102 protein-coding genes, 5 tRNA genes and 2 pseudogenes are annotated in these 108,365 nt (G+C 71.9%); 77 read left to right on the top strand and 32 right to left on the bottom strand.

The features are described from left to right. The 4 genes and pseudogenes from AC069X_RS27780 to AC069X_RS27765 all read right to left on the bottom strand — a co-directional run. Nucleotides 1-114 (bottom strand): annotated as a pseudogene (locus tag AC069X_RS27780) (ATP-binding protein); the annotation flags it as partial. Continuing rightward, complete coding sequence (locus AC069X_RS27775; protein WP_007266775.1) at nucleotides 95-487, bottom strand: DUF742 domain-containing protein; 393 nt, start codon at nucleotides 485-487, stop codon at nucleotides 95-97. The pseudogene AC069X_RS27780 and the gene AC069X_RS27775, both read right to left, overlap by 20 nt. Nucleotides 488-635: 148 nt before the next feature. Further along, nucleotides 636-1,049: a roadblock/LC7 domain-containing protein gene (locus AC069X_RS27770; protein WP_007266776.1), complete on the bottom strand. Its 414-nt coding sequence runs from the start codon at nucleotides 1,047-1,049 to the stop codon at nucleotides 636-638. A 9-nt stretch (nucleotides 1,050-1,058) separates the two neighbouring features. Then, complete coding sequence (locus AC069X_RS27765; RefSeq protein WP_478732572.1) at nucleotides 1,059-4,805, bottom strand: sensor histidine kinase; 3,747 nt, start codon at nucleotides 4,803-4,805, stop codon at nucleotides 1,059-1,061. 581 nt (nucleotides 4,806-5,386) lie between these two features. On the opposite strand from AC069X_RS27765, the gene AC069X_RS27760 reads away from it, so the two are divergent. The 9 genes from AC069X_RS27760 to AC069X_RS27720 all read left to right on the top strand — a co-directional run bounded on the left by AC069X_RS27760 (nucleotide 5,387) and on the right by AC069X_RS27720 (nucleotide 9,464). Beyond that, nucleotides 5,387-5,572, top strand: coding sequence for a hypothetical protein (locus AC069X_RS27760; protein WP_478732570.1), 186 nt, complete (start codon nucleotides 5,387-5,389; stop codon nucleotides 5,570-5,572). A 111-nt stretch (nucleotides 5,573-5,683) separates the two neighbouring features. Further along, nucleotides 5,684-6,484 (top strand): fumarylacetoacetate hydrolase family protein, encoded by an 801-nt coding sequence (locus AC069X_RS27755; protein ID WP_478732568.1) that lies wholly within the window; start codon nucleotides 5,684-5,686, stop codon nucleotides 6,482-6,484. Further along, on the top strand, nucleotides 6,477-7,952 hold the full coding sequence (gene gltX, locus AC069X_RS27750; protein WP_478732566.1) for a glutamate--tRNA ligase: 1,476 nt from the start codon (nucleotides 6,477-6,479) through the stop codon (nucleotides 7,950-7,952). Before AC069X_RS27755 ends, gltX begins: the two co-directional genes overlap by 8 nt. Before the next feature lie 198 nt (nucleotides 7,953-8,150). Beyond that, on the top strand, nucleotides 8,151-8,879 hold the full coding sequence (locus tag AC069X_RS27745; protein ID WP_478732564.1) for an HAD family hydrolase: 729 nt from the start codon (nucleotides 8,151-8,153) through the stop codon (nucleotides 8,877-8,879). 88 nt (nucleotides 8,880-8,967) lie between these two features. Continuing rightward, nucleotides 8,968-9,039 (top strand) — tRNA-Gln (locus tag AC069X_RS27740). A gap of 27 nt (nucleotides 9,040-9,066) precedes the next feature. Next, nucleotides 9,067-9,139: transfer RNA gene (locus tag AC069X_RS27735), tRNA-Glu, on the top strand. A gap of 61 nt (nucleotides 9,140-9,200) precedes the next feature. After that, nucleotides 9,201-9,276, top strand: a tRNA-Glu gene (locus AC069X_RS27730). Between the two features lie 22 nt (nucleotides 9,277-9,298). Continuing rightward, nucleotides 9,299-9,370 (top strand) — tRNA-Gln (locus tag AC069X_RS27725). 21 nt (nucleotides 9,371-9,391) lie between these two features. After that, nucleotides 9,392-9,464, top strand: a tRNA-Glu gene (locus tag AC069X_RS27720). 180 nt (nucleotides 9,465-9,644) lie between these two features. Here AC069X_RS27720 and ndgR read toward each other — a convergent pair. After that, nucleotides 9,645-10,361, bottom strand: coding sequence for an IclR family transcriptional regulator NdgR (gene ndgR, locus AC069X_RS27715; RefSeq protein ID WP_007266782.1), 717 nt, complete (start codon nucleotides 10,359-10,361; stop codon nucleotides 9,645-9,647). Nucleotides 10,362-10,549: 188 nt separating this feature from the next. Between ndgR and leuC the strand changes: the two genes are divergently transcribed. The 4 genes from leuC (at nucleotide 10,550) to AC069X_RS27695 (ending at nucleotide 13,770) form a co-directional block, all read left to right on the top strand. Next, on the top strand, nucleotides 10,550-11,974 hold the full coding sequence (gene leuC / locus AC069X_RS27710; RefSeq protein WP_478732561.1) for a 3-isopropylmalate dehydratase large subunit: 1,425 nt from the start codon (nucleotides 10,550-10,552) through the stop codon (nucleotides 11,972-11,974). Between the two features lie 3 nt (nucleotides 11,975-11,977). Next, complete coding sequence (gene leuD / locus AC069X_RS27705; RefSeq protein ID WP_478732559.1) at nucleotides 11,978-12,571, top strand: 3-isopropylmalate dehydratase small subunit; 594 nt, start codon at nucleotides 11,978-11,980, stop codon at nucleotides 12,569-12,571. 137 nt (nucleotides 12,572-12,708) lie between these two features. Beyond that, a complete protein-coding gene (locus AC069X_RS27700; protein WP_079429951.1) occupies nucleotides 12,709-12,936 on the top strand; it encodes an SCO5555 family protein in 228 nt (75 codons plus the stop codon). Nucleotides 12,937-13,080: 144 nt separating this feature from the next. Continuing rightward, nucleotides 13,081-13,770: an HU family DNA-binding protein gene (locus tag AC069X_RS27695; RefSeq protein ID WP_478732557.1), complete on the top strand. Its 690-nt coding sequence runs from the start codon at nucleotides 13,081-13,083 to the stop codon at nucleotides 13,768-13,770. 310 nt (nucleotides 13,771-14,080) lie between these two features. On the opposite strand, the pseudogene cofC reads toward AC069X_RS27695, so the two are convergent. Beyond that, nucleotides 14,081-14,755, bottom strand: a pseudogene (cofC, locus tag AC069X_RS27690) (2-phospho-L-lactate guanylyltransferase); the annotation flags it as partial. Nucleotides 14,756-14,949: 194 nt separating this feature from the next. Between cofC and AC069X_RS27685 the strand changes: the two are divergent. The 3 genes from AC069X_RS27685 to AC069X_RS27675 are packed head-to-tail and all read left to right on the top strand — an operon-like array spanning nucleotide 14,950 to nucleotide 17,906. Continuing rightward, a complete protein-coding gene (locus AC069X_RS27685) occupies nucleotides 14,950-15,702 on the top strand; it encodes a lysophospholipid acyltransferase family protein (protein WP_478732555.1) in 753 nt (250 codons plus the stop codon). Continuing rightward, nucleotides 15,699-16,709 carry an NAD(P)H-dependent glycerol-3-phosphate dehydrogenase gene (locus AC069X_RS27680; RefSeq protein WP_478732553.1) on the top strand — a complete coding sequence of 337 codons (1,011 nt, stop codon included), beginning with the start codon at nucleotides 15,699-15,701 and terminating at the stop codon, nucleotides 16,707-16,709. The genes AC069X_RS27685 and AC069X_RS27680 overlap by 4 nt, the downstream gene beginning before the upstream one ends. A 39-nt stretch (nucleotides 16,710-16,748) precedes the next feature. Further along, nucleotides 16,749-17,906, top strand: a complete 1,158-nt coding sequence (locus tag AC069X_RS27675; protein ID WP_478732551.1) for a D-alanine--D-alanine ligase family protein — start codon at nucleotides 16,749-16,751, stop codon at nucleotides 17,904-17,906. A 76-nt stretch (nucleotides 17,907-17,982) separates the two neighbouring features. Here the strand turns inward: AC069X_RS27675 and AC069X_RS27670 are convergent, their stop codons facing one another. After that, nucleotides 17,983-18,474 carry a DUF3515 domain-containing protein gene (locus AC069X_RS27670; RefSeq protein ID WP_478732533.1) on the bottom strand — a complete coding sequence of 164 codons (492 nt, stop codon included), beginning with the start codon at nucleotides 18,472-18,474 and terminating at the stop codon, nucleotides 17,983-17,985. Between the two features lie 23 nt (nucleotides 18,475-18,497). After that, nucleotides 18,498-18,731, bottom strand: a complete 234-nt coding sequence (locus tag AC069X_RS27665; RefSeq protein ID WP_007266792.1) for an Lrp/AsnC ligand binding domain-containing protein — start codon at nucleotides 18,729-18,731, stop codon at nucleotides 18,498-18,500. Between the two features lie 245 nt (nucleotides 18,732-18,976). Here AC069X_RS27665 and AC069X_RS27660 point away from each other — a divergent pair, with 245 nt between their 5' ends. Continuing rightward, on the top strand, nucleotides 18,977-19,957 hold the full coding sequence (locus AC069X_RS27660) for a thiamine-phosphate kinase (protein ID WP_478732531.1): 981 nt from the start codon (nucleotides 18,977-18,979) through the stop codon (nucleotides 19,955-19,957). Next, nucleotides 19,954-20,766, top strand: a complete 813-nt coding sequence (gene thiD, locus AC069X_RS27655; protein WP_478732529.1) for a bifunctional hydroxymethylpyrimidine kinase/phosphomethylpyrimidine kinase — start codon at nucleotides 19,954-19,956, stop codon at nucleotides 20,764-20,766. Before AC069X_RS27660 ends, thiD begins: the two co-directional genes overlap by 4 nt. 117 nt (nucleotides 20,767-20,883) lie before the next feature. On the opposite strand, the gene rpmB is transcribed toward thiD, so the two are convergent. Then, entirely contained in the window at nucleotides 20,884-21,069 is a 186-nt protein-coding gene (rpmB, locus tag AC069X_RS27650; RefSeq protein WP_007266795.1) for a 50S ribosomal protein L28, read from the bottom strand. Between the two features lie 241 nt (nucleotides 21,070-21,310). Between rpmB and AC069X_RS27645 the strand changes: the two genes are divergently transcribed. The 9 genes from AC069X_RS27645 to mutM all read left to right on the top strand — a co-directional run bounded on the left by AC069X_RS27645 (nucleotide 21,311) and on the right by mutM (nucleotide 31,343). Further along, the gene (locus tag AC069X_RS27645; RefSeq protein WP_478732527.1) at nucleotides 21,311-22,990 is read left to right on the top strand and encodes a DAK2 domain-containing protein; all 1,680 of its coding nucleotides are present in this window, start codon (nucleotides 21,311-21,313) and stop codon (nucleotides 22,988-22,990) included. 26 nt (nucleotides 22,991-23,016) lie between these two features. Then, nucleotides 23,017-26,241, top strand: a complete 3,225-nt coding sequence (locus AC069X_RS27640) for a helicase-related protein (RefSeq protein ID WP_478732525.1) — start codon at nucleotides 23,017-23,019, stop codon at nucleotides 26,239-26,241. Nucleotides 26,242-26,313: 72 nt separating this feature from the next. Further along, on the top strand, nucleotides 26,314-26,892 hold the full coding sequence (gene rsmD, locus AC069X_RS27635; RefSeq protein ID WP_478732523.1) for a 16S rRNA (guanine(966)-N(2))-methyltransferase RsmD: 579 nt from the start codon (nucleotides 26,314-26,316) through the stop codon (nucleotides 26,890-26,892). Between the two features lie 14 nt (nucleotides 26,893-26,906). After that, nucleotides 26,907-27,386, top strand: coding sequence for a pantetheine-phosphate adenylyltransferase (coaD, locus tag AC069X_RS27630; RefSeq protein ID WP_478732580.1), 480 nt, complete (start codon nucleotides 26,907-26,909; stop codon nucleotides 27,384-27,386). A 104-nt stretch (nucleotides 27,387-27,490) separates the two neighbouring features. After that, nucleotides 27,491-28,582 (top strand): DivIVA domain-containing protein, encoded by a 1,092-nt coding sequence (locus tag AC069X_RS27625; RefSeq protein WP_478732521.1) that lies wholly within the window; start codon nucleotides 27,491-27,493, stop codon nucleotides 28,580-28,582. Between the two features lie 144 nt (nucleotides 28,583-28,726). Beyond that, nucleotides 28,727-29,374, top strand: a complete 648-nt coding sequence (locus AC069X_RS27620; protein WP_478732578.1) for a YceD family protein — start codon at nucleotides 28,727-28,729, stop codon at nucleotides 29,372-29,374. 2 nt (nucleotides 29,375-29,376) lie between these two features. Then, nucleotides 29,377-29,550 (top strand): 50S ribosomal protein L32, encoded by a 174-nt coding sequence (gene rpmF, locus AC069X_RS27615; RefSeq protein ID WP_003965982.1) that lies wholly within the window; start codon nucleotides 29,377-29,379, stop codon nucleotides 29,548-29,550. 19 nt (nucleotides 29,551-29,569) lie between these two features. Continuing rightward, nucleotides 29,570-30,388, top strand: a complete 819-nt coding sequence (rnc, locus tag AC069X_RS27610) for a ribonuclease III (RefSeq protein ID WP_478732518.1) — start codon at nucleotides 29,570-29,572, stop codon at nucleotides 30,386-30,388. A gap of 85 nt (nucleotides 30,389-30,473) precedes the next feature. Then, nucleotides 30,474-31,343 carry a bifunctional DNA-formamidopyrimidine glycosylase/DNA-(apurinic or apyrimidinic site) lyase gene (gene mutM, locus AC069X_RS27605; RefSeq protein ID WP_478732516.1) on the top strand — a complete coding sequence of 290 codons (870 nt, stop codon included), beginning with the start codon at nucleotides 30,474-30,476 and terminating at the stop codon, nucleotides 31,341-31,343. Here the strand turns inward: mutM and AC069X_RS27600 are convergent. Then, nucleotides 31,316-31,720 (bottom strand): winged helix-turn-helix transcriptional regulator, encoded by a 405-nt coding sequence (locus AC069X_RS27600; RefSeq protein ID WP_478732514.1) that lies wholly within the window; start codon nucleotides 31,718-31,720, stop codon nucleotides 31,316-31,318. The two genes, mutM and AC069X_RS27600, sit on opposite strands and share 28 nt — an antisense overlap. Before the next feature lie 130 nt (nucleotides 31,721-31,850). Here AC069X_RS27600 and AC069X_RS27595 point away from each other — a divergent pair, with 130 nt between their 5' ends. Further along, on the top strand, nucleotides 31,851-32,462 hold the full coding sequence (locus AC069X_RS27595) for a flavodoxin family protein (protein WP_478732512.1): 612 nt from the start codon (nucleotides 31,851-31,853) through the stop codon (nucleotides 32,460-32,462). A gap of 52 nt (nucleotides 32,463-32,514) precedes the next feature. On the opposite strand, the gene AC069X_RS27590 is transcribed toward AC069X_RS27595, so the two are convergent. Continuing rightward, complete coding sequence (locus AC069X_RS27590; RefSeq protein ID WP_478732510.1) at nucleotides 32,515-33,405, bottom strand: CAP domain-containing protein; 891 nt, start codon at nucleotides 33,403-33,405, stop codon at nucleotides 32,515-32,517. 131 nt (nucleotides 33,406-33,536) lie between these two features. Between AC069X_RS27590 and AC069X_RS27585 the strand changes: the two genes are divergently transcribed. From AC069X_RS27585 to AC069X_RS27570, 4 genes are all read left to right on the top strand, one after another. Then, the gene (locus AC069X_RS27585; RefSeq protein ID WP_362455047.1) at nucleotides 33,537-33,818 is read left to right on the top strand and encodes an acylphosphatase; all 282 of its coding nucleotides are present in this window, start codon (nucleotides 33,537-33,539) and stop codon (nucleotides 33,816-33,818) included. A 349-nt stretch (nucleotides 33,819-34,167) separates the two neighbouring features. Further along, on the top strand, nucleotides 34,168-34,383 hold the full coding sequence (locus tag AC069X_RS27580) for a hypothetical protein (protein WP_362457577.1): 216 nt from the start codon (nucleotides 34,168-34,170) through the stop codon (nucleotides 34,381-34,383). A gap of 195 nt (nucleotides 34,384-34,578) precedes the next feature. Beyond that, entirely contained in the window at nucleotides 34,579-38,304 is a 3,726-nt protein-coding gene (locus tag AC069X_RS27575) for a chromosome segregation SMC family protein (protein ID WP_478732507.1), read from the top strand. A gap of 193 nt (nucleotides 38,305-38,497) precedes the next feature. Continuing rightward, nucleotides 38,498-39,931 carry a sugar porter family MFS transporter gene (locus tag AC069X_RS27570; RefSeq protein ID WP_478732505.1) on the top strand — a complete coding sequence of 478 codons (1,434 nt, stop codon included), beginning with the start codon at nucleotides 38,498-38,500 and terminating at the stop codon, nucleotides 39,929-39,931. Between the two features lie 45 nt (nucleotides 39,932-39,976). Here AC069X_RS27570 and AC069X_RS27565 read toward each other — a convergent pair whose 3' ends face one another. Both AC069X_RS27565 and AC069X_RS27560 read right to left on the bottom strand, forming a co-directional pair. After that, a complete protein-coding gene (locus AC069X_RS27565) occupies nucleotides 39,977-40,963 on the bottom strand; it encodes an LLM class flavin-dependent oxidoreductase (RefSeq protein WP_478732503.1) in 987 nt (328 codons plus the stop codon). Nucleotides 40,964-41,025: 62 nt separating this feature from the next. Continuing rightward, nucleotides 41,026-42,522, bottom strand: coding sequence for a cytosine permease (locus AC069X_RS27560; protein WP_478732501.1), 1,497 nt, complete (start codon nucleotides 42,520-42,522; stop codon nucleotides 41,026-41,028). A gap of 143 nt (nucleotides 42,523-42,665) precedes the next feature. Between AC069X_RS27560 and ftsY the strand changes: the two genes are divergently transcribed. Continuing rightward, nucleotides 42,666-43,880: a signal recognition particle-docking protein FtsY gene (ftsY, locus tag AC069X_RS27555; RefSeq protein ID WP_478732499.1), complete on the top strand. Its 1,215-nt coding sequence runs from the start codon at nucleotides 42,666-42,668 to the stop codon at nucleotides 43,878-43,880. Nucleotides 43,881-43,968: 88 nt separating this feature from the next. Here the strand turns inward: ftsY and AC069X_RS27550 are convergent, their stop codons facing one another. Next, the gene (locus AC069X_RS27550; protein WP_478732497.1) at nucleotides 43,969-44,637 is read right to left on the bottom strand and encodes a bifunctional DNA primase/polymerase; all 669 of its coding nucleotides are present in this window, start codon (nucleotides 44,635-44,637) and stop codon (nucleotides 43,969-43,971) included. A 406-nt stretch (nucleotides 44,638-45,043) separates the two neighbouring features. Between AC069X_RS27550 and nsdA the strand changes: the two genes are divergently transcribed. The 6 genes from nsdA (at nucleotide 45,044) to ftsH (ending at nucleotide 54,800) form a co-directional block, all read left to right on the top strand. Then, the gene (nsdA, locus tag AC069X_RS27545; protein WP_478732495.1) at nucleotides 45,044-46,537 is read left to right on the top strand and encodes a transcriptional repressor NsdA; all 1,494 of its coding nucleotides are present in this window, start codon (nucleotides 45,044-45,046) and stop codon (nucleotides 46,535-46,537) included. A 254-nt stretch (nucleotides 46,538-46,791) separates the two neighbouring features. Continuing rightward, the gene (locus AC069X_RS27540) at nucleotides 46,792-48,138 is read left to right on the top strand and encodes an ammonium transporter (protein WP_478732493.1); all 1,347 of its coding nucleotides are present in this window, start codon (nucleotides 46,792-46,794) and stop codon (nucleotides 48,136-48,138) included. Then, nucleotides 48,135-48,473, top strand: a complete 339-nt coding sequence (locus AC069X_RS27535; protein WP_361610247.1) for a P-II family nitrogen regulator — start codon at nucleotides 48,135-48,137, stop codon at nucleotides 48,471-48,473. The genes AC069X_RS27540 and AC069X_RS27535 overlap by 4 nt, the downstream gene beginning before the upstream one ends. A 9-nt stretch (nucleotides 48,474-48,482) precedes the next feature. Next, a complete protein-coding gene (locus AC069X_RS27530) occupies nucleotides 48,483-50,915 on the top strand; it encodes a [protein-PII] uridylyltransferase (protein ID WP_478732490.1) in 2,433 nt (810 codons plus the stop codon). Between the two features lie 228 nt (nucleotides 50,916-51,143). Continuing rightward, entirely contained in the window at nucleotides 51,144-52,718 is a 1,575-nt protein-coding gene (ffh, locus tag AC069X_RS27525; RefSeq protein WP_478732488.1) for a signal recognition particle protein, read from the top strand. Nucleotides 52,719-52,856: 138 nt separating this feature from the next. Continuing rightward, nucleotides 52,857-54,800 (top strand): ATP-dependent zinc metalloprotease FtsH, encoded by a 1,944-nt coding sequence (gene ftsH, locus AC069X_RS27520; protein ID WP_478732486.1) that lies wholly within the window; start codon nucleotides 52,857-52,859, stop codon nucleotides 54,798-54,800. A gap of 13 nt (nucleotides 54,801-54,813) precedes the next feature. On the opposite strand, the gene AC069X_RS27515 is transcribed toward ftsH, so the two are convergent. After that, nucleotides 54,814-55,494 (bottom strand): methyltransferase type 11, encoded by a 681-nt coding sequence (locus tag AC069X_RS27515; protein ID WP_478732484.1) that lies wholly within the window; start codon nucleotides 55,492-55,494, stop codon nucleotides 54,814-54,816. Between the two features lie 131 nt (nucleotides 55,495-55,625). On the opposite strand from AC069X_RS27515, the gene proS reads away from it, so the two are divergent. From proS to AC069X_RS27425, 18 genes are all read left to right on the top strand, one after another. Beyond that, nucleotides 55,626-57,038, top strand: a complete 1,413-nt coding sequence (gene proS, locus AC069X_RS27510) for a proline--tRNA ligase (protein ID WP_478732482.1) — start codon at nucleotides 55,626-55,628, stop codon at nucleotides 57,036-57,038. A 203-nt stretch (nucleotides 57,039-57,241) separates the two neighbouring features. After that, nucleotides 57,242-57,838, top strand: coding sequence for a hypothetical protein (locus AC069X_RS27505; protein WP_125594841.1), 597 nt, complete (start codon nucleotides 57,242-57,244; stop codon nucleotides 57,836-57,838). A 263-nt stretch (nucleotides 57,839-58,101) separates the two neighbouring features. Further along, nucleotides 58,102-58,539, top strand: coding sequence for a 30S ribosomal protein S16 (rpsP, locus tag AC069X_RS27500; protein WP_007266826.1), 438 nt, complete (start codon nucleotides 58,102-58,104; stop codon nucleotides 58,537-58,539). A gap of 2 nt (nucleotides 58,540-58,541) precedes the next feature. After that, the gene (locus AC069X_RS27495) at nucleotides 58,542-58,781 is read left to right on the top strand and encodes an RNA-binding protein (RefSeq protein WP_007266827.1); all 240 of its coding nucleotides are present in this window, start codon (nucleotides 58,542-58,544) and stop codon (nucleotides 58,779-58,781) included. 77 nt (nucleotides 58,782-58,858) lie between these two features. Next, the gene (gene rimM / locus AC069X_RS27490) at nucleotides 58,859-59,449 is read left to right on the top strand and encodes a ribosome maturation factor RimM (RefSeq protein ID WP_478732479.1); all 591 of its coding nucleotides are present in this window, start codon (nucleotides 58,859-58,861) and stop codon (nucleotides 59,447-59,449) included. Beyond that, the gene (gene trmD / locus AC069X_RS27485; RefSeq protein WP_478732477.1) at nucleotides 59,449-60,270 is read left to right on the top strand and encodes a tRNA (guanosine(37)-N1)-methyltransferase TrmD; all 822 of its coding nucleotides are present in this window, start codon (nucleotides 59,449-59,451) and stop codon (nucleotides 60,268-60,270) included. The genes rimM and trmD overlap by 1 nt, the downstream gene beginning before the upstream one ends. A 133-nt stretch (nucleotides 60,271-60,403) precedes the next feature. Further along, nucleotides 60,404-60,754 carry a 50S ribosomal protein L19 gene (rplS, locus tag AC069X_RS27480; RefSeq protein ID WP_478732475.1) on the top strand — a complete coding sequence of 117 codons (351 nt, stop codon included), beginning with the start codon at nucleotides 60,404-60,406 and terminating at the stop codon, nucleotides 60,752-60,754. A 44-nt stretch (nucleotides 60,755-60,798) separates the two neighbouring features. Further along, entirely contained in the window at nucleotides 60,799-61,569 is a 771-nt protein-coding gene (lepB, locus tag AC069X_RS27475; protein WP_478732473.1) for a signal peptidase I, read from the top strand. A gap of 175 nt (nucleotides 61,570-61,744) precedes the next feature. Then, a complete protein-coding gene (lepB, locus tag AC069X_RS27470; protein WP_478732471.1) occupies nucleotides 61,745-62,569 on the top strand; it encodes a signal peptidase I in 825 nt (274 codons plus the stop codon). Between the two features lie 123 nt (nucleotides 62,570-62,692). Beyond that, nucleotides 62,693-63,592: a signal peptidase I gene (gene lepB / locus AC069X_RS27465; protein WP_478732469.1), complete on the top strand. Its 900-nt coding sequence runs from the start codon at nucleotides 62,693-62,695 to the stop codon at nucleotides 63,590-63,592. A 44-nt stretch (nucleotides 63,593-63,636) separates the two neighbouring features. Continuing rightward, complete coding sequence (lepB, locus tag AC069X_RS27460; RefSeq protein ID WP_478732467.1) at nucleotides 63,637-64,395, top strand: signal peptidase I; 759 nt, start codon at nucleotides 63,637-63,639, stop codon at nucleotides 64,393-64,395. Then, nucleotides 64,385-64,888, top strand: a complete 504-nt coding sequence (locus AC069X_RS27455; RefSeq protein WP_478732465.1) for an NUDIX hydrolase — start codon at nucleotides 64,385-64,387, stop codon at nucleotides 64,886-64,888. The genes lepB (AC069X_RS27460) and AC069X_RS27455 overlap by 11 nt, the downstream gene beginning before the upstream one ends. A gap of 55 nt (nucleotides 64,889-64,943) precedes the next feature. Continuing rightward, nucleotides 64,944-65,264, top strand: a complete 321-nt coding sequence (locus AC069X_RS27450; RefSeq protein ID WP_478732463.1) for a DUF2469 domain-containing protein — start codon at nucleotides 64,944-64,946, stop codon at nucleotides 65,262-65,264. A gap of 140 nt (nucleotides 65,265-65,404) precedes the next feature. After that, entirely contained in the window at nucleotides 65,405-65,776 is a 372-nt protein-coding gene (locus tag AC069X_RS27445; RefSeq protein ID WP_478732461.1) for a YraN family protein, read from the top strand. A gap of 1 nt (nucleotide 65,777) precedes the next feature. After that, nucleotides 65,778-67,400 (top strand): YifB family Mg chelatase-like AAA ATPase, encoded by a 1,623-nt coding sequence (locus tag AC069X_RS27440; RefSeq protein ID WP_478732459.1) that lies wholly within the window; start codon nucleotides 65,778-65,780, stop codon nucleotides 67,398-67,400. Then, a complete protein-coding gene (gene dprA, locus AC069X_RS27435) occupies nucleotides 67,397-68,578 on the top strand; it encodes a DNA-processing protein DprA (protein ID WP_478732457.1) in 1,182 nt (393 codons plus the stop codon). Before AC069X_RS27440 ends, dprA begins: the two co-directional genes overlap by 4 nt. Before the next feature lie 209 nt (nucleotides 68,579-68,787). Then, nucleotides 68,788-69,624, top strand: a complete 837-nt coding sequence (gene whiG / locus AC069X_RS27430) for an RNA polymerase sigma factor WhiG (RefSeq protein ID WP_478732455.1) — start codon at nucleotides 68,788-68,790, stop codon at nucleotides 69,622-69,624. A gap of 93 nt (nucleotides 69,625-69,717) precedes the next feature. Continuing rightward, complete coding sequence (locus AC069X_RS27425) at nucleotides 69,718-70,275, top strand: TetR/AcrR family transcriptional regulator (RefSeq protein WP_478732576.1); 558 nt, start codon at nucleotides 69,718-69,720, stop codon at nucleotides 70,273-70,275. On the opposite strand, the gene AC069X_RS27420 is transcribed toward AC069X_RS27425, so the two are convergent. Continuing rightward, the gene (locus tag AC069X_RS27420; protein WP_478732453.1) at nucleotides 70,265-70,834 is read right to left on the bottom strand and encodes a M23 family metallopeptidase; all 570 of its coding nucleotides are present in this window, start codon (nucleotides 70,832-70,834) and stop codon (nucleotides 70,265-70,267) included. The two genes, AC069X_RS27425 and AC069X_RS27420, sit on opposite strands and share 11 nt — an antisense overlap. Nucleotides 70,835-71,084: 250 nt before the next feature. Between AC069X_RS27420 and rpsB the strand changes: the two genes are divergently transcribed. The 9 genes from rpsB (at nucleotide 71,085) to AC069X_RS27375 (ending at nucleotide 80,886) form a co-directional block, all read left to right on the top strand. Continuing rightward, entirely contained in the window at nucleotides 71,085-71,933 is an 849-nt protein-coding gene (rpsB, locus tag AC069X_RS27415) for a 30S ribosomal protein S2 (RefSeq protein ID WP_366455186.1), read from the top strand. Between the two features lie 134 nt (nucleotides 71,934-72,067). Further along, the gene (gene tsf, locus AC069X_RS27410; RefSeq protein ID WP_478732451.1) at nucleotides 72,068-72,904 is read left to right on the top strand and encodes a translation elongation factor Ts; all 837 of its coding nucleotides are present in this window, start codon (nucleotides 72,068-72,070) and stop codon (nucleotides 72,902-72,904) included. A gap of 162 nt (nucleotides 72,905-73,066) precedes the next feature. After that, a complete protein-coding gene (gene pyrH, locus AC069X_RS27405) occupies nucleotides 73,067-73,846 on the top strand; it encodes a UMP kinase (RefSeq protein WP_478732449.1) in 780 nt (259 codons plus the stop codon). A 94-nt stretch (nucleotides 73,847-73,940) separates the two neighbouring features. Then, the gene (frr, locus tag AC069X_RS27400) at nucleotides 73,941-74,498 is read left to right on the top strand and encodes a ribosome recycling factor (RefSeq protein WP_243630638.1); all 558 of its coding nucleotides are present in this window, start codon (nucleotides 73,941-73,943) and stop codon (nucleotides 74,496-74,498) included. After that, nucleotides 74,498-75,574, top strand: coding sequence for a phosphatidate cytidylyltransferase (locus tag AC069X_RS27395; RefSeq protein WP_478732447.1), 1,077 nt, complete (start codon nucleotides 74,498-74,500; stop codon nucleotides 75,572-75,574). The genes frr and AC069X_RS27395 overlap by 1 nt, the downstream gene beginning before the upstream one ends. Nucleotides 75,575-75,706: 132 nt before the next feature. Beyond that, nucleotides 75,707-76,822, top strand: a complete 1,116-nt coding sequence (rlmN, locus tag AC069X_RS27390; RefSeq protein ID WP_478732445.1) for a dual-specificity RNA methyltransferase RlmN — start codon at nucleotides 75,707-75,709, stop codon at nucleotides 76,820-76,822. Nucleotides 76,823-77,075: 253 nt separating this feature from the next. Beyond that, complete coding sequence (locus AC069X_RS27385; RefSeq protein ID WP_478732443.1) at nucleotides 77,076-78,173, top strand: thiamine ABC transporter substrate-binding protein; 1,098 nt, start codon at nucleotides 77,076-77,078, stop codon at nucleotides 78,171-78,173. A 62-nt stretch (nucleotides 78,174-78,235) separates the two neighbouring features. Continuing rightward, nucleotides 78,236-79,852: an ABC transporter permease gene (locus AC069X_RS27380; RefSeq protein WP_478732441.1), complete on the top strand. Its 1,617-nt coding sequence runs from the start codon at nucleotides 78,236-78,238 to the stop codon at nucleotides 79,850-79,852. Next, nucleotides 79,852-80,886 carry an ABC transporter ATP-binding protein gene (locus AC069X_RS27375; protein ID WP_478732439.1) on the top strand — a complete coding sequence of 345 codons (1,035 nt, stop codon included), beginning with the start codon at nucleotides 79,852-79,854 and terminating at the stop codon, nucleotides 80,884-80,886. The genes AC069X_RS27380 and AC069X_RS27375 overlap by 1 nt, the downstream gene beginning before the upstream one ends. Nucleotides 80,887-81,007: 121 nt before the next feature. Here the strand turns inward: AC069X_RS27375 and AC069X_RS27370 are convergent, their stop codons facing one another. From AC069X_RS27370 to AC069X_RS27325, 10 genes are all read right to left on the bottom strand, one after another. Continuing rightward, nucleotides 81,008-82,261: a cytochrome P450 gene (locus tag AC069X_RS27370; RefSeq protein WP_478732437.1), complete on the bottom strand. Its 1,254-nt coding sequence runs from the start codon at nucleotides 82,259-82,261 to the stop codon at nucleotides 81,008-81,010. A gap of 15 nt (nucleotides 82,262-82,276) precedes the next feature. Beyond that, the gene (locus AC069X_RS27365) at nucleotides 82,277-83,671 is read right to left on the bottom strand and encodes an NAD(P)/FAD-dependent oxidoreductase (RefSeq protein WP_478732435.1); all 1,395 of its coding nucleotides are present in this window, start codon (nucleotides 83,669-83,671) and stop codon (nucleotides 82,277-82,279) included. Beyond that, nucleotides 83,661-83,891: a ferredoxin gene (locus tag AC069X_RS27360; protein WP_478732433.1), complete on the bottom strand. Its 231-nt coding sequence runs from the start codon at nucleotides 83,889-83,891 to the stop codon at nucleotides 83,661-83,663. Before AC069X_RS27360 ends, AC069X_RS27365 begins: the two co-directional genes overlap by 11 nt. Before the next feature lie 115 nt (nucleotides 83,892-84,006). Then, on the bottom strand, nucleotides 84,007-84,603 hold the full coding sequence (locus AC069X_RS27355) for a hypothetical protein (protein ID WP_478732431.1): 597 nt from the start codon (nucleotides 84,601-84,603) through the stop codon (nucleotides 84,007-84,009). A 91-nt stretch (nucleotides 84,604-84,694) separates the two neighbouring features. Next, nucleotides 84,695-85,600, bottom strand: coding sequence for a DMT family protein (locus tag AC069X_RS27350; RefSeq protein WP_478732430.1), 906 nt, complete (start codon nucleotides 85,598-85,600; stop codon nucleotides 84,695-84,697). Between the two features lie 116 nt (nucleotides 85,601-85,716). After that, nucleotides 85,717-86,808, bottom strand: a complete 1,092-nt coding sequence (locus tag AC069X_RS27345; RefSeq protein WP_478732428.1) for an LOG family protein — start codon at nucleotides 86,806-86,808, stop codon at nucleotides 85,717-85,719. Between the two features lie 26 nt (nucleotides 86,809-86,834). After that, nucleotides 86,835-87,917, bottom strand: a complete 1,083-nt coding sequence (locus tag AC069X_RS27340) for a hypothetical protein (RefSeq protein ID WP_478732426.1) — start codon at nucleotides 87,915-87,917, stop codon at nucleotides 86,835-86,837. Beyond that, nucleotides 87,899-88,675, bottom strand: a complete 777-nt coding sequence (locus tag AC069X_RS27335; protein WP_478732424.1) for an ABC transporter ATP-binding protein — start codon at nucleotides 88,673-88,675, stop codon at nucleotides 87,899-87,901. The genes AC069X_RS27340 and AC069X_RS27335 overlap by 19 nt, the downstream gene beginning before the upstream one ends. A gap of 164 nt (nucleotides 88,676-88,839) precedes the next feature. Beyond that, on the bottom strand, nucleotides 88,840-90,201 hold the full coding sequence (locus tag AC069X_RS27330) for an aspartate aminotransferase family protein (RefSeq protein ID WP_478732422.1): 1,362 nt from the start codon (nucleotides 90,199-90,201) through the stop codon (nucleotides 88,840-88,842). A 3-nt stretch (nucleotides 90,202-90,204) separates the two neighbouring features. Further along, on the bottom strand, nucleotides 90,205-90,708 hold the full coding sequence (locus AC069X_RS27325; protein ID WP_007266859.1) for an Lrp/AsnC family transcriptional regulator: 504 nt from the start codon (nucleotides 90,706-90,708) through the stop codon (nucleotides 90,205-90,207). A gap of 170 nt (nucleotides 90,709-90,878) precedes the next feature. Here AC069X_RS27325 and AC069X_RS27320 point away from each other — a divergent pair, with 170 nt between their 5' ends. The 3 genes from AC069X_RS27320 to AC069X_RS27310 all read left to right on the top strand — a co-directional run bounded on the left by AC069X_RS27320 (nucleotide 90,879) and on the right by AC069X_RS27310 (nucleotide 94,173). After that, the gene (locus tag AC069X_RS27320) at nucleotides 90,879-92,318 is read left to right on the top strand and encodes a gamma-aminobutyraldehyde dehydrogenase (RefSeq protein ID WP_478732420.1); all 1,440 of its coding nucleotides are present in this window, start codon (nucleotides 90,879-90,881) and stop codon (nucleotides 92,316-92,318) included. 112 nt (nucleotides 92,319-92,430) lie between these two features. Beyond that, nucleotides 92,431-93,606, top strand: a complete 1,176-nt coding sequence (locus AC069X_RS27315) for a polyamine ABC transporter substrate-binding protein (RefSeq protein WP_478732418.1) — start codon at nucleotides 92,431-92,433, stop codon at nucleotides 93,604-93,606. Nucleotides 93,607-93,714: 108 nt separating this feature from the next. Then, nucleotides 93,715-94,173: a hypothetical protein gene (locus AC069X_RS27310; protein ID WP_478732416.1), complete on the top strand. Its 459-nt coding sequence runs from the start codon at nucleotides 93,715-93,717 to the stop codon at nucleotides 94,171-94,173. 84 nt (nucleotides 94,174-94,257) lie between these two features. On the opposite strand, the gene AC069X_RS27305 is transcribed toward AC069X_RS27310, so the two are convergent. Next, entirely contained in the window at nucleotides 94,258-94,947 is a 690-nt protein-coding gene (locus tag AC069X_RS27305) for a glycerophosphodiester phosphodiesterase (RefSeq protein ID WP_478732414.1), read from the bottom strand. A 37-nt stretch (nucleotides 94,948-94,984) separates the two neighbouring features. Next, nucleotides 94,985-96,010, bottom strand: a complete 1,026-nt coding sequence (locus AC069X_RS27300; RefSeq protein WP_478732412.1) for an adenosine deaminase — start codon at nucleotides 96,008-96,010, stop codon at nucleotides 94,985-94,987. 110 nt (nucleotides 96,011-96,120) lie between these two features. Here AC069X_RS27300 and AC069X_RS27295 point away from each other — a divergent pair, with 110 nt between their 5' ends. Beyond that, nucleotides 96,121-96,843 (top strand): DUF4190 domain-containing protein, encoded by a 723-nt coding sequence (locus tag AC069X_RS27295; RefSeq protein WP_478732410.1) that lies wholly within the window; start codon nucleotides 96,121-96,123, stop codon nucleotides 96,841-96,843. 18 nt (nucleotides 96,844-96,861) lie between these two features. On the opposite strand, the gene AC069X_RS27290 is transcribed toward AC069X_RS27295, so the two are convergent. Continuing rightward, nucleotides 96,862-97,275 (bottom strand): NUDIX domain-containing protein, encoded by a 414-nt coding sequence (locus AC069X_RS27290; protein ID WP_478732408.1) that lies wholly within the window; start codon nucleotides 97,273-97,275, stop codon nucleotides 96,862-96,864. After that, nucleotides 97,272-97,826, bottom strand: a complete 555-nt coding sequence (locus AC069X_RS27285; RefSeq protein WP_478732406.1) for an NADAR family protein — start codon at nucleotides 97,824-97,826, stop codon at nucleotides 97,272-97,274. The genes AC069X_RS27290 and AC069X_RS27285 overlap by 4 nt, the downstream gene beginning before the upstream one ends. Before the next feature lie 180 nt (nucleotides 97,827-98,006). Between AC069X_RS27285 and AC069X_RS27280 the strand changes: the two genes are divergently transcribed. The 7 genes from AC069X_RS27280 (at nucleotide 98,007) to AC069X_RS27250 (ending at nucleotide 105,882) form a co-directional block, all read left to right on the top strand. Next, nucleotides 98,007-99,521 carry a gamma-aminobutyraldehyde dehydrogenase gene (locus tag AC069X_RS27280; RefSeq protein WP_478732404.1) on the top strand — a complete coding sequence of 505 codons (1,515 nt, stop codon included), beginning with the start codon at nucleotides 98,007-98,009 and terminating at the stop codon, nucleotides 99,519-99,521. Nucleotides 99,522-99,595: 74 nt separating this feature from the next. After that, on the top strand, nucleotides 99,596-100,843 hold the full coding sequence (locus AC069X_RS27275; protein ID WP_478732402.1) for a polyamine ABC transporter substrate-binding protein: 1,248 nt from the start codon (nucleotides 99,596-99,598) through the stop codon (nucleotides 100,841-100,843). A 73-nt stretch (nucleotides 100,844-100,916) separates the two neighbouring features. After that, nucleotides 100,917-102,083 carry an ABC transporter ATP-binding protein gene (locus AC069X_RS27270; RefSeq protein WP_478732400.1) on the top strand — a complete coding sequence of 389 codons (1,167 nt, stop codon included), beginning with the start codon at nucleotides 100,917-100,919 and terminating at the stop codon, nucleotides 102,081-102,083. After that, entirely contained in the window at nucleotides 102,080-103,009 is a 930-nt protein-coding gene (locus AC069X_RS27265; protein ID WP_478732398.1) for an ABC transporter permease, read from the top strand. The genes AC069X_RS27270 and AC069X_RS27265 overlap by 4 nt, the downstream gene beginning before the upstream one ends. Beyond that, the gene (locus tag AC069X_RS27260; RefSeq protein ID WP_478732396.1) at nucleotides 103,009-103,803 is read left to right on the top strand and encodes an ABC transporter permease; all 795 of its coding nucleotides are present in this window, start codon (nucleotides 103,009-103,011) and stop codon (nucleotides 103,801-103,803) included. Before AC069X_RS27265 ends, AC069X_RS27260 begins: the two co-directional genes overlap by 1 nt. A gap of 22 nt (nucleotides 103,804-103,825) precedes the next feature. After that, on the top strand, nucleotides 103,826-105,244 hold the full coding sequence (locus tag AC069X_RS27255; protein ID WP_478732394.1) for an NAD(P)/FAD-dependent oxidoreductase: 1,419 nt from the start codon (nucleotides 103,826-103,828) through the stop codon (nucleotides 105,242-105,244). Between the two features lie 185 nt (nucleotides 105,245-105,429). After that, nucleotides 105,430-105,882 (top strand): hypothetical protein, encoded by a 453-nt coding sequence (locus AC069X_RS27250; protein WP_478732392.1) that lies wholly within the window; start codon nucleotides 105,430-105,432, stop codon nucleotides 105,880-105,882. A gap of 6 nt (nucleotides 105,883-105,888) precedes the next feature. Here AC069X_RS27250 and AC069X_RS27245 read toward each other — a convergent pair whose 3' ends face one another. After that, nucleotides 105,889-106,665 carry a phosphatase PAP2 family protein gene (locus tag AC069X_RS27245; protein ID WP_478732390.1) on the bottom strand — a complete coding sequence of 259 codons (777 nt, stop codon included), beginning with the start codon at nucleotides 106,663-106,665 and terminating at the stop codon, nucleotides 105,889-105,891. A gap of 156 nt (nucleotides 106,666-106,821) precedes the next feature. After that, on the bottom strand, nucleotides 106,822-108,156 hold the full coding sequence (gene gabT, locus AC069X_RS27240) for a 4-aminobutyrate--2-oxoglutarate transaminase (protein WP_478732388.1): 1,335 nt from the start codon (nucleotides 108,154-108,156) through the stop codon (nucleotides 106,822-106,824). Between the last annotated feature and the right edge of the window lie 209 nt (nucleotides 108,157-108,365).

Genomic DNA, 108,365 nt, shown 5'->3' with positions numbered 1-108,365 from the left:
GGAGACCGCGCCGACGAACGTGGTCTTGCCCACGCCGAAGCCGCCCGCCACCACGATCTTCGCGGAGGTGGTGGAGCGCGGAGCCGCTCCGCCGTCAGAGCTTGCGAAGTCCACTGAGAACCCTCTCGAGCAGCGTTACATCCGGCGTTCCGCCGGCCTCTCCATTGCCCGGCTGGTGGATGGCCACCATGCCGGCTTCCGCCAGGTCGGCGACGAGGATCCGGGCGACGCCGAGCGGCATCGAGAGCAGTGCGGAGACCTCCGCGACCGACTTCACCTCGCGGCACAGGGTGCAGATGCGCTGGTGCTCCGGCAGCAGGCCGGACAGGTGCATCGGGTCGGCCGTCGTGCTGACCAGCGCCTCGATGGCGAGCTGGTAGCGCGGACGGGTCCGGCCGCCGGTCATCGCGTACGGGCGGACGAGCGGCTGATCGCCTTCCGAGTACGAGTCTCCGTACGCGTCGGGGTAGGCGGGGGGCGGGGTCATTGATCCTCCGGGCTGGACAGCAGTGGTCAGCGTGCCGTCTGACAGGGCGGCCGGTGGGGGGACATGACGGCCTGTCGGGGGTACTGGATTCCGGGTGTGCGGACCCGGTCCCCCCGGCCGGAAGTACCGTCCGGCCGGGGGAGGGGTGTCAGATGAGCAGGCTTCCCTGGAGCTCCGCGCGCAGGTCCGGGGTGAGGACGTTGCCGGCGCGGTCAACGAGGAGGGCCATTTCGTAGCCGACGAGGCCGATGTCGCACTCGGGGTGCGCGAGCACGGCCAGCGAGGATCCGTCGGAGACGGACATCAGGAAGAGGAACCCGCGGTCCATCTCGACCACGGTCTGGTTGACGGCGCCACCCTCGAAGATCCGGGAAGCCCCGGCGGTCAGCGAGGTCAGGCCGGAGGCCACGGCCGCCAGCTGATCGGCGCGGTCACGGGGGAAACCTTCGGACATCGCCAGAAGGAGTCCGTCGGCGGAGACCACCACGGTGTGGGACACCCCGGGGGTGTTGTCCACGAAGTTGGTGATCAACCAGTTCAGGTTCTGTGCCGCCTGGCTCATCGAACTCAACTATCGCTCCTGCTGGTAAGTGGGGTCGATGTGGTAACTGCCGGTCGCGGGGCCGGTGGTGCCGGCCTGGCGGCCCTGCTGGATACCGCGACGGAGGTTGGTGAGGCGGCCGCGGACGTCGTCCGGAGCACGCGACACCTGCGGGCCGGTCTGGGTGTCGGCCTGCTGCTGCGCGGTACCCGCCACGAGGTTCGCACGCGGCACTCGCCGGGGCAGACCCGAGGTGGTGATCCCCCCGGCGGCGGGCTGGCGCACGCGCTCGGCCTGGCGCATCAGCTCGTCGTTCGGGGAGGCCTTCCAGCTGACCGTCGGGCTGCTGCCCGTGGTCGCCGCGGCGGGCTCGGCCGCGAACTCCTGGCCGCGCTGCGGCAGCGGCTGCTGCGGGCGCTGCTGGGGAGCCGGGGCGACCGGGGCCGCCTGCTGCGGCTGGAGCGGCTGCTGGGGTACGGCCGTTCCCTGCCCGGCGGGCTGCTGCCCGTCCTGGCGGGACCAGTTCGAATCCAGCGACTCGAAGATCGGGCTGCGCTGCTCGGGGGCGTTCTGCGCCGGAGCCGGCGGCAGGGCCTCCGGCTGGTACGCCTGCGGGAGGCCCGGGGCCTCGGCGCGCGGCGCCGGAGCGTAGCCCCCGGGCTGCTGGCCCTGCCGCTGGTCCGCGTAGCCGCCGACGCCGGGGCCGCCCGGGCGGGCGAACTGGCCGGTGGAGGCCGGGTCCATCGGGCCCGCGGGCTGCGGCCGCTCGAACTGGCCGGTGGTGCTGTTCGCGGGGTTGCCGCCGGCGCCCTGGGGGAGCGGGGCATTGAAGTCCGGACGGGCGAACTCGGCCGTGGAGCCGGGGCCCGACAGCTCGTCGTGGCCGCGCGGGACCTCGTGGCCGCCCTGGGCGGCGGCACCCCAGCTGGTGGCCTGCGGGGCAGGGGCACCCGGACCGCCCGCGCCCGGGAGCTCCGGACGGCCGGCGCCGTCGCGGGCCGGAAGCTGCGGACGCCTGCGCTGGACGGGGGCGCCGGGCTGCTGCTGGGGCCGGCCCTGCGGGGTCTGCTGCTGAGCCTGCTGCGGGGCCTGCTGCTGAGCCTGGCCCTGCTGCGGCTGCGGCCGCTCGAAGCCGTTGCCCTGCGGGGCGCCCTGCTGCGGGAACCCGCCCTGCTGGCCGCCCTGCTGCGGGAACCCGCCGGCGTTGCCGGGCCCGCCCGCCTGCCGGGCCTGCGGACCGCGGGGCGGCAGCGGCGCACCGCCGCCGAAGGCGCCCTGGCCCTGCGACTGCCCCGTCGCGGCGGAGGGACCGCCCTGCGGACGGGGGCCCTGGCCCTGGGGGCCGCCCTGCGGGCGCTGCTGCGCACCCGCCGCGCCGTCACGCCCCGGCAGGGCGGCGCGCTGGCCGCCGCCGGAGACCTGGCCGCGCTGCTGGCCGGCGCCCACGGGGGGACGCGCGCCCGCGCCGGGCACGGAGGGCTGCTGGCCGCCGGGGGCACCCGGGCCGCCGGGGCCGCCCGGAGCACCGCCGGGACCGCCCTGGCCGCCGGCACCCGGCATCGGACCCGGCTTCTTGCCGCCCTGGGCGACGTCCACCGGGAGCATGACGAGGGCCGTCGTACCGCCCGAGTCGGAGGGGCGCAGCTGGATGCGGATGCCGTGTCGCAGGGACAGGCGGCCGACCACGAAGAGGCCCATGCGGCGGGAGACGGAGACGTCCACGGTCGGCGGCGAGGCCAGCCGCTCGTTGATCGCCGCGAGGTCCTCGGGGGAGAGGCCGATGCCGGTGTCGTGGATCTCGACGAGCACGCGGCCGTCGGGCAGCGCGTGGCCGGTGACCTTGACCTTGGTCTGCGGGGAGGAGAACGAGGTGGCGTTCTCCAGCAGCTCGGCGAGGAGGTGCACGAGGTCGTTGACGACGCGGCCGGCGACATCGGTGCCCGGCACCGCCGCCAGCTCGATGCGCTCGTACTGCTCCACCTCGGACGCCGCGGCGCGGAGCACGTCGACGAGCGGAACGGGACGGGTCCACCGGCGGCCCGGCTCCTCACCCGCGAGGACGAGGAGGTTTTCGCCGTTACGGCGCATGCGGGTCGCGAGGTGGTCGAGCTTGAAGAGCGAGGAGAGCTGGTCCGGGTCGGCCTCGCGCGACTCCAGTTCGGAGATGAGCGACAGCTGACGCTGGATGAGGCCCTGGGAGCGGCGCGAGAGGTTGGTGAACATCGCGTTGACGTTGCCCCGGAGGAGGGCCTGCTCGGCGGCGAGGCGGACGGCCTCGCGGTGCACGTCGTCGAAGGCCGCGGCCACCTGGCCGATCTCGTCGCGGGTGTGCAGGCCGACGGACTCCACGGAGGTGTCCACGTCCTGCGGGTCCGACTCGGAGAGCTGCTTGACGAGCTCGGGCAGACGGTCCTGGGCGACGCGCGTCGCGGTGTCCTGCAGGCGGCGCAGGGAACGGATCATGGACCGGGCCATGACGAAGGCGCCGATGAGGGAGACACCGAGGACGAGGAGGATCAGGGCACCGTTGACGATGGCGTCCTGCTGCGACTCGTTCTTGAGCTCGCGCGCCTTCTGCTCCATGTCCTCGAGCAGCGAGAGCTCGATCTGCTGCATCGCGCGGAGCTTGGTGTCGTCGGCGTCGTACCAGTCCATCCAGGAGCGGTTCTTCTCCTTGGCGAACTGGCCCTGGGTGCTCAGCACGCGGCGCGCGTAGTGGTCGGCGCTGCCGATCTCGGAGTTGCCGTCGCCGAGCGAACTGAGGAGTTCCTCGGGCTTGCCCTGGTAGACGAGTTCGAAGGTCTTCTTCGCCTGGCTCTCACCGCGCAGCGCGGAGAGACCGTAGAGGCGGTCGTTCTCTTCCAGCTTGCCCGGCTTGTCGCCGCTCTCCAGGAGCGAGGCGGCGATGATGGCGCGCTGGATGGAGGCGTACTCCTTGGCGGAGGAGAAGGCCGCCAGGGCACGGGTGCGCTTGATCATCTCGGGGTTCGAGGTGGCCTGGGCCATGTCCTGCGACAGCGAGAGCAGCGAGACGATCAGCGCGTTGTACTCGGTGACGGTCTGCTGGGCGCCGTTCATGTACGCCTTTTTGCGGATGTCCTCGATGCCGGTGAGCTGGCGGCCGATCTGCAGGATGTTGTTGCGGATCGACTTGAGGGTCTCGTCCTTGTCCTCCGCGTTGTCGACCTTGTCGGTCGCGGCGGCGAAGGCCTTGGCGGCGGCGTCGGTCTGGTCGCGGACACCCTCGACGAGGCTGTTGGCCTTGCCGTCCTTGGTGATCGACATCGGACCGGCCGACTTGTCCCGCTCCTCCTGGAGCATGGCGGCGAGGCTGGTCGCCTGGCGGGTCATCGTCGTCAGCAGCTGCATGTGCTCGAGCTGCTGGATGTCCTCGAGCGAGTCGTTGATGCGGAAACCACCGAGCGTGGTGGCGGCGACGACGGGCAGGGTCAGCAGCGACACGAGGCGCGTGCTGATTCGCCAGTTCTGCATGGCGAGACGGGAACCGGGCCCGCTGGGGGCCTTCGGTATCGCCCCTTCGGTCTCGGGTGACTCGGCCTTGCCCTTCGCCCTGCTCGGCTTGACGGCCTTGCCGGGCTTCCCGGCCTTGCCGGACTTGCCGCGGCCCTTCGCCTTCACCGAGGAGGTGTCGGGACCGGCTCCTTCGGCAGCCGGCCCGCGGTTCTGGGCGTGCTGGGGCGAGGAGCCACGGTCGATCCCGCCGCGCGGCTCCTGCTCCGCCGCAGCGCTGCCATCCCTCTTGAATCGTCCCTGCACTAGCGTCGCAACCTCTGGACCAGGCGCCCCGCCGGTTGAACGGCGGAACGGTGTCGAGTCGTGGGGCACTGACGGCCCCGTGGTGGTCGTCGGTGACCGGCGCGTCTCCCTCTCCATCACCGCCGCGCGCGGCGCTCTCTTGCGCCACCTGTGCGCCGGCTGGTACCCGCGGCGGTCCCGCGAATTCCAGCACAGTGGGGGATCTCCAACAAGGTGCGCGTGTCGCCCCGGCGAGCCGGTCACGGCTCGTGACGGGGGGGCTACGCGATGTGGAGGCACTATGGGGAGGAAACGGACTTACGTCAACCAAAGTTCCGGTCCGGCGAGGTGTCCCAGTCGAGATGATCAGGAGCGGAATGGCGCATTCAGTGGCGCAATGTCCGTTTCGCCAGCCCGAATTGACCGCCTGTTATGCCCGTATTGCCCGGTGACTGGTGAGGAAACTCACACCACTGTGGCCATTACTTACCGGTTCACTCGGGGATTCGGATGTTTAGCCTTGCCTGTTAAAGGGTTGGCGCCACATCCGGCGCATCCGACAACCCTCATCCCACGAAGCGACCCGAGGGCCCGAAACTCCGATGAAGACGACGCAGATGTTCCGCAACATAGCCAACCCCCGCCGCACGACCCTCGCGCACCTCAAGGACGCGGACGAGCTGCAGGCGGCGCCGGCCACCCCGGAGCACTCCGTCGAGCTGCCCACCCAGACCGCGAACCCCCGCCGCACCGTCCTCATGGACGCGCCGGTCGCCGCAGGACAGTAGTCCCTCCGCAGTAGTGGCGCCGTAAAGGAGCGCGAAGCGCCGCCGCCCACCGCGTTAGCCTGGAGTCCGCAGACTCCAGCCAGCGGAAATACAGAGGGGCAGACGCAACACGTGCGCATCGCCAGGTTCTCGATCGACGGCAATGTCGCGTTCGGCGCGGTCGAGGGCAGCACTGCCCCCGGCGCCGAGGGTGAGCTCGTCCTCGACATCATCAAGGGCATCCCGTTCGCGGACTTCGAGCTCTCCGGCACGAAGGTCCCGCTGAGCAAGGTCCGGCTGCTGCCGCCCGTGCTCCCGAACAAGGTCGTGGCCATCGGCCGCAACTACGCGGAGCACGCGGCGGAGCTCGGCAACCAGGTCCCCGAGACGCCCATCACCTTCTTCAAGCCCTCCACCTCCGTGGTCGGCCCGGGCGACCCGATCGTCTACCCCTCCTTCTCCCAGGACGTGCACCACGAGGCGGAGCTCGCCGTGGTCATCGGCCGCATGTGCCGCGAGGTCCCGAAGGAGCGCGTGAAGGACGTCATCCTCGGCTACACCTGCGCCAACGACGTCACCGCCCGCGACGTCCAGCAGCGCGAGAAGCAGTGGGCCCGCGCCAAGGGCTTCGACAGCGCCTGCCCCCTCGGACCCTGGATCGAGACCGGCCTCGACCCGGAGGCGATCTCCGCGGGCCTGGCGGTCCAGTGCACGGTCAACGGCGAACAGCGCCAGCTCGGCAGCACCAGCGACATGGTCCGCTCCGTGGAGGACCTGGTCGTGCACATCAGCGAGGCCATGACGCTGCTCCCGGGCGACGTCATCCTCACGGGGACCCCGGCCGGAGTCGGCCCCCTCAACGTCGGCGACGAGGTCGCCGTCACCATCGAAGGCATCGGCACTCTCACCAACAAGGTGATCAAGCGTGGCTAACGCGAACGTCCGCGTACGTTTCTGTCCCTCCCCGACCGGCAACCCCCACGTGGGCCTGGTCCGGACCGCCCTCTTCAACTGGGCGTTCGCCCGCCACCACGGCGGTACGTTCGTCTTCCGCATCGAGGACACCGACGCGGCCCGCGACTCCGAGGAGTCGTACCAGCAGCTGCTCGACTCGCTGCGCTGGCTCGGCTTCACCTGGGACGAGGGCCCCGAGGTCGGCGGCCCGCACGCCCCGTACCGCCAGTCCCAGCGCATGGACATCTACGCGGACGTCGCGAAGAAGCTCCAGGACGGCGGCTACGCCTACCGCTGCTACTGCACCACCGAGGAGCTCGACACGCGCCGCGACGCCGCCCGCGCGGCCGGCAGGCCCTCCGGCTACGACGGCCAGTGCCGCGACCTGAGCGACGAGCAGGTGGCCGCGTACGTGGCCGAGGGCCGCAGCTCGATCGTCCGCTTCCGGATGCCCGACGAGACCATCACCTTCACGGACCTGGTCCGCGGCGAGCTCTCCTTCACCCCGGAGAACGTGCCGGACTTCGGCATCCTCCGCGCGAACGGCGCACCGCTGTACACGCTGGTCAACCCGGTCGACGACGCGCTGATGGAGATCACGCACGTCCTGCGCGGCGAGGACCTGCTGTCCTCCACCCCCCGGCAGATCGCCCTCTACAAGGCACTGATCGAGCTGGGCGTCGCCAAGTCCGTCCCGCAGTTCGGCCACCTGCCGTACGTGATGGGCGAGGGCAACAAGAAGCTCTCCAAGCGCGACCCGGAGTCCTCGCTCAACCTCTACCGCGAGCGCGGCTTCCTGCCCGAGGGCCTGCTGAACTACCTCTCGCTCCTCGGCTGGTCCTTCTCCAAGGACCAGGACATCTTCTCGATCGAGGAGATGGTGGCGAAGTTCGACATCGACGGCGTGAACGCCAACCCGGCGCGCTTCGACCTGAAGAAGTGCGAGGCGATCAACGCCGACCACATCCGCCGGATGGACCCGAAGGCCTTCGCGGACGCCTGCGAGCCGTGGCTGCGGGCCCCGCACGCCAACTGGGCGCCCGAGGACTTCGACGCGGAGGCCTGGGCGCGGATCGCGCCGCACGCCCAGACCCGTGTGACCGTCCTCTCGGACATCACCGCGAACGTGGACTTCCTCTTCCTGAAGCAGCCCGTGGAGGACCAGGCGTCCTGGGACAAGGCCATGAAGGGCGAGCCCGCGGCCCTGCTGACCACCGCCCGCGAGCAGCTCGACGCCGCGGACTGGAACGACCCCGAGTCCCTGAAGAACGCCGTCCTCGCCGCCGGCGAGGCCCACGGCCTCAAGCTCGGCAAGGCCCAGGCGCCGGTCCGCGTGGCCGTCACCGGCCGCACCGTCGGCCTGCCGCTCTTCGAGTCCCTGGAGATCCTGGGCAAGGAGCGCTCGCTGGCCCGCATCGACGCGGCCCTGGCGAAGCTCTCCGCCTGACGCGCACCACCCCCGAAGGGGCGGCGGCCCACCCGGCCGCCGCCCCTTCGGCGTTCCCGCGCTCCCGGCCTTCCCGGCCCGTGAGACCGGGTGAGAACGGACACACCCGCCGGGCCGCGCGGCCGCGCGGTGACGCGTCCCCCGCGGACTTCCCCGACCGCCCTCCGCGGGACGCCGCCCCGGCGTAGGCTCGGCGGCATGCCGATCCGCGCAGTGCTGTGGGACATCGACGACACCCTGTTCGACTACACGGGGGCCGATGCGGCCGGCCTGGCCGCCCAGCTGCGCGACGAGGGGCTCGGGGAGCACTACGGATCCCCGCCCGAGGCGCTGGCCCTCTGGCGCAGGCTCACTGAGCTGCACTGGGCGCGCTTCTCCGCCGGCGAGGTCACCTTCCAGGGCCAGCGGCAGGACAGGGTGCGGGACTTCCTCGGCCGGCCCGCCATGACGGCCGCGCAGGCCGACGAGTGGTTCGACCGCTACGTCGAGCACTACAAGGCCGCCTGGGTGCTCTTCCCGGACGTCCTGCCCGCCCTGGACGCCCTCGCCCGCACCCACCGGCACGGCGTGCTCTCCAACTCCTCCGAGGCCAACCAGGACCCCAAGCTGCGCCACCTCGGGCTGCGCGACCGCTTCGAGGTGCTGGTGTGCGCCGCCGAGCTGGGCGTGAGCAAGCCCGACGCCGCCGCCTTCCGGGCCGCCTGCGGGGCGCTGGGGCTGCCGCCGGGCGAGGTGGCGTACGTGGGGGACCAGCCGGAGATCGACGCGCGGGGCGCGCGGGACGCCGGGCTGACGGCCGTCTGGCTCGACCGGGCGGGCGGCCGGGGGCCCGGACCCGGGGGCGTACACAGGATCGAGGGGCTCGACCGGCTGCCCGGGCTGCTGGCCGTGGATACCCGTTTTGGAGCACGGTCAGGCATCCGGTAATGTTCTTTCTGCGCCGGGGAGACGGGCCGAAAGGCCGGAAACCGAAGGCGCCAACCAAACGAAAGGCCCCCAGGGGCTTGAAGTTCGGTGGGCTATAGTGTAATTGGCAACACGAGGGTTTCTGGTTCCCTTATTCTAGGTTCGAGTCCTGGTAGCCCAGCGCAGTGCAGTAGTAACGCAGTGCTTTGCCCCCGTTGTGTAGCGGCCTAGCACGCCGCCCTCTCAAGGCGGTAGCGCCGGTTCGAATCCGGTCGGGGGTACAGATCCTTCCCGCGGGATCTCCAGGGTCGCTCCCGGAGATCTTGATGCAGGATCGCTAGGGCCCCCGTTGTGTAGCGGCCTAGCACGCCGCCCTCTCAAGGCGGTAGCGCCGGTTCGAATCCGGTCGGGGGTACCAAGGTCTGGCAGGTCTAGACCATTGGGCTATAGTGTAATTGGCAACACGAGGGTTTCTGGTTCCCTTATTCTAGGTTCGAGTCCTGGTAGCCCAGCGCAGTACCGCAGTAAAGCTAGCCCCCGTTGTGTAGCGGCCTAGCACGCCGCCCTCTCAAGGCGGTAGCGCCGGTTCGAATCCGGTCGGGGGTACAAGAGGAGAGGCCCTCCGCGATCATCGCGGAGGGCCTCTTCCGTGTTTCCGCTCCTCGGCCGGGCTGCCGGGTGCGGGGTACAAGTGCGGGCCCGGAGGCGCGAGTTCGGACGTGTGCGGCGTCGTACGCGCCCCCGGGCCCGGGGGGTGTGTGGTGGAGGTCTGCGACCGGGAGGTGCTCAGCCGGAGCGGCGCAGGGCCTCCGTCAGACGGGCGGCCGCGTCTATGACGGCCTGGGCGTGCATGCGCCCCGGGTGGCGGGTCAGGCGCTCGATCGGCCCGGAGACCGACACGGAGGCCACCACGCGGTTGGAGGGGCCGCGTACGGGCGCCGAGACGGACGCCACGCCGGGCTCCCGCTCGCCGATCGACTGGGCCCAGCCGCGGCGCCGTACGCCGGACAGGGCCGTGGCCGTGAAACGCGCGCCCTGGAGGCCGCGGTGGAGCCGCTCGGGCTCTTCCCAGGCCATCAGGATCTGCGCGGCCGATCCCGCCTTCATCGGGAGGGTGGAGCCCACCGGGACGGTGTCCCGCAGGCCCGACAGCCGCTCGGCGGCCGCCACGCAGATGCGCATGTCGCCCTGACGACGGTAGAGCTGCGCGCTCTCGCCCGTCACGTCACGGAGGTGCGTGAGCACCGGTCCGGCCGTCGCCAGCAGGCGGTCCTCGCCGGCCGCGGCGGCAAGCTCTGCCAGCCGCGGACCGAGGATGAACCGGCCCTGCATGTCCCTCGCCACCATCCGGTGGTGTTCCAGTGCCACGGCCAGGCGATGTGCCGTGGGTCGTGCGAGCCCTGTCGCCGCGACCAGCCCGGCGAGGGTGGCCGGACCGGACTCCAGTGCGCTCAATACCAGAGCTGCCTTGTCGAGAACGCCGACGCCGCTAGAGTTGTCCATGAAACGATATTCACGTCTCACACTGTGAAACGCAAGTTCAAATTTTCCAAGAACGAGCGAGTCTGTATGTGCGGGTCCACGAACCACTGGGTCCGAGCCGCCGTTCCGCACGTGGGGTAGCGGGGCGGTCAGGCGCACCAGATCTCTAAGAAGCGCCGGCCCAACCGGCCGGCCGGAGGGAAAGAGCGATGGGTAGGACACTCGCGGAGAAGGTCTGGGACGACCATGTCGTCCGGCGCGCCGAGGGCGAGCCCGATCTCCTCTTCATTGATCTCCACCTGCTGCACGAGGTGACCAGCCCGCAGGCCTTCGACGGTCTGCGCCAGGCCGGCCGCAAGGTCCGCCGCCTGGACCTCACCATCGCGACCGAGGACCACAACACCCCCACCCTCGACATCGACAAGCCGATCGCCGACCCGGTCTCCCGGGCCCAGCTGGAGACGCTGCGCAAGAACTGCGCCGAGTTCGGTGTCCGCCTGCACTCGCTGGGTGACGTGGAGCAGGGTGTCGTCCACGTCGTGGGACCGCAGCTGGGCCTGACCCAGCCGGGCACGACCGTGGTCTGCGGCGACTCCCACACGTCCACGCACGGTGCCTTCGGCGCCCTGGCCTTCGGCATCGGCACCAGCCAGGTCGAGCACGTGCTGGCCACCCAGACGCTGCCGCTGGCCCGCCCGAAGACGATGGCGATCACCGTCACCGGTGAGCTGGCCGAAGGCGTCACCGCCAAGGACCTGATCCTGGCGATCATCGCCAAGATCGGCACCGGAGGCGGCCAGGGCTACATCCTGGAGTACCGCGGCGAGGCCGTCGAGAAGCTCTCGATGGAAGCCCGCATGACCATCTGCAACATGTCGATCGAGGCCGGCGCCCGCGCGGGCATGATCGCCCCCGACCAGACCACCTTCGACTACCTGCAGGGCCGTGACCACGCCCCCGAGGGTGAGGACTGGGACGCGGCGGTCGCCTACTGGAAGACGCTGCGCACCGACGACGACGCCGTCTTCGACGCCGAGGTCGTCATCGACGGCGCCTCGCTGTCGCCGTTCGTCACCTGGGGCACCAACCCGGGCCAGGGCGCTCCGCTGTCGGCCAGCGTCCCCGACCCGGCTTCGTACGAGGACGCTTCGGAGCGCCTGGCGGCCGAAAAGGCCCTGGAGTACATGGGGTTGACGGCCGGACAGCCGCTGCGCGAGATCAAGGTCGACACCGTCTTCGTAGGTTCCTGCACCAACGGCCGCATCGAGGACCTGCGCGCCGTCGCCGGGATCATCGAGGGCCGCAAAGTCGCCGACGGCGTACGGATGCTGGTCGTCCCGGGCTCGGTCCGGGTCGCGCTGCAGGCCGTGGAAGAGGGGCTGGACAAGGTCTTCAAGGAGGCCGGCGCCGAGTGGCGGCACGCGGGCTGCTCGATGTGCCTGGGCATGAACCCGGACCAACTGGCCCCCGGTGAGCGTTCCGCGTCCACCTCCAACCGCAACTTCGAGGGCCGGCAGGGCAAGGGCGGGCGCACCCACCTGGTCTCCCCGCAGGTGGCCGCCGCCACCGCGGTGCTGGGCCATCTGGCCTCGCCCGCCGACCTGTCCGACGCCAACGCCACCGCCGGAGTCTGAGCCATGGAAGCCTTCACCACCCACACCGGCCGGGCCGTTCCGCTGCGCCGCAGCAACGTCGACACCGACCAGATCATCCCCGCCCACTGGCTGAAGAAGATCACCCGCGACGGGTTCGAGGACGGGCTCTTCGAGGCCTGGCGCAAGGACCCGGAGTTCGTCACCAACCGCCCCGAGCGGGCGGGTGCGACCGTGCTCGTCGCCGGCCCCGACTTCGGCACCGGCTCCTCCCGCGAACACGCCGTCTGGGCCCTGCAGAACTTCGGCTTCAAGACGGTCATCTCCTCCCGCTTCGCCGACATCTTCCGCGGCAACTCGCTGAAGAACGGTCTGCTGACCGTCGTCCTGCCCCAGGAGACCGTCGACCGGCTGTGGGAGCTGACCGAGGCCGACCCCACCGCCGAGATCACCGTCGACCTGGTCGACCGCAAGGTCCGAGCCGAGGGCGTCGAGGCGGAGTTCGAGCTCGACGACAACGCGCGCTGGCGTCTGCTGGAGGGTCTGGACGACATCTCGCTCACCCTTCAGAACGAAGCCGACATCGCCGCGTACGAAAGCGTCCGCCCGGCCTTCAAGCCGCGCACGATTCGGCACTGATTCCTGTCTGATCAGCGCTTATTCACCCTCGGGTGATCACATCGACAACACTGTGCCCCCCGCCTTCAGGCGGGGGGCACAGCCGTATGTTGAGGCCCCCTGAGGCGACAACTCGCCCCAGATGGCACAATCTGTGCATGGAACGCGACAGTCAACTCGAGCTCTACGAACTCGTCGCGGACCGGTTGAAAGAAGCACACACAAGGGTGCGCGCACTGCAAGTCCCGGAGGGCGTAAGGATGGCGCTGTCCCGGAAGCTGTTGGTCGTCACTGCCGCGGCGAAGCACGATCTCGCCGACGCGGCAAGGCGCCTGGACAGGTTGATGAAGGACCTCGACGAGGGTCGATTCCCTGAAGGCGACTGATGCGAAGGAACTCCGTAACGGCCTACATCGTTGCGGCACTAGGGTGATTAGCCCGTTTCGTGTTTGATTTGCGGTATATATCCGCCTAACGTGCGAAATAAGCTTGAACACATTCGTTCTGGCGATGTCTCCGAAGGGGAAGACGTGAACAAGGCGCAGCTCGTAGAAGCGATTGCCGACAAGCTGGGCGGCCGCCAGCAGGCCGCGGACGCCGTCGACGCGGTACTGGACGCCATGGTCCGCGCGGTCGTCGCGGGCGACCGGGTCTCGGTCACGGGCTTCGGCTCGTTCGAGAAGGTCGACCGCCCGGCCCGCTACGCCCGCAACCCGCAGACGGGTGAGCGCGTCCGGGTCAAGAAGACCTCCGTCCCCCGTTTCCGCGCGGGTCAGGGCTTCAAGGACCTGGTCAGCGGCACCAAGAAGCTCCCCAAGGGCGACGAGGTCGCCGTGAAGAAGGCCCCGAAGGGCAGCCTGACCGGCGGCGCTTCCGCCACGGTCAAGAAGGCCGCCGCGAAGAAGGCCACCACGGCGAAGAAGGCCGCCGCGAAGACCACGGCCGCGAAGAAGACCGTGGCGAAGAAGGCCGTCGCGAAGAAGGCCGCGACGACCGTCAAGAAGACCGCGGCGAAGACCACGGTCGCCAAGAAGGCCACGGCCACCACGGCCAAGAAGGCCGCTCCCGCCAAGAAGACGGCGACGGCGGCCAAGAAGACCACCGCCACCGCGAAGAAGACCGCCCCGGCGGCCAAGAAGGCCACCGCGACGAAGGCGCCCGCCAAGAAGACGGCGACGCGCAAGGCCACCGCGAAGAAGACCACCGCCCGCAAGAAGTAAGGGACCGGGTCACACACGCCGGGCCGGCTTCCCCACTTGGGGAGGCCGGCCCGCGGTGCGTTCTTCGCAGGTCAGAGGCCTGTTGGAGGGTCCGACGGAGCTCTCAGAAGGTCTGCAGGGTCACCAGCGTGATGCGCAGGGACGGGCCCTCGCCGTCCGTCTCGATCCGGACCCGCTGCCCCGGCCGCAGCAGCCGCAGGCCGCCCGCGTCGAAGGCCGCGGTCTCGAAGGGCACCGGGGTGCCGTCGTCCAGCAGCACACTGCCGCTGCGGGTCTGGGAGTCGTACGTGTACGCGGTCGCCTGCATACGGGAACTGTATCGGGCCGTGTGTCTCCCCACCCCGAGGGCCAGGGCCGTCCGCAGGTCCGCCCCCGTGTCCACGTCGCGCCGTACGCTCTCCACGTCCGCGAGGCCTATTTCCACCGCTCCGGAGGCCGAATGCCGGGCCCGGGAGGGGCCGCCGAACGAAGGTGCCAATTCCACGTCCGGACCCGCGGAAAGCAGGGTCGTGCCGATTCCCGCGGCATCCGCCAGAAATGCCCGCGGAAAATGCGCCGCGGTATCGAGCACACGTAGCAATTCCGGCGGGCGCAGCGCCGGGAGGTCCGCGTTCATCGCCGCCACCGGCGACCCGGGACGCCCCGCCCGCACCGCCCTGGCCCCGTGGCTCAGCGCGGCGTTGAGCCCCGCTCCGGGGGCGTCCGGCAGGATCCTCGCCCCCAGCCGCCTCAGCTCCGCCCCCGCCACCGCGTCGTCCGTGACGACCACCACATCCGTGACCGAAGCGCAGGCCAGCGCCCCCGCCACGGTGTCCTGGGCGAAGGCCAGCGCGAGCCCCGGCCGGGACGCGCCCACGGCCGCCGCGAGACGGCTCTTGGCCAGCGCCAGGGGCTTCAGCGGGACCACCAGGCTCCATACGGCGTTCGTGGCGGACCCCTTCCCTCCGGTGCGCTGCGGCACCCGCCCGACCCATCGGCAGGTCATGACCCGGTCATCACTCGGCCCATTGTCGCCCCCGAGCGGCCGCAGGGGGGCCTCGTGGTGCGAGCGGGGCGTACGGTGTCCTCGACAGAGGCCGGACCCGAAGCGACACTTGTCCGGCCCACAAGGTGCCCAAGCTCCCCCAGCCGCCGCTGGGAGGTACACCCCCGCACCGGGTCCTAGAGGAAGGTGTCCGAGTGTCCCGCCGCAGAATCGGCTTCTGGTACCGCCTGGCGGCGGTCATCGCAAAACCGCCGCTGGTAGTGCTCTTCAAGCGGGACTGGCGGGGAATGGAGCACATTCCGGCCGACGGCGGGTTTATCACCGCCGTCAATCACAACTCGTATCTGGACCCGCTCTCCTACGCGCACTTCCAGTACAACACCGGCCGGGTGCCGCGTTTGCTCGCCAAGGCGGGGCTCTTCAAGGTCCCATTCGTCGGCATGATCCTGCGCGGATCCGGACAGATCCCCGTCTACCGCGAGACCACCAACGCCCTGGACGCATTCCGGTCCGCCGTCGACGCGGTCGAGCGCGGTGAATGCGTCGCCTTTTACCCGGAAGGCACCCTCACCCGGGACCCGGAGATGTGGCCGATGGCCGGCAAGACCGGTGTCGCCCGCGTGGCACTGATCACCAAGGCGCCCGTCATTCCCGTGGCGCAGTGGGGCGCGAATCTCGCGATGCCGCCCTACGCCAAGGAGAACAAGGTCCGGCTGTTCCCGCGCAAGACCCTCCAGGTGCTCGCCGGACCGCCCGTGGACCTCTCGGCCTTCTACGACCGCGAGCCCACGCCGGACGTCCTCAAGGGCGCCACCGAGGCCATCATGGCCGACATCACCCGGCTCCTGGAGGAGCTGCGGGGCCAGCAGGCACCCGAAGAACCGTACGACCACCGCAAGGCCAGGGCGGAACAGCGGCGCAAGGCCGCGGGGGAGGGCAAGAAGTGACGCGTCCCGTGAAGGCGGCCGTCTTCGGAAGCGGTTCCTGGGGCACCGCCTTCGGCATGGTGCTCGCCGACGCCGGCTGTGAAGTGACGCTGTGGGCCCGCCGCCCGGAGGTGGCCGACGCCATCAACACCGGCCGCGCCAACCCGGACTACTTCCCCGGTGTGGAGCTCCCGGCGAACCTGCGCGCCACCACCGACCCGGCCGAGGCCGCCCGCGGCGCCGACTTCACCGTGCTGTCCGTCCCCTCCCAGACCCTGCGCGCCAACCTGGCCGGATGGGCCCCGCTGCTGGCGCCCGACACCGTCCTCGTCTCCCTGATGAAGGGCATCGAACTCGGCAGCGCCAAGCGGATGAGCGAGGTCATCGAGGAGGTCGCCAAGGTCCCCGCCGAGCGCGTCGCCGTCGTCACCGGCCCCAACCTGGCCCGCGAGATCGTCGCCCGCCAGCCCGCCGCCTCCGTCGTCGCCTGCGTGGACGAGGCCGTGGCCCAGCGCCTCCAGGCCGCCTGCCACACCCCGTACTTCCGCCCGTACACCAGCACCGACGTCATCGGCTGCGAACTGGGCGGCGCCGTCAAGAACGTCATCGGCCTGGCCGTCGGCATCGCGGACGGCATGGGCCTCGGCGACAACACCAAGGGCTCCCTCATCACCCGCGGCCTCGCCGAAGCGACCCGCCTGGGCCTGGCGATGGGCGCCGACCCGCTCACCTTCTCCGGCCTCGCCGGCCTCGGCGACCTCGTCGCCACCTGCTCCTCGCCGCTCTCCCGCAACCACACCTTCGGCACCAACCTGGGCCGCGGGATGACCCTGGAGGAGACCATCGCGGTCACCAGCCAGACCGCGGAAGGGGTCAAGTCCTGTCAGTCCGTGGCAGATCTGGCAGGGCGGTACGGAGTGGACATGCCGATCACCGACACCGTGGTCGACATCGTCCACCACGGCAAGCCCCCGCTGGTCGCCCTGAAGGAACTGATGGGGCGCAGTGCCAAACCGGAACGCCGCTGACACCTTTCCGGACGCTTGAGCGGGTACCCTCGTGGCGATATGAGCAGCGAGAACCTCCCCCAGACCCCTGAGCAGCAGGGCCGCAAGCCCCGTGTGGCCGTCGTGTTCGGCGGCCGCAGCTCGGAACACGCCATCTCGGTCGTCACGGCGGGCGCGGTGCTGCGCTCCATCGACCGTGCCAAGTACGAGGTGCTGCCCATCGGCATCACCACGGACGGCCGGTGGGCCCTGACCGCCGACGCCCCCGAGCGCATGGCCATCGCGGACCGGCAGCTCCCCAGCGTCGAGGCGCTGGCGGAGTCCCCGGACGGCACCGTCGTACTCCCCGTGGACCCCGCCAGCCGCGAGGTCGTCTACACCGAGCCGGGTGCCGTCCCCAAGGCCCTGGGCGAGGTCGACGTCGTCTTCCCCGTCCTGCACGGCCCCTACGGCGAGGACGGCACCCTCCAGGGCCTCCTGGAGCTCTCCGGGATCCCGTACGTCGGCTCCGGCGTCCTCGCCTCGGCCGTCGGCCAGGACAAGGACTACATGAAGCGGGTGTTCACGTCGTTCGGGCTGAACGTCGGCCCGTACGTCACCATCCGCCCCCGCGAGTGGGAGGCCGGCCACGACGCCGCGAAGGCGAAGGTCCTGGACTTCGCCGCCGAGCACGGCTGGCCGCTGTTCATCAAGCCCGCCCGGGCCGGCTCCTCCATCGGCATCACCAAGGTCGACGACGCCTCCGGGCTCGACGCGGCGATCCGCGAGGCCCGCCGCCACGACCCGAAGGTCATCGTGGAGGCGCTGCTGCGCGGCCGCGAGATCGAGTGCGGCGTCCTGGAGTTCGAGGACGGGCCGCGCGCCAGCGCGCCCGCGGAGATCCCGCCGGTCTCCAGCCACGACTTCTACGACTTCGAGGCGAAGTACATCGACTCCGCCGCCGGGCTCGTCCCCGCCCCGCTCACCGCGGAGCAGACCGCCGAGGTGCAGCGGCTCGCGATCGAGGCCTTCGAGGCGGCCTCGTGCGAGGGCCTGGTGCGCGCCGACTTCTTCCTGACCGAAGACGGCACCTTCGTCATCAACGAGATCAACACCATGCCCGGTTTCACGCCGATCTCGATGTACCCGCGGATGTGGCAGGAGTCCGGCATCGAGTACCAGGAGCTGGTGGACCGCCTGATCCAGGCGGCGCTGCGGCGCTCCACCGGGCTGCGCTGACGCCGCCCGGACCCGTACGGCCGACCGCCCGCTGGGAGCGATCCCAGCGGGCGGCGGTGTGCGCGGGGCGGGCGGATCAGTACGAGGAGATGCCGGCCGGGACCGAGGCGGCCACGGCCGCGGACAGACCGACGAGCATGCTCGCGTCCGTGGCATGCTCCTTGTCGATCCACACCTCCGTGTAGGCCAGCCGGCCCGTGGTGGTGAACCGGAGGCCGCCCTCCGGGGGCTGCTCCACCAGCCAGCCGACGCCGTTGACCTCGACGCCGTCCGCCTTGGGATCGGCCATCTTGGGGGGCCTGGGGATACCGCACCGCAGTACGATCGCCGAGCCGCCCCACGCGGCGGTCAGATCCGACTCCGGTTCGGTGACGGACCGGTCCAGACCGGACACCGTCCCCGGGAGCTCGCCGTGCAGCGCCGCACAGAGCCCCGCGACGCCGGCGGGCGGCGCGGGCGGCGGTGTCACCCGGGCCTCGGAGGCCCCGGGGGCACAGCCCGCCAGGGCCAGGACCGCCACCAGGGCGGACGGGGCCAGTAGACGGAGGGGCCGGTGGTGCGAAGACATCACCGGCCAAGACTAGACGGGGGCTACAGATGGACCACCGGGCAGGTCAGGGTGCGGGTGATCCCCTCCACCTGCTGGACCTTGGCGACCACCATGCGGCCGAGATCGTCGACGGTGTCGGCCTGGGCGCGCACGATCACGTCGTACGGCCCCGTCACGTCCTCGGCCTGGATCACCCCCGCGATCTTGGAGATGGACTCGGCGACGACCGACGCCTTGCCCACCTCGGTCTGGATGAGGATGTACGCCTGTACCACGGAACCTCCAGGGCGGCCACGAGGATCATTTCCCCTAACCTTCGGATGGGCCCGGGGACATCGGGCGGGCCCGGGGAAGAAGGGACGCCACGGTACCGCGTCGCCGCGTGCCACGGGGAGACCCGGGGGCCCGGCGCCACGCACAGCGGGGCGTACGCAGAGCAGAAGTTGACGTATCTGTTGACGGTACCCAGAGCTGTGACGGCTCGCGACCGCAAGCGGACTTGCCAAGAAGGGGCACAGCGATGAAGGGCACTGTGGGCGAGCTGGGGGAGTTCGGGCTCATTCGGGAGCTCACCTCACGGCTCACCACCACCCCGGCGGTCCGGCTCGGACCCGGCGACGACGCCGCGGTGGTGTCGGCCCCCGACCGGCGGGTCGTGGCCAGCACGGACATCCTGCTCGAGGGCAGGCACTTCCGCCGCGACTGGTCCACCGCCTACGACGTCGGCCGCAAGGCCGCCGCGCAGAACCTGGCCGACATCGCCGCCATGGGCGCCGTGCCCACCGCGCTGCTGCTCGGTCTCGTCGTCCCGGCCGAGCTGCCGGTCACCTGGCCCACCGAACTGATGGACGGCATCCGCGACGAATGCCAGGTCGCGGGCGCCGCCGTGGTCGGCGGGGACGTCGTCCGCGGCGACACCATCACCGTCTCCATCACCGCCCTCGGGGACCTGCGCAACCACGAGCCCGTGCTGCGCTCCGGCGCCCAGCCCGGGGACGTCGTGGCCGTCACCGGCTGGCTCGGCTGGTCCGCGGCCGGCTTCGCGGTGCTCTCGCGCGGCTTCCGCTCCCCGCGGGCCTTCGTCGAGGCGCACCGGCGCCCCGAACCGCCCTACCACGCCGGTCCCGCCGCCGCCGGACTCGGCGCCACCGCCATGACCGACGTCAGCGACGGCCTGATCGCCGACCTCGGGCACATCGCCGAGGCCAGCCACGTCCGGATCGACCTGCGCTCGGCCGCCGTGGACATCCCGACCCAGATGCACGACATCGGCCAGGCCGTCGGAGTGGACCCGCTCCAGTGGGTGCTCACGGGGGGAGAGGACCACGCCATCGTGGCCACCTTCCCGCCCGACGTGAAGCTCCCGGCCCGCTGGAAGGTCATCGGGTCCGTCCAGCACCGCTCCGCGCTGCCCCAGGTGACCGTGGACGGCGCCCCGTGGACCAGCACCGGCGGCTGGGACCACTTCGGCGCCGACCCGGCCGACGGGGAGACCCCGTGAGCGTCGCCGGGGCCGCCCCGCCGCTGTGCCTGACCGTCGCCGGATCCGACTCCGGCGGCGGCGCGGGCATCCAGGCCGACCTCAAGACGATGCTGGCCCTCGGCGTGCACGGCATGAGCGTGATCACCGCCGTGACCGCCCAGAACTCCGTCGGCGTGCAGGGGGCCTGGGAGCTCCCCGCCGAGGCCGTCAGGGCCCAGTACCGGGCCGTGGTGGACGACATCGGCGTGCGGGCCGTCAAGACCGGGATGCTGTCCTCCGCCGTACTGGTGGAGACCGTCGCCGAACTGCTCGCCGGCACCCCGGCCCCGGCCGTGGTGGACCCCGTGGGGGTCTCCAAGCACGGGGACGCGCTGCTCGCCGCCTCGGCGCTGGACGCCGTACGCCAGGAGCTGCTGCCCCGGGCCACGGTGGCGACACCGAACCTGGACGAGGTGGCCCAGCTCACGGGGCTGGCCGTGGAGACCGAGGACGACATGCGGCGGGCCGCGGACGCGATCCTCGCCCACGGCCCCCGCTGGGCGCTGATCAAGGGCGGCCACCTCGCCGCGCACGGCGACGAGGCCGTGGACCTGCTGAGCGACGGTTCCCAGGAGCTGTGGCTGCGGGCGCCCCGGCACGACAACCGGCACACCCACGGCACCGGCTGCACGCTCGCCAGCGCGATCGCGGCGGGCCTGGCCAAGGGCCTGACCGTCCCGGCGGCCGTCAAGGCGGCCAAGGAGTACGTCACCGGCGCCATCGCCGCCGGATTCGCCCTCGGCTCGGGCATCGGCCCGGTCGACCACGCCTGGCGGTGGCGGCGCTGAGCGCACTTCAACGTTGAGGGGTGGTCCCCGCCCCGGACAAGGCAAAAGGCCGGTTCACCAGAGGTGAACCGGCCTTCTTGGCAACCGGAAAGGGCTGCGCTACGACGACGGGAGGCGTCAGCGCGAGACCTTGCCGGCCTTGATGCACGAGGTGCAGGCGTTGAGGCGCTTCGGCGTCCCATTGACCACGGCACGGACGCGCTGGATGTTCGGGTTCCAGCGACGCGAGGTGCGGCGGTGCGAGTGGGAGATGTTGTTGCCGAAGCTCGGCCCCTTGGCGCAAACGTCGCAGTTGGCAGCCACAGGTCACTCCAAGACTTCAGATGCAATTACGGTGGAATCCGGCACACCGGAATCAGAGATCTGAAGTGGCTTGCCGGACGAATGACCCGACTCTCGACGGGCAACCTGAGCAGCATACAACGACTGCTTGGGTCCGAGAAAACTACCATGACGGGGCCCGGCCCCGCCCCGGGGCCCCCGAGCGGAGGGCTCCCTTCGTTACCCTGCGGTGAACCCTGGCCCGCACAAGGAGGAACGCCCGGTGGCGCACGAGCCTGGCCCGCACACCCTCGACGCCGAAGCGGTGCGCACCTGGAGCTCGCTGGCCCTGGCCGCACTGGGCCGGGCCCGCGAGGACATCGACGCGATCAACGTCTACCCGGTCGCGGACGCCGACACCGGAACCAACCTCTACCTCACCGCCGAGGCCGCCGACCGCGCCCTCGACGCGTCCCTCGCCGGCGTGACGGACCGCACAGCCGGACCCGCCTCCCTCGCCGACGCGGTACGCGCCTACGCGCACGGCGCCCTCATAGGCGCCCGGGGCAACTCCGGGACCATCCTCGCCCAGCTGCTGCGCGGCGTCGCCGACGTCCTCGGCGCCGCCCCGGAAGACCCCGATCACCCCGCAGCCCCCGCCGACCGCGCCCCGGGCCCGCTGCTCGCCCGGGCCCTGACCCGCGCCGCCGAGGAGGCCTACCGGGCCGTCGCGCACCCGGTCGAGGGCACCATGCTCACCGTCGCCGGCGCCGCCGCCCGGGCCGGGGCCGCCGCCGGCACCGCCGCCGCCACCGCCGCCGAGGTCGCCCGGGCCGCCTACGACGGGGCCCGCGCCGCCCTCGCCGAAACCCCGGGCCAGCTGCCCGTGCTCGGGAAGGCCGGGGTCGTCGACGCCGGGGGCTGCGGACTGGTCGCCGTACTCGGCGCCCTGTGGCAGGCCCTGTCCGGGCAGGAACCCGCCGCCGAGCCCGTACGCGGCCCCGCCGTGCCCGTACCCGTACCGCTGGACCCGGAGCCCTGCGACCGGGAACAGGGCGGCCCCGCGTACGAGGTGGTCTACCTGCTGGACGCCTCCGACGAGGCCGTCGCGCGGCTGCGCGAGCGCCTCGACGGGCTCGGCGACTCCCTGGTGGTGGTCGGCGGCGACGGCCTGTGGAACGTCCACGTGCACGTCGACGACCCCGGCGCGGCCGTCGAGGCCGGGGTCGAGGCCGGCCGGCCGTACCGGATCCGCATCACCCACTTCGGCGACCAGCGCCGCCGCGCCGCCGCCCCCCGCGCCCAGCGGGCCGTCGTCGCCGTCGTCCCGGGCGAGGGGCTGGCCGCCCTGTGCGGCGAGGCCGGAGCCACCACCGTCCTGGTCCGCCCCGGGGAACAGCCCGCCGCCGCCGACCTGCTCGACGCCGTCCGCCGGGCCCACGCCCGCGAGGTCGTCCTGCTGCCCGGCGGCCCCGAGCTGCGCGCCACCGCCGCGGCCGCCGCCGAGCAGGCCCGCGCCGAAGGGGTGCGGGTCGCCGTGATCCCCACCCGCTCCGCCGTCCAGGGCCTGGCCGCCCTCGCCGTGCACGACCCGGACGGCAGCTTCGACGAGGACGTCGTCGCCATGACCGCCGCCGCCGGTGCCACCCGCTACGGGGAACTGGCCGTCGCCGAACGGCAGTCCTTCACCTCCGCCGGGATCTGCCAGGCCGGGGACGTCCTCGGCCTCATCGACGGCGACGTCGCCGTCATCGGCGCGGGCCTGCCCGAGACCGCCGAGGCGGTGCTCAAACGCATGCTCGGCTCCGGCGGCGAACTGGTCACCCTCGTCCTGGGGCCCGAGGTGCCGGACGCCCTCGCCGCGCGCCTGGAGGAGTACGTCCAGCACTCCCACCTCGCCGTCGACACCGTCACCTACCGCGGCGGCAGGTACTCGGCGCCCCTGCTCATCGGAGTCGAATAGCCGGCTTGTCAGCCCGATGGTGTGCAATGGAACACGTGCCCGCGCTCGACGAAGACCTCAAGAAGACCCTCGGCCCAGCCACCGCCAAGGTGCTGGCCGAGCAGCTCGGCCTGCACACGGCCCTGGACCTGCTCCACCACTACCCCCGGCGGTACGCGGAGCGCGGCGAGCTGACCTCGCTGGCGGACCTCGCCGACCAGCTCGACGAGCACGTCACCGTCGTCGCCCAGGTCGCCGACGCCCGCCTGCTGACCTACCAGGGCAGCCGCGGCGGCGGGAAGCGCCTCGAAGTCACCATCACCGACGGCAGCGGCCGCCTCCAGCTGGTCTTCTTCGGCGCGGGCGTCCACAAGCCGCACAAGGAGCTGCTGCCCGGCAGCCGCGCGATGTTCGCCGGCAAGGTCTCCCGCTTCAACCACAAGCTCCAGCTCGCGCACCCCGCGTACGAACCCCTCGGCGGCGACGCCTCCGACCGGGACGCCGCCACCGCCTTCGCCAACCAGCTGATCCCGATCTACCCGGCCTGCGCCAAACTGGAGTCCTGGAAGATCGCCAAGTGCGTGGACGCGGTACTGCCCCGCGCCCAGGAGGCCGTGGACCCGCTTCCGCCCGCCCTGCGCGAGGGCCGCGGACTCGTCCCCCTCACCGAGGCACTCCTCAAGATCCACCGGCCCGCCGCCAAGGCCGACATCGAGGACGCCCGCCGGCGCCTGAAGTGGGACGAGGCCTTCGTCCTCCAGGTCGCCCTGGCCCGCCGCCGGCACGCCGACTCCCAGCTCCCGGCCGTCGCCCGCCGCGCCGCCCCCGGCGGCCTCCTCGACGCCTTCGACGCGAAACTGCCCTTCACCCTCACCGAAGGCCAGCAGACCGTCTCCCAGGAGATCTTCGACGACCTCGCCACCAGCCACCCCATGCACCGCCTCCTCCAGGGCGAGGTCGGATCGGGCAAGGCCCAGCCTCTCGACTCACTGGTGCTGACACCAGCGGGCTTCCGAGCGATGGGCGATATCGAGGCCGGGGACGAGGTGGTGGTGCCAACCGGTGAGATCGCACTCGTCGGGGGCGTTTTCCCTCAGGGAGAACGCCACGTGTGGCGGGTGGTGCTTTCGGACGGGAGCACGGTCGAGTGCGACGACGAACACCTGTGGATCGTCGGCACCAGCTGTGGGTGGCACCGGGGCGAGGAGCCCAAGGTGATGACGACGAGTGAGATCCGGGCGGACCTGCACCAGGCCAACGGGTCTTCCAAGTGGTACCTGCCGGTAGCCGTCCCCGTGGACCTCGGGAACGGTGACCACCCGCCACTTGATCCATACGTGATGGGCGTTCTCATCGGTGACGGTTCGTTCCGGCACAACCTGAGGCTGTCCACCGCGGACGCGGAGATCCTGGCCGCGGTCGAGGCTGCGGTGGCCCCGGACTGCGAGGTGGCCGCGGTTCCCGGAAGCCGCTGCGACCACACGATCCGAACGAGCGGGCCGAGGGGCGGCGCCCGGCGGAATCCCGTCATCCAGGCGGCTCGCGACCTGGGGCTGTGGGGTGCGACCTCACACGACCAGTTCGTCCCGGACGTCTACAAGAACGCGTCGGTCAAGGACCGCCTGGCAGTCCTCCAAGGGCTCATGGACACGGCCGGTACGCTTCACGCGGACGGAATGAGCATTTCGTTCCGCTCCGCCTCCCTCCGGTTGGCGCAGGATGTGGCCTGGCTGGTGCGGTCCCTTGGCGGACGCGCTCGCGTGCTGCCCGAGAAGGCGGCCTTCAACGTCTCTGTCGTCTTGTCCGAGGAGTTCGAGCCGTTCCGGCTGCCCCGCAAGGCGGCACGCATGCGGCCGAGGCCGAAGTACCACACCTTTCGGCGGGGTATTCGGGCTGTGGAGTACGCCGGCACCAAGCCGGTCCAGTGCATCAGCGTCGAGCACCGGAGCCACGCCTATGTGACCGACAACTTCACCGTCACGCACAACACGATGGTCGCCCTGCGGGCCATGCTCGCCGTCGTCGACTCCGGCGGACAGGCCGCGATGCTCGCCCCCACCGAGGTGCTCGCCCAGCAGCACCACCGCTCGATCACCGAGATGATGGGCGAGCTCGCCGAAGGAGGCATGCTCGGCGGCTCCGACCAGGGCACCAAGGTGGTCCTGCTCACCGGCTCCATGGGCACCGCCGCCCGCCGTCAGGCCCTCCTCGACCTGGTCACCGGCGAGGCCGGCATCGTCATCGGCACCCACGCCCTCATCGAGGACAAGGTCCAGTTCCACGACCTCGGCCTCGTCGTCGTGGACGAGCAGCACCGCTTCGGCGTCGAACAGCGCGACGCCCTGCGCTCCAAGGGCAAGCAGCCCCCGCACCTGCTGGTCATGACGGCCACCCCCATCCCGCGCACCGTCGCCATGACCGTCTTCGGCGACCTGGAGACCTCCGTCCTCGACCAGCTCCCCGCCGGCCGCTCCCCGATCGCCACCCACGTCGTGCCCGCCAAGGACAAGCCGCACTTCCTCGCCCGCGCCTGGGAGCGCGTCCGCGAGGAGGTGGAGAACGGCCACCAGGCGTACGTCGTCTGCCCGCGCATCGGCGACGGTGAGGACGACCCGAAGAACAAGAAGAAGGCCTCCGCCGAGGACGAGGCCGAGAAGCGGCCGCCGCTGGCCGTCCTGGAGATCGCCGAACAGCTCACCCGCGGCCCCCTCGCCGGGCTCTCCGTCGAAGTCCTGCACGGGCGGATGGACCCCGCCGACAAGGACGACGTCATGCGCCGCTTCGCCGCCGGCGAGGTCAAGGTCCTGGTCGCCACCACCGTCATCGAAGTCGGCGTGAACGTCCCCAACTCCACCGTCATGGTGATCATGGACGCGGACCGCTTCGGCGTCTCCCAGCTCCACCAGCTGCGCGGCCGCGTCGGCCGCGGCTCCGCCCCCGGCCTGTGCCTGCTGGTCAGCGAGATGCACGAGGCCAGCCCCGCCCGCGCCCGGCTCGCCGCCGTCGCCGCCACCCTCGACGGCTTCGAACTCTCCCGGATCGACCTGGAGCAGCGCCGCGAGGGCGACGTCCTCGGCCAGGCCCAGTCCGGCGTCCGCTCCTCGCTGCGCATGCTCGCCGTCATCGAGGACGAGGAGGTCATCGCCCAGGCCCGCGAGGAGGCCACGCGCGCGGTCGCCGCCGACCCCGAGCTGGAGCACCTGCCGGGGCTGCGCACCGCGCTCGACGCCCTGCTGGACACGGAGCGGGAGCAGTACCTGGAGAAGGGCTGAGGGCCACGGCCTATCGTTGGAGGCCAGACCGGAGGCCAGGCCTCCCCCGACCGCCCCAGAGAAGGACCCCAGATGACCCGCGTGATCGCCGGCACCGCCGGCGGGCGGAGGCTGGCCGTGCCGCCCGGCACCGGCACCCGCCCGACCTCCGACCGGATGCGCGAAGGGCTCTTCTCCACCTGGGAGTCCCTGCACGGAGTCGACGGCTCCCGGGTGCTCGACCTCTACGGCGGCTCCGGCGCCGTCGGGCTGGAGGCGCTCTCCCGGGGCGCCGCCCACACCCTGCTGGTCGAGGCCGACGCCAAGGCCGCCAAGGCCATCCGGGACAACATCAGGACCCTGGGGCTGCCCGGCGCCGAATTCCGGGCCGGCAAGGCCGAGCAGGTCGTGGCCGCCGCCGCGCCCGGGGACCCGTACGACATCGTCTTCCTGGACCCTCCGTACGCCGTCGAGCACGGCGATCTTGGGGAGATCCTCCTCACACTCCGTGCCAATGGCTGGCTCACCGGCGATGCGCTCGTCACCGTGGAGCGCAGCACGAGGAGCGGTCCGTTCCCGTGGCCGGAGGGGTTCGAGCCGCTGCGTTCGCGCAAGTACGGCGAAGGCACCCTCTGGTACGGCCGCGCCGCCTCCACCAGCGAAGACTCATGAACGAGGGAGCTCAGTTGCGCCGCGCCGTCTGTCCGGGGTCCTTCGATCCCATCCACAACGGGCACCTCGACGTCATCGGACGCGCCTCCAGGCTCTACGACGTCGTGCACGTCGCCGTGATGATCAACCAGTCGAAGAAGGGCCTGTTCACCGTCGAGGAACGGATCGAACTGATCCGCGAGGCGACGGCGGACTACGGCAACGTCGAGGTCGAGTCCTTCCACGGACTCCTCGTCGACTTCTGCAAGCAGCGGGACATCCCGGCCATCGTCAAGGGCCTGCGCGCGGTCAGCGACTTCGACTACGAGCTCCAGATGGCCCAGATGAACATGGGCCTCTCGGGCGTCGAGACCCTGTTCGTACCGACCATCCCCACCTACAGCTTCCTGTCGTCCTCCCTGGTCAAGGAGGTCGCCGCGTGGGGCGGCGACGTCGCCCACCTGCTGCCCGCGCACGTCCACGCGGCACTGGTCGAACGACTGCGCGCCAAGTGACCCCGAGGCGGGCGGGCCGGGCTTCTCCGGCACGGCCCGCCCGTCCGTCCGGTGGCCCTACAGTCGTCTCGTCAGTCCGAGGCAGAGAGAGCGCGAGCCCCCCCATGGACGTACAGAAGAAGCTGGACGAGATCGTCGCGGCCGTGGGCGGCGCCCGCTCCATGCCGATGTCGGCCTCCTGCGTGATCAACCGCGCGGAGCTCCTCGCGCAGCTCGAAGACGTACGCCGGGCCCTGCCGGCCTCGCTCGCCCAGGCCCGGGAACTGATCGGCGGGCGCGAGCAGATGGTCGAGGAGGCCCGCCGGGAGGCGGAGCGCATCATCGAGTCCGCCCACGCCCAGCGCGGCTCGCTGATCTCCGACACCGAGGTCGCCCGCGGCTCGCAGGGCGAGGCGGACCGGATCCTGGCGGAGGCCCGCCGGGAGGCCGCCGAGATCCGGGCCGAGGCGGACGACTACGTCGACAGCAAGCTCGCCAACTTCGAGGTCGTGCTCAGCAAGACCATCGACTCGGTGGGCCGGGGCCGCGACAAGCTCCTCGGCCGCGTCCCCGGCCCGGCCGGGAGCGGCCACGACGACGGCGGGGCGCCCGAGCCCAGCTCCGACCCGCAGGTCCGGCGCGAGCAGGCGGACGCGTACGTCGACCGGAAACTGGCCACCTTCGAGGCGGTGCTCTCCAAGACCCTGGAGGCCGTCGGGCGGGGCCGCCGGAAACTGCTGGGCCGGGTGCCCACCGACGACCTCGGGGCACACATGGCCGCCCAGGACGCCGCCGGCAACCAGGGGGCCCGCCCGTCCAGCGACGCGGAGTTCCTGGCCGGCCTGGCGGACCCGGCGCCCGGGGCCGGCCCGCTGCCGGTGCCCGCACCGCCGGAACCCGCGTACGACACGTACGGCGGCGGCTACGCGGCCTACCCGCAGCCGCAGCCGCAGGTCCAGGTCCAGCCCCAGCAGGACGGCTACGCGTACCCGGACCCGTACGCCGGCTACCACCAGCAGCCGCACTCCTACCCCGGCGCCGGCACCGGCTCCACCGGAGCGGCGTACGCCGCGCCCTACGCCGCGCCACAGCCCGACCCCTACGCGGCCTACCGGCAGCCGCACGCGGTCCCGCAGCCGGCGCTCGACGAGACCGGCTTCTTCGACACGAGCATGATCAACCTGGACCAGCTGCGCCAGTACGAGCAGGGGCGCTAGCTCCGGATTGGGCTCAGAGCGAAGCGGCGGGTATCCTGGCTCTTCGGTCGCGCGTATGCGTCGCGATCCATGCTGCCCTTGAGGGGCTCCTTCTTCATCGGCAGCGTCTTTGATCTTCAGCGATCTGTGAAAGCAGGAACGGCCCTGAACACCCGCCTCGACCACCGCAACCCCCTCGTGTTCGACACGCACGAGCTGGGCCGGCGTCCTGGTGCCATGCAGCGGCTGTCCCGCGAGGTCGAGGCGCCGGCGGACTTCGGTCTCGTCGACGTCATCGGAGTGCCGGAAGGCGCCCCGCTGAAGCTCAACCTCCGCCTTGAGTCGGTCATGGAAGGGGTGCTTGTCACAGGCACCGTCCGTGCATCGGCGACGGGGGAGTGCGTAAGGTGTCTGGAGACCGTCGAGCGTGAGCTCAAGGCGGACTTCCAGGAGATGTTCTCGTACCCTGACGCCGACGACCGGGGCCGCGCCAAGGCGGAGCCGGCCGACGACGCCGAGGACGACGAGGACACGCTCTTCCTCGAGGACGGCTTGTTCGACCTCGAACCCGTGCTGCGGGACGCGGTGGTGCTCGCACTGCCGATGCAGCCGGTGTGCCGGGAGGACTGTCTCGGACTGTGCCCCGACTGCGGGCTCAGCCTGAACGACGACCCGGAGCACCACCACGACGCCGTCGACATCCGTTGGGCGGCATTGCAGGGACTCGTCACCGATCAGGGCGATGAGAAGGACAACATGAGCGGCACTGCGTCTGACGGAGTTCAGAGCGCCGCCGAGAAGCAGGAGAAGTAGCCGTGGCTGTTCCGAAGCGGAAGATGTCGCGCAGCAACACGCGCCACCGCCGGTCGCAGTGGAAGGCTGCGGTCCCCACCCTGGTTTCGTGTGAGCGTTGCCAGGAGCCGAAGCTCCAGCACATCGCGTGCCCGAGCTGCGGCACCTACAACAAGCGCCAGGTCCTCGAGGTCTGAGCGGCTGGTGAGAGGCGCAATGTCTGAGCTGTCCAACGCTGAGAAGCAGGCAGACAGTAACAACGCGGCCTCGTCCCACACGCTTCTGGAAGGGCGGCTCGGGTACCAACTCGAGTCCGCCCTTCTGGTGCGTGCGCTGACCCACCGTTCCTACGCGTACGAGAACGGCGGCCTGCCCACCAACGAGCGCCTGGAGTTCCTCGGGGACTCCGTGCTGGGCCTGGTGGTCACGGACACGCTGTACACCACCCACCCCGACCTGCCGGAAGGCCAGCTGGCCAAACTGCGGGCCGCGGTGGTCAACTCTCGTGCGCTGGCGGAGGTCGGGCGCGGCCTCGATCTCGGCTCCTTCATCCGGCTCGGCCGGGGCGAGGAAGGCACGGGCGGCCGGGACAAGGCCTCCATCCTCGCCGACACCCTCGAAGCGGTGATCGGCGCGGTCTATCTCGACAAGGGCCTCGACGCGGCCTCGGAGCTGGTCCACCGGCTCTTCGACCCGCTCATCGAGAAGTCCTCCAACCTCGGTGCCGGCCTGGACTGGAAGACCAGTCTCCAGGAGCTCACGGCGGCCGAGGGCCTCGGCGTACCGGAATACCTGGTCACCGAGACGGGACCGGACCACGAGAAGACCTTCACCGCTGCCGCCCGCGTCGGTGGTGTCTCGTACGGCACCGGTACCGGCCGCAGCAAGAAGGAAGCGGAGCAGCAGGCCGCGGAGTCCGCCTGGCGCGGCATCCGCGCCGCCGCGGACGAGCGGAAGGCCGCGGAAGCGGCCGCCGCCGCACCGGCTCAGGGAGACGGGACGCCGACGCCCGCCGACCCGGCGCCGGGCGCCTGACCGCTTTCTTCTACAGTGACCCCGTCGCACCCCGGTGCGGCGGGGTTTCCTGTTCGCCGCCGCCCGCCCCTCCAGGAGGAACACCATGCCCGAGCTGCCCGAGGTCGAAGTGGTGCGGCGCGGCCTGGAGCGCTGGGTGGCGGGGCGGACCGTCGGGGCGGTGGAGGTGCTCCACCCCCGCGCCGTACGCAGGCACCTGGCCGGCGGTCCCGACTTCGCGGCACGCCTGGCCGGCCAGACCATCGGGGTGCCCCGGCGGCGCGGCAAGTACCTGTGGCTGCCCCTGGAGGGGCGGGACCTGTCCGTCCTCGGCCACCTCGGGATGAGCGGGCAGCTGCTGGTGCAGCCGGCCGACGCCCCCGACGAGAAGCACCTGCGCATCCGGCTGCGGTTCGCCGACGACACGGGCACCGAGCTGCGCTTCGTCGACCAGCGCACCTTCGGCGGGCTCTCCCTGCACGAAACCGTGCCCGGGAGCGACGAGGGACTGCCGGACGTGATCGCCCACATCGCCCGGGACCCGCTGGACCCGCTCTTCGACGAGGGCGCCTACCACCTGGCGCTGCGCGCCAAGCGCACCACCGTCAAGCGGGCGCTGCTCGACCAGTCGCTGATCAGCGGGGTCGGCAACATCTACGCCGACGAGGCCCTGTGGCGCGCGAAGCTGCACTACGAGCGCCCCACCGCCACCCTCACCCGCCCCCGGAGCGCGGAACTCCTCACCCACGTCCGGGAGGTCATGAACGCCGCGCTCGCCGTCGGCGGGACCAGCTTCGACAGCCTCTACGTCAACGTGAACGGCGAGTCGGGCTACTTCGACCGTTCGCTCGACGCCTACGGGCGCGAGGGCGAGCCCTGCCGCCGCTGCGGTACGCCGATGCGGCGGCGGGCCTGGATGAACCGGTCCAGCTACTTCTGCCCGCGCTGTCAGCGGCCGCCGCGCGCCGCGTCGTAGGACTCCCGGGACACCAGCACCTCGTCCATGCTGCCCTCCAGGAAGTGGATCAGGGCGAGCAGCCGGTCGGCGACCTCGCGGCCCAGGGGGGTCAGCTCGTAGTCGACGCGGGGCGGGTTCGTCGGCTGCGCCTCGCGCAGCACGATCCCGTCGCGTTCCAGGGCGTGCAGGGTCTGGGAGAGCATCTTCTCGCTCACGCCGTCGACACGGCGCCGCAGCTCGTTGAAGCGGCAGGGTCCCTCGCGCAGCGCACCGACGGTGAGGCTGCCCCAGCGCCCGGTGACGTGCTCCAGGGTTTCCCGCGAGGGGCATGCGCGCGCGAAGACGTCGAACGGCAGGTCGGCCGGGACGGCTCCGGTACAGACGGTCTTCTCCATGGCACCAGCGTACTCCCGGGCAGCGCCAACCAGCTGCTTGCGCTTTCAAAAAGTTAGTGCTTTCCTTTCTTCAGCGCAGCTCTGCGCCGGTCGCACACTGCGCCGCCCCACGCTCTTGAGGAGAACAGCCATGTCCGCGAACACCCCCACCCCCGTCGTCTCCATCGCCTACCACTCCGGATACGGGCACACCGCCGTCGTCGCGGAGGCCGTGCGGGCGGGCGCCGCCGCCACGGGGGCCACCGTCCACCTGATCAAGGTCGACGAGATCGGCGACGCCGAGTGGGCGCTGCTGGACGGTTCGGACGCGATCATCTTCGGCTCGCCCACCTACATGGGCACGGCCTCGGGTGCCTTCCACGTCTTCGCCGAGGCCACCTCGAAGCGCTGGTTCGGCGACGTCTGGCAGGACAAGGTGGCCGCGGGCTTCACCAACTCCGCCTCCAAGGCCGGCGACAAGCTCAACACCCTGCAGTACTTCCAGATGCTGGCCTCGCAGCACGGCATGAGCTGGGTGAACCTCGGCCTGAAGCCGGGCTGGAACTCCACCGCCGGCACCGAGTACGACCTCAACCGCCTCGGCTTCTCCTCCGGCGCGGCCGCCCAGACCAACTCCGACGAGGGTCCGGAGGGCGTCCACAAGGCCGACATCGCCACCGCCGAGCACTTGGGCCGGCGCGTCGCGGAGCACACCCGCGTGGTCGTGGCGGGCCGGGCGGCCCTGGCGGCGGCCGGGGTCTGACCGGATCCACGGCCTCGGGGGCCCGCCCGCCGGGCGGGCCCCCGAGGGTCCGTCAGAAGCCGAACTCCTGGGTCCACCAGGGGCCGCCGGAGCCGAAGTGGACGCCGACGCCCAGGGTGCGGAATTCGCAGTTGAGGATGTTCGCCTTGTGGCCCGGGCTGTTCATCCAGGCCTGCATCACCGACGCGGCGTCACCCTGGCCGCGCGCGATGTTCTCGCCGCCCATCCCGGAGATCCCCGCGTTCTGGGCCCGCTGCCAGGGGGAGTTGCCGTCCGGGTCGGTGTGGTCGAAGAAGCCCCGCACGGCCATGTCCTTGCTGAAGGCGCCGGCCAGCGCGGCGAGCGGCGGGTTCGCCCGGACCGCGGCGCACCCGGCCTGCGCGCGCGCCTGGTTCACCAGCGCGAGCACCTCGGCCTCCTCGGCGGAGTGGCCGTCACCGGCCGCCGGGGCCGCCGGCTCGGGGGCCGCCGGGGGCTTGGGCGCGGCCGGAGGCTTGGGCGCGGCGGGGGGCTTGGGCGCGGCCGGCTTCGGGGCCGCCTGGGACGGGCTCTTCTCCGGCTCCTTCGGGGAAGCCGAAGGGGACGCGGAGGCCGGGGCGGACGCCGACGGGGAGGGCGAGGCGGAGGTGCTGGGGGAGGGCGAAGGGCTGCCCGAGGAGGCGCTCGGCTCGGGCGCGGAGGAGGCCCGCCCCGAGAGGTTCGCCAGCCCGTTCGGCTGCTCCGGCCTCTCGCGGGTGGCGGCCGCCGAGGGCTCGGCGCCGGCCTCCGTCCGCTCGCCGGCGCCCGTGCCGACATACGGGAAGGAGCCGCCGACCGGGACGTACCCGGTCGTCACGGCCGCCGTACCGAGGGCCACGGCCACGGACGCGCCGAGCAGCCCGGTGCGCACGGCGGTGCGCTTGGCGCCGCGCCGAGGTGCGGCGTGGAGTCGGTGGCGTCCCATGGGTGCCGTGCCTTCCCTTTGCAAGATCAAAGTTTGCTCAGCCGAACGGGTGAGTCGTTGGTGGGGGACTGTAGCCGATGAGGCAAGGGGGCGATGGGCTCCGGAATCCTTTGCCCGGTTAGCGTTCTTGCATGAACGAAGACGTGCGCATGACCGCCTGGGTGCGCGGCCGTGTACAGGGAGTGGGCTTCCGCTGGTTCACCAGGGCCAATGCCCTGGAGATCGGCGGCCTGGCCGGCTTCGCCCTCAACCTGGACGACGGGCGAGTGCAGGTCGTGGCCGAAGGTCAACGTGAGAATTGCCACCGCCTGCTCGACTGGCTGCGCTCCTCCGACACGCCCGGACGGGTGGACGGGGTGACAGAGATCTGGGGCACACCGCGCGGTGGCTACGACGGCTTCGAGATCCGGTGACCAATCGACTGATCATGGACTGATCAGACCCCCGGAACACCCGCACCCGGTCGGATCTGCGCATTCGCCGCCGAGACGTTGCCGCGGGCCGCGATCCGTGGAAGGCTCGGAAGCGAGGTTGATCTCTCCGCCCCCTGCGCGGACCGGGCCGCCCGCCGATACGGGGCGTGATCGTGTTGACCGTCAAACTTTTTGGTGAGACGCTGGAAGCCCCGCGCACCTGAGCTGTTTGGCAGTGATGGCACAAGCAAGCGCAGTGACTGACTGTCGCTGCCGGACATCCGCGGGTGCGATTCCCTCACGACCCACACCGCTTCGGTCGGTCACTCAGTGTGGAGGACCATCCATCATGGCAAAGGCGCTTCTCGGTTACGTCGGCGGTTCCGACCCGCGACTCCTCGCCGAGATGCGACGGCTTCAGCAGCGCGTCCAGGACCTCGAGTCCGAGCTCGGACGGATCCAGTCCGAGAACGACGCTCTGACGGCGGCCGCCGCACAGCACGGAGACTCGCTGCTCGACAGCATCGAGATCGACGTACCCCAGGCGGAGCCTGCGCTCACCTGATCCGCGCTCACTCGTCGTTCGACTCCAGCCCCGAATCGATATGCAAGGGACGCCCCGGCGTCCCTTCTTTCTTTCCCGCCCGCCCCTGCCCGCCGCGACGGGCATGGGGCCATGCGGGGGACTGATTCCTTTGACGTCTGATCTGCCCTGCACCTTCATGGGTGAAACCGAACGTGAAAGGTAGAGTCCGGCGGCGTGCACCTCAAGTCCCTGACCCTGCGTGGCTTCAAATCCTTCGCCTCCGCCACCACCCTGCGCTTCGAACCAGGCATCACCTGCGTCGTCGGCCCGAACGGATCGGGCAAGTCCAACGTGGTGGACGCGCTGTCCTGGGTCATGGGGGAACAGGGAGCCAAATCCCTGCGCGGCGGGAAGATGGAGGACGTCATCTTCGCCGGCACCACGGGACGCCCGCCGCTGGGCCGCGCCGAGGTCTCCCTCACCATCGACAACTCCGACGGCGCCCTGCCCATCGAATACGCCGAGGTCACCATCACGCGGATCATGTTCCGCGGCGGCAGCAGCGAATACCAGATCAACGGTGACACCTGCCGGCTCCTCGACATCCAGGAACTGCTCTCCGACTCCGGCATCGGCCGCGAGATGCACGTCATCGTCGGACAGGGGCAGCTCGACTCCGTCCTGCACGCCGACCCGATGGGCCGCCGCGCCTTCATCGAGGAGGCCGCGGGCGTACTGAAGCACCGCAAGCGCAAGGAGAAGGCCCTGCGCAAACTCGACGCGATGCAGGCCAACCTCGCGCGGGTGCAGGACCTCACCGACGAGCTGCGCCGCCGGCTCAAGCCCCTCGGCCGGCAGGCCGCCGTGGCCCGCCGGGCCGCCGTGATCCAGGCCGACCTGCGCGACGCGAAGCTGCGGCTGCTCGCCGACGACCTGGTGGCCCTGCGGGCGGCGCTCGACGCCGAGGTCGCGGACGAGGCCGCGCTCAAGGAGCGCAAGGAGTCCGCCGAGCGGGACCTCGCCGACGCGCTGCGCCGGGAGGCCGAGCTGGAGGAATCGGTACGCCGCCTCGCGCCCCGGCTCCAGCGGGCCCAGCAGACCTGGTACGAGCTGTCGCAGCAGGCCGAGCGGGTCCGCGGGACCGCGTCCCTGGCGGAGGCCCGGGTCAGGAGCGCCTCCGCCCCGGTGGAGGAGGAGCGGCGCGGACGCGACCCCGAGGACATGGAGCGGGAGGCCGCGCGGATCCGGGAGCAGGAGGCCGAGCTGACCGCGGCCCTGGAGGCGGCCGAGCGGGCCCTGGAGGACACCGCCGAGCACCGGGCCGGACTCGAACGGGCCCTGGCCGAGGAGGAACGCCGGCTGCGGGACGCGGCACGGGCCATCGCCGACCGGCGCGAGGAGCTGGCCCGGCTGACGGGGCGGCTGGGGGCGGCCCGGTCGCGGGCGGGCGCGGCCCAGGCGGAGATCGAGCGGCTCGTGGCCGCCCGGGACGAGGCGCAGGCCCGGGCGGTGGCCGCCCGGGAGGAGTACGAGGAACTGGCCGAGGAGGTCGGCGGGCTCGAGGACCCTTCGGTGGAGGGGGAGTACGAGGCGGCGAAGGCCGCGCTGACCGGGGCGGAGGCCGCGCTGGGCGCCGCCCGGGAGGCGCTGGCCTCGGCGGAAAGGTCCCGCGCGGCGGTGTCGGCGCGGCGGGAGGCGCTCGCGCTGGGGCTGCGGCGCAAGGACGGGACCGGGGCGCTGCTCGCGGTGCGGGAGCGGCTGGCGGGAGTGCTGGGGCCGGCGGCGGAGCGGGTGTCGGTGGTGCCGGGGTACGAGGTGGCGGTGGCCGCCGCGCTGGGCTCCGCCGCGGACGCGGTGGCCGTCGCCTCGGCGGGGGCGGCCGCGGAGGCCATCCGGCACCTGCGGGACGCCGATGCGGGGCGGGCCACGTTCCTGATCGCGCCGGCCGCCCCGGCCGCCCCGGCCGTGATTCCGGGGCAGGGTCCCGCGGCCCCGGGCGGGGCCGGGCTGCCGGGGCAGGCCCAGGGCCCGGCGGAGCTCCCCCGCTCCGCGCCCTCCCACGAGGCCGATGAGCGGCTCCGCCCGGGGCGGGGCCCGGCCCAGGGCCCGGCTGGGGCGGAAGCGGCGCCCGACGGGGCTGACCTGGCCGTCGCGGCGGGGTACCGGGAGGCCGCTTCGCTGGTCCGGGGTGACGGAGAGGTGCTGCGGGCCGTGGCCTGGGTGCTGCGGGACCACGTCGTGGTCGGGGGGCTGGCGGAGGCCGAGGCCCTCGTCGCCGCGCGGCCCGGCCTGGTCGCGGTGACCGCCGACGGCGACGTGCTCGGCGCCCACCTCGCCCACGGCGGCTCCGCCGGCGCGCCCAGCCTCATCGAGGTACAGGCCGCCGTCGACGAGGCGGCGGCGGAACTGGAGCGGCTGGACGGCGAGTGCCGGGAACTGGCCGCCGCGCAGGAGGCCGCCCAGCGGCACCGCGCCGAGGCCGCGGCCCTCGCCGAGGAACTGGCGGAGCGCCGCCGGGCCGGGGAGCGGGCCCGCGCCGGGGCCGCCCAGCAGCTCGGCCGGCTCGCCGGGCAGGCGAAGGGCGCCCTGGGCGAAGCCGAGCGCAGCGCCCGGGCGGCGGCCACCGCCCAGGAGGCGCTCGAACGGGCCCGGGCCGACGTGGAGGAGTGCGCGGAGCGGCTCGCGGTGGCGGAGGAGATGCCGTTGGCGGAGGAGCCCGACACCTCGGCCCGGGACCGGCTCTCGGCCGACGGGGCGAACGCGCGGCAGACCGAGATGGAGGCCCGCCTCCAGCTGCGCACGCACGAGGAGCGGGTGAAGGGCCTGGCCGGCCGGGCGGACGCGCTCGACCGGGGCGCCCGCGCCGAGCGCGAGGCCCGGGCCCGCGCGGAGCGGCGCCGGCAGCGCCGGCGGTACGAGGCCGAAGTGGGCCGCGCCGTCGCCGAGGGGGCCCGGCAGCTGCTGGCGCACCTGGAGGTGTCGATCGGCCGGGCCGGTCAGGAGCGCACGGCCGCCGAGCACGCCAAGGGGCTGCGGGAGCAGGAGCTCGGCGAGGCCCGCGGCCGGGGCCGTGACCTCAAGGCGGAGCTCGACAAGCTGACCGACTCCGTGCACCGGGGCGAGGTGCTCGGCGCGGAGAAGCGGCTGCGCATCGAGCAGCTGGAGGCGCGGTCGCTGGAGGAGCTCGGCGTGGAGCCGGCCGCCCTGGTGGCGGAGTACGGGCCCGACCAGCCGGTCCCCCCGTCCCCGCCCGCCGAGGGCGAGGTGCTCCCGGAGGACCCGGACCACCCCCGCAACCGGCCGGGGCCCTTCGACCGGGCCCGGCAGGAGAAGCGGCTGAAGGCGGCCGAGCGCGCGTACCAGCAGCTCGGCAAGGTCAACCCGCTGGCGCTGGAGGAGTTCGCCGCGCTGGAGGAGCGCCACCGGTTCCTCAGCGAGCAGCTGGGGGACCTGCGGAAGACGCGTGCCGATCTCCTTCAAGTGGTGAAGGAAGTCGACCAGCGGGTCGAGCAGGTCTTCACGGAGGCCTACCGGGACACCGCGCGGGAGTTCGAGGGGGTGTTCTCGCGGCTGTTCCCCGGGGGCGAGGGCCGTCTGGTGCTCACCGACCCGGACGACATGCTGGCCACGGGCGTGGACGTCGAGGCGCGCCCGCCCGGCAAGAAGGTCAAGCGGCTGTCGCTGCTGTCCGGCGGCGAGCGCTCGCTGACGGCCGTGGCGCTGCTGGTCTCCATCTTCAAGGCGCGGCCCAGTCCGTTCTACGTGATGGACGAGGTCGAGGCCGCCCTCGACGACACCAACCTCCAGCGGCTGATCCGCATCATGGAGGAGCTCCAGGAGAGCTCGCAGCTGATCGTCATCACGCACCAGAAGCGGACGATGGAGGTCGCGGACGCCCTCTACGGGGTCTCGATGCAGGGCGACGGGGTCTCGAAGGTCATCAGCCAGCGGCTCCGCTGAGGTCCCCTCCCACGAAGCGGCTTCAAGAAGTGAAATCAAGGCCCACGGTCTGAAGCTAATCCGACCTTCACATCACCTATTGACTTCAGGAAATGAACACATAGGCTCTGTGCTGCCTCCCGCCTTCCGGTGGTGCCCGATCTTGACCTGTGCGCCACTAGGAGAACGGACAGAACCCCCCACGGAGCACACCTTGACCAGCAGCACTGCGCAGGCACCGGCGCCCGGCGGCGGACGCGCGTCCCAGCCCGACCACCTCGGGCACGTCATCTTCATCACCGCGGCCGCCGCAATGGGCGGATTCCTCTTCGGATACGACAGCTCCGTCATCAACGGCGCCGTCGTCGCGATCCGCGACCGCTTCGACATCGGATCGGCCGCGCTCGCCCAGGTGATCGCCGCCGCGCTGATCGGCTGCGCGCTCGGCGCCGCCACCGCGGGCCGCATCGCCGACCGGATCGGGCGCATCCGCTGCATGCAGATCGCCGCCGTCCTCTTCACGGCGAGCGCCATCGGTTCGGCCCTCCCGTTCGCGCTCTGGGACCTCGCCGTGTGGCGCGTCATCGGCGGCTTCGGCATCGGCATGGCGTCCGTCATCGGCCCCGCCTACATCGCCGAGGTCTCGCCGCCCGCCTACCGCGGCCGGCTGGCCTCCTTCCAGCAGGCCGCCATCGTCATCGGCATCGCCGTCTCGCAGCTGGTCAACTGGGGCATCCTCAACCTCGCCGACGGCGACCAGCGCGGGAAGGTCGGCGGGCTGGAAGCCTGGCAGTGGATGCTCGGCGTGATGGTGGTCCCGGCGGTGCTCTACGGGCTGATGTCCTTCGTCATCCCCGAGTCCCCCCGCTTCCTGATCTCCGTCGGCCGCACCGCCGAGGCCCGGAAGGTGCTGGCCGAGGTCGAGGGCAGCCGGGTCGACCTGGACGCGCGCGTCGCCGAGATCGAGGCGGGCATGCGCTCCGAGCACAAGTCCACCTTCAAGGACCTGCTCGGCGGCCGCTTCGGCCTGCTGCCCATCGTCTGGGTCGGCATCGGCCTCTCGGTCTTCCAGCAGCTCGTCGGCATCAACGTGATCTTCTACTACAGCTCCTCGCTGTGGCAGTCCGTCGGCATCGACCCGACCAGCTCGTTCCTCTACTCCTTCACCACGTCGATCATCAACATCGTCGGCACGGTGATCGCGATGATCTTCGTCGACCGGATCGGCCGCAAGCCGCTCGCGCTGATCGGCTCGGCGGGCATGGCCGTCTCCCTCGGCCTCTGCGCGTGGGCGTTCTCGTACAAGACCGGCGCCGGTGACGACATCACCATGCCCGACACCCAGGGCACGGTCGCCCTGATCGCCGCGCACGCGTTCGTGCTCTTCTTCGCCCTCTCCTGGGGCGTGGTGGTGTGGGTGCTGCTCGGCGAGATGTTCCCCAACCGGATCCGCGCCGCCGCGCTCGGCGTCGCCGCCGCGGCGCAGTGGGTCGCCAACTGGGTCATCACCGTCACCTTCCCGACCCTGTCGGACTGGAACCTGTCCGGCGCGTACGTCATCTACACCGTCTTCGCCGTGCTCTCGATCCCGTTCATCCTCAAGTGGGTGCCGGAGACCAAGGGCAAGGCGTTGGAGGAGATGGGGTAACCACTCCCCGCCACCACCCCCTCTCCTCCGCGGTGCTGCCCCGGCTCAGTCCCTGAGCCGGGGCAGCACCTTTTCGCACAGCAGCCGCAGGCTGCGCCAGCCCTCGTCGAGCGGCATGCCGCCGCACAGCGGGTGCAGGACGAGGTTCCCCGCCTCGCCCGCCCCGCGCGCGTACGCCACGGCCTCCTCCGGGGCGAGGATCCGGTAGACCCCCTCCGCGCGCAGCTCCTCGACCGTCCGGGCGCCCGACCGCACGGCCGAGCGGATGTCCTTGGACTGCCAGGAGGCGTACATGCCCGCCTCGTGCAGGAAGTGCCTCCCGTAGAGCGCCCACGCCCGGTCCGGGTCCTCCGCGACGTGCAGCAGCGGGGTCTCGCGGGCGGGCATCATGCAGAAGCCCTCGGTGCCGTGCTCCGCGAGCTGCTCCGCGTAGTACGCCTCCAGCTCCGGCAGGTGCGCGCTCGGGAAGAACGGCAGCCCCAGCCGGGCGGCCCGCCGGGCCGCCGCCTTCGAACTGCCGCCCACCAGCAGCATCGGGTGCGGCTGGGTGAAGGGCACCGGGGTCACCTTCACGGTGCGGCCGCGGAACGCGAAGGGCTCGCCGGTCCAGGCCTTCAGCAGGGTCTCCAGCAGCTCGTCCTGGAGCCTGCCGCGCCGCCCCCACTCCACCCCGTGCTGCTCGTACTCCTCGGGCCGGTAGCCGATGCCCGCCACGGTCACCAGCCGCCCGCCGCCGATGAGGTCCAGCACGGCGATGTCCTCGGCCACCTTCAGCGGGTCGTGGAGCGGGCCGATGATCGCGGACACGGTGACCGCGATCCGCCGGGTGGCGCCGAGGACGGCGCCGGCGAACGCGAACGGGGAGGGCAGCCAGTTGTTGTCGGTGCCGTGGTGCTCCTCGGTCTGGACCGTGTCGACGCCGTGCTCGTCGGCGTACCGGGCCATCTCCACCGCCGCCTGGTAGCGGGCGGCCAGCGTCGCGGGGGTGCCTGCGGGGTCGATCAGGTTGAACCGGGCCACGGTGATGGGCATGGGAAGTCCCCCTTCGCCGGATGCGGACGGTCGGGCGAGGGGGGACGTTAGCTGACGTGGCGTCAGTTGGACAGGGCCCCGGCGGGCTCCCGCTCCCCGTCCGGCCCCGGCGCGGCCGACGCGGCCGGGGCGGGCGTGCGCGGCAGTACGGCGTACAGCGCGGCGGACACCACGATGCCGGTCACCCAGCCGAGGCCGTTCTCCCCGATCCAGGTGGAGGCGAGCGGGCCGCTGAACCAGTCGACCCGGGTGAAGAGCAGCCCGGCCACCAGGGCCACGCCCCAGGCCGTCATCGCCTGCCAGGCGAAACCGCCCCGGTACCAGTAGGCGCTGGTGCGCGTGGTGTCCAGCAGCGCGGCGCCGTCGTAGGAGGTGCGGCGCAGCATGTCCACGCCGAACACCCCGATCCACGCGGAGAACGCCACGGCCAGCAGCGTCAGGAAGGAGATGAACGAACCGAAGAAGCCGGTCGCCACCACCATCAGCAGGAAACCGAAGACCAGGCTGATGAGGGCGTTGACGCTCACCGCCCAGGCACGCGGCACCCTGATGCCCAGGGTCTGCGCGGTGAACCCGGCCGAGTACATCGACATCGAGTTGATCAGCAGCATCCCGATCAGGGCGATCAGCAGGTAGGGGACCGCGATCCAGGTCGGCAGCAGCTCGCCGATGAAGGAGACCGGGTCCTGCGCGCTCGCCAGGTCGGGCGTGCCGACCGCCATCACCGCGCCCATCAGCACCATCGGCAGGACCACCACGCCCGCCCCGCCGACCGTCGCGCCGACCACGCCCTTCCCGGAGGCGGTGCGCGGCAGGTAGCGGGTGAAGTCCGGGCCGGACGGCACCCAGCTGATGCCGCCCGCCGCGATGGTGCCGATGCCCGCGATCATCATCGCCGTGGAGCCCGCCGGCTTGCCGAAGACGGCGGACCAGTCGGTGGTGAAGAGCAGGTAGCCGAGGACGAGCACGCTGAAGCCGCCGAAGAGGTACGTCGACCACGTCGAGCAGACGCGCAGCGCGTTGATGCCCAGCCCCGAGACCACGAAGGTGCAGCCGACGAAGAAGAGCAGGGTGACGACGATGAGCGCGGTGTTGCTCTTCACGCCGAAGAGCAGGTCCAGGACGGTCAGCACCGCGTAGGCGCCGCTGACCGCGTTGATCGTCTCCCAGCCCCAGCGCGCGACCCAGATCAGCGCCCCCGGGAAGAGGTTGCCCCGCTGCCCGAAGACGGCCCGCGACAGCGCCATGCCCGGCGCGCCGCCGCGCTTTCCGGCGATGGAGATCAGGCCGACGATCCCGTACGAGACCACGGGCGCGGCGAACGCGACGACCAGCACCTGCCAGATGTTCAGCTTGTTGAAGATCACCAGCCCCGCGCCCATCGTGAGCAGCAGCACGCTGATGTTCGCGGCGACCCAGGTGGGGACGAGCTCGCGGACCCGGCCGGTGCGCTCGCCGTCGGGTACGGGCTCCAGCCCGCGGGTCTCGGCTGAGGTCTTGCCGGTGGCCTGGACTGCGGTCTCGGCCGGTATGGCACCGGCGGCGGGCTCGGCGGGCATGCGGTTGCTCCGTGGGGCGTGCGAGGACGGGAAGTCGTCCATCATCGTAGATTTGCGCCGAATTGCATAAATAGGGGCTTAGGGCCCGGTACGGGTGCCGAGGTCCGGGCTCCGGAGCGGCCGTGGCCGATACTGGGAGCGTTATGGAAATCCTCATCCTTGCTGTAGTCATCGCCCTGGTCGCGGTCGGCGCGATCAGCGGGCTCGTGGTCAGCAGCCGCAAGAAGAAGCAGCTGCCCCCCACGGCGCCGCCGAGTACGCCGACCATCACTGCCCCTCCCGCCGAACCGCAGGTGGGGGAGGACTCCGCACCGACGGTCGAAGAGCCGCGCCGGACCATCGAGGAGGTCGCGCTCCCCGAGGCGGCCGCCCCCGAGGCCGAGGCGCCCGTCGCCGAGCCGGAGGCCCCGGCCGCGCCCGAGATCGAGGTGCCCGAGCCCACCGCCGGCCGCCTGGTCCGGCTGCGCGCGCGGCTCGCCCGTTCGCAGAACTCGCTCGGCAAGGGGCTGCTCACGCTGCTCTCGCGCGAGCACCTCGACGAGGACACCTGGGAGGAGATCGAGGAGACCCTCCTCATCGCCGATGTCGGTGTCGCCCCGACGCAGGAACTGGTGGAGCGGCTCCGCGAGCGGGTCAAGGTGCTCGGCACCCGCACCCCCGCCGAGCTGCGCACCCTGCTGAAGGAGGAGCTGCTGACCCTGGTCGGCACCGACTTCGACCGCGCCGTGAAGACCGAGAGCGCCACCGACACCCCGGGCGTCGTGATGGTCGTCGGCGTCAACGGCACCGGCAAGACCACCACCACCGGCAAGCTCGCCCGGGTGCTCGTCGCCGACGGCCGCAGCGTCGTGCTCGGCGCGGCCGACACCTTCCGCGCCGCCGCCGCCGACCAGCTCCAGACCTGGGGCGAGCGCGTGGGCGCCCGTACCGTCCGCGGCCCCGAGGGCGGCGACCCGGCGTCCATCGCCTACGACGCGGTCAAGGAGGGCATCGCCGAGGGTGCCGACGTGGTGCTCATCGACACCGCCGGCCGGCTGCACACCAAGACCGGCCTCATGGACGAGCTCGGCAAGGTCAAGCGCGTCGTGGAGAAGCACGGCCCGCTGGACGAGGTCCTGCTGGTCCTGGACGCCACCACCGGGCAGAACGGCCTGACCCAGGCGCGCGTCTTCGCCGAGGTCGTCGACATCACCGGCATCGTGCTGACCAAGCTCGACGGCACGGCCAAGGGCGGCATCGTCGTCGCCGTCCAGCGCGAGCTGGGTGTCCCGGTCAAGCTCGTCGGCCTCGGTGAGGGCCCGGACGACCTGGCCCCCTTCGAGCCGGAGGCGTTCGTGGACGCCCTCATCGGCGACTGAGGCGGCCCGAAGGCCCCGCCGGAGGATCCGCCCGACCCGTGCCCCCGTGTCCGTCCAGGACCCGGGGGCACGGCCGTGGGCGGGGGCGTCAGCGCCGGAAGCGGTGACAGGTGTAGGCGAGGGTGCCGAGCAGCAGCCGGGCCTGCGGGGGGCCGCCCGCGCTGTCCAGCGCGGGCCCGCGCAGCCAGCCGGCCGGGCCCAGGCCCGCGTGGTCGGAGGGCGGGGCCGTCAGGAAGGAGCCGTGCCCCAGGGCGCGCAGGTCCAGGTCCGCGTCGTCCCAGCCCATGCGGTACAGCAGCTCCGGCAGCTCGGCGGCGGCGCCCGGGGCCACGAAGAACTGGGCCCGGCCGTCCGGGGTCGCCGTCACCGGGCCGAGTGGCAGGCCCATCCGCTCCAGCCGGACCAGGGCGCGCCGGCCGGCCTCCGCGGAGACCTCGATGACGTCGAAGGAGCGGCCGACCGGGAGCAGGATCGCCGCGCCCGGATACTCGCCCCAGACCTCGGAGACCTCGTCCAGGGTGGCGCCCCCCGGGACGGTCGGAGCGAAGTCCAGCGGATGCGCCCCCGGCGCGCCGCAGTTCGTATGACCGCAGGAGCAGTCGCGGCCCGGGCCCGCGGCACGGGCCCCGGGGACCGCGTCCCAGCCCCAGAGGCCGGTGTACTCCGCCACCGTCGTGCACTCCGAGGTCCGGCCCCGGCGCCGGACGCCGGAACGGAACTCCTTGGTGCTGCGGCTGCCGCCGATCGTGAAGCCCATGCCCATGCCCCCTCCAACGGGTCGGACGCGCCGGTGGTTACGACGTCGGCGGGACCTGTCGGAGGCCGGGTGGGGTGCGCCGTCCACCGGAGCCGCCCGGCGCACTCCTCGCCGCGCGCGCCCCGAGCGCACTCCCGTCCAACCATGCTGTTCCGCCGTGGTGTCAAGTGAATCGCTCCTGGCCGGTGGCGAGTTCATTCGAAGGGGTGGCGAATGGTGGCGTTTCTGGAATCGACCTCGCCGACGGGGTGATCGTAGGATTACTTTCGGTGCACGCACCCGGACGGCAGGCCCACCCGTGGGTATGCCGGAGGCAATCGGTGGAGGACTTGTGAAGGTCCCTGGCGGAGTCGCCCGTTCCGGCCAGGGTTCGTGTGAACAGGCGATGCGGATGGGGGGCGTTCCAGTGAGCGGCGACGGCGCAAGCGGAACGAGCGGCGAATCCGCTGTCCGGAACGAACAGCTGACCTCGTGGTTCGTGCGCAGCGGCTGGTCCAAGGGCGAACTCGCCCGCCAGGTCAACCGCCGGGCCCGCCAGATGGGCGCCCACCACATCAGCACCGACACCTCCCGCGTCCGGCGCTGGCTCGACGGCGAGCAGCCCCGCGAACCCGTCCCGCGGATCCTCTCGGAGCTCTTCTCCGAACGCTTCGGCTCCGTCGTCGCCATCGAACAGCTCGGGCTGCGCACCGCCCACCAGACCCCCTCCGTCTCCGGCGTCGACCTCCCCTGGGCGGGCCCGCAGACCGTGGAGCTGCTCAGCGAGTTCTCCCGCAGCGACCTGATGCTGGCCCGCCGGGGCTTCCTCGGCACCTCCCTCGCCCTCTCCGCCGGCCCCGCCCTCATCGAGCCCATGCAGCGCTGGCTCGTCCCCGCCCCGGCCGGCGACCTCGGACCGCGCCCCGAGAGCGGGCCGTCCGGAGCACTCGGCGGACACCGGCCGCCCCGGCTCTCCGAGCCCGAGCTCGACCTCCTCGAAGCCACCACCGTGATGTTCCGGCAGTGGGACGCCCAGTGCGGCGGCGGGCTGCGCCGCAAGGCCGTCGTCGGACAGCTCCACGAGGTCACCGACCTGCTCCAGGAGAGCCACCCGGCCCCGGTCATGAAGCGCCTCTTCAAGGTCGCCGCCGAACTCGCCGAACTCGCCGGATGGATGAGCTACGACATCGGCCTGCACCCCACCGCCCAGAAGTACTTCGTCCTCGCGCTGCACGCCGCGAAGGAGGCCGGCGACAAGCCGCTCGGCTCCTACATCCTGTCCGGGATGAGCCGCCAGATGATCCACCTCGGCCGCCCCGAGGACGCCCTGGAGCTCATCCACCTGGCCCAGTACGGCAGCCGCGACTGCGCCGGACCCCGCACCCAGGCCATGCTGTACGCGATGGAGGCCCGCGCCTACGCCAACATGGGCCAGCCCAGCCGCTGCAAGCGGGCCGTGCGCATGGCCGAGGACACCTTCTCCGACGTCGGCTTCGACGGCGAACCCGAACCCGACTGGATCCGCTTCTTCTCCGAGGCCGAGCTCAACGGCGAGAACTCGCACTCCTACCGCGACCTGGCCTACGTCGCCGGCCGCAGCCCCACCTACGCCTCCCTCGCCGAACCCGTCATGGAACGGGCCGTGGAGCTCTTCGCCAAGGACGAGGAGCACCAGCGCTCCTACGCCCTGAACCTCATCGGCATGGCCACCGTCCACCTCCTCCAGCGGGAGCCCGAACAGGCCACCGTCCTCGTGGACCAGGCCCTCGACGTGGCGCGAAAAGTACGGTCCGAACGGGTGAACACCCGGCTCCGCAAGACCGTCGACACAGCCGCCCGTGAATACGGCGACGTCGCCGAGGTGGTCCGGCTGACCGACCTCCTCGCCTCGCGGCTGCCCGAGGCCGCCGAGGCCGTCTGAGCCGCCCGGGCGCGCACCTGACGCGCGCCCGACCCCGGTCTGACCCTCACATGACCCGGGCCGCACCCGTACCTCACCGGTTCATGGAGGCGTAACACGCCCGACCTCTTCGTCATCGGCGCGAAACACCCAGCGGCGCCGCCGGAAACCGTCCTGCGCGAATCTCAGGGCCAATAACCGGCCAGCCCTCAAGCCGCCGCTCAGGTTTCCCACGATCGCCCGCACGCGAACGTACCGACGACGAGGAGACGCCGATGGCATCAGCCATCACGACCCTCGCGGCAGACGCCCCGACCCTGTCTGCCGCGAACACCGGGTTCATGCTCATCTGCTCCGCCCTGGTCATGCTCATGACCCCGGGACTCGCCTTCTTCTACGGAGGCATGGTCCGGGTCAAGAGCAGCCTCAACATGCTGATGATGAGCTTCGTCAGCCTCGGGATCGTCACGATCCTCTGGGTGCTCTACGGCTTCAGCCTCGCCTTCGGCACCGACTCCGGCTCGCTGATCGGCTGGAACTCCGACTACGTCGGACTCAGCGGCATCGGCCTCACCGAACTCTGGGACGGCTACAGCATCCCGGTCTACGTCTTCGCCGTCTTCCAGCTGATGTTCGCCGTCATCACCCCCGCCCTGATCAGCGGCGCCCTCGCCGACCGCGTCAAGTTCAGCGCCTGGGTCCTCTTCACCGCCCTGTGGGTCACCGTCGTCTACTTCCCCGTCGCCCACTGGGTGTGGGGCGCGGGCGGCTGGCTCTTCGAGATGGGCGTCATCGACTTCGCCGGCGGCACCGCCGTCCACATCAACGCGGGCGCCGCCGCCCTCGGCGTCATCCTCGTCATCGGCAAGCGCGTCGGCTTCAAGAAGGACCCGATGCGCCCGCACAGCCTCCCCCTCGTGATGCTCGGCGTCGGCCTGCTGTGGTTCGGCTGGTTCGGCTTCAACGCCGGCTCCTGGCTCGGCAACGACGACGGCATCGGCGCCGTCATGTTCGTCAACACCCAGGTCGCCACCGCCGCCGCCATGCTCGCCTGGCTCGCCTACGAGAAGCTGCGCCACGGCTCCTTCACCACCCTCGGCGCCGCCTCCGGCGCCGTCGCCGGCCTCGTCGCCATCACCCCCGCCGGCGGCTCCGTCAGCCCGCTCGGCGCCATCGCCGTCGGCGCCATCGCCGGTGTGCTGTGCGCCATGGCCGTCGGCCTCAAGTACAAGTTCGGCTACGACGACTCCCTCGACGTCGTCGGCGTCCACCTCGTCGGCGGCATCGCCGGCTCCCTGCTCGTCGGCTTCTTCGCCACCGGCGGCGTCCAGTCCGAGGCGAAGGGCCTCTTCTACGGCGGCGGCCTGGAACAGCTCGGCAAGCAGGCCATCGGGGTCTTCGCCGTCCTCGCCTACTCCCTCGTCGTATCCGCGATCATGGCCTTCCTCCTCGACAAGACCATCGGCATGCGGGTCGCGGAGGACGTGGAGGTCTCCGGCATCGACCAGGTCGAGCACGCCGAGACCGCCTACGACTTCAGCGGCGCCGGCGGCGGGCTCTCCTCCCGCACCACCGCCGCCCCCGCCCCCGCCGCCTCCGCGAGCAAGAAGGTCGACGCATGAAGCTGATCACCGCCATCGTCAAGCCCTACAAGCTGGACGAGATCAAGGAAGCCCTCCACGCCTTCGGGGTCCAGGGCCTGACCGTCTCCGAGGCCAGCGGGTACGGACGCCAGCGCGGCCACACCGAGGTCTACCGCGGCGCCGAGTACACCGTGGACCTCGTACCGAAGATCCGCATCGAGGTGCTCGTCGAGGACGAGGAGGCCGAGGAGCTCATCTCCGTCATCGTCAGCGCCGCCCGCACCGAGAAGATCGGCGACGGCAAGGTGTGGAGCGTCCCCGTGGACTCGGTCGTCCGGGTCCGCACCGGCGAGCGCGGCGCCGACGCGCTCTAGGAGCCCCGGGTGACGAGCGGCGAACCGACCACGCAGGACGATCCGGCCGGCTCCGGACCCGGCGGCTACGCCGCGGCCCGGCTGCGACTCCTCCAGGAGGAATCGCGGTCCGGGCCCTCCCGGCGTTCCGCCCTGTCCGGACTGACCGACCGATGGCTGAACGCCCAGTTCACGCAGGCCGCGCGGGAGACCGGCGTACGCGGCGCCGCCCTCGTCGCCGTCGGCGGCTACGGCCGCGCCGACCTCTCCCCGCGCAGCGACCTCGACCTGCTGCTGCTCCACGACGGCAAGGCCCGGCCCGCCGCACTGAGCGCGCTCGCCGACCGCCTCTGGTACCCCGTGTGGGACCTCGGCCTGGCCCTGGACCACTCGGTACGCACCCCCGCCGAGGCCCGCAAGACCGCCGCCGAGGACCTCAAGGCCCACCTCGGACTCCTCGACGCGCGGCTCGTCTCCGGCGACGCCGGGCTCCTGGCCGGGCTTCGCACCTCCGTGCTGGCCGACTGGCGCAACCAGGCCGCCCGGCGCCTCCCGCAGCTGCACGCCCTGTGCCGGGAGCGGGCCGAGCGCGCCGGAGAGCTGCGGTTCCTGCTGGAACCCGACCTCAAGGAGGCCCGCGGCGGCCTCCGCGACGCCACCGTCCTGCGGGCCGTCGCCGCGTCCTGGCTGGCCGACGCCCCGCGCGAGGGACTGGCCGAGGCCCGGCGCCGGCTGCTGGACGCGCGCGACGCGCTGCACCTGGTCACCGGCCGGGCCACCGACCGGCTCGCGCTCCAGGAGCAGCCCCAGGTCGCCGCCCGGCTGGGAATGCTCGACGCGGACGCGCTGCTGCGCGAGGTGTACGAGGCCGCCCGGGTCGTCGCCTACGCCGGCGACGTCACCTGGCGGGAGGTCGGGCGGGTGCTGCGCGCCCGGGCCGCCCGGCCGAGGCTGCGCGGCCTGCTGGGGACCCGGGGCGCGGCCGCGCCCGAGCGGGCGCCGCTGGCCGACGGGGTGGTGGAGTCCGACGGCGAGGCCGTCCTGGCGCTGGCCGCGCGGCCCGACCGGGACCCCGTCCTGCCCCTGCGGTTCGGGGCGGCCGCCGCGCAGGCGGGCCTGCCCGTCTCGCTGCACGCCGTACGGCGCCTCGCCGCGCAGTCCAGGCCGCTGCCCGTGCCCTGGCCGGCGGAGGCCCGGGAACAGCTGCTGACCCTGCTGGGCGCGGGGGAGCCGACGGTCGGGGTGTGGGAGGCGCTGGAGGCCGAGGGCCTGATCAGCCGGCTGCTCCCCGACTGGGAGCGGGTGCGCTGCCGCCCCCAGCACAACCCCGTGCACACCTGGACCGTGGACCGCCACCTGATCGAGACGGCCGTACGGGCCTCCGCGCTGACCCGCCGGGTGGGCCGGCCCGACCTGCTGCTCATGGCGGCCCTGCTGCACGACATCGGCAAGGGCTGGCCCGGCGACCACTCCGTCGTCGGCGAGACCATCGCCCGCGACATGGCCGTACGGGTGGGCTTCGACGCCGACGACACCGCCGTGCTGGGCACGCTCGTACGCCACCACCTGCTGCTCGTGGACACCGCCACCCGGCGCGACCTGGACGACCCGGCGACCGTACGGGCCGTCGCGGACGCCGTCGGCTCCCCGTCCACCCTGGAGATCCTGCACGCCCTGACCGAGGCCGATGCCCTGGCGACGGGCCCGGCCGCCTGGAGCACCTGGCGGGGCTCCCTGGTGGCCGACCTCGTGCGGCGCGTCGCCGCCGTGCTGCGCGGGGACCCGCCGGCCGAGCCCGAGCCGGAGATCCCCACCGCCGAACAGGAGCGCCTGGCCGTCGAGGCGCTGCGCACGGGCGAGCCGGTGCTCGCGCTGCACACGCGGGAGGAGGAGGACGCCGCCGTCGGGGTGGAGCTGGTCGTCGCCGTCCCGGACCAGCCCGGGGTGCTCCCGGCCGTGTCCGGGGTGCTGGCCCTGCACCGGCTGACCGTACGGGCGGCCGACCTGCGCTTCCTGGAGCTCGCGGAGCTGCCGGGCGAGGTGCTCGTGCTGCGCTGGCGGGTGGCGGCGGAGTACGGGGCCCTCCCGCAGGCGGCCCGGCTGCGGACCGACCTGATGCGGGCGCTGGACGGCTCCCTCGACGTCCCGGCGAAGCTGGCGGGCCGCGAGGCGGCGTACCCGCGGCGGCGGGGCGTGGTCCCGCCGCCGCCCCGGGTCACGGTGGTCCCGGACGTCTCGCCGCTGGCGACCGTCCTGGAGGTCCGGGCCCCCGACGCCGTGGGGCTCCTGCACCGCGTCGGGCGGGCCCTGGACGCGGCGGGGGTGCGGGTCCGCAGCGCGCACGTCTCCACCCTGGGGGCGAACGCGGTGGACACCGTCTACGTGGTGGACCCGGACGGCAAACCCCTGCTCCCGGCCGACGCCGCGGCCCTGGCGGCCTCCGTCCAGGCGGCCCTGGGGTGACCGTAACCTTCCCCCAGGGCGTCGTCGGGACGCCGTGCTCCCCCCCCCGCCACTGTGGGGATGACCCGAGGATGTCGTCAGGGCTGACGGCGTCGCCGATGTTGCTCCCCACCACTGCGGGGATGTGGCCTCGCCTGCCGCATGCGGCAGGCGAGGTCGATTCGTTTGCGGGGCCGGATACCCTGGAGGGCGACCCACCGCCCCCGACCCCAAGGACCAACGAGCGCCGTGTTCGATACTCTCTCCGACCGCTTGGCGAATACCTTCAAGGGCCTGCGCGGCAAAGGCCGGCTGTCCGAGGCTGACATCGACTCGGCGGCCCGGGATATCCGTATCGCGCTCCTCGAAGCCGACGTCGCCCTGCCCGTGGTCCGTACCTTCATCGCGAACGTCAAGGAACGCGCTCGCGGCGAAGAGGTCAGCAAGGCGCTGAATCCGGGCCAGCAGGTACTCAAGATCGTGAACGACGAACTCGTCACGATCCTCGGCGGCGAGACCCGCAGGCTGCGTTTCGCCAAGACCGCGCCCACTGTGATCATGCTCGCGGGCCTCCAGGGTGCTGGTAAGACCACCCTCGCCGGAAAGCTCGGCTTCTGGCTGAAGGGGCAGGGCCACACCCCGCTGCTCGTCGCCTGTGACCTCCAGCGCCCCAACGCCGTCAACCAGCTCTCCGTCGTCGCCGACCGCGCCGGCGTGGGGTTCTACGGCCCCCAGCCCGGCAACGGCGTCGGCGACCCGGTCCAGGTGGCCAAGGACTCCGTCGAGTACGCGCGAACGAAGCAGTTCGACGTCGTCGTGGTGGACACGGCCGGCCGTCTGGGTATCGACGCCGAGCTGATGCAGCAGGCGGCGGACATCCGTGACGCGATTTCGCCGAACGAGATCCTCTTCGTCGTCGACGCCATGATCGGCCAGGACGCGGTCAACACCGCCGAGGCCTTCCGCGACGGCGTCGGCTTCGACGGCGTCGTGCTGTCCAAGCTCGACGGCGACGCTCGCGGTGGTGCCGCGCTCTCCATCGCGCACGTCACCGGCAAGCAGATCATGTTCGCCTCGAACGGCGAGAAGCTCGACGACTTCGACGCCTTCCACCCGGACCGCATGGCGGGCCGGATCCTCGACATGGGTGACATGCTCACCCTCATCGAGCAGGCCGAGAAGACCTTCTCGCAGGCCGAGGCCGAGAAGATGGCGGCCAAGCTCGCCAAGGGCCCCAAGGAGTTCACGCTCGACGACTTCCTGGCCCAGATGGAGCAGGTCCGCAAGATGGGCTCCATCTCCAAGCTCCTCGGCATGCTGCCGGGCATGGGCCAGATCAAGGACCAGATCAACAACATCGACGAGCGCGACGTCGACCGCACGGCCGCGATCATCAAGTCGATGACCCCGGCCGAGCGCCAGGACCCGCACATCATCAACGGCTCCCGCCGCGCCCGTATCGCCAAGGGTTCCGGCGTCGAGGTCAGCGCCGTGAAGTCGCTGGTCGAGCGCTTCTTCGAGGCCCGCAAGATGATGTCCCGCATGGCCCAGGGCGGCGGGATGCCCGGCATGCCCGGCATCCCGGGCATGGGCGGCGGTCCCGGCCGGCAGAAGAAGCAGGTCAAGCAGGCCAAGGGCAAGCGCAAGAGCGGCAACCCGATGAAGCGCAAGGAAGAGGAGGCCGCGGCCGCGGCCCGCCGCGAGCAGGGCGCCCAGCCCGGCGCTCCGGCCGCGGGCGGCAGCCCGTTCGGACTCCCCGCCGGCGGCGGCCAGCCGGGTCAGGACTTCGACCTGCCGGACGAGTTCAAGAAGTTCATGAAGTAGCAGGTCGGGAAGCGGAAGTGGAAGGGCCCCGGGCGCGTCATGCGGCCCGGGGCCCTTCCGTATCTGCGGGGGCAGCGCGTCGATTTGTCGCTTATGGTCGGCCGGGAGGACGGCATGACGGCATAAGGAGGCGCCCACGTGCCCAGCCCCACCCCCGTACCGCCACGCGACCGGGCCGACACCCCCTGGCGCTCCGAGGGCGCCCCGCCCGCACCGCCGCCCAAGCGGAAGATGCCCGGCGGGGGCTGGCGCGGACTGGTCCTCGCCGCACTGATCGTCTTCCTGCTGACCAACCTCGTCCTGTCCTTCTTCAACGAGGGCGACGAGCCGACGATCTCGTACACGGAGTTCAGCAAGCAGGTCGGCGACGGCAACGTCTCCAAGATCTACTCCAAGGGCGACGCCATCCAGGGCGAGCTGAAGGCCGGGCAGCCCGTCCCCGGCGGCAAGGGCGACTACACCAAGTTCGTCACCCAGCGCCCCGCCTTCGCCGACGACCAGCTCTGGTCCAGCCTCACCGCCAAGGGCGTCACCGTCACCGCCTCCCCGGTGGTCGAACAGCGCAGCTTCCTCGCCAACCTGCTGATCTCCCTCGCCCCGATGCTGCTCCTCGTCGCCCTGTGGCTGCTCATCGCCCGCCGGATGGGCTCGGCGATGGGCGGGATGGGCGCGCTGGGCCGCAGGGGGCCGCCCAAGCCGGTGGAACTGGAGGCGGGCGCCCCGCGCACCACCTTCGACGACGTCGCCGGCATCGACGAGGTCGAGGGCGAGCTCAACGACGTCGTCGACTTCCTCAAGAACCCGCAGCAGTACCGCGAGATGGGCGCCCGGATGCCCGGCGGCGTCCTCCTCGCGGGCCCGCCCGGCACCGGAAAGACCCTGCTCGCCCGGGCCGTGGCGGGCGAGGCCGGGGTGCCCTTCTTCTCCGCGTCCGCCTCCGAGTTCATCGAGATGATCGTCGGGGTCGGCGCCTCCCGGGTCAGGGAGCTCTTCACCGAGGCCCGCAAGGTGGCCCCGGCCATCGTCTTCATCGACGAGATCGACACCATCGGCCGGGTGCGCGGCGGGGGCGGGGCCATGGGCGGCCACGACGAGCGCGAGCAGACCCTCAACCAGATCCTCACCGAGATGGACGGCTTCTCCGGCTCGGAGGGCGTCGTCGTCCTCGCCGCCACCAACCGCGCCGACGTCCTGGACCCCGCCCTCACCCGCCCCGGCCGCTTCGACCGCACCGTCACGGTCTCCCCGCCCGACCGGAACGGCCGCGAGGCCATCCTGCGCATCCACACCCGCGACATTCCGCTCGCCGCCGGCGTCGACCTCGCCCAGGTGGCCCGCACCACCCCCGGCATGACCGGCGCCGAGCTCGCCAACCTGGCCAACGAGGCAGCCCTGCTCGCCGTCAAGCGCAAGCAGCGCCAGGTCACCCAGACGGACCTCTCCGACGCGCTGGAGAAGGTGCAGCTGGGCGCGGAACGGCCCCTGGTGATGCCACTGGAGGAACGCCGCCGGACCGCCTACCACGAGAGCGGCCACGCCCTGCTGGGCATGCTCCAGCCGGGCGCCGACCCCGTACGCAAGATCACCATCGTGCCCCGCGGCCGGGCGCTCGGGGTCACCCTCTCCACCCCGGACGCCGACCGGTACGCGTACACCGAGGAGTACCTCCGGGGCCGCATCATCGGCGCGCTCGGCGGCATGGCGGCCGAGCAGACCGTCTACGACGTGATCACCACCGGGGCCGAGAACGACCTCGAACAGGTCACCAACATCGTCCGCGGGATGGTCGGCCGCTGGGGCATGAGCGAGCGCGTCGGCAAGCTGACCGCCATCCCCTCCGACGGACAGGGCCCCTACGGCCTGTCCGCCGCCCCCACCACCCTCGACACCGTGGACCACGAGATGCGGCGGATCGTCGACGAGTGCTACGAGGAGGCCTGCCGCCTGCTGCGCGAGCACCGGCCGAAGCTCGACGCCCTCGCCGAGGCCCTCCTGGAGGCCGAGACGCTGGACGAGCAGGCGGCGTACGCGGCCGCCGGCATCCCCAGGCTCGCGAAGCAGCCCCCCGAAGGGTCCCGCTGAAGCAGCCCGCCCGTTACGCCACCCGGGCGATGACGTACCGGAAGATGTTCGGCAGCCAGACGGCGCCGTCGGCCCGCTCGTACGGGTGAACGGCCTCCGACAGCTCCTTCTCCGCCTGGGCCGGATCCGCCGCGCCCCCGTACAGCCCGGTCGACAGCAGACCCCGTACCGCGCTGTCCACGTCCGCGTACCCGAACGGGCAGAACACCCGCCCCGACCCGTCGGGCACCAGCCCCGCCCGCGCCGCCAGCGCGTCCAGGTCCAGGGCCACCGGGCCGCCGCCCAGCACCGCCGGAACCGTGCAGCGCTCCGGCGGACCCCAGCCGGCCAGCACCACCGCGCCGCCCCGCCGGACCGCCGGCAGGGCCGCCGCCAGCGCGCCCGGGGACGGAGCGAAGGCCAGCAGCACGTCGTAGGGTCTCGCGGCCGGCACCGGGGGAGCCGCCACCACCTCCAGCAGCCGCTCGCGGGCCAGCGCCCGGCGGGCCGGATCCGGCTCCACGCCGGTGGCGGCGGCACCCCGCCCCCCGGCCAGCAGCAGGGCCAGCCCGGCCCCGCAGTCGAGGCCCAGCAGCCGGTCGCCCGGCCCGATCTCCAGCCGGTCGTAGACCGCTTCGTACAGCGGTACCAGCATCCGTTCCTGGATCTCCGCCCAGTCCCGGGCGACGAGCGTCGCCGTCGGCGTCGGTGTCATCGAAAGAGCGCTCCTGATTCCGTGTCGCCCCCTTGCCCCCGTTGCCAGGGAACTCCCCATTCGCCCCCGCGTCCAGAGGAGCGCGCCACCCGATTCACGCTCGGCGCGCCCGGCGCCGTACCATTCGCGCCATGGCAAAGGCACCCGTTCTCACCCCGCAGGCGGAGGATTTCCCCCGCTGGTACCAGGATCTGATCAACAAGGCCGAGCTGGCCGACAACGGTCCGGTCCGCGGCACCATGGTCATCCGCCCGTACGGCTACGGCCTGTGGGAGCGGATGCAGCAGGAGATGGACGCCCGCATCAAGGAAGCCGGTGCCCAGAACGCGTACTTCCCGCTGTTCATCCCGCAGTCGTACCTGACGAAGGAAGCCGAGCACGTCGAGGGCTTCGCCCCCGAGCTCGCGGTCGTCACCCACGGCGGCGGCAAGGAGCTGGAGGAGCCGGTCGTCGTCCGGCCCACCTCCGAGACGATCATCAACGACTACTTCTCCAAGTGGGTGCAGAGCTACCGTGACCTGCCGCTGCTGATCAACCAGTGGGCCAACGTGGTCCGCTGGGAGATGCGCCCCCGCGTGTTCCTCCGTACGAGCGAGTTCCTCTGGCAGGAGGGCCACACCGCCCACGCCACGTACGAGGACGCCCGCGAGTACGCGGCCCGCATCCACCGTGACGTCTACGGCGACTTCATGACGAACGTGCTCGGCATCGACGTCGTGCTCGGCCGCAAGACCGCCAAGGAGCGCTTCGCCGGCGCCATCAACACCCTCACCCTCGAGGGCATGATGGGCGACGGCAAGGCCCTCCAGATGGGTACCAGCCACGAGCTCGGCACCAACTTCGCGAAGGCCTTCAACACGCAGTACCTGTCGAAGGAAGGCCGGCAGGAGCTGGTCTGGCAGACCTCGTGGGGCGTCTCGACCCGCATGGTCGGCGGTCTGATCATGTCCCACGGCGACGACAGCGGCCTGCGGGTGCCGCCGCGCCTGGCGCACGTCCAGGTCGTCGTCATGGCGATCAAGGGCGACGAGGCCGTGGCGAAGGTCCGCGAGCTGGGCGACCGGCTCAAGGCCGCGGGCATCCGCGTCCACGTCGACGACCGCGTCGACACCCCCTTCGGCCGCCGCGCGGTCGACTGGGAGCTCAAGGGCGTACCGGTGCGCGTCGAGATCGGCCCCCGCGACCTGGAGGCCGGCACCGCGATGCTGGCCCGCCGGATCCCGGGCGGGAAGACCCCGGTGCAGATCGACGCGCTCGCCGACCTGCTGCCCAAGGTGCTCGACGAGGACCAGGCGCAGCTGCTGCGCGAGTCCCGCGAGCGCCGCGAGGCCCGTACGACCGACGTCGCCACGATCGAGGAGGCCGCCGAGGCCGCGATCGCGGGTGGCTGGGCGCGCATCCCGTGGGCCGACCTGGGCCCCGAGGGCGAGGCCAAGCTGGGCGAGCAGGCCGTCTCGGTCCGCTGCCTGGTGGCCGAGGACGGGTCGGTTCCGGTGGCCGACGACGCCCCCGGTACGCTCGCGATCGTCGCGCGCTCCTACTGATTTCCCCCGGCGCCCCTGGCGTGCGGCTTCGGCCGCGCGCCGGGGGCGTCGGCGTCGGACGGCCTTCGTTACGTACCGACTCCTCCTGGGATATGCGCACCCGTCCTCGTCAGGACGCATCAGACTGAACTGACGGGTACGTGCAAAAAATTTGGAATGGCCCGGAATCGGAACACCGGGGCACCCCGGCTCGTTGTCACGACGTGAGCACGACACCACCTGTTCTCGCCGCAGAGCTGGCGCAGGCGTGGGCCGACATTCAGCGGTACCACCCCGAGCTGCCTGACCTTGCCGCGCCCGAGTCCCTGATCGGAGAGTCCTCGTCCGCCTGTGGCGCCGAGCTCTCCTTCGAGCGACTGCTGCACGAGGCAGTCCACGGCATCGCCGCCGCCCGCGGAGTCCGCGACACCTCGCGCGCCGGCCGCTACCACAACCGCAGATTCCTCGCGATCGCCGAGGAGATGGGGCTGGACCACTCCGAGGAACCGCACGCCAGCAGCGGGTTCTCCCTGGTCACCCTCAATCCCGAGGCCAAGAAGCGCTACCGCCCGACCATCGAGCGGCTCCAGCGCGCCCTCAAGGCGCATACGGCGGCCACCGCGGCCGACACCAAGCGCAGCTTCCGCGGCCCGGCCGCCCGGCACGGCTCCTCGGGCGGCGGCGTACGGGTCAAGGCGGTCTGCGACTGCGGGCGCAACGTCCGGGTGGTGCCCTCCGTGCTGGCGCAGGCGCCGATCGTGTGCGGCGGCTGCATGAAGCCCTTCCGGATTCCCGAGGTCGCCACCGCGGCCGCGTCCTGAGTCCGGCCGGTCCGCGGAGCCGGTCCGCGGGGCCTCGGGCGGGGAGGCCGCGGCGCGGGCGGCGGGCGGCGCCGCCGGGCGGTGCGGGTGATCCCTCCCGCTCGGAAGCGCCGCAGGCGTGTGGCACAATGGGCAGCTGTACTCGACAGCCGCATAGGACCCCTCTCTCCTCCGGCTGACGCGTCCATCGGGCACCCGAGTACCGCAACCCCACGTGGCATCTCAAGTGCCCAACCACGTCAAGTTCAGGAGACACCACTCCAGTGGCAGTCAAGATCAAGCTCAAGCGCCTCGGTAAGATCCGCTCCCCGCACTACCGCATCGTCGTCGCCGACGCCCGCACCCGCCGGGACGGCCGCGCGATCGAGGAGATCGGCATCTACCAGCCGACGTACAACCCCTCGCGCATCGAGGTCAACGCCGAGCGCGCGCAGTACTGGCTGTCCGTGGGCGCCCAGCCCACCGAGGCCGTTCTCGCCATCCTGAAGCTCACCGGTGACTGGCAGGCGCACAAGGGCCTCCCGGCCCCGGCGCCGCTGCTGCAGCCGGCGACGAAGGAAGACAAGCGTCGTTCCTTCGACGAGTTCGCCAAGGCCCTCGAGGGCGTCGGCGAGGGCAAGGGCGAGGCCATCACGCAGAAGAAGAAGGCCGACAAGAAGGCGGACGAGGCTGAGGCCGCCGCCGAGTCGACCGAGGCCTGAGCATGCTCGAGGAGGCTCTTGAGCACCTCGTAAAGGGCATTGTGGACAACCCCGACGACGTGCAGGTCGCCTCGCGCAACCTGCGCCGCGGGCAGGTGCTGGAGGTCCGGGTCCACCCCGACGACCTCGGCAAGGTGATCGGCCGCAACGGCCGCACCGCGCGTGCCCTGCGCACCGTCGTGGGCGCCATCGGCGGCCGGGGGATCCGCGTCGACCTCGTCGACGTGGACCAGGTCCGCTGAGCAGTTGAACACCGGCACGGGCCGGGGAGGGCATACGTGCCCGCCCCGGCCCGTTGTCGTCTGAACAGGAGATACAGGTGGAGCTGGTAGTCGCGCGGGTCGGCCGCGCCCACGGGATCAAGGGTGAGGTCACCGTCGAGGTGCGGACCGACGAGCCGGAGCTGCGGCTCTCGCCCGGTGCCGTACTGCGGACCGAACCGGCGTCGGCGGGTCCGCTGACCATCGAGACGGGCCGGGTGCACAGCGGCCGGCTCCTGCTCCGCTTCGAGGGCGTCAAGGACCGCACCGCCGCCGAGGGGCTGCGCAACACCCTCCTCATCGCCGACGTCGACCCGGCGGAGCTGCCCGAGGAAGAGGACGAGTACTACGACCACCAGCTCATGGACCTGGACGTCGTACTGGAGGACGGCACCGAGATCGGCCGCATCACCGAGATCTCCCACCTGCCCTCGCAGGACCTCTTCATCGTCGAGCGGCCGGACGGCACCGAGGTCATGATCCCCTTCGTCGAGGAGATCGTCGCCGAGATCGACCTGGAGGAGCAGCGCTGCGTCATCACCCCGCCGCCCGGGCTGATCGACGACCGCGCCGAGATCGCCTCCGCGCGTGACGCCGAGGCCTCGGCGAAGGCCTCCGCCGAGGCGGAGAAGCCCGGGGACGACGCCTGATGCGGCTCGACGTCGTCACGATCTTCCCCGAGTACCTGGAACCGCTGAACGTCTCCCTCGTCGGCAAGGCGCGGGCGCGCGGGCAGCTCGACGTCCACGTGCACGACCTGCGGGACTGGACGTACGACCGGCACAACACCGTCGACGACACCCCGTACGGCGGCGGCCCCGGCATGGTCATGAAGACCGACCCGTGGGGCGAGGCCCTCGACTCCGCGCTGGCCGACGGCTACGAGTCCGGCGCCCACGGCCCGGTCATCGTCGTCCCCACGCCCAGCGGCCGGCCCTTCACCCAGGAACTGGCCGTCGAGCTCTCCGAGCGCCCCTGGCTGATCTTCACGCCGGCCCGGTACGAGGGCATCGACCGCCGCGTCATGGACGAGTACGCGACCCGGATGCCCGTCTACGAGGTCTCCATCGGCGACTACGTCCTGGCGGGCGGGGAGGCGGCCGTACTGGTCGTCACCGAGGCCGTGGCCCGGCTGCTGCCCGGGGTGCTCGGCAACGCCGAGTCGCACCGGGACGACTCCTTCGCGCCCGGCGAGATGGCCAACCTGCTCGAAGGCCCCGTCTACACCAAGCCGCCGCAGTGGCGCGGCCGCGGGATCCCCGAGGTGCTGCTCAGCGGCCACCACGGGAAGATCGCCCGCTGGCGCCGCGACGAGGCCTTCCGCCGCACGGCGCAGAACCGCCCCGACCTGATCGAGCGCTGCGAGGCCTCCGCCTTCGACAAGAAGGACCGCGAGATCCTCGGCATCCTGGGCTGGAAGCCGTCCGGAGACGGCCGATTTTGGCGCAGGCCGGAGGCCGTGGAAGAATAGGCGGCTGCTGTGTGCTTCCGTACGCTCCTGCCACAGGGGGATCGCCGTACGGGGAGTGGCACGGCTTCCGAATTCTCTACGGAAACCCGCACCGGCGACCTGTGGCGTCGTGCGAAGAAAGCAGACGAACAACATGTCTCACCTGCTCGATGGCGTCAACGCCGCCTCCCTGCGCTCGGACGTCCCGGCCTTCCGCCCGGGTGACACGGTCAACGTGCACGTCCGCGTGATCGAGGGCAACCGCTCCCGTATCCAGCAGTTCAAGGGCGTTGTCATCCGTCGCCAGGGCTCTGGCGTCTCCGAGACCTTCACGGTCCGCAAGGTCTCCTTCAGCGTCGGCGTGGAGCGCACCTTCCCGGTCCACTCCCCGATCTTCGAGAAGATCGAGCTCGTCACCCGCGGTGACGTGCGTCGCGCCAAGCTGTACTTCCTCCGTGAGCTCCGCGGCAAGGCCGCGAAGATCAAGGAGAAGCGCGACCGCTGATCTCCTCTCCGGGTCCCGGGGGCGGCCGGATAGGCTCGCACCCGATGGACACCGAAGCAGAGCTCACACAGCGCGGCCACTCCTCCCCCGCACAGGGGGAGGGGCGGCCGCGTTCTGCGTTCTCGGGGCTCCTGTCCGCCGGGATCCTGTCCTCCGGTTCCAGGTTCTCCCGCTCCTGGCGGCGGGCCGGTCTGCTCGGCGCGCTCTGTGCCGTCTTCCTGCTGCTGTTCGCCAACTTCGTCGTCCAGCCCTTCCAGATCCCGAGCCGTTCCATGGAGCCGACCCTGGAGGTGGGCGACCGGGTCCTGGTGAACAAGCTGGCGTACCGTTTCGGCGCCGTGCCGCAGCGGGGGGACGTGGTGGTCTTCGACGGTTCCGGTTCCTTCGTGCAGGAGGAGGCCGCCGAGAACCCGGTCGGCGAGGCCGTGCGCGGGGCGTTCGCGGCGCTCGGACTGGCCGAACCCTCCGACACCGACTTCGTGAAGCGGGTCGTGGGCGTCGGCGGGGACGACGTGGTCTGCTGTGACCAGGCCGGACGGATCCAGGTGAACGGGGTCGCGCAGGCGGAGCCGTACCTGTACCCCGGCGACCCGGCCTCGAAGGTGCCCTTCCGGATCGTCGTCCCGCTCGGGACCCTGTGGGTCATGGGCGATCACCGCTCCCAGTCCCGGGACTCCCGGGACCACCTGGGGGAGCCGGGCGGGGGGATGGTGCCGGTGGAGAAGGTGATCGGGCGGGCCGACTGGATCGGCTGGCCGGTGTCGCGCTGGGGCTCGGTCCCCGGGGCACCGGCCGGGGGCGGCTCCCGTGGGTAGCCGGGGGCGTCCCCGAGGGGGAGGCCGCCGGGAACCCGAGCGGGACCCCGGACCGGAACGGCCGGCGCGGCGCTCGGCGCAGCGGCCCGGGCCGGTGCCGCCGCGGGAGCCCTCGGGCGCTCCCGCACCTCCCCCCTCCTCCGTTCCCGCCCCGTCTTCGGCCGCCCCTGCCCCAGTGGCAGGGGCCGGGGCCGCCGACGCCGACGGCGTGCCCGCGGAGCCGGGCGGCCGGGCGGAGCGGCGCCGGCTGGCGCGCAAGGTCCGCCGCCGCAGGCGTACCCGGCGGGTGGGCGAGCTGCCCCTGCTGGTGGCGGTGGCCCTGTGCATAGCCCTGGTGCTCAAGACGTTCCTGGTGCAGGCGTTCTTCATCCCGTCCGGCTCCATGGAGCAGACGATCCGGATCGGCGACCGGGTGCTGGTGGACAAGCTGACCCCGTGGTTCGGCTGGAAGCCCGAGCGGGGCGACGTCGTCGTCTTCAAGGACCCCGGAGGCTGGCTCCAGGGCGAGGCCGCCCGGCCGGCCGAGGACCCGGCCGGCATCAAGCAGATCAAGCAGGCCCTGACCTTCATCGGCCTGCTGCCCTCCGCCGACGAACAGGATCTGATCAAGCGGGTCATCGGCGTCGGCGGGGACACCGTGAAGTGCTGCGACGCCCGGGGCCGGGTGAGCGTCAACGGAGCGCCGCTCGATGAGCCCTACGTGTCACCCGGCAACGCCCCCTCCGAGATCCGGTTCGAGGTGCGCGTACCGGCCGGGCGGGTCTTCGTGATGGGCGACCACCGCGCCAATTCGGCCGATTCCCGTTACCACCTCGACGAGGCCTTCGAAGGCACCATCGACGTGAAGGGCGTGGTCGGGCGCGCCGTGGTGATCGCCTGGCCCTTCGGCCACTGGGCCGGACTCGACCAGCCGGCCGCCTTCCTGATGGTTCCGGATCCCGTACGCGGCGGGCGGCGGCGCGGGCCCGGCCGTCGCCGTCGGAGCGCGGCGTTCGCATAGTGTGGCCTTGGTCTCCCGCGCCTTAGGGAACTCCCGCTCGTTAGGGGAGGGGAGGGCCCGTGTCCGATCCGGCGCGGGCGGCGTTTTTCCAGGTTTTCCGAGTGAGGAGTGGATGTGGGGGACGTGGCGGTAGGCGCACGATCCGGACGCGATGAGGGCGAGGAGCGGCCGGACGACGCCGTCGGGCACGAGACCGAGGAGGAGGGCGCCGAGGAGGCGGCGCCGCAGCGTTCCTTCTGGAAGGAGCTGCCGCTCCTCATCGGTATCGCCCTGCTGCTGGCCCTGCTGATCAAGACCTTCCTGGTCCAGGCGTTCTCGATCCCGTCCGACTCGATGCAGAACACCCTGCAGCGCGGTGACCGGGTGCTGGTGGACAAGCTGACCCCGTGGTTCGGCTCGGAGCCCGAGCGCGGTGAGGTCGTGGTCTTCCACGACCCCGCCAACTGGCTCGCCGGGGAGCCCACCCCCGAGCCCAACATCGCGCAGACGATCCTCAGCAAGATCGGCCTGATGCCGTCCGCCGACGAGAAGGACCTGATCAAGCGGACCATCGCCATCGGCGGGGACACCGTCGAGTGCAAGAAGGGCGGCCCGGTCGTCGTCAACGGCAAGCCGCTGGACGAGCCGTACATCTTCCCCGGCAACTCCGCCTGCGACGACTTCCCCTTCGGTCCGATCACCGTGCCCAAGGGCAAGATCTGGGTGATGGGCGACCACCGGCAGAACTCCCAGGACTCCCGCTACCACCAGCAGGACTCCACCCAGGGCTTCGTCCCCGTGAAGGAGGTCGTCGGGCGGGCCGTGGTGGTCGCGTGGCCGGTCACCCGCTGGTCCACGCTCCCCGTCCCGGACACCTTCGACCAGCCGGGCATCGGCAACCAGCCCCCGGCGCCCCTGCACTCGCCGCAGGCGAGCGGACTGGGCACGGCCGGGGTCACCCCGGGCGCGCTGGGCCTCGTCGGGGCGGTGCCCCTCGTGATGTGGCGCCGGCGGAGGCTGACCAAGGGGCGTACCGCCCGGTAGGGTGCCGCCCAGGTCGACGATCTCCGAGGCATGGGGGCGCTGCAATGGGCGGAACGCAGGCGATACGCGCGCGCAAGGACGGCCGCGGCGGCCTCGGCAACACGTTGTCGGGGATCGCCGTGGCCGTCGGCTTTCTGCTCTTCCTGGGCGGCTTCGTCTGGGGGGCGCTGGTGTACCAGCCGTACACGGTGCCCACGGACTCGATGGTGCCGACGGTACGGCCCGGCGACCGGGTGCTGGCACAGCGGATCGACGGCGGCGAGGTGCGGCGCGGGGACGTGGTCGTGTTCACTGACTCCATGTGGAGCAACTCGCCCATGGTCAAGCGGGTCGTGGCGGTCGGCGGCGACACCGTCGCGTGCTGCGGCCAGGGCGGCGGCCTGACCGTGAACGGCGAGCCGCTGGACGAGCCGTACCTGGACCGGGAGGGCGCCGGCGCGGCGGCCGCCGGGACGACCCCGTTCGACGTGAAGGTCCCCGAGGGCAACCTCTTTCTGATGGGCGACCGGCGCGGGGCGTCGCTGGACTCCCGCTCGCACCTCCAGGACGTCGGCCAGGGAACCGTGCCCCGCTCGGCGGTCACGGCCCGCGTCGACGCGCTCGCGTGGCCGTCCATGGGCATGCTGGAACGCCCGCGGAGCTTCGCCGCCCTGCCGGGCGGGATCTCCGCCCCCGGGCCGCTGCCACTCCAGCTGACCGCGGTACTGGCCGGCGGCGCCCTGGTGCTGCTGGGCGGCGCCTACGGGCCGCTCGCGCGGCTCCTGGGCCGCGGGCGCGCCGGGGAGGCCCCCCGTGGCCGCTGAGCCGTCCGGGACGTCGCCGCGCAAGGTCTCGCGGGTGATCCTGCTCGACCCCGAGGACCGGATCCTGCTCCTGCACGGCTTCGAACCGGACGATCCGGCCGACGACTGGTGGTTCACCCCGGGCGGCGGACTGGAGGGCGCCGAGACCCGGGAGCAGGCGGCGCTGCGGGAACTGGCCGAGGAGACCGGGATCACAGAGGTCGAGCTGGGGCCCGTGCTGTGGCACCGGTACTGCGCCTTTCCCTTCGACGGGAGGCGCTGGGAGCAGGACGAGTGGTACTTCCTGGCCCGTACCGCCCAGACCGGCACCGAGCCGCGCGGGCTCACGGAGCTGGAGCGGCGCAGCGTCACGGGTGCCAGGTGGTGGACCTCCGAGGAACTCCTCGCGGCCCGTGAGACGGTGTACCCGACCAGACTGGCCGAGCTGCTCCGGACGCTGCTCGACGACGGTCCCCCGGGCGCTCCGGTGGTCCTCGCCCCGGAAATCGTTTAGGGGCGTACGGCGCTGGCGCACAATAGGGGGACGCACGGCTGAAGGGGAACATGCCATGAGCGCCGAGGACCTCGAGAAGTACGAGACCGAGATGGAGCTGAAGCTCTATCGCGAGTACCGCGACGTCGTCGGGCTGTTCAAGTACGTGATCGAGACCGAACGCCGTTTCTACCTCACCAACGACTACGAGATGCAGGTGCACTCGGTCCAGGGGGAGGTCTTCTTCGAGGTCTCGATGGCCGACGCGTGGGTCTGGGACATGTACCGGCCGGCCCGCTTCGTCAAGAAGGTGCGGGTGCTGACCTTCAAGGACGTGAACATCGAGGAGCTCAACAAGAGCGATCTCGAACTGCCGGGCGCCGACCTGCCGGGCTGATCCAGGGGCCGGTCCACAGCCCGGTCCACGGCCCGGTTCACCCTGAGGAGTGAGCCGGCCGTCCACAGCGGCCGGGTTGTCCACCAAGATCCACTCGGTCGGCCGGGACGCGGGACCTTCGGTACCGGAGGTGGTGCCGGATGAACGCGAAGGGCGTGGCACAGCAGGCGTTGGGGCGGTACGGCGAGGAGCTCGCCGCCCGCAGACTGACCGAGGCCGGGATGACGGTGATCGCCAGGAACTGGCGGTGCCGTGCCGGGGAGATCGACATCGTCGCCCGCGACGGGGACGCCCTCGTCGTGTGCGAGGTCAAGACCCGCCGCGAGGGCGCCTTCGAGCACCCCATGGCCGCCGTCCGGGCCGGCAAGGCCGAGCGGCTGCGCCGGCTCGCCGGGCGGTGGCTCGCCGACCACGGGGGACCGCCGCCGGGCGGGGTGCGCATCGACCTGGTCGGAGTCCTGCTCCCCGGGCGCGGGGCGCCCGTGGTGGAACACGTCAGGGGGGTGGCCTGAGATGGGATTCGCACGGGCCTGCTCGGTGGCCCTGGTGGGCGTCGAGGGCGTACTGGTGGAGGTCCAGGCCGATCTGGAGCCGGGGGTGGCCGCCTTCACCCTGGTGGGGCTGCCGGACAAGACCCTGGTCGAGAGCCGGGACCGGGTACGGGCGGCGGTGGTGAACTCCGGTGCCCCGTGGCCGCAGAAGAAGCTCACGGTCGGACTCAGCCCGGCGTCGGTCCCGAAGTCCGGCGCCCATTTCGACCTCGCCGTGGCCGCGGCCGTCCTCGGCGCCGCCGAGGCCGTCGACCCCCGGCGGATCGCCGACCTCGTGCTCATCGGGGAGCTGGGCCTCGACGGCCGCGTGCGCCCGGTGCGGGGGATCCTGCCCGCCGTGCTCGCGGCCGCCGAGGCCGGGTACCGGCAGGTGGTGGTGCCGCAGCAGTGCGCCGCCGAGGCCGCCCTGGTCCCCGACGTCTCGGTGCTGGGCGTGCGGAGCCTGCGGCAGCTGATCGCCGTGCTGACCGGCGGGGAGGTGCCCGAGGAGGACGCGCAGGAAGCGGCGGGCCGCCCCGACCCGATGCTCGCGGGGCTGGTCGTGCCCGGCGCCGCACTGGGCACGGGCCTCTCGGGGCGGGGGGACGCCGCGGACGTCCCCGACCTCGCCGACGTCGCCGGCCAGCACAGCGCCCGCCGGGCCCTGGAGGTGGCGGCCTCCGGCGGCCACCACCTCTTCCTCAGCGGGCCCCCGGGGGCGGGCAAGACGATGCTCGCCGAGCGGCTGCCCTGGCTGCTGCCGCCGCTCACCCGACAGGACTCCCTGGAGGTGACGGCCGTCCACTCGGTCGCGGGAATCCTGCCGCCCGGCGAACCGCTGGTCGGCAGGCCCCCGTACTGCGCCCCGCACCACTCCGCGACCATGCAGTCGCTGGTCGGCGGCGGAGCCGGGATCCCCAGGCCCGGAGCGGTCTCCCTGGCGCACAGGGGCGTCCTCTTCCTGGACGAGGCCGCCGAGTTCAGCGGCAAGGTGCTGGACGCCCTGCGCCAGCCCCTCGAAGCCGGGCACGTGGTCATCGCCAGGGCCGCCGGAGTGGTACGGCTGCCCGCGCGGTTCCTGATGGTCCTCGCGGCGAACCCCTGCCCCTGCGGCCGCCACACCCTGAACGGCTCGGGCTGCGAATGTCCCGCCTCGGTGATCCGGCGCTACCAGGCCCGGCTGTCCGGACCGCTGCTCGACCGGGTCGACCTGCGCGTCGAGGTGGAGCCCGTCACCCGTTCCGACCTGCTGGGCCGGGGCGGCCGAGGGGAGCCCACGGCGGCCGTCGCCGACCGGGTGCGCGAAGCCCGCGAGCGGGCCGCCGCCCGGCTCGCCGGCACCCCGTGGCGGCTCAACTCCGAGGTGCCCGGGCACGAGTTGCGCACCCGCTGGCCCGCCGGCCCCGGCGCGCTGGCCCTGGCGGAGCGGGACATGGAGCGCGGACTGCTCACCGCGAGGGGGCTGGACCGGGTGCTGCGGGTCGCCTGGACCGTCGCCGACCTGCGGGGCCGCGACCGCCCCGAGGCGCTGGACGCGGCCGTCGCGCTGGAGCTGCGTACCGGGATCGCCCGGGGTGCGGCCCAGGCCGTGGGGGCGGGGTCGTGAGCGCCGCCGGGGGGCCCGACCCGGAGTTCCTGGCCCGGGCGGCGCTGACCCGGGTGCTGGAGCCCGGGGACGAGCACGGCGGACGCTGGATCCGGGAGCACGGGGCCGCCGGCCTGATGGGGCTCCTGACCGGCCCGGACCCCGGCCCGGGGGCGCTGGCCGGGGTGGGGGCCGAGCGGCTCGCCGGATACCGGGCGCGGGCCGCCGCGGCGGAGCCCCTGCGGGACCTGGAGAGCGCCGCGGAGACGGGCTGCCGGTTCGTCTGCCCGGGCTCGGCGGAGTGGCCGACCCAGCTGGACGACCTCGGCGACGCCCGCCCCGTGGGGCTCTGGCTGCGGGGCCGGCCCCACCTGCGGACCTGGGCCCTGCGCTCCGTCGCCGTGGTCGGGGCCCGCGCGTGCACCCCGTACGGGGCCCACATGGCGCAGACCCTGGCCGCCGGGCTCGCCGAGCGCGGCTGGGTGGTCGTCTCCGGGGCGGCGTACGGGATCGACGGCGCCGCGCACCGGGGGGCCCTCTCCTCGGGCGGAGCCACCGCGGCCGTACTGGCCTGCGGCGTGGACACGGTCTACCCGCGCGGGCACGCCGGACTGCTGGGCCGGATCACCCGCCAGGGGCTGGTGCTGGGCGAACTGCCGCCCGGCAGCCACCCCACCCCGAGCCGGTTCGTCCTGCGCAACCGGGTCATCGCCGCCCTCACCCGGGGAACGGTGGTCGTGGAAGCCGCACACCGCAGCGGCTCCCTGGTCACCGCCCGCCGGGCCCAGGCGCTGGGCCGCCTCACCATGGGCGTTCCCGGGCCCGCCACCAGCGGCCTCTCGGCCGGGGTGCACGAGCTGCTGCGCGGCGAGGCGGTCCTGGTCACCGACGCCGACGAAGTGGTCGAACTGGTCGGCGACATGGGCGAACTGGCCCCCGTCCGCCGGGGACCGGTCCTCGCCCGGGACCTGCTGGCCCCGGGCGCCGCACGGGTACTCGAAGCCCTCCCGGCCGGACGCCCCGCGGGCCTCGGCGAGATCGCCCTCGCCGCGGCGGCCGGCACCGATGAAGTCATCGGCAGACTGTACGAACTTCACTCTCTGGGGTTCGTCGAACGGCAGGGCGACGGCTGGCGGTTGACCCCGCGCACGTCCCGAGAGGGGGTGCAATCCGGGGCCGACCGGCGAGGCGGTCGTTGACCTGGGGCGTTCCGGTGAAAGAGTGAAGGCGATGAGAGACGCGGTTCTCCCGGTGGCGGTCGCCGGGACCGTGCGCGAGGCGCCGGTCCCGGGCCGCCCGCGCGAGGGCGGACGCCCCTGCGCCCCCGCCCCATCCCGTACTCTTCGCGCACCGCGACTCTTCCGTCACGCTACGCTCCCAAGGAATCCCGCTCCGGCAAAGGCGAAGCATGCCCCAGCACACCTCAGGGTCCGACCGCGCCGCGGTGCCCCCCGCTGCCCGTGGCAGCGTGCGGTCCACCGCGCCCTCGTCCCTGGAGGTCCTCTGGCGCTCATACAAGGATTCGGGTGACGAGCGGCTGCGGGAGCAGCTGATCCTGCACTACTCGCCGCTGGTGAAGTACGTGGCCGGCCGCGTCAGCGTGGGCCTGCCGCCCAACGTGGAACAGGCCGACTTCGTCTCCTCCGGGGTCTTCGGCCTGATCGACGCGATCGAGAAGTTCGACATCGAGCGCTCCATCAAGTTCGAGACGTACGCGATCACCCGGATCCGCGGCGCGATGATCGACGAGCTGCGCGCGCTGGACTGGATCCCGCGCTCCGTGCGGCAGAAGGCGCGGGCCGTGGAACGCGCCTACGCGACCCTCGAAGCCCAGCTGCGGCGCACCCCGACCGAGGGCGAGGTCGCGGGGGAGATGGGCATCGGGGTGGAGGAACTCCACACGGTCTTCAGCCAGTTGTCCCTCGCCAACGTGGTCGCCCTCGAAGAGCTGCTGCACGTGGGCGGGGAGGGCGGGGACCGGCTCTCCCTGATGGACACCCTGGAGGACACCGCCGCCGACAACCCGGTGGAGGTCGCCGAGGACCGGGAGCTGCGCAGGCTGCTCGCCCGGGCCATCAACACCCTCCCCGAGCGGGAGAAGACCGTGGTGACCCTCTACTACTACGAGGGCCTGACCCTCGCCGAGATCGGCAACGTGCTGGGCGTCACCGAGAGCCGGGTCAGCCAGATCCACACCAAATCCGTGCTCCAGCTGCGGGCCAAGCTCGCCGACGTCGGCCGCTGAGCGGGCCGGGTGCCCGGCGGCCCCGCCGGCGGGGCCGACACCCTTGCGTCACCTCCGTACAGTGGTGACGTGCCCAGGATTCGAGCGGCCTCCGTGGCCGAGCACCGGTCGATGCAGCGCGGCGCCCTCTTGGACGCCGCCCGTTCCCTGTTGTCCGAAGGCGGGACGGAAGCCCTGACCTTCCCCGCCCTCGCGGAGCGGACCGGGCTCGCCCGGTCGTCCGTGTACGAGTACTTCCGCTCGCGCGCCGCCGTCGTCGAAGAGCTGTGCGCGGTGGACTTCCCCGTCTGGGCCGCCGAGATCGAGGCGGCGATGGAGCAGGCGGCCACGCCGGAGGAGAAGATCGAGGCGTACGTCCGCACCCAGCTGGGGCTGGTGGGCGACCGGCGCCACCGCGCGGTGGTGGCGATCTCCGCCGGCGAGCTGGACGCGGGCGCGCGGGAGAAGATCCGCGCGGCGCACGGCGGCCTCGTGGCGATGATCGTCGAGGCGCTGGAGGCCCTCGGGCTGCCGGAGCCCCGGCTGTCCGCGATGCTGCTCCAGGGCGTCGTGGACGCCGCCGCCCGCCGGATCGAGCTCGGCGCCGCCGAGGACCCGGCCGTGATCGCCGAGACGGCCGTCTCCATGGCCCTGCGCGGCGTCACGGCCTGACCGCCCCCGGCAGCAGCCGGGGCGTGGGCGAGGGGAGCAGGGCCAGCGGGTTCAGGTAGGCGTCCTCGCCCGCGAGGACACCCCAGTGCAGGCAGGGCCCCGGGCAGTGGGAGCCCTCCGTGAGCACCGCCACCACCTGTCCCGCCGTCACGGGCTCCCCCTCCGCGACCAGCGGCCGCACCGGCTCGTACGTCGTGCGCAGGCCGCCAGGGAGGGTCAGCGACAGCACCCCGCGCCCCGCGACCGGCCCCGCGAAGTGCACCCGCCCGGGCCCCACGGCGCGCACCTCCGCCCCGGCCGGCGCCGACAGGTCCACGCCGCGGTGCCCGGCCGCGTACGGGGTCGGCGGCGGATCCCACCACCGGGCCACGGACAGCGGCGCGGGCAGGGGGCGCACTCCCCGCACCCCGCGCACCGCGCCCGCCCCGCGCTCCGGCGCGACGGGCGCCGCCGCGGCGGGTCCGGGAGCCGTCGCGACGGCCGGGGACGGCGGCGGGGCCAGGGTCGGGGCCAAGACCAGGGGCAGCGCCAGCAACAGGATGACCAGCGGTTTCGTCATGCCCCGCAGGATCCTCCGGAGACGCTCCGCCCGGTTCGCGGCTGTGGACGGCCGAGAGGGTGTGGACAACGGCGTCACCCGGCATACCGCCGGGTCCCGTACACTTCTTGTGGCGATCCGGGTCACCGGGTCGACTTCGCACGCCCCAGCGCCGACCGGTTCCGGTCAGGTGAAAGCGTCTCTCGGTCCCTCAAGGGGCAGGGCGCGGCGGGGCGTCAGGAACCAAAACCGAGAAACCAAGGAGATGGCCATGGCCGTCGTAACGATGCGGGAGCTGCTGGAGAGCGGCGTCCACTTCGGTCACCAGACCCGTCGCTGGAACCCGAAGATGAAGCGCTTCATCTTCACCGAGCGCAACGGCATCTACATCATCGACCTGCTCCAGTCGCTGTCGTACATCGACCGCGCCTACGAGTTCGTGAAGGAGACCGTCGCGCACGGTGGCTCCATCATGTTCGTCGGTACGAAGAAGCAGGCGCAGGAGGCCATCGCCGAGCAGGCGACCCGCGTCGGCATGCCGTACGTCAACCAGCGCTGGCTGGGTGGCATGCTCACCAACTTCTCCACCGTCTACAAGCGCCTCCAGCGTCTGAAGGAGCTTGAGGCGATCGACTTCGAGGACGTCGCCGCCTCGGGTCTCACCAAGAAGGAGCTCCTGGTCCTCTCCCGCGAGAAGGCCAAGCTGGAGAAGACCCTCGGTGGTATCCGCGAGATGTCGAAGGTTCCCAGCGCCGTCTGGATCGTCGACACCAAGAAGGAGCACATCGCCGTCGGTGAGGCGCGCAAGCTGCACATCCCGGTCGTCGCGATCCTCGACACCAACTGCGACCCGGACGAGGTCGACTACAAGATCCCGGGCAACGACGACGCGATCCGCTCCGTCACCCTGCTCACCCGCGTGATCGCCGACGCCGTCGCCGAGGGCCTCATCGCCCGCTCCGGCGCCGCGACCGGCGACTCGAAGCCGGGCGAGAAGGCCGCCGCCGAGCCGCTCGCCGAGTGGGAGCGCGACCTGCTCGAGGGCGAGAAGAAGGCTGACGCCGAGGCCCCGGCTGCCGAGGCTCCGGCTGCCGAGGCTCCGGCCGCCGAGCAGGCCTGACCCACTGAGAGCGCCCGGCGTTCACTCGCCGGGCACTCGCAGCACGGACGATGACGGCGGGGGAGCCGCGCCACGAGCGCGCTCCTCCGCCGTTCACCCGTAGATCTACGACTTCGAGAGAGAATCACAGACTCATGGCGAACTACACCGCCGCTGACGTCAAGAAGCTCCGCGAGCTCACCGGCGCCGGCATGATGGACTGCAAGAAGGCCCTCGTCGAGTCCGACGGCGACGTCGACAAGGCTGTCGAGGCCCTGCGTATCAAGGGCCTGAAGGGTGTCGCCAAGCGCGAGGGCCGCTCCGCCGAGAACGGTGCCGTCACCTCCCTGATCTCCGAGGACGCCACCTCCGGCGTGCTCGTCGAGCTCAAGTGCGAGACCGACTTCGTCGCCAAGAGCCCGAAGTTCCTGGCCGTCGCCGACCAGCTCGCCGCCCACGTGGCCGCCACCAAGCCGGCGGACATCGAGGCGCTGCTGGCGTCCGAGATCGAGGCCGGCAAGACCGTCCAGGCGTTCGTGGACGAGGCCAACGCCAACCTGGGCGAGAAGATCGTCCTGGACCGCTTCGCGCAGTACGAGGGCGCCTTCGTCGCCTCCTACATGCACCGCACCATGCCCGACCTGCCCCCGCAGATCGGTGTCCTGGTCGAGCTGGACAAGGCCGACGCCGACCTGGCCAAGGGCATCGCCCAGCACATCGCCGCCTTCTCGCCGAAGTACCTGACCGCCGAGGACGTTCCGGCCGAGGTCGTCGAGTCCGAGCGCCGCGTCGCCGAGGAGACCACCCGCGCCGAGGGCAAGCCCGAGGCCGCGATCGCCAAGATCGTCGAGGGTCGCGTCAACGGCTTCTTCAAGGACGCCACGCTGCTCGGCCAGCCGTACGCCCTGGACAACAAGAAGTCCGTCCAGAAGGTGCTGGAAGAGGCCGGTGTCACCCTGAAGCGCTTCAGCCGCATCAAGGTCGGCATCTGAGTCCGTCCGTACGCGACGGACACCGGACCCCTATAGGGTCTGAAGCAGTCGTCCGCGCTTGCGCAGGACGACCGCAGATCTGACGAGGAGGCCATTGCCGCAGAGGGAACCGCGAGGACCCACCGGCAATGGCCTTCTTCGTATGTGCACGAGGAGATCTCCATGAATCAGGGCGTGGACCCCCACACCGCATCCGACGACAAGAGCGACCACGAGAAGAAGGGTCGCCGCTTCATGCTGAAGCTCTCCGGCGAAGCCTTCTCCGGCGGCGGCGGACTGGGTGTCGACCCCGACGTCGTGCACGCCATCGCCCGCGAGATCGCGGCCGTGGTCCGCGACGGCGCCGAGATCGCGGTCGTCATCGGCGGCGGCAACTTCTTCCGCGGCGCGGAGCTTCAGCAGCGCGGCATGGACCGTGCCCGGTCCGACTACATGGGCATGCTCGGCACCGTCATGAACTGCCTCGCCCTCCAGGACTTCCTGGAGAAGGAAGGCATCGACAGCCGCGTCCAGACCGCCATCACCATGGGCCAGGTCGCGGAGCCGTACATCCCGCTGCGCGCCGTGCGCCACCTGGAGAAGGGTCGCGTCGTCATCTTCGGCGCCGGCATGGGCATGCCGTACTTCTCCACCGACACCACGGCCGCCCAGCGTGCCCTGGAGATCGACGCCGAGGCCCTCCTCATGGGCAAGAACGGCGTCGACGGGGTCTACGACTCCGACCCGAAGACCAACCCGGACGCCGTGAAGTTCGACGCGCTGGAGTACAGCGAGGTGCTGTCCCGGGACCTCAAGGTCGCCGACGCCACGGCCATCACGCTGTGCCGCGACAACCGGCTTCCGATCCTGGTCTTCGAACTGCTCGCCGAGGGCAATATCGCCCGCGCCGTCAAGGGTGAGAAGATCGGCACGCTCGTGAGCGACCAGGGCACCCGGGCCTGAGCCCGCCGAGCCGGGCCCGTGAGGGCCCGGTCCGGGCGGCCCGGACCGCCCGCGCCCGCCTGAACCATCCATATCTGACATGCAGGAGCACGTGGTGATCGAAGAAATCCTCCTCGAGGCCGAGGAGAAGATGGAGAAGGCCGTCGTCGTCGCCAAGGAAGACTTCGCCGCGATTCGCACCGGCCGTGCGCACCCGGCGATGTTCAACAAGATCGTGGCGGACTACTACGGCGCCATCACGCCCATCAACCAGCTCGCCTCCTTCGCGGTGCCCGAGCCGCGCATGGCGATCGTCACGCCGTTCGACGCCTCCGCTCTGCGCAACATCGAGCAGGCGATCCGCGACTCCGACCTCGGTGTCAACCCGAGCAACGACGGCCGCATCATCCGGGTGACCTTCCCGGAGCTGACGCAGGACCGCCGCAAGGAGTACATCAAGGTCGCCAAGAACAAGGCCGAGGACTCCAAGGTCTCGATCCGCTCCGTGCGCCGCAAGGCCAAGGACGCCCTCGACAAGCTGGTCAAGGACAAGGAGGCCGGCGAGGACGAGGTGCGCCGCGCCGAGAAGGAGCTCGACGACACCACCGCGAAGTACGTCGCGCAGGTGGACGAGCTGCTGAAGCACAAGGAAGCCGAGCTCCTCGAGGTCTGATGAACGACTCTCCCTGGGCCGCCGAGCCGGTTCCGGTGGGTCCCGCATACGATGCGCTCGTGGGCCCGCAGACAGCGCCCATGCCCATCGTGCCCGATGCCGCCGGCCGTGCCTTCGACGACCGGGAAGCACGCGATCGGGGGGCCGCCTTCGCCGGCGGCCCCCTGCTCCGTACCGAGACGCCGTTGCAGGAGCCCATGCCCAGCCCCCCGCCTCCGCCTCCGCAGGCCCCGCACAACGCCTCGCCACCGCCGCAGAAGAAGCGGGCGGGGCGGGATCTGCGTGCCGCCATAGGGGTCGGAGTGGGCCTCGGCGCGGTGATCTTCGCCTCGCTGCTGATCGTCAAGGCCGTCTTCGTCGGCGTGATCGTCGTCGCGGTCGTGGTCGGCCTGTGGGAGCTCACCTCCCGGCTCCAGGAGAAGAAGGGCATCAAGGCCCCGCTGGTCCCGCTCGCGGTCGGCGGTGCGGCGATGATCATCGCCGGATACGTCCGCGGGGCCGAGGGCGCCTGGGTCGTCATGGCGCTCACCGCGCTGGCCGTCCTCGTGTGGCGGATGACCGAGCCTCCCGAGGACTACCTCAAGGACGTCACCGCGGGCGTCTTCGCGGCGTTCTACGTGCCCTTCCTGGCCACGTTCGTCGCGATGCTGCTGACCCCCGACGACGGCCCGCAGCGGGTGATGACCTTCCTGCTCCTGACCGTGGTCAGCGACACCGGCGCCTACGCCGTGGGATGGCGCTTCGGCAAGACCAAGCTCGCCCCGCGCATCAGTCCCGGCAAGACCCGCGAGGGTCTCTTCGGGGCGGTGGCCTTCGCGATGGCGGCCGGCGCCCTGTGCATGGAGTTCCTGATCGACGGCGGTGCCTGGTGGCAGGGCCTGGTGCTGGGTCTCGCGGTCGCGGTCTCCGCGACCCTGGGCGACCTCGGCGAGTCGATGATCAAGCGTGACCTGGGCATCAAGGACATGGGCACGCTGCTCCCGGGCCACGGGGGCATCATGGACCGGCTGGACTCGCTGCTGCCGACCGCCCCGGTGGTCTGGCTGCTGCTGGCGGCGTTCGTCGGCACCGGCTGACCGGTCCGGGCCGGGTTATCCTGGAGGGCGCGCCACGTGCACGTGGCGCGCCTTTTCCGTCCGGCGGCCGAGCCGCGGACCGGCCCTGCACGCGCGGGGTGACACCCACCTCGTCGTACTGAGGAGTACAGCATGGCCCCCCGTCCCGCTCCCGGTGAGCTCACCTTCGTCGCGCCCCGAGGAGCGAAGAAGCCGCCCCGGCACCTCGCCGACCTGACCCCGGCCGAGCGCCGCGAGGCGGTCGCCGCGATCGGCGAGAAGCCGTTCCGGGCCAAGCAGCTCTCCCAGCACTACTTCGCCCGCTACGCGCACGACCCGGCCGAGTGGACCGACATCCCGGCCGCCTCCCGCGAGAAGCTGCGCGAGGAGCTGCTGCCGGACCTGATGAACGTCGTGCGGCACATCAGCTGCGACGACGACACCACCCGCAAGACCCTGTGGAAGCTGCACGACGGCACGCTCGTCGAGTCCGTGCTGATGCGCTACCCCGACCGGGTGACGATGTGCATCTCCTCGCAGGCGGGCTGCGGGATGAACTGCCCGTTCTGCGCCACCGGCCAGGCAGGTCTCGACCGCAACCTCTCCACCGCCGAGATCGTGCACCAGATCGTCGACGGCATGCGCGCCCTGCGCGACGGGGAGGTCCCGGGCGGCCCCGCCCGCCTGTCGAACATCGTCTTCATGGGCATGGGAGAGCCGCTCGCGAACTACAAGCGCGTCGTCGGTGCCATCCGCCGCCTCACCGACCCGGAGCCCGACGGCCTCGGCCTGTCGCAGCGCGGGATCACCGTCTCCACCGTCGGCCTGGTCCCGGCCATGCTGCGCTTCGCCGACGAGGGCTTCAAGTGCCGCCTCGCGGTCTCGCTGCACGCCCCCGACGACGAGCTGCGCGACACCCTCGTCCCCGTGAACACCCGCTGGAAGGTCCGCGAGGTCCTCGACGCGGCCTGGGAGTACGCGGAGAAGTCCGGCCGCCGGATCTCCATCGAGTACGCCCTGATCCGCGACATCAACGACCAGGCCTGGCGCGGTGACCTGCTCGGCCGCCTGCTCAAGGGCAAGCGCGTGCACGTCAACCTGATCCCGCTGAACCCGACCCCGGGCTCGAAGTGGACCGCCTCGCGCCCCGAGGACGAGAAGGCCTTCGTCGAGGCGATCGCCCGGCACGGCGTGCCGGTGACCGTGCGCGACACCCGCGGCCAGGAGATCGACGGCGCGTGCGGCCAGCTCGCCGCCTCGGAACGCTAGATTCCGGTCGCTGGTCCCCGGGAACCGGCCGCGGGGTACCCTGTGGCCGAACCAATTGCATATTCCGACAGGGGAGCGCCACAGCGCTGAGAGTGCGGTACCCGTCATCCGCAGACCCTCTGAACCTCGCCCCGGTCATTCGGGGTAGGAAGTTCGGTCACCACTCAAGCTGTTGCGCCCTGCCCGGCGTCCGCTCCCACAGAGCGCCGGGCGGGGCCGCGTCTTCTCCTGGTCATCCCAGGAGGAATCACCAGTGAGCACCACCAAGAAGATCGCGGGCGCGGCGCTCGCGGCCGCCCTCGGCGTCACCACGCTCAGTGCCTGCGGCGGCGGCGAGGCCAAGGACAAGCCGGCGGGCGCGACCGACGCCCCGAAGCCCAAGACCGTCACCCTCGTCTCCCACGACTCCTTCAACGCGACCGACACGGTCCTCAAGGAGTTCGAGCAGCAGAGCGGCTACACCGTCAAGGTGCTGAAGTCCGGCGACGCCGGCGCCGCCCTCAACCAGGAGATCCTCACCAAGGGTTCCCCGCGCGGCGACGTCTTCTTCGGCGTCGACAACACCCTGCTCTCGCGGGCGCTCGACAACGGCGTCTTCACCCCCTACCAGGCCAAGGGCCTGGACACGGTGAAGCCCGAGTACGTCCTCGACAAGCAGCACCGCGTCACCCCGGTCGACTCCGGCGACATCTGCGTCAACTACGACAAGGCGTACTTCGCGGACAAGAAGATCGCCCCGCCGCAGACGCTGGACGACCTGGTCAAGCCCGAGTACAAGAACCTGCTCGTCACCGAGAACGCCGCGACCTCCTCGCCCGGCCTCGGCTTCCTCCTGGCCTCCGTCGGCAAGTACGGCGAAGAGGGCTGGAAGGACTACTGGAGCAAGCTCAAGGCCAACGGCGTCGAGGTCGTCGACGGCTGGGAGCAGGCCTACAACGAGCGCTTCTCCGGCTCCGCCGGCGGCAAGAAGGCCAAGGGCGACCGCCCGCTGGTGGTCTCCTACGCCTCCAGCCCGCCGGTCGAGGTCCTCTACGGCGAGCCGCAGCCGGCCGAGGCGCCCACGGGCGTGGCCACCGGCACCTGCTTCCGCCAGATCGAGTTCGCGGGCCTGCTCAAGGGCGCCAAGAACGAGGAGGGCGGCAAGGCCCTCATCGACTTCCTGATCTCCAAGAAGTTCCAGGAGGACATGCCGCTCCAGATGTTCGTGAACCCGGTCGTCAAGGACGCGAAGCTGCCGGAGCTGTTCACGAAGCACGGCGTGGTGGTCGACAAGCCGGAGAACGTCGCTCCGGAGGCCATCGCCAAGAACCGTGAGCAGTGGGTCAAGACGTGGTCCTCGCTCGTGAAGTAGAGCCCGGAGCAGAGCGCCTTCCCGCGGGGGGCGGGCGCGCCACCGCCGTCAGACTCGCTCTGATGGCGGTGCCGCTCGCCTTCTTCGGACTGTTCTTCGCCTATCCCGTCGCCGCGATCACCGGCCGCGGGCTCAAGACGGACGAGGGCTGGCAGTTCGGCCGGATCGGCGAGGTCCTCGCCCAGCCCGGCATCGCCGGCGTGCTGTGGTTCACCACCTGGCAGGCGCTCGCCTCGACCGCCCTCACCCTGCTCCTGGCACTGCCCGGCGCGTACGTCTTCGCGCGCCTGGAGTTCCCCGGCAAGCAGCTGCTGCGCGCCCTGGTCACCGTCCCCTTCGTCCTGCCGACGGTGGTCGTCGGCAGTGCCTTCCTGGCGCTGGTCGGGCGGGGCGGGCTGCTCGACGAGCTGTGGGGGGTGCGGCTGGACACCACCGTCTGGGCGATCCTGCTCGCCCACGTCTTCTTCAACTACGCCGTCGTCGTACGGACGGTCGGCGGGCTCTGGGCCCAGCTGGACCCGCGCCAGGAGGAGGCCGCCCGGGTGCTGGGCGCCGGGCGGTTCGCGGCGTGGCGGCGGGTGACGCTGCCCGCGCTCGCGCCGGCGGTGGCCGCCGCCTCGCTGATGGTGTTCCTGTTCACCTTCAGCTCCTTCGGCGTCGTGCAGATCCTCGGCGGTCCCGCGTACGCCACCCTGGAGGTGGAGGTCTACCGGCAGACCGCGCAGCTGCTGGACCTGCCGACGGCCGCCGTGCTGACGATGGTGCAATTCGCGGCCATCGCCGGCGTCCTCGCCGTGCACGCCTGGACCGTGCGGCGGCGCGAGACCGCGCTGCGGCTCGTGGACCCGGCGCGCACCGCGCGGCCGCCGCGCGGCTGGGCGCAGCGCGCCCTGCTGGGCGGAGTGCTGCTGTCGGTGGTGCTGCTGGTCGTGGCGCCGCTGGCGGTGCTGGTGGAGCGGTCCTTCGACGCGCCCGGCGGGTACGGCTTCGGCTTCTACCGGGCGCTCCAGGAGGCGGGATCCGGGGGCGGAACGTTTCTGGTGCCGCCGCTGGAGGCCGTCTGGAACTCCCTCCAGTACGCCCTCGCCGCCACCGCCATCGCGCTGGCCGTCGGCGGGCTCGCGGCCGCCGCCCTGACCCGGCGCGCGGGCCGCTTCGTACGCGGATTCGACGCGCTGCTGATGCTGCCGCTCGGCGTGTCCGCCGTGACGGTGGGATTCGGGTTCCTGATCACCCTGGACGAGCCGCCGCTGGACCTGCGGACCTCGTGGATCCTGGTGCCGCTGGCTCAGGCACTGGTCGGGGTGCCCTTCGTCGTACGGACCATGCTGCCGGTGCTGCGGGCCGTCGACGGCCGGCTGCGGGAGGCGGCGGCCGTGCTCGGGGCCTCGCCGCTGCGGGCGTGGCGGGAGGTGGACCTGCCACTGGTGCGGCGGGCGCTGCTGGTCGCGGCGGGCTTCGCCTTCGCGGTCTCGCTGGGCGAGTTCGGCGCGACCGTCTTCATCGCCCGGCCCGACCACCCGACGCTGCCGGTGGCCGTGGCGCGGCTGCTGGGGCGGGCCGGGGAGATGAACTACGGGCAGGCCATGGCCCTGAGCACGATTCTGATGCTGGTGTGCGCGGTGTCCCTGCTGGTGCTGGAGCGACTGCGACCCGACAAGACCTCGGGAGAGTTCTGATGACCCTGCTCCGGCTCGAAGGGGTGTCGGTCCGCTTCGGCGACCGGGCGGTCGTGGACGCCGTCGACCTGGAGGTCGCCGCACACGAGACCGTGTGCGTGCTCGGGCCCAGCGGCAGCGGCAAGTCCACCCTGCTGCGGGTGGTGGCCGGGCTCCAGCCGGTGTCGGCGGGCCGGGTGCTGCTCGGCGGGGCCGACCAGGCCGGCGTGCCGGTGCACCGGCGGGGGGTGGGCCTGATGTTCCAGGACCACCAGCTGTTCCCGCACCGGGACGTCGGCGGGAACGTCGCCTTCGGCCTGCGCATGAAGGGCTCCGCGAAGGGCTCCGCGAAGGGGGCGCACGAGGACCGGGTCGCGGAGCTGCTGGAACTGGTCGGGCTCCCCGGGGCCGGGCGCCGGGCCGTGGCCTCGCTGTCCGGCGGCGAGCAGCAGCGGGTGGCCCTCGCCCGGGCCCTGGCCCCCTCGCCCCGGCTGCTGATGCTGGACGAGCCGCTGGGCCAGCTGGACCGCGGGCTGCGCGAGCGGCTGGTGGTCGAGCTCCAGGGGCTGTTCTCCCGGCTGGGCACCACCGTGCTGGCCGTCACCCACGACCAGGGCGAGGCCTTCGCCCTGGCCGACCGGGTGGTGGTGATGCGGGACGGGCGGATCGCGCAGGCCGGTACCCCTCTGGAGGTGTGGCAGCGGCCCGCGTCGGAGTTCGTGGCCCGGTTCCTCGGCTTCGAGAACGTGGTCCCGGGCACGGTGGCGGGCACCTCCGCCGCCACGGCGTGGGGCAGGATCCCGGTCCCGGCCGGCACGCCCGAGGGGCAGCGGCGGCTGCTGGTCCGCCCGGCGGGGGTGGTGCTGTGCGAGGCGGGCCTGGACTGCGTGGTGGAGTCCCGCACCTTCCGCGGCACGCACGTGGCCCTGCTGCTGAGGCCCGGGTCGGGGCCGGTGCTGGAGGCAGAGTGCGAGCTGGCCACCGCGCCGGCCGTGGGGGACCGGGTCGCGGTGGCCTTCAGCCCGTCCGAGGTGGTCGTCCTCCCGGAGGCGTAGTCCGGACCGGCCCGCGTCCGGCCCGCGTCCGGTCCGCATCCGCCCCGCGTCCGGCCCGCGTCCGGTTCGCGACCGGCCCGCGTCCGTTCCGTGTACGCGTCCGGTACGCCGTCCGCCCCGGTCAGGGCCGGATGCCGTCGCAGGCGATCGGCAGGTGGCGCGGGCCGCGCAGCACCGCGTTCTGCCGGTAGGGCGGCGGATCCTCCAGCAGCCGGGGGTTCTCCAGCCTGCGGGCCAGCTCGCTGAGGGCCAGCGCCCCCTCCAGCCGGGCCAGCGGCGCCCCGAAGCAGCTGTGGATACCGCTGCCGAGGCCCAGGTGCTGGACGTCCGGGCGGTCCGGGTCGAAGCGGTCGGGGTCGTCGAACCGCTGCGGGTCCCGGTTGCCGGAAGCCAGGATCAGCCAGAGCGAGGAACCCTTGGGGATGGTCACCCCCGACACCTCGATGTCGGCGAGGGTGCTGCGCTGCGGCAGCAGCTGCACCGGCGGCTCGTAGCGCAGCAGCTCCTCCACGATCGGCACGCCCAGGTTCGGGTCGGCGCGCAGCCGGGCCAGGTGCTCCGGGTGCCGCAGCAGGGTGAGCATGCCGTTGGTGATCAGGTTGACGGTGGTCTCGTGCCCCGCGATCAGCAGCAGCGCCGCCGTGCTGAGCACCTCCATCGTCGTCATCGTGCCGTCCGGCCCCTGAGCGGTGGCGAGCTCCGAGAGCATGTCCCCCGTCGGGTTCTTGCGCCGCTCCTCGATCAGCCCGGCCAGGTACATGCCGAGTTCCATCCGGGCGTCCTGCGTCTTCTTGGCGCGTTCGGTGGGATCGGCGTCCGGATCGGGGTCCAGGCTCGCGGCCAGGGTGTCGGCCCAGACGTGGAAGCGCGCCTCGTCCTCGCCCGGCACGCCGAGCAGCCGGCAGATCACCGTGACGGGGAAGGGGTACGAGAACTCCTCGACCAGGTCGATCCGCCCGGGGTCGCCCTCCTTGGCGATGGTGTCGATCAGCCCGGTGACGATGCCGCCCAGCTCACCGCGCATCTGCTCCACGCGGCGCGGCGAGTGCGGGGGCCCGAACGGGCGGTTCGTCATCCGGCGCAGCCGGTCGTGGTCGGGCGGGTCCAGCTTCAGGAAGGAGGGCGGCAGGACCCCGCCCTCCCCCTCCTCCTCGCCCTGCTCGCCCAGCGGGTCGCCGGCGACGGCCGTCAGGTTGCGGGAGTCGGAGCTGATGCGCGGATCGTGCAGCAGGCCCTTGATCTCGTGGTACGTGCTGAGGACGTACGGTCCGTCCCCGTCGTGGAACACCGGGGTCTTGCGGAGCTCCGCGTACAGGGGATACGGATTGGCCCGGCTGGAGTAGTCGAGGATCTGCCGCAGGATGCCTTCAGTCATGAGAGGTCCTCGTGCTCAGTTGTGCGCCGGCGTGAACGTCATCCGCCGGTCGGCCGGTGAGTAGCCGCTCAGGGTGATGGTCGGGCCGTGCGTCGGCACCGACGGGTCGGGGAAGTCCGCGTCCAGCGGCCTGCCGCCCTCGGTCCTGCGGTCCACCGTCGGGTAGGGCGGCGGGAACGGCGCGGTCTGCTCGATCTGCTGCTCGTAGAAGTCCAGCCAGCGGCACTGGTCGAAGGTGACGGCGCCGATGACGCGGCCCTGGTAGCCGTAGACGCCGACGAAGTGGCGTTCCTCGCGCGAGCCCTGGGTGATCATGATCTCGGTGCCCATCGACGGGACCCCGACCGACTTGATGTTCACCCCGAACTGGGACGACCAGAAGGCGGGCACCCATACGTGCGGGCGGCGGTCGGCGCTCTCGCTGAGCATGTTGTGCGCGGCCGTCTCGGCCTGGGCCACGGCGTTGCCCCAGTGCTCCAGCGAGAGGAACTGGTAGCCGAAGAGGGCGTGCGGGGAGCGGGCCACGTCGCCCGCCACGTAGATGTCGTCGGTGACGATGCCCCAGATGTCGAAGGCCCGGCAGCCCGCGTCGCAGGCGATGCCGCGCGGACCCGCGCCGAGGCCGGACCCGGTCAGCCATTCCGTGTTGCGCTGGGCGCCGAGCGAGACGACCACCACCTCCGCCTCCAGCGTGCTGCCGTCGGAGAGGCGGGCGGCGCGGACCCGGCCGGAGGAGTCGCCCTCCAGGCTCGTCACCATGATCCCGGTGCGCAGGTCCACCCCGTTCTCGCGGTGCATCTCCGCCGCGACCGCCCCGACCACCCCGCCGAGCGCTCCGACCAGGGGCGCGTCGCCGCGTTCGGCCACGGTGACGGGAAGGCCGCGCTCCCGGCAGGCCGAGGCGATCTCGGAGCCGGTGAACCCGGCGCCGATGACGAGCACCCTGCCGGGCCCCGAGGCCAGAGCGCGCTCCAGGGCCGCGCCGTCCTCCCGGGTCCGCAGGACGAAGACCCCGCCCAGGGCGCCCTCGTCCGGGTTCGGCCACGGCCGGGCGCGGACGCCGGTGGCGATCAGCAGCCGGTCGTACTCCACCTCGTCCCCGTCGGCCAGCCGCACCCGCCGGGCCGCCATGTCCAGACCGGTGGCCGGTACGCCGAGCCGCCACTTGGCGTCGATGTCCCGGCGCCGGGGGAGGGCCGTGCGGTCCGCGGTGGCCTTGCCGAGCAGGACCTGCTTGGACAGCGGTGGCCGGTCGTACGGTTCGTGGGGCTCGTCGCCGATCATCGTCAGGGATCCGGTGAACCCCTTCTCGCGCAGGGTCTCGGCCGCCCGCAGGCCGGCCAGGGAGGCGCCCACGACGACGATGCGGCCTTCGCGCTTGAGCCGCTCCAGGGCTGCGTCACCGCTCACCACGCGCCTCCGCTGCCGACAGGGACCCGTTCACCGCGTCCAGCAGGATGGCCCGGACGGGGCAGGCGTGGACGGCGCGGACGACGTTCTCGCGGTGCTCCTCGTCGGGCTGCGGGTCGTAGAGCAGGGACTCGTCGCCGTGCATGGCGAAGACGTCCGGTGCGAGGAACGCGCACTGCGCGTACCCCTGGCACCGGTTGAGGTCCACGACAAGCCTCATGGGGCATCAGCCTTTCCGTGACCTGTTGACCCCCACGGACCCCCGACACCCTCCCGGACTCCAGCATGCGCGCGGGGCCCGCTCACCGCCTGCCGGGAGGGCGGAGGGCCCGGTGTCAGGCCGTGCGCCGCAGGTTGGTGCGCAGGACGTGCAGGCTGACGACGAGCACCCAGAATGGGAAGATCATCTCGGACCAGGGCACTCCGGAGCCGAGCAGGAGCAGCACCAGCCCGGTGACCAGGCCCAGCGCGACCAGCGGCCGCGGGAAGAACCCGAGACGGCGCCCGATGGTCGAGGTCACGAAGACGAAGACGGCCGCCATGCGCATCGCGTACGTGGTGAGGACGGTGTACGCGAAGGGGCGGCCGAACCCGGACGGAGGGACGGCCTCCTGGAGCACGGTGCCGGCCGCGGCGGCGGCGACGAAGAGGCAGGCCACGAAGAGGTAGCCGCTGCCGAGGAACACCGCCGCGACGAACCGGTCCTCCGCCCCGCCCGAGTGCGCGCGCATGGCCCCCATGAACCACAGGAAGAAGATCCCGGCGAAGGGGACGATCTCCAGCGCGAGGCGGACCGCCCAGCGGTCCGCGTCCGCGACGGGCGCCTCGGCCGGGCTTCCGGAGGGGATGGCGATCCGCATCAGCACGATCGCCGCCGCGAGCAGCACGGCGAAGACGAGCCCGGCCGCCCCGGCGGCACGGGGCGTGCGCATCCGCGTGATGGTGGACTCCATGCCTTCAGCAGGCGGCACCCGCGGGGCCCCCGCCACCGGGGGGACCCCACGGGGGTGAATCCGCCCGGGGTCAGGCCACCGGTGCCGGGACCCGCTCCTCGGCGGGCTCCTCGGCCCCGTCGTGGTTGCCGAACCAGGCCACCGCGACGGCGCCGGCGACTGCCAGGACGAAGCCGGTCACCGCGAGCCAGGCCAGGCCCGGGCGGGAGGCGTCGCCCAGCCACAGGACGCCGATCGCGCCCGGGAGCACCGTCTCGCCGACCACCAGGGCGGCGGTGGCGCCGTTGACCGAGCCGATCTGGAGGGCCACGGTGTGCAGGTACATGCCGCCGAAGCCCGCGATGAGGATGGCGTACAGCGCCGGGTCGGTGGCGAGCGTGACCGGGTCGAACGGGTCCACGCCGTCGAGGATGCGCACGCCGACGCCCAGCGCGCCGAACGCCAGACCCGACAGGAGGCCCGCCAGGATCGCGGCCCGGGCGCCGAGGAAGCGGACGGCCACCGTGCCGCCGACGATGATCACCAGGGTGACGGCCAGCAGCCACCAGTGCGTGGACATCGGGGCGTGGTGGTCGCCCTCGTGGCCGGCGGCGGTCGCCAGCAGCACCAGCGCGGCGCAGACGACCCCGATCGAGGTCCATTCCCTGCGGGTCAGCCGGATGCCGAGCATCTTCACGCTGAGGACGGCGGTGATCACCAGGTTGGCGCTGATCACCGTCTGGGAGAGGAACAGGGGCAGCATGCGGGCCGCGAGCGCGCCCAGTCCGAAGCCCACGAAGTCCAGGATGGTGCCGACGATGAACTCCCAGGTCATCGCGGCCTTGGCGGTGGAGCTCAGGTTCGGGCCGCCGTGGGCGGTGACCCCGGCGGCGGCCGGGGACATCCGGGCGGCGCGGCGCGAGCCCACGGCTTGCAGGACAGATCCCGTGCCGTAGCAGATGGATGCCGCGACAGCGGTCAGCAGGCCTATGAGCACAGAAGGCTCCGTTCAACGTCTGGCAGGTAATGCGGTACCTCTGCCAGACGTCATAACGGGCCGGGAAGTTGCCTCCGCAAGGGAGTTCGTTGACGGGTCCGCGGCCCGGCCGTACCTCAGGCCATGGCCGCGAGCACGTCCGGGACCTCGTCCACCGAGTCGACCAGCGCGATCCGGGACTCCATCGACCGGCCCGAGGCCAGCGCCCGCAGCAGCGGCCAGACCGGCAGCCGTTCGGTCCAGTGGGCACGGCCGACCAGGACCATCGGGGTCGGCTCGGACCGCGACTCGTAGTAGTTCGGCGTCGCGTTGTCGAAGACCTCCTGCACGGTGCCCGCGGCGCCGGGCAGGAACACCACACCCGCGTTGGACCGGGCCAGCAGCCCGTCCTCCCGGGTGGCGTTCGCGAAGTACTTGGCGATCTGCCCCGAGAAGGCGTTCGGCGGCTCGTGGCCGTAGAACCAGGTGGGGATGCCGACCGAGTCGCCGCCCGCCGGCCAGCGCTCCCGCACGGCGAAGGCAGCCCGCGCCCAGTCGGAGACGGACGGGGCGAAGGAGGGGACCTTCGCCAGCAGTTCCAGCGCCTCGGGCAGGGCCTCGTCCGGGGCGGGCGCCAGGTAGGCGCCGAGGTTGGCGGCCTCCATCGCGCCGGGACCGCCGCCGGTGGCGACCGTCAGCCCCGACCGGGACAGGGCCCGGCCGAGCTCCGCGGCACCCCGGTAGTCCGTACCGCCCCGGGCCATGGCGTGGCCGCCCATCACACCGACGACGCGGGCGCCCGCGAGGTGTTCGTCCAGGGCGTCGGAGACGGCGTCGTCGTGGATGGAGCGGAGCATCGAGGAGAAGACGTCCCCGTCGGAGGCGGACTCCTGGAACCAGGCGTACGCCTGGGCGTCCGGGGTGGCCTCGTACCCCTCGGCCAGCCCGGTGAAGAGCTCCTCGGCCGTGTACAGCAGACCCCGGTACGGGTTGAACGGCAGGTCCGGTATCGGCGGGAAGACGAGCGCTCCGTCCGCGCGGACCTTCACCGAGGCGTCCGGCTCCATCGCGCAGCCGAGGAACACGGCCGCCGAGGTGTCGGCGGACAGCAGGGCGAAGGTCCGCTCCAGGAGGTTGACCGACTGGATCCGGTAGCCGCTCAGGGAGCCCCGGGCGACGACCCGGTCGAACTCCGCGAGCGTCTCGATCTCGATGTCTGCGTTGACCATTCGGCCCACCCTAAGGGCCGGCCGTCTCAGCGGGTCAGCGCCAGCGACGTCAGCTGCGCCACACCCCAGCCGAGCCCCGCGGCGGCCACCAGCAGCGCGGCCGCGCGCAGTCCCGCGGCCGTACGCAGCACCGTGGCCGGCGTGCCGAGGCCGAGCAGCGCCTCCCGGGAGGCGGAGCGGGCCTGCCGGGACTCGACGGCCGAGGTCAGCAGGGTCGCCACCGCGCACAGGGCCACCAGGACGGCGGCCGGACCGGTCAGCGGCCCGAGCGGGGTGAGGGGTTCGCCCCGCCCGTGCAGGGCGACGGCGGTGAGGGCGGCGGCGCCGACGGCGGTCAGCACCCCGAGCGGCCGGCCCAGCCGGGGCGCCTCCTCCTGGAGGCCCCTCCCGGCCAGCAGCCGCAGCAGCCCCGGCCGCAGGGCCTGCACCAGGGTCCCGCAGGCGTAGGCCAGTCCCGGCCCGGTCAGGGCCAGCCCGGCCGCGACCAGCACGCAGCCGGCCGGTACGGCGGCTCCGGCCGGCCGGGCGTACGCCAGCACGGCGAGCCCGCAGGCGGCGCACGCCACCCCCCAGGGCACGCCGGTCTGCGGGGCCAGTCCGGCGTACGGCGGGCGGGGGCGCAGGGCGAGGGCCGTCGCGGCGGCGGCCGTCAGCGGGGCCAGGGCGAGCAGGGTCAGGGCGGCCGCCACCGGCAGGGGCCGCCCGGCGTGCAGCAGGCGGGCGCCGGCGCCGTCGAAGGGGAGCCCGGCGAGGTCGCCCCGCAGGTGGAGGAAGGCGGCCAGGGCCACGGCGCTGCCGAGGGCGCACGCCACGGCGGTGGAGACGGCGGCGGCCAGGGTGAGCCGTACGGGTCCCAGCCCGGCGGCGTCGAGCCCCTCGGGGGGCCGGGTCGCGGGGTCGGTCCGGGCCACGGCGACCGCGAACTGGGTGGTGGCGGCGACCGGCACCAGTGCCCACAGCAGCCGCGGGAACGATCCGGCGGGCCGGGCCGCGGCATCCGCGAGGACGTACAGCAGGAGGAACCCGCTGCCGGCGGAGGCGGCGGCGACGAGCAGTCTGCGCAGCTGGACCAGGGGGCGGGAGCCTCGGGCTAGGCGGAGAGCGAGCACGCTGCCTGGTCCTCCGTCGTGCCGGGGGAGGAGGCCGCCGCCGCGCCGGCCGGGCGGCCGTCGAGCAGCGCCAGTTCGCGGTCGGCCGCGGCCGCGGTCTCCTCGTCGTGGGTGGCCAGCAGGACGGTGATGCCGTGCGAGCGGGCGGCGGTGGTGAGCGTGCGCAGCAGCAGGGCGCGTTCGGCGCGGTGCAGGGGGGCGGTCGGCTCGTCGGCGAAGAGCACGGCGGGCTCCGCGACCAGGGCGCGGGCCAGGGCGACCCGCTGGGCCTCGGCGCGGTTCAGCGCGCCGGGCCGCTTGCGGGCGAAGCCGTCGATGTCGAGGCGCTCCAGCCATTCGCAGGCGGTGCGCCGGGCGGCGCGGTGCGCGGTGCCGCCGATCAGCAGGGGCAGGGCGGCGTTCTCCCAGACCTTGAGCTCGGGCAGCAGCTGCGGTTCGGGCCCGATGCAGGCGAACCGGTCGCGGCGCAGGCGCTCACGGGCGGCCGCGCCCAGGGTGTGGACGGGGATGCTGTTGAACCAGACCTCGCCCTGCTCGGGCAGCAGCTGTCCGGCCAGACAGCGCAGCAGGGTGGTCTTCCCGCAGCCGCGCGGGCCGGTCACGGCGAGGATCTCGCCCTGGCGGACTCCGGCGGAGACCCCGATCAGTCCCGGGGTGCCCCTGTGGGAGTAGTGCAGGGACCGGGCCCAGAGCAGGTCGTCCTGCGGCGGGGCATGGTCAGTCCGGGCCTTGTCCGGTGGAGCCACCATGGCGTACACCTCCGTCCGGGGGAACGAAGCGGAGCCCTTTCGGTCACTGGCGCCGCAATGAGATGTAAAGAGATGAACGTCTTGAATGCTGACAGCACACGGCCCGGACCCCCGCGTTCTACTCGAACGGGGGATCCGGGCCGTGTGGTCGGGCTAGCAGGGCTCCGGCGTGCTCAGAGCTTGGTCCACGCCTCGGTGAGCACCGAGCGCAGGATGCCTTCGATCTCGTCGAAGGTGCCCTGGTCGGCGATCAGCGGCGGGGCCAGCTGGATGACCGGGTCCCCACGGTCGTCGGCGCGGCAGTACAGGCCGTTGTCGAAGAGCGCCTTGGAGAGGAAGCCGTAGAGCACGCGCTCGGTCTCCTCGTCCGTGAAGGACTCCTTGGTGACCTTGTCCTTGACGAGCTCGATGCCGTAGAAGAAGCCGTTGCCGCGGACGTCGCCGACGATCGGGAGGTCGTGCAGCTTCTTCAGGGTGTTGAAGAAGTTGCCCTCCTGGTCCAGCACGTGCTGGTTCAGGCCTTCCTTGTCGAAGATGTCGAGGTTGGCGAGGGCCACGGCGGAGGACACCGGGTGTCCGCCGAAGGTGTAGCCGTGCAGGAAGGTGTTGTCGCCCTTGTAGAACGGCTCCGCGATGCGGTCCGAGACGATGCAGGCGCCGATCGGGGAGTAGCCCGAGGTCATGCCCTTGGCGCAGGTGATCATGTCCGGCACGTAGCCGAACTTGTCACAGGCGAACATCGTGCCGAGGCGGCCGAACGCGCAGATGGTCTCGTCGGAGACGAGCAGCACGTCGTAGGTGTCGCAGATCTCGCGGACCCGCTGGAAGTACCCGGGCGGGGGCGGGAAGCAGCCGCCGGCGTTCTGCACGGGCTCCAGGAAGACGGCCGCGACGGTGTCGGGGCCCTCGAAGAGGATCTGCTGCTCGATCTGGTCGGCGGCCCAGCGGCCGAAGGCCTCGGGGTCGTCGCCGTGGATCGGGGCGCGGTAGATGTTGGTGTTGGGCACCTTGTGCGCGCCCGGGACCAGCGGCTCGAAGGGGGCCTTCAGGGCCGGCAGGCCGGTGATGGACAGCGCGCCCTGCGGGGTGCCGTGGTAGGCGACCGCACGCGAGATGACCTTGTACTTGGTGTGCTTGCCCTGCAGCTTGTAGTACTGCTTGGCGAGCTTCCAGGCGGTCTCGACGGCCTCGCCGCCACCGGTGGTGAAGAAGACCTTGTTCAGGTCGCCCGGGGCGTAGTCGGCGAGGCGCTCGGCGAGCTCGACGGCCTTGGGGTGCGCGTACGACCACACGGGGAAGAACGCGAGCTCCTGGGCCTGCTTGTAGGCGACCTCGGCCAGCTCCTTGCGGCCGTGACCGGCGTTGACCACGAACAGTCCGGCGAGACCGTCCAGGTAGCGCTTGCCCTTGTCGTCGAAGATGTAGGTGCCCTCACCCCGCACGATGGTGGGGACGGGCGCGTTCTCGTACGACGACATGCGCGTGAAGTGCATCCACAGGTGGTCGTACGCGGTTTTGGAGAGGTCCTGGCTCACGGGCTATCGAGTTCCCCACATGTAGGTCTGCTTCTTCAGCTTCAGATAAACGAAGCTTTCGGTTGATCGCACGCCGGGGAGCGTGCGGATCTTCTTGTTGATCGTTTCGAGCAGGTGGTCGTCGTCCTCGCAGACGATCTCCACCATCAGGTCGAACGACCCGGCGGTCATCACGACGTACTCGCACTCGGCCATGGCGGTCAGGGCGTCGGCCACCGGGTCGAGGTCTCCCTCGACGTTGATGCCGACCATGGCCTGGCGTCGCAGGCCCACGGTGAGCGGGTCGGTGACGGCGACGATCTGCATGACGCCCTGGTCGAGCAGCTTCTGCACGCGCTGGCGCACTGCCGCTTCGGAGAGCCCGACCGCCTTCCCGATCGACGCATAGGGACGGCGGCCGTCCTCCTGCAGTTGCTCGATGATCGCCAGGGACACAGCATCGACCGAAGGGGACGGTTGTCTGTTCCTGGAATCTGCGCTTCGACTGACCACGACCTCACTGTGCACGAGGAGTCGTCTGTTCCGCAACCCGTAATCGATGAAATCCGTTGCGACAGGTCTCCAGATGCACGGATTTCGTAGTTCGCCGGGTCTGGCTCTGTCGAAAGCGTCGACCGAGGGGCTAGGCTTGGCTCGTCGTCTCAATCATTGGACATGTGATCAGGAGAGTGGCTGTAGTGACCACCGAACTGCGTCGTCTGCGCAACTACATCGGCGGGGAGTTCAAGGACGCCGCCGACGGGCGGACCACCGACGTGGTCAACCCCGCGACCGGCGAGGTGTACGCCACCGCCCCGCTGTCGGGCCAGGCCGACGTCGACGCCGCGATGGCGGCCGCTGCCGCCGCCTTCCCGGGCTGGCGCGACACCACGCCCTCGGAGCGCCAGAAGGCCCTGCTGAAGATCGCGGACGCCTTCGAGGCGCGCGCCGAGGAGCTGGTGGCCGCCGAGTCGGAGAACACCGGCAAGCCGCTGGCCCTGACGGCCAGCGAGGAGCTGCCCCCGATGGTGGACCAGATCCGCTTCTTCGCGGGCGCCGCGCGCCTGCTCGAGGGCCGCTCGGCCGGCGAGTACATGGACGGGATGACCTCGATCATCCGCCGTGAGCCGGTCGGCGTCTGCGCCCAGGTCGCGCCGTGGAACTACCCGATGATGATGGCCGTGTGGAAGTTCGCGCCGGCCATCGCCGCGGGCAACACCGTCGTGCTCAAGCCGTCGGACACCACCCCGGCCTCGACCGTCCTGATGGCCGAGATCATCGACTCGGTCCTGCCCAAGGGCGTCTTCAACGTCGTCTGCGGCGACCGCGAGACCGGCAAGGCCATGGTCGAGCACTCCACCCCGGCGATGGCCTCCATCACCGGCTCGGTACGCGCCGGCATGCAGGTCGCCGAGAGCGCCTCCAAGGACGTCAAGCGCGTCCACCTGGAGCTCGGCGGCAAGGCCCCGGTCGTGGTCTTCGAGGACGCCGACCTGGCCAAGGCCGTCGAGGACATCGCGGTCGCCGGCTACTTCAACGCCGGCCAGGACTGCACGGCCGCCACCCGCGTGCTCGTGCACGAGTCCGTCCACGACGAGTTCGTGGCCGCCCTCGCCAAGGCCGCCGCGGAGACCAAGACCGGTCAGCCGGACGACGAGGACGTGCTGTACGGCCCGCTGAACAACCCGAACCAGCTCAAGCAGGTCGCGGGCTTCATCGAGCGCCTCCCCGCCCACGCCAAGGTCGAGGCGGGCGGCCACCAGGTCGGCGAGAAGGGCTACTTCTACGCCCCGACCGTCGTCTCCGGCCTCAAGCAGGACGACGAGATCATCCAGAACGAGGTCTTCGGCCCGGTCATCACCGTCCAGTCCTTCGCCGACGAGGCCCAGGCCCTGGAGTACGCGAACGGCGTCGAGTACGCCCTCGCCTCCTCCGTGTGGACCAAGGACCACGCCCGCGCGATGCGCATGTCCAAGAACCTCGACTTCGGCTGTGTGTGGATCAACACCCACATCCCGCTCGTCGCCGAGATGCCGCACGGCGGCTTCAAGAAGTCCGGCTACGGCAAGGACCTCTCCGCCTACGGCTTCGAGGACTACACCCGCATCAAGCACGTGATGACCTCGCTCGACGCCTGATCCGCGGCCGTCGCGCGGGCGGCGGCGCACTGATCACCGAAGGGCCCTGACGGGGCGGGCAGTAGACATCTTGTCTATTGCCCGCCCTTTCGCGTTGTCCGAGGCTTTGGCCATGCCTGAACTCCCCTCCCGTCGCGCGGCGTTGCGCGGCCTCGGTGCCGCGGGTCTGCTCGGCGCCCTCGCCGGATGCGGTGTGCCGCCCGCCTACGTCCCGGAGGACCGGCGGCGGGGTACGGACCTCTCGGACCGCGACCGCTCCCTCTCCTTCTCCAACTGGCCGCTCTACATCGACACCGACGAGGAGGACGAGGAGCGCCGGCCGACGCTGGAGGCCTTCACGGGCAGGACCGGCATCGAGGTCCGCTACAGCGAGGAGATCAACGACAACGACGAGTTCTTCGGCAAGGTCAGCCCGGCCCTGATGAACCACCAGCCGACCGGCCACGACCTGGTCGTGGTCAGCGACTGGATGGCCGCCCGCTTCGTCCGTCTGGGCTGGACCCAGAAGATGGACCGCTCCTCCCAGTCCAACGTCGCCGAGCACCTCGACCCGCAGCTGCGTTCCCCCGCCTTCGACGAGGGGCGGCTGCACACCGTCCCCTGGCAGTCCGGGATCACCGGCATCGCCTACAACCGCAAGGCACTGGGCCGGGAGATCAAGTCCGTCAAGGACCTCTGGCGGCCGGACCTGGCGGGCAGGGTGACCCTCTTCTCCGGCCTCGACGAGTCGTTCGCCCTGCTGATGCAGGGCAACGGCGCCGACGTCACCCGGTGGACCGAATCCGACTTCCACCGCATGTGCGACCAGGTCGAGACCATGGTGCGCAGGAAACACATCCGCCGCTTCACCGGCAACGACTACACCTCCGATCTCGGCAAGGGCGACGTCCTCGCCTGCCAGGCCTACTCCGGCGACGTCATCCAGCTCCGGGCCGACAACCCCGACATCGAGTTCGTCGTCCCCGAGGAGGGCGCCGAGCTGTGGGCCGAGAGCCTGCTCGTCCCCAACCTCGCCCGGCACAAGGCCAATGCCGAGGCGCTCGTCGACCACTACTACGACCCTGCGGTGGCGGCGGAGCTCGCGGCGGCGGTCAACTACGTCTGCCCGGTGCCCGCGGCCCGCGAGGTGCTGGCCGCCTCCCCCGACAGGGAGACCGCCCAACTCGCCGAGAACCCCCTGGTCTTCCCCGACGACGCGATGCGGCGGCGCCTCGCCGTCGCCCGGGACATCTCCTCGGCCGAGCGCCCGGCCTTCGCCAAGCGCTGGAACGCCATCGTCGGACTCTGACCGCGCCGGCGGCCGCGCCCGCGTCACAAGATCACAATCCCGCTACGGAACTGAACATGTTCAGGAAACTGTCTGAACGTGTTCAGTTCTGCGCGTACGCTTCCCCACATGAGCGAGAGAAGCGCACTTCAGCGGCGGATCCGTGCCTGGCTGGCCCTGTTCATCGTCTGCCTGGTCCTCAGCGGCATCACCGCCTTTCCCCTGGTCACCGAGCTCCGCTGGGCCAACGGGCTGGTCTCCAACGACTGGCTGCGCCGCGTGGGGGACGGACTGGACCAGGCCGACGCCGAGTACCCCTTCCTCCTCTACGGCACCGACTGGCTCGCCTTCGCCCACCTGGTGATCGCGGTCTTCTTCTACGGGGTCTACCGCGACCCGGTCCGCAACATCTGGATCATCGAGGCCGGCATGATCGCCTGCGTCGGCATCATCCCCCTGGCCCTGTTCTCGGCGCCGGTCCGGGGGATCCCGGGATGGTGGTCGCTGATCGACATCTCCTTCGGGGTCTTCGGGATCATCCCGCTGCTGGTGCTGCGCCGGCTGATCAAGCGCCTGGAGGCGCTGTGAGGGAGGCCTGCTCGGTGAAGGGCGCCGGCGCGATCCCGGACATCCCGCCGCCGCTCGTGCCGCCGGCACGGACCGGTCCCCGCGTCACCGTCCCAGCCGGGCCCGTACGGCGGCCAGCGCGTCCACCCTGTTGGTGGTGACGGAGTCCACCCCGGCGCCGAGCAGGGTCCGCATGGAGCGCTTGGTGTCCGCCGTCCAGGCCGACACCAGCAGCCCGTCGCGGTGCAGGGCGTCCACCAGCTCCCGGCTGACCAGCCCGAAGCGGTAGTTGAGCCAGCGCGGGGTCACGGCGTCGATCAGCACCCGGCGCGGCGGCGACAGGGTGGTCCAGGTCAGCGCGATCTCCGCGCCCGGGTCGGCGGCGCGGACCGCGAGCATGGTGTTCGGGCCGGCGCAGTAGTACGCGCGGTCGCGCGCCCCGCACTCGCGCACCAGGTCGACGACGGTCTTCACCGCCTCGTACGTGGCACCCGGCAGGTCGATCATCAGCCGGCCGGCCCCCGCCTCCGTCAGCGCCTCGCGCAGGGTGGGGACCCGTCCCTCCGTCAGCTCCTTCAACTGCGGGGACGTGACGGCGTCGAGCCGTACGCCGTGCCCCCACAGCCGCTCCAGCGTCTCGTCGTGGAGCAGTACCGGCACCCCGTCGCGGGTCAGCCGTACGTCGATCTCCACCGCGTCCGCTCCGCGCGCGAAGGCGGAGCGGACGGAGGCGAGGGTGTTCTCACGGAAACGGTAGGGATCGCCGCGGTGGCCGACGACAGTCAGGTTGCTCATGCGCCCCATTGTCGGGGGCGCCGACGGTCAACGGGAGTCAGCGGGCGAGCCATTCGGCCGTGTAGGCGTCGATCTCCGCGGCGAGCCGCGCCTTGCCGGCCTCGTCCAGGAAGGAGGCCTCGACGGCGTTCTTGGCGAGCTGCGCGAGGCCCCGCTCGTCCAGGTCGAGGAGCCGGGCGGCCACCGCGTACTCGTTGTTGAGGTCGGAGCCGAACATCGGCGGGTCGTCGCTGTTGATGGTGACGAGCACGCCCGCCGCGACCATCTCCTTGACGGGGTGCCGGTCGAGGTCGGTCACCGCGCGGGTGGCGATGTTGGAGGTCGGGCAGACCTCCAGCGCGATCCGGTTCTCGGCGAGGTACTTCAGCAGTTCCGGGTCCTGCGCGGCGCTGGTGCCGTGGCCGATGCGCTCGGCGCCCAGCTCGCGGATGGCGTCCCAGACCGTCTCCGGGCCGGTGGTCTCGCCGGCGTGCGGCACGCTGTGCAGGCCGGCGGCGCGCGCCCGGTCGAAGTACGGCTTGAACTGCGGGCGCGGCACGCCGATCTCGGGGCCGCCCAGGCCGAAGGAGACCAGGCCCTCGGGGCGCAGCTCGACCGCGAGGCGGGCGGTCTCGGCGGCGGCCTCCAGGCCGGCCTCGCCGGGGATGTCGAAGCACCAGCGCAGGATGACGCCGAGCTCGGTCTCGGCCGCCTTGCGGGCGTCCTCGATGGCCTCCATGAAGGCCTTCTCGTCGATGCCCCGGCGGGTGGACGAGTAGGGGGTGATGGTGAGTTCGGCGTAGCGGATGTTCTGCCGGGCCATGTCGCGGGCGACTTCGTAGGTGAGGGTGCGCACGTCGTCCGGGGTGCGGACCAGGTCGACGACCGACAGGTAGACCTCGATGAAGTGGGCGAAGTCGGTGAACGTGAAGTAGTCGGCCAGCGCCTCGGGGTCCGTGGGGACCTTCGAGTCGGGGTGGCGGGAGGCGAGTTCGGCCACGATGCGGGGCGAGGCGGAGCCGACGTGGTGGACGTGCAGTTCCGCCTTGGGCAGCCCCGCGATGAAGGGGTGCAGGTCGGGCATGGGGGCCTCCGGAGGGACACGGGTGCGGGCTGGTCGGCTTCATCGTAGGCAGCCCCCGGCCGTGTCGGTGGCAGCGCTTAGCATGGCCGTACGAGAGAGGGGGGCGCAGCATGACCGACCACAGCCCCGAACCGAGGGACCCGTGGGCGCCGCCCGAGCGGTCCGCGGCCGACCGGGGGAGGCCGCAGGGGGAGCGGCCGGTGCCGCCGGTGCACGAGCAGCCGACGGTCGCGGGGATGCCCGGGCCCGAGGCCTCCGGCTACCCGCCCCCGCCCGCGGCCTCCGGCTACCCGCCCCCGCCCGAGCCTTACGGCTACCCGGCCCCGCCGGCCGGCGCGCCGTACCCGCAGCCGCCGGCCCCCGGGCCCGCGTACGGGTACCCGGCGCAGTCCGCCCCCGGCGCGTACGCCTACCCCGGCCCGCAGCAGCCGCCCGCCCAGGCCGGCTACCCGGGCTACCCCGGATACCCGGGCCGGCCGGGGTACCCGTACCCCTACCCGTACGCCGCGCCGGCCCCGAGCAACGGCTTCGGGATCACCGCCCTCGTGCTCGGCATCATGTCGGTGGTGGTCTGCGCGACGATGGTCGGGCCGATCGCGCTCGGCATCGCGGCGGTGGTCTTCGGGGTGCTCGGCCGGGGCAAGGCGACCCGGGGCGAGGCCGACAACGGCGGTGTGGCCCTGGCCGGCGTCATCCTCGGCGTGATCGGCATCCTGCTCGGCATATGCATGATCCTGCTGGTCTTCTTCAGTCCCGACTTCGAGGAGTCCGGCGACGTCGACTCGCCCGCCTCGGTTTCGCAGGTCGACACGGAGCCGCGCGAGCGGGTCTGAGGAGCGCCGCCCCAGGGGTCAGAGCGGGGCGGCCGACAGCAGGGTGGGGACCATCCAGGGCCCGTCCGGGGCGGAGCGGGGGAGCGGGACCCAGGTCAGCCCGACCATGCGGGGGCAGGCGCACTCCAGGTCCGGGTCCACCCCCAGGACCGGCTCCCCGGGCGCGACCTCCACGCGGAAGCAGGTGGTCCACCCGGAGGGGCAGGGCGCCTCGTACGCGTACCGCACCTCCAGCGGGCGCAGCCCCGTCTCCTCGGCCACCTCCCGCCGGACCGCCGCCTCCAGGTCCTCCCCGGGCTCCACCCCGCCGCCCGGGAGGGTCCAGTACTCGGCCCCGTCGTGGAGTCCGGACGCGCCCCGGTGCCGCTCGCGCACCATCAGCACGCCGCCGTCGCGCACGATGACGGCCGCGACCCGGCGCCGCCCCGTCACGCCGCCTCCGCGCGCAGCCGCTCCCGGGCCTCCATCAGGGCGAAGCCCAGCAGGTTCAGGCCACGCCAGCGGTCGGGCCGCAGCGCCCGCTCGTCGTCGGCGGCGAGGCCGATGCCCCAGATCCGGTCCAGCGGGCTCGCCTCGACCAGCACCCGCGATCCCGTGCCCAGCAGGTAGGAGCGCAGCGCCGGGTCGGAGCCGAACTTGTGCACGCTGCCCTCCACGACCAGCGCGAACCGCTCCCGCCGCCAGACCTCCTCGTCGAAGCCGCGCACCAGCCGCCCGGCCTTCTTCGCCGCCGCCGGACTCCTCGCCTCCAGCGCGGCGCGCTCGGCTTCCGCATCCTCGAACAGGCGTGCCTTACCGGCCATCATCCAGTGCTCGGCCGTCGCGTACCGGACGTCACCGACAGTGAAGGGAGAGGGCCACCACTGGCTGAGGCAGCTCGGTCCCAGCTGCCCGTCCGGCCGCGGCCGGTGTCCCCAGAAGGGGAGGTACTTCACCCGCTCACCACGGCTGACCTGCTCGATCAGCTTGTCGATCATTTCCATGCACGCGAGTGTGGCAGTCACCACTGACACTTCGTACGGGATTTCGGGGATGTCTCGACACATGGTCGACCGATTCCGTCGCGTAATCAAAAGGCAACAACGGAATCACTTGGCGGAGGAGAACGCCTCTGCCAGGATCGGCACTCAATTCGAGCTGTAGCTACGGAGAGCGTGAGAGCGATGGGTAACCGCTTCCAGGTCAAGGACCGCTTCGCAGACGGCGCGCAGTACATCGACGGCCGGCTCCGGTCCGGCACCTCGGGGCGGTCGCACACCGTCGTCGACCCCGCCACCGGCGAGGAGGTGCTCACCTACGAGCTGGCCGGCCCGGCGGACGTGGACGAGGCCGTGGCCGCCGCCAAGCGGGCCTTCCCCGCGTGGTCGGCCGCCACCCCCGGCGAGCGTTCGGACGCCCTGCACCGGCTGGCCGCCGTACTGGCCGAGCAGGCCGGCGATTTCGCGTACGCCGAGTCCCTCCAGTGCGGCAAGCCCCTCAAGCTGTCGACGGAGTTCGACGTACCGGGCACCATCGACAACACCGCCTTCTTCGCCGGAGCGGCCCGCCACCTCCAGGGCCAGGCGGCCGGCGAGTACTCCGGGGACCACACCTCCTACGTCCGCCGCGAGGCCATCGGGGTCGTCGGCTCCATCGCTCCCTGGAACTACCCCCTCCAGATGGCCGCCTGGAAGATCCTCCCGGCCATCGCGGCGGGCAACACGATCGTCCTCAAGCCCGCCGAGCTCACCCCGCTGACCTCCCTGATGTTCGCCCAGGCGGCGAAGGAGGCCGGCATCCCCGACGGCGTGGTCAACATCGTCACCGGTGCCGGGCGGGACGCGGGCGAGCACCTGGTCGGCCACCCCGACGTGGTGATGACCTCCTTCACCGGATCCACGGCCGTCGGCAAGCGCGTCGCCGAGATCGCCACCGCCACCGTCAAGCGGCTCCACCTGGAACTCGGCGGCAAGGCCCCGTTCGTCGTGTTCGACGACGCCGACGTGGAGGCCGCCGCCCAGGGCGCCGTCGCCGCCTCGCTCATCAACACCGGCCAGGACTGCACCGCCGCCACCCGCGCCTACGTCCAGCGCCCCCTCCACGACGCCTTCACGGCCCGCGTCGCCGAGCTGATGGAGACCGTCCGCCTGGGCGACCCCTTCGCGCCCACCACCGACCTCGGCCCGCTCGTCTCGCACGCCCAGCGCGACCGGGTCGCCGCGTTCGTCGAGCGCGCCCGCTCGTACGCCACCGTCGTCACCGGCGGCGAGATCCCCGGGGGCGAGCTCGCCGAAGGCGCGTACTACCGGCCGACCCTCATCTCCGGTGCCGCGCAGGACAGCGAGGTCGTCCAGTCCGAGATCTTCGGCCCGGTCCTGGTCGTCCTGCCCTTCGACACCGACGACGAGGGCCTGGCCCTGGCCAACGACACCCCGTACGGGCTCGCGGCCTCCGCCTGGACCCGCGACCTCTACCGGGCGGGCCGCGCCACCCGCGAGCTCAAGGCGGGCTGCGTGTGGGTCAACGACCACATCCCGATCATCAGCGAGATGCCGCACGGCGGGTACAAGGCGAGCGGCTTCGGAAAGGACATGAGCGCTTACTCGTTCGAGGAGTACACGCAGGTCAAGCATGTGATGTTCGACAATACTGCGGTGGCCGCGAAGGACTGGCACCGCACGATCTTCGGGGACCGGTAAGCAACGACGTGCGGCCACCGCCGGGTGGCCGCGCCACCTGACCAGTGGCCATCCCTCCCGAAAGGGCAACGCGCATGGAGCAATTCGAGCCCGACCGCCTCTCGGCGGCGCAGATCGCCGCGATGCGGCGCAGCATCACCAGTGGGCGCGGCGCCCTCACCCGCCGCTCGCTGCTGCGCGCCTCCGGGGTCGGGGCGCTCACCCTGGGCGGCCTCTCCGCCCTCACCGCCTGCGGCATCCCGCCCGCCAAGCGCGAAGGCGGCGCGGTGGCGTCCGACGACCACTCGGAGCAGGAGAAGGAGATCAACTTCTCCAACTGGACCGAGTACATGGACACCAGCGACGACGAGAAGACCCGTCCCACGCTGGAGGAGTTCACCAAGCGGACCGGGATCCAGGTCAAGTACACCGAGGACATCAACGACAACGTCGAGTTCTTCGGGAAGATCCGCCCGCAGCTCGCGGCCGGCCAGGACACCGGACGCGACCTGATCGTCGTCACCGACTGGCTCGCCGCCCGCATCATCCGCCTCGGCTGGGCGCAGAAGCTGGACCCCTCCCGCCTCCCGCACGCCTACGCCAACCTGATCCCGCAGTTCCGCAGCCCCGACTGGGACCCGGGCCGCGCCCACAGCTACCCGTGGACCGGCATCGACACCGTCATCGCCTACAACTCCAAGGCCACCGACGGCAAGAAGGTCGACTCCGTCACCCAGCTCCTCGACGACCCCACCCTCAAGGGCCGCGTCGGCTTCCTCACCGAGATGCGCGACAGCGTCGGCATGACCCTGCTCGACCAGGGCAAGGACCCGGCGAAGTTCACCACCGCCGACTACGACGCGGCGATCGGCCGGCTCCAGAAGGGCGTCGACACCAAGCAGATCCGCCGCTTCACCGGCAACGACTACACCGCCGACCTGGACAAGGGCGACCTGGCGGCCTGCCTCGCCTGGGCGGGCGACGTCATCCAGCTCCAGGCCGGCAACCCGGACATCAAGTACGCGATCCCGGCGGCCGGATACATCACCTCCAGCGACAACCTGCTGGTCCCCGTCAAGGCCCGGCACAAGGCCAACGCCGAGAAGCTCATCGACTACTACTACGAGCCCGACGTCGCGGCCCAGCTCGCCGCGTTCATCAGCTACGTCTGCCCGGTCGACGGGGTCAAGGAAGAACTCGCCAAGATCGACCCGGCGCTCGCGGACAACCCGCTGATCGTCCCGGACAAGGAGATGGCCGCCAAGGCCCACGCCTTCCGCTCCCTCACCAGCGAGGAAGAGACGGCGTACGAGGAGAAGTTCGCCAAGCTCATCGGCGCCTGACCGGACACGCGTACCGGCACCCCCCACCGCGCCCCGTCCCCTTCCCACGACACACCACCGAAGGCCCAGGCCCATGACCGACAAGACCGCGAGCGGCGACGTCCGCCTCGCCGGGATCAGCAAGCACTACGGCTCCTTCACCGCGGTACACCCGCTGGACCTCACCATCCCCCAGGGCTCCTTCTTCGCCCTGCTCGGCGCCTCGGGCTGCGGGAAGACCACCACCCTGCGCATGATCGCCGGCCTGGAGGAGCCCTCCACCGGCACGATCGCCCTCGGCGACCGCGAGGTCACCCACCTGCCGCCGTACAAGCGCCCGGTGAACACCGTCTTCCAGAGCTACGCGCTGTTCCCGCACATGGACATCTTCGAGAACATCGCCTTCGGCCTGCGCCGCCGGGGCATCAAGTCGGTCAAGAAGCAGGTCGACGAGATGATCGACCTCGTCCAGCTCGGAGAGCACGCCCGCAAGAAGCCCCACCAGCTCTCCGGCGGACAGCAGCAGCGCGTGGCCGTCGCCCGCGCGCTCATCAACCACCCGCAGGTCCTCCTCCTCGACGAGCCGCTCGGCGCCCTCGACCTCAAACTGCGCCGCCAGATGCAGCTGGAGCTCAAGCGCATCCAGACCGAGGTCGGCATCACCTTCGTGCACGTCACGCACGACCAGGAGGAGGCCATGACCATGGCCGACACCGTCGCGGTGATGAACGGCGGCCGTGTCGAGCAACTGGGCGCCCCCGCCGAGCTGTACGAGAACCCGCGCACCACCTTCGTCGCCAACTTCCTCGGCACCTCGAACCTCATCGAGGCCTCCGTCGAGTCCACCGGCTCCGACGTGATCGTGTCCGCCTCCGGAACCACCCTCCGGCTGCCCGCCGCCCGATGTTCGACCACGCCCCGCGCGGGCGGCAAGCTCCTCGTCGGCGTGCGCCCCGAGAAGATCTCCCTGGTCCCGGCGGCCGAGGAGCACACCGTCGCGGCCGGCCGCAACAAGGTCGCGGGCAGGATCGCCGACTCGTCCTTCATCGGCGTCTCCACCCAGTTCGTCGTCGACAGCGAGGTCTGCCCGGAGCTGGAGGTCTACGTCCAGAACATCGAGCGCGACGCCCGCCTCGTCCCCGGCGCCGACGTCGTCCTGCACTGGAACCCGGAACACACCTTCGGTCTCGACGCCGCCCAGTCCGTGCTCGCCGGGACGATGGGCGAGGCGGGCATCGAGACCGTCGAGGAGAGCGCGTGACCGCCACCGCCGCGCCCCCCGAGGCCCCCGCACCCGCCGGACCCCCCGTACACAGGGCGTCCCTGAAGAAGCGCCTCGTCCCGTACTGGCTGCTGCTCCCCGGCATCCTGTGGCTGCTCGTCTTCTTCGTGCTGCCGATGGTCTACCAGGCCTCCACCTCGGTGCAGACCGGCTCCCTCGAAGAGGGCTTCGAGGTCACCTGGCACTTCCAGACCTACTGGGACGCCCTGACCGAGTACCTCCCGCAGTTCCTGCGCTCCCTGCTCTACGCGGGCACCGCCACGGCCCTGTGCCTGCTGCTCGGCTACCCGCTGGCGTACCTGATCGCCTTCAAGGCGGGCCGCTGGCGCAACCTGCTGCTGGTCCTCGTCATCGCGCCCTTCTTCACCAGCTTCCTCATCCGCACGCTGGCCTGGAAGACCATCCTGGCCGACGGCGGCCCGGTCGTCGGCGCGCTCGACGCCGTCGGTTTCCTGGACGTCACCAGCTGGCTCGGGATGACCGAGGGGGACCGGGTCCTCGCCACCCCGCTCGCGGTGGTCTGCGGCCTGACCTACAACTTCCTCCCCTTCATGATCCTGCCGCTCTACACCTCCCTGGAGCGGATCGACACCCGCCTCCACGAGGCCGCCGGCGACCTGTACGCCACCCCCGCCACCGTGTTCCGCAAGGTCACCTTCCCGCTCTCGATGCCGGGCGTGGTCTCCGGGACCCTGCTCACCTTCATCCCGGCGAGCGGCGACTACGTGAACGCCGAACTGCTCGGCTCCACCGACACCCGGATGATCGGCAACGTCATCCAGTCGCAGTACCTGCGGATCCTCGACTACCCGACAGCGGCCGCGCTGTCCTTCATCCTCATGGCCATCGTGCTGATCATGGTCACCATCTACATCCGCCGAGCGGGGACGGAGGACCTGGTCTGATGCGTTGGCTCCGCCGCAACCTCGTGATCATCGCGGGCCTCGCCACGCTCGCGTACATGATCCTGCCGAACGTCGTCGTGACGGTGTTCTCCTTCAACGACCCCGCCGGGAAGTTCAACTACGCCTGGCAGGAGTTCTCCCTCGACGCCTGGAAGGACCCCTGCGGGGTCGCCGACATGTGCGGCTCCCTCGCCCTCTCCCTCCAGATCGCCCTGTGGGCCACCATCGGCGCCACGGTCCTCGGCACCGCCATGGCCTTCGCGCTGGTCCGGTACCGGTTCCGGGCGCGCGGCGCGGTGAACTCGCTGATCTTCCTGCCGATGGCCATGCCCGAGATCGTGATGGCGGCCTCGCTGCTCGCCCTCTTCCTCAACATGGGCGTCCAGCTCGGCTTCTGGACGATCCTCATCGCCCACGTGATGTTCTGCCTCAGCTTCGTCGTCGCCGCCGTCAAGGCACGCGTCCTGTCCATGGACCCACGCCTGGAGGAAGCCGCCCGCGACCTCTACGCCGGACCGGTGCAGACCTTCCTGAGGGTCACCCTGCCGATCGCCGCCCCCGGCATCGCGGCGGGCGCGCTGCTCTCCTTCGCGCTCTCCTTCGACGACTTCATCATCACCAACTTCAACTCGGGCAACACCGTCACCTTCCCCATGTTCGTGTGGGGATCGGCCCAGCGCGGTACGCCCGTGCAGATCAACGTCATCGGCACGGCGATGTTCGTCATCGCGGTGCTGGTGGTCCTCGCCGGCCAGTGGGCCGGCAACCGCCGCAAGAAGGCACAACCGAAGTAGACCCCGTAGGGAGTTGGAAGCCATGGCCCCAGTCGCCATGCGTAGTGTTGCGAAATCCCTTTCCGAAGCGAAGCCGGTGTCGTACTGGCTGGACGACCCCGGCCGCCCCGCCCCGCAGCCGGCGCTCACCTCCGACGAGCGCTGCGACCTGCTGGTCGTCGGCGGCGGCTACAGCGGCCTGTGGACCGCGCTGCTCGCCAAGGAGCGCGACCCCGGACGGGACGTCGTACTGATCGAGAGCAAGGAGGCGGGCTGGGCCGCCTCCGGCCGCAACGGCGGTTTCTGCGCCGCCTCCCTCACCCACGGCCTGGCCAACGGCATGGCCCGCTGGCCCGGAGAGCTGGCCAAGCTGGAGGAGCTGGGCGCCCGCAACCTCGACGCCATCGAGGAGGCCGTCGCCCGCTACGGCATCGACTGCGACTTCGAGCGCACCGGCGAGATCGACGTGGCCACCGAGCCGCACCAGGTCGAGGAGCTGCGGGAACTCCACGAGGAGGCCCGCAAGCTGGGCCTCGGCGACGGATCCGAATGGCTGGAGGGCGAGGCCCTGCGCGCGGAGGTCGACTCGCCGACCTTCCTCGCGGGCCTGTGGGACCGCGACGGCGTCGCCATGCTCAACCCCGCCAGGCTGGCCTGGGGCCTCAAGCGGGCCTGCCTGGAGCAGGGCGTGCGGATCTACGAGAACACGCGCGGGCTGAAGATGGCGCAGGCCGGAGCCGGGATGACGGTGGAGACCCCGTACGGCACGATCCTCGCCCGCCGGGTCGCCCTGGGCACCAACATCTTCCCGTCGCTGGTGCGCAGGATCCGCCCCTTCACCGTCCCGGTCTACGACTACGCGCTGATGACCGAGCCGCTCGACGAGGAACAGATGGCCTCGATCGGCTGGAAGAACCGTCAGGGCCTCGGCGACAGCGCCAACCAGTTCCACTACTTCCGGATCACCAAGGACAACCGGATCCTGTGGGGCGGCTACGACGCGATCTACCCCTACCGGGGGAAGCTCGACTCCGAGTACGACCACCGCCCCGAGACCTACCTCAAGCTCGCCGAGCACTTCTTCACCGCCTTCCCGCAGCTGGAGGGGGTGCGCTTCAGCCACGCCTGGGGCGGGGCCATCGACACCTGCTCCCGCTTCTCGGCGTTCTTCGGCACCGCGCACCGCGGCCGGGTGGCCTACGCCGCCGGGTACACCGGGCTGGGGGTGGGCGCCACGCGCTTCGGCGCCGACGTGATGCTGGACCTGCTGGACGGGCTGTCCACCGAGCGGACCCGGCTGGAGATGGTGAAGTCCAAGCCGATGCCGTTCCCGCCCGAGCCCTTCGCCTGGACGGGCATCGCGCTCACCAAGTGGTCGCTGGCCCGCGCGGACGCCCGGGGCGGCCACCGCAACCTGTGGCTCAAGACGCTGGACCGCCTCGGGCTCGGCTTCGACAGCTGACGTCCGCGCGCCGGGCGCCCGTACTCCCTGGGCCGGCGCGCCCGTACGCCCCGGCGCGCGCCCGCGGTTCCTCCCGTGACGCGCTTCACCCCTTCGGAGCGGCGCAACCCGCGTCATGGCCCCGTCCGGCCCCGCTCTCTCACGGTGTGAACCCCCACCGTGACGAGACGAACGGAGGCCGGGCGATGACGCTCGGAGCGAGGACCGCAGTGGAATGGCTGCTGTCGGCGGCGCAGGATCCGGATGCCTGCCGCTGGCAGTGGGAGCGCAACCCCCTCGGGGTCGCCCTGCTGCCCGCCGGCCGGCACTGGGACGTGCTGATCGTGCCGGGGGAGCTGGGGGAGGACGCCCTCGGCGTGCTGCGCCGGCTGGCCGGCCCGACCGGCCCGGTGCTGGCCGGCTCCGGGCACGCGCGGGTGGGCTTCTTCGTGCCCCCGGGCACGGCCTCCCGCTGGACGGGCACCGGCGTACGGGGAGCCGGGCGCGGAAGCTGGATCGCCGTCCCGCACCCGGGCCGGGCGACGGGCGGCCCGTGCTGGCTGGAGCTCCCGGACGGCCGGGGCACCCTCACGGACCCGGCGCTGCTGGAGCTCGCGCTGCACGAGGCGGCGGCCAGGGCCCTGGCGGGGGAGCGGTGAGGCCGGCTAGCCGGAACCCCGGCCCGCGCTCCGGCCGCTGACCGCCCGCCGGACCCCCAGCAGCAGCGGTACGCACAGCAGGACGCTGGCCAGCACGTCGAGGGGCCAGTGGAACCCGCGCAGCACCAGGCCCGCGGCCGTCGCCGCCGAGAGCACCAGGGCGGCGGCCATCGGCCAGGCGCGGCGGGTGTACGGGGAGAGGAGCAGGGCCGCGCCGGCATAGGCGGTCAGCGCCGTCGCCGTGTGCCCGGAGGGGTAGTACCCGGCCGCCCACGGCTCCAGCGGGCCCGGCCGGGCGGTCCACGCCTTGAGGGGGACGACCAGCGCCGGCACCAGGGCCATCGCCAGCCCCGCCGCGAGCGCCGCGCGGCGCCGGCCGCGCCAGGCGGCGTACGCCATGGCCAGCGCCAGCACCGGGACGGCGACCGGCACGTTGCCCAGGTCCGCGAGGCGTTCGGTGACGGCGTCGGGGACGGTGCGCACGAGCGCGCGGCTGAGCGCGTGGTCCGGCACCAGGAGCGGCCCCGACACCAGGACCTGCCAGGTGATCAGGGCGAAGAGACCGAGGCACAGGGCCGTCGGGAGGATGGCCGGCCGTCCCGGAACAGGGGGGATGGTTCCGGGAGGGCCGCCCGGATCGGGTTGCCGTGCGCCCCGGGGGGTTTGGGGCGGACGGCCGTCCGATCTGCGAGGAGTGTGCGCGAACGCATGACCAGTACGGCGCTGGGGAAGCCCGGTACCGGTATCGCCACCGGTCTCCCGGAAGCGGTCTGTCTCACTCATCTGCAGAAACCGTACGCCAGCGAAAGGGGGACCGACAGCGGGAACGCGCACCCGCCATCGGCCCCCCACAGCTTCTTCACAGCGCCCGACCGGTTACCGGTGGTAGAGGACGGGCGCCGCGTCCAAGCGTTCCAGTCCTTCGAACTGGACGTTCGATCAGATGCCCGCGAACGCGGCCTCGATGACGTCCAGACCCTCGTTCAGCAGGTCCTCGCCGATGACGATCGGCGGGAGGAAGCGCAGCACGTTGCCGTAGGTGCCGCAGGTGAGGACGATGACGCCCTCGGCGTGGCAGGCCTTGGCCAGCGCGCCGGCCGCCTCCGGGTTCGGGGTCTTGGACTCCGGGTCCTTCACCAGCTCGATGGCGATCATGGCGCCGCGGCCGCGGATGTCGCCGATGATCTCGTACTTCTCCTGCATCGCGGAGAGGCGGGACTTCATGATGGACTCGATCTTCTTCGCCTTGGCGTTGAGGTCGAGCTCCTTCATCGTCTCGATGGAGCCCAGCGCACCGGCGCAGGCCACCGGGTTGCCGCCGTACGTGCCGCCCAGGCCGCCCGCGTGCGGGGCGTCCATGATCTCGGCGCGGCCGGTCACGGCGGCCAGCGGCAGACCGCCGGCGATGCCCTTGGCGGTGGTGATCAGGTCCGGGACGATGCCCTCGTCCTCACACGCGAACCACTGGCCGGTGCGGCAGAAGCCGGACTGGATCTCGTCCGCGACGAAGACGATGCCGTTGTCGTTGGCGAACTTCACGATCTCCGGCAGGAAGCCCTTGGCCGGCTCGATGAAACCGCCCTCGCCGAGGACCGGCTCGATGATGATCGCGGCGACGTTCTCGGCGCCGATCTGCTTGGTGATCTGGTCGATCGCCTGGGCGGCGGCCTCGGGACCGCAGTTCTCGGCACCGGTGGGCCAGCGGTAGCCGTAGGCGACCGGGACGCGGTAGACCTCGGGGGCGAACGGACCGAAGCCGTGCTTGTACGGCATGTTCTTCGCGGTCAGCGCCATCGTGAGGTTCGTACGGCCGTGGTAGCCGTGGTCGAAGACGACGACGGCCTGGCGCTTGGTGTACGCACGGGCGATCTTGACGGCGTTCTCGACGGCCTCGGCGCCCGAGTTGAACAGCGCCGACTTCTTGGCGTGGTCGCCCGGGGTCAGCTCGGCCAGCGCCTCGCAGACCTCGACGTAACCCTCGTACGGGGTGACCATGAAGCAGGTGTGCGTGAAGTCGGCGAGCTGCTCGGTCGCGCGCCGCACCACGGCCTCGGCGGAGCCGCCGACCGAGGTCACGGCGATACCGGAGCCGAAGTCGATCAGGCGGTTGCCGTCGACGTCCTCCAGGATGCCGCCGTCCAGGCGCTTGGTGAAGACGGGGAGCACGGAGCCCACGCCGCCGGCCACCGTGCCGAGACGGCGGGCCTGCAGCTCCTGCGACTTGGGGCCGGGGATCGCGGTGACGAGCTTGCGCTCCTGCGGGAGAGCAGTCATGGAAGGCTCCTGGGGGGTGTTTTCGGACGCACTTGTGTCTTTGTCCGCAGGCTAGGCCCGGGCGAGGGGGTAAGGCATGCTCCGTTCGGGAGTGGTCCCCGCGTGTCCTTGTCCGTGACGGCCATAGGAAGGAACCGGCACGCCTCCGGCCGATCACCGCGGGGTGCGGGCCCAAGGGCCTGACCGGGCACTAGATTGAGCGCCGCGTC

The sequence above is a fragment of the Streptomyces sp. NPDC043896 genome, assembly GCF_056435605.1.
The sequence above is the reverse complement of the archived record's forward strand: the minus strand, read 5'-3'. Positions and strand labels throughout refer to the sequence as shown.

Bases quoted from the DNA above. Each gene is read 5' to 3' on its own strand.
- AC069X_RS27560 (WP_478732501.1), bottom strand. From the start codon at position 42,522: ATGCCCGCCGAGCCCGCCGCCGGTGCCATACCGGCCGAGACCGCAGTC.
- AC069X_RS27280 (WP_478732404.1), top strand. From the start codon at position 98,007: ATGGGTAACCGCTTCCAGGTCAAGGACCGCTTCGCAGACGGCGCGCAG.
- AC069X_RS27345 (WP_478732428.1), bottom strand. From the start codon at position 86,808: ATGGTCAACGCAGACATCGAGATCGAGACGCTCGCGGAGTTCGACCGG.
- AC069X_RS27375 (WP_478732439.1), top strand. From the start codon at position 79,852: ATGACCCTGCTCCGGCTCGAAGGGGTGTCGGTCCGCTTCGGCGACCGG.
- AC069X_RS27370 (WP_478732437.1), bottom strand. From the start codon at position 82,261: ATGACTGAAGGCATCCTGCGGCAGATCCTCGACTACTCCAGCCGGGCC.
- AC069X_RS27440 (WP_478732459.1), top strand. From the start codon at position 65,778: ATGGGATTCGCACGGGCCTGCTCGGTGGCCCTGGTGGGCGTCGAGGGC.
- AC069X_RS27675 (WP_478732551.1), top strand. From the start codon at position 16,749: ATGAGCAGCGAGAACCTCCCCCAGACCCCTGAGCAGCAGGGCCGCAAG.
- AC069X_RS27360 (WP_478732433.1), bottom strand. From the start codon at position 83,891: ATGAGGCTTGTCGTGGACCTCAACCGGTGCCAGGGGTACGCGCAGTGC.
- AC069X_RS27285 (WP_478732406.1), bottom strand. From the start codon at position 97,826: ATGGAAATGATCGACAAGCTGATCGAGCAGGTCAGCCGTGGTGAGCGG.
- AC069X_RS27275 (WP_478732402.1), top strand. From the start codon at position 99,596: ATGGAGCAATTCGAGCCCGACCGCCTCTCGGCGGCGCAGATCGCCGCG.
- AC069X_RS27295 (WP_478732410.1), top strand. From the start codon at position 96,121: ATGACCGACCACAGCCCCGAACCGAGGGACCCGTGGGCGCCGCCCGAG.
- AC069X_RS27315 (WP_478732418.1), top strand. From the start codon at position 92,431: ATGCCTGAACTCCCCTCCCGTCGCGCGGCGTTGCGCGGCCTCGGTGCC.
- AC069X_RS27580 (WP_362457577.1), top strand. From the start codon at position 34,168: ATGGCAAAGGCGCTTCTCGGTTACGTCGGCGGTTCCGACCCGCGACTC.
- AC069X_RS27585 (WP_362455047.1), top strand. From the start codon at position 33,537: ATGAACGAAGACGTGCGCATGACCGCCTGGGTGCGCGGCCGTGTACAG.
- AC069X_RS27515 (WP_478732484.1), bottom strand. From the start codon at position 55,494: ATGACACCGACGCCGACGGCGACGCTCGTCGCCCGGGACTGGGCGGAG.
- leuD (WP_478732559.1), top strand. From the start codon at position 11,978: ATGGAAGCCTTCACCACCCACACCGGCCGGGCCGTTCCGCTGCGCCGC.
- AC069X_RS27595 (WP_478732512.1), top strand. From the start codon at position 31,851: ATGTCCGCGAACACCCCCACCCCCGTCGTCTCCATCGCCTACCACTCC.
- ndgR (WP_007266782.1), bottom strand. From the start codon at position 10,361: ATGGACAACTCTAGCGGCGTCGGCGTTCTCGACAAGGCAGCTCTGGTA.
- AC069X_RS27355 (WP_478732431.1), bottom strand. From the start codon at position 84,603: ATGCGCACGCCCCGTGCCGCCGGGGCGGCCGGGCTCGTCTTCGCCGTG.
- tsf (WP_478732451.1), top strand. From the start codon at position 72,068: ATGGCGAACTACACCGCCGCTGACGTCAAGAAGCTCCGCGAGCTCACC.
- rsmD (WP_478732523.1), top strand. From the start codon at position 26,314: ATGACCCGCGTGATCGCCGGCACCGCCGGCGGGCGGAGGCTGGCCGTG.
- lepB (WP_478732473.1), top strand. From the start codon at position 60,799: ATGGACACCGAAGCAGAGCTCACACAGCGCGGCCACTCCTCCCCCGCA.
- AC069X_RS27640 (WP_478732525.1), top strand. From the start codon at position 23,017: ATGGAACACGTGCCCGCGCTCGACGAAGACCTCAAGAAGACCCTCGGC.
- AC069X_RS27305 (WP_478732414.1), bottom strand. From the start codon at position 94,947: ATGAGCAACCTGACTGTCGTCGGCCACCGCGGCGATCCCTACCGTTTC.
- rnc (WP_478732518.1), top strand. From the start codon at position 29,570: ATGTCTGAGCTGTCCAACGCTGAGAAGCAGGCAGACAGTAACAACGCG.
- AC069X_RS27625 (WP_478732521.1), top strand. From the start codon at position 27,491: ATGGACGTACAGAAGAAGCTGGACGAGATCGTCGCGGCCGTGGGCGGC.
- rlmN (WP_478732445.1), top strand. From the start codon at position 75,707: ATGGCCCCCCGTCCCGCTCCCGGTGAGCTCACCTTCGTCGCGCCCCGA.
- leuC (WP_478732561.1), top strand. From the start codon at position 10,550: ATGGGTAGGACACTCGCGGAGAAGGTCTGGGACGACCATGTCGTCCGG.
- AC069X_RS27310 (WP_478732416.1), top strand. From the start codon at position 93,715: ATGAGCGAGAGAAGCGCACTTCAGCGGCGGATCCGTGCCTGGCTGGCC.
- proS (WP_478732482.1), top strand. From the start codon at position 55,626: ATGGCAAAGGCACCCGTTCTCACCCCGCAGGCGGAGGATTTCCCCCGC.
- AC069X_RS27770 (WP_007266776.1), bottom strand. From the start codon at position 1,049: ATGAGCCAGGCGGCACAGAACCTGAACTGGTTGATCACCAACTTCGTG.
- AC069X_RS27540 (WP_478732493.1), top strand. From the start codon at position 46,792: ATGGCATCAGCCATCACGACCCTCGCGGCAGACGCCCCGACCCTGTCT.
- lepB (WP_478732467.1), top strand. From the start codon at position 63,637: ATGGGCGGAACGCAGGCGATACGCGCGCGCAAGGACGGCCGCGGCGGC.
- AC069X_RS27660 (WP_478732531.1), top strand. From the start codon at position 18,977: ATGAAGGGCACTGTGGGCGAGCTGGGGGAGTTCGGGCTCATTCGGGAG.
- AC069X_RS27600 (WP_478732514.1), bottom strand. From the start codon at position 31,720: ATGGAGAAGACCGTCTGTACCGGAGCCGTCCCGGCCGACCTGCCGTTC.
- trmD (WP_478732477.1), top strand. From the start codon at position 59,449: ATGCGGCTCGACGTCGTCACGATCTTCCCCGAGTACCTGGAACCGCTG.
- AC069X_RS27670 (WP_478732533.1), bottom strand. From the start codon at position 18,474: ATGTCTTCGCACCACCGGCCCCTCCGTCTACTGGCCCCGTCCGCCCTG.
- AC069X_RS27270 (WP_478732400.1), top strand. From the start codon at position 100,917: ATGACCGACAAGACCGCGAGCGGCGACGTCCGCCTCGCCGGGATCAGC.
- AC069X_RS27495 (WP_007266827.1), top strand. From the start codon at position 58,542: ATGCTCGAGGAGGCTCTTGAGCACCTCGTAAAGGGCATTGTGGACAAC.
- AC069X_RS27550 (WP_478732497.1), bottom strand. From the start codon at position 44,637: ATGGGCTTCACGATCGGCGGCAGCCGCAGCACCAAGGAGTTCCGTTCC.
- AC069X_RS27420 (WP_478732453.1), bottom strand. From the start codon at position 70,834: ATGACGAAACCGCTGGTCATCCTGTTGCTGGCGCTGCCCCTGGTCTTG.
- rplS (WP_478732475.1), top strand. From the start codon at position 60,404: ATGTCTCACCTGCTCGATGGCGTCAACGCCGCCTCCCTGCGCTCGGAC.
- pyrH (WP_478732449.1), top strand. From the start codon at position 73,067: ATGAATCAGGGCGTGGACCCCCACACCGCATCCGACGACAAGAGCGAC.
- AC069X_RS27445 (WP_478732461.1), top strand. From the start codon at position 65,405: ATGAACGCGAAGGGCGTGGCACAGCAGGCGTTGGGGCGGTACGGCGAG.
- AC069X_RS27535 (WP_361610247.1), top strand. From the start codon at position 48,135: ATGAAGCTGATCACCGCCATCGTCAAGCCCTACAAGCTGGACGAGATC.
- AC069X_RS27700 (WP_079429951.1), top strand. From the start codon at position 12,709: ATGGAACGCGACAGTCAACTCGAGCTCTACGAACTCGTCGCGGACCGG.
- AC069X_RS27590 (WP_478732510.1), bottom strand. From the start codon at position 33,405: ATGGGACGCCACCGACTCCACGCCGCACCTCGGCGCGGCGCCAAGCGC.
- AC069X_RS27775 (WP_007266775.1), bottom strand. From the start codon at position 487: ATGACCCCGCCCCCCGCCTACCCCGACGCGTACGGAGACTCGTACTCG.
- AC069X_RS27245 (WP_478732390.1), bottom strand. From the start codon at position 106,665: ATGAGTGAGACAGACCGCTTCCGGGAGACCGGTGGCGATACCGGTACC.
- AC069X_RS27260 (WP_478732396.1), top strand. From the start codon at position 103,009: ATGCGTTGGCTCCGCCGCAACCTCGTGATCATCGCGGGCCTCGCCACG.
- AC069X_RS27565 (WP_478732503.1), bottom strand. From the start codon at position 40,963: ATGCCCATCACCGTGGCCCGGTTCAACCTGATCGACCCCGCAGGCACC.
- mutM (WP_478732516.1), top strand. From the start codon at position 30,474: ATGCCCGAGCTGCCCGAGGTCGAAGTGGTGCGGCGCGGCCTGGAGCGC.
- AC069X_RS27300 (WP_478732412.1), bottom strand. From the start codon at position 96,010: ATGCCCGACCTGCACCCCTTCATCGCGGGGCTGCCCAAGGCGGAACTG.
- AC069X_RS27250 (WP_478732392.1), top strand. From the start codon at position 105,430: ATGACGCTCGGAGCGAGGACCGCAGTGGAATGGCTGCTGTCGGCGGCG.
- AC069X_RS27760 (WP_478732570.1), top strand. From the start codon at position 5,387: ATGAAGACGACGCAGATGTTCCGCAACATAGCCAACCCCCGCCGCACG.
- rpsB (WP_366455186.1), top strand. From the start codon at position 71,085: ATGGCCGTCGTAACGATGCGGGAGCTGCTGGAGAGCGGCGTCCACTTC.
- whiG (WP_478732455.1), top strand. From the start codon at position 68,788: ATGCCCCAGCACACCTCAGGGTCCGACCGCGCCGCGGTGCCCCCCGCT.
- AC069X_RS27255 (WP_478732394.1), top strand. From the start codon at position 103,826: ATGGCCCCAGTCGCCATGCGTAGTGTTGCGAAATCCCTTTCCGAAGCG.
- AC069X_RS27450 (WP_478732463.1), top strand. From the start codon at position 64,944: ATGAGCGCCGAGGACCTCGAGAAGTACGAGACCGAGATGGAGCTGAAG.
- AC069X_RS27380 (WP_478732441.1), top strand. From the start codon at position 78,236: ATGGCGGTGCCGCTCGCCTTCTTCGGACTGTTCTTCGCCTATCCCGTC.
- ftsY (WP_478732499.1), top strand. From the start codon at position 42,666: ATGGAAATCCTCATCCTTGCTGTAGTCATCGCCCTGGTCGCGGTCGGC.
- AC069X_RS27395 (WP_478732447.1), top strand. From the start codon at position 74,498: ATGAACGACTCTCCCTGGGCCGCCGAGCCGGTTCCGGTGGGTCCCGCA.
- AC069X_RS27745 (WP_478732564.1), top strand. From the start codon at position 8,151: ATGCCGATCCGCGCAGTGCTGTGGGACATCGACGACACCCTGTTCGAC.
- gabT (WP_478732388.1), bottom strand. From the start codon at position 108,156: ATGACTGCTCTCCCGCAGGAGCGCAAGCTCGTCACCGCGATCCCCGGC.